At 72.8% G+C, this 115,343-nt stretch carries 78 protein-coding genes and 1 pseudogene (1 of these 79 running past the window's edge); 46 read left to right on the forward strand and 33 right to left on the reverse strand.

The genetic code is table 11. The features are described from left to right. Positions 1-1,100, reverse strand: a 1,100-nt coding sequence (locus JXZ78_RS40160) for a sigma factor (protein WP_275127593.1), incomplete at its 3' end; no start/stop codon positions are given. 277 nt (positions 1,101-1,377) lie between these two features. On the opposite strand from JXZ78_RS40160, the gene ssgD (JXZ78_RS08055) reads away from it, so the two are divergent. Continuing rightward, entirely contained in the window at positions 1,378-1,791 is a 414-nt protein-coding gene (ssgD, locus tag JXZ78_RS08055; protein WP_030021745.1) for a spore wall synthesis regulator SsgD, read from the forward strand. 190 nt (positions 1,792-1,981) lie between these two features. Further along, positions 1,982-2,950 (forward strand): aldo/keto reductase, encoded by a 969-nt coding sequence (locus tag JXZ78_RS08060; RefSeq protein WP_030021746.1) that lies wholly within the window; start codon positions 1,982-1,984, stop codon positions 2,948-2,950. Positions 2,951-3,005: 55 nt separating this feature from the next. On the opposite strand, the gene JXZ78_RS08065 is transcribed toward JXZ78_RS08060, so the two are convergent. Further along, positions 3,006-3,617, reverse strand: a complete 612-nt coding sequence (locus JXZ78_RS08065) for a TetR/AcrR family transcriptional regulator (protein ID WP_030021747.1) — start codon at positions 3,615-3,617, stop codon at positions 3,006-3,008. A 96-nt stretch (positions 3,618-3,713) separates the two neighbouring features. Here JXZ78_RS08065 and JXZ78_RS08070 point away from each other — a divergent pair, with 96 nt between their 5' ends. The 3 genes from JXZ78_RS08070 to ssgD (JXZ78_RS08080) all read left to right on the forward strand — a co-directional run bounded on the left by JXZ78_RS08070 (position 3,714) and on the right by ssgD (JXZ78_RS08080) (position 6,331). Further along, positions 3,714-4,232, forward strand: coding sequence for a PH domain-containing protein (locus JXZ78_RS08070; protein ID WP_030021748.1), 519 nt, complete (start codon positions 3,714-3,716; stop codon positions 4,230-4,232). Then, the gene (locus tag JXZ78_RS08075; RefSeq protein ID WP_033038511.1) at positions 4,229-5,767 is read left to right on the forward strand and encodes a PH domain-containing protein; all 1,539 of its coding nucleotides are present in this window, start codon (positions 4,229-4,231) and stop codon (positions 5,765-5,767) included. The genes JXZ78_RS08070 and JXZ78_RS08075 overlap by 4 nt, the downstream gene beginning before the upstream one ends. 156 nt (positions 5,768-5,923) lie before the next feature. Further along, complete coding sequence (gene ssgD / locus JXZ78_RS08080) at positions 5,924-6,331, forward strand: spore wall synthesis regulator SsgD (protein ID WP_030021750.1); 408 nt, start codon at positions 5,924-5,926, stop codon at positions 6,329-6,331. Positions 6,332-6,462: 131 nt separating this feature from the next. On the opposite strand, the gene JXZ78_RS08085 is transcribed toward ssgD (JXZ78_RS08080), so the two are convergent. Then, a complete protein-coding gene (locus JXZ78_RS08085; RefSeq protein WP_030021751.1) occupies positions 6,463-7,215 on the reverse strand; it encodes a polysaccharide deacetylase family protein in 753 nt (250 codons plus the stop codon). Positions 7,216-7,404: 189 nt separating this feature from the next. Between JXZ78_RS08085 and JXZ78_RS08090 the strand changes: the two genes are divergently transcribed. From JXZ78_RS08090 to JXZ78_RS08115, 6 genes are all read left to right on the forward strand, one after another. Further along, positions 7,405-8,115 (forward strand): response regulator, encoded by a 711-nt coding sequence (locus JXZ78_RS08090; protein ID WP_030021752.1) that lies wholly within the window; start codon positions 7,405-7,407, stop codon positions 8,113-8,115. Between the two features lie 23 nt (positions 8,116-8,138). After that, positions 8,139-9,767 (forward strand): ATP-binding protein, encoded by a 1,629-nt coding sequence (locus JXZ78_RS08095; protein ID WP_078624443.1) that lies wholly within the window; start codon positions 8,139-8,141, stop codon positions 9,765-9,767. Then, positions 9,764-10,360, forward strand: coding sequence for a GerMN domain-containing protein (locus JXZ78_RS08100; RefSeq protein WP_030021754.1), 597 nt, complete (start codon positions 9,764-9,766; stop codon positions 10,358-10,360). Before JXZ78_RS08095 ends, JXZ78_RS08100 begins: the two co-directional genes overlap by 4 nt. Positions 10,361-10,472: 112 nt before the next feature. Then, positions 10,473-12,080, forward strand: coding sequence for a GMC family oxidoreductase (locus tag JXZ78_RS08105; RefSeq protein WP_030021755.1), 1,608 nt, complete (start codon positions 10,473-10,475; stop codon positions 12,078-12,080). A 142-nt stretch (positions 12,081-12,222) separates the two neighbouring features. Further along, positions 12,223-13,923 carry a CocE/NonD family hydrolase gene (locus tag JXZ78_RS08110; protein WP_078624436.1) on the forward strand — a complete coding sequence of 567 codons (1,701 nt, stop codon included), beginning with the start codon at positions 12,223-12,225 and terminating at the stop codon, positions 13,921-13,923. Between the two features lie 92 nt (positions 13,924-14,015). Next, positions 14,016-14,414, forward strand: a complete 399-nt coding sequence (locus tag JXZ78_RS08115; protein WP_030021757.1) for a VOC family protein — start codon at positions 14,016-14,018, stop codon at positions 14,412-14,414. A gap of 36 nt (positions 14,415-14,450) precedes the next feature. Here JXZ78_RS08115 and JXZ78_RS08120 read toward each other — a convergent pair whose 3' ends face one another. Further along, positions 14,451-15,713 (reverse strand): DUF5005 domain-containing protein, encoded by a 1,263-nt coding sequence (locus JXZ78_RS08120; protein ID WP_030021758.1) that lies wholly within the window; start codon positions 15,711-15,713, stop codon positions 14,451-14,453. 242 nt (positions 15,714-15,955) lie between these two features. On the opposite strand from JXZ78_RS08120, the gene JXZ78_RS08125 reads away from it, so the two are divergent. The 3 genes from JXZ78_RS08125 to meaB are packed head-to-tail and all read left to right on the forward strand — an operon-like array spanning position 15,956 to position 21,111. Next, a complete protein-coding gene (locus JXZ78_RS08125) occupies positions 15,956-17,845 on the forward strand; it encodes a methylmalonyl-CoA mutase family protein (RefSeq protein ID WP_238782752.1) in 1,890 nt (629 codons plus the stop codon). Next, the gene (gene scpA, locus JXZ78_RS08130; protein ID WP_030021761.1) at positions 17,845-20,070 is read left to right on the forward strand and encodes a methylmalonyl-CoA mutase; all 2,226 of its coding nucleotides are present in this window, start codon (positions 17,845-17,847) and stop codon (positions 20,068-20,070) included. The genes JXZ78_RS08125 and scpA overlap by 1 nt, the downstream gene beginning before the upstream one ends. Positions 20,071-20,079: 9 nt before the next feature. Further along, on the forward strand, positions 20,080-21,111 hold the full coding sequence (gene meaB, locus JXZ78_RS08135) for a methylmalonyl Co-A mutase-associated GTPase MeaB (protein ID WP_030021762.1): 1,032 nt from the start codon (positions 20,080-20,082) through the stop codon (positions 21,109-21,111). Between the two features lie 9 nt (positions 21,112-21,120). On the opposite strand, the gene JXZ78_RS08140 is transcribed toward meaB, so the two are convergent. The 4 genes from JXZ78_RS08140 to JXZ78_RS08155 are packed head-to-tail and all read right to left on the reverse strand — an operon-like array spanning position 21,121 to position 24,294. Then, complete coding sequence (locus JXZ78_RS08140) at positions 21,121-21,495, reverse strand: VOC family protein (RefSeq protein ID WP_030021763.1); 375 nt, start codon at positions 21,493-21,495, stop codon at positions 21,121-21,123. Between the two features lie 51 nt (positions 21,496-21,546). Then, positions 21,547-22,437: a LysR family transcriptional regulator gene (locus tag JXZ78_RS08145; RefSeq protein ID WP_030021764.1), complete on the reverse strand. Its 891-nt coding sequence runs from the start codon at positions 22,435-22,437 to the stop codon at positions 21,547-21,549. A 13-nt stretch (positions 22,438-22,450) separates the two neighbouring features. Beyond that, a complete protein-coding gene (locus tag JXZ78_RS08150) occupies positions 22,451-23,254 on the reverse strand; it encodes an SDR family NAD(P)-dependent oxidoreductase (protein ID WP_030021765.1) in 804 nt (267 codons plus the stop codon). A gap of 5 nt (positions 23,255-23,259) precedes the next feature. Then, positions 23,260-24,294 carry a multicopper oxidase domain-containing protein gene (locus tag JXZ78_RS08155; protein WP_030021766.1) on the reverse strand — a complete coding sequence of 345 codons (1,035 nt, stop codon included), beginning with the start codon at positions 24,292-24,294 and terminating at the stop codon, positions 23,260-23,262. 185 nt (positions 24,295-24,479) lie between these two features. Between JXZ78_RS08155 and JXZ78_RS08160 the strand changes: the two genes are divergently transcribed. Next, complete coding sequence (locus tag JXZ78_RS08160) at positions 24,480-27,008, forward strand: ThuA domain-containing protein (protein ID WP_372498405.1); 2,529 nt, start codon at positions 24,480-24,482, stop codon at positions 27,006-27,008. Continuing rightward, a complete protein-coding gene (locus JXZ78_RS08165) occupies positions 27,005-28,924 on the forward strand; it encodes an OmpL47-type beta-barrel domain-containing protein (protein WP_030021768.1) in 1,920 nt (639 codons plus the stop codon). Before JXZ78_RS08160 ends, JXZ78_RS08165 begins: the two co-directional genes overlap by 4 nt. 61 nt (positions 28,925-28,985) lie before the next feature. Here JXZ78_RS08165 and JXZ78_RS08170 read toward each other — a convergent pair whose 3' ends face one another. Together JXZ78_RS08170 and JXZ78_RS08175 are read right to left on the reverse strand one after the other, a co-directional pair. Continuing rightward, positions 28,986-29,501, reverse strand: a complete 516-nt coding sequence (locus JXZ78_RS08170) for a lytic polysaccharide monooxygenase auxiliary activity family 9 protein (protein ID WP_030021769.1) — start codon at positions 29,499-29,501, stop codon at positions 28,986-28,988. Positions 29,502-30,113: 612 nt separating this feature from the next. Continuing rightward, positions 30,114-30,575, reverse strand: a complete 462-nt coding sequence (locus JXZ78_RS08175) for an SCP2 sterol-binding domain-containing protein (RefSeq protein WP_030021770.1) — start codon at positions 30,573-30,575, stop codon at positions 30,114-30,116. Between the two features lie 317 nt (positions 30,576-30,892). Between JXZ78_RS08175 and JXZ78_RS08180 the strand changes: the two genes are divergently transcribed. Then, positions 30,893-31,402: a hypothetical protein gene (locus JXZ78_RS08180; protein ID WP_030021772.1), complete on the forward strand. Its 510-nt coding sequence runs from the start codon at positions 30,893-30,895 to the stop codon at positions 31,400-31,402. Positions 31,403-31,461: 59 nt separating this feature from the next. On the opposite strand, the gene JXZ78_RS08185 is transcribed toward JXZ78_RS08180, so the two are convergent. From JXZ78_RS08185 to JXZ78_RS08195, 3 genes are all read right to left on the reverse strand, one after another. Next, the gene (locus JXZ78_RS08185) at positions 31,462-32,775 is read right to left on the reverse strand and encodes an MFS transporter (protein ID WP_030021773.1); all 1,314 of its coding nucleotides are present in this window, start codon (positions 32,773-32,775) and stop codon (positions 31,462-31,464) included. Next, a complete protein-coding gene (locus JXZ78_RS08190; protein ID WP_030021774.1) occupies positions 32,772-33,260 on the reverse strand; it encodes a MarR family winged helix-turn-helix transcriptional regulator in 489 nt (162 codons plus the stop codon). The genes JXZ78_RS08185 and JXZ78_RS08190 overlap by 4 nt, the downstream gene beginning before the upstream one ends. Before the next feature lie 155 nt (positions 33,261-33,415). Then, positions 33,416-34,507: an NAD(P)-dependent alcohol dehydrogenase gene (locus JXZ78_RS08195; protein WP_030021775.1), complete on the reverse strand. Its 1,092-nt coding sequence runs from the start codon at positions 34,505-34,507 to the stop codon at positions 33,416-33,418. Positions 34,508-34,831: 324 nt separating this feature from the next. On the opposite strand from JXZ78_RS08195, the gene JXZ78_RS08200 reads away from it, so the two are divergent. Beyond that, on the forward strand, positions 34,832-35,266 hold the full coding sequence (locus tag JXZ78_RS08200) for a hypothetical protein (RefSeq protein ID WP_157851650.1): 435 nt from the start codon (positions 34,832-34,834) through the stop codon (positions 35,264-35,266). Positions 35,267-35,438: 172 nt separating this feature from the next. Here JXZ78_RS08200 and JXZ78_RS08205 read toward each other — a convergent pair whose 3' ends face one another. Next, on the reverse strand, positions 35,439-35,798 hold the full coding sequence (locus tag JXZ78_RS08205) for a MerR family transcriptional regulator (RefSeq protein WP_030021777.1): 360 nt from the start codon (positions 35,796-35,798) through the stop codon (positions 35,439-35,441). Positions 35,799-35,860: 62 nt separating this feature from the next. On the opposite strand from JXZ78_RS08205, the gene JXZ78_RS08210 reads away from it, so the two are divergent. The 11 genes and pseudogenes from JXZ78_RS08210 (at position 35,861) to JXZ78_RS08260 (ending at position 49,221) form a co-directional block, all read left to right on the forward strand. Continuing rightward, the gene (locus JXZ78_RS08210) at positions 35,861-37,021 is read left to right on the forward strand and encodes an alkene reductase (protein WP_050502695.1); all 1,161 of its coding nucleotides are present in this window, start codon (positions 35,861-35,863) and stop codon (positions 37,019-37,021) included. A gap of 248 nt (positions 37,022-37,269) precedes the next feature. Next, positions 37,270-38,490 (forward strand): annotated as a pseudogene (gene thrS / locus JXZ78_RS08215) (threonine--tRNA ligase). A gap of 753 nt (positions 38,491-39,243) precedes the next feature. After that, complete coding sequence (locus JXZ78_RS08220; RefSeq protein WP_050502696.1) at positions 39,244-40,647, forward strand: M20/M25/M40 family metallo-hydrolase; 1,404 nt, start codon at positions 39,244-39,246, stop codon at positions 40,645-40,647. Further along, on the forward strand, positions 40,640-41,170 hold the full coding sequence (locus JXZ78_RS08225) for an NUDIX hydrolase (protein ID WP_238782753.1): 531 nt from the start codon (positions 40,640-40,642) through the stop codon (positions 41,168-41,170). Before JXZ78_RS08220 ends, JXZ78_RS08225 begins: the two co-directional genes overlap by 8 nt. A 115-nt stretch (positions 41,171-41,285) precedes the next feature. Next, positions 41,286-42,287, forward strand: a complete 1,002-nt coding sequence (locus JXZ78_RS08230; protein WP_063726121.1) for a Gfo/Idh/MocA family protein — start codon at positions 41,286-41,288, stop codon at positions 42,285-42,287. Positions 42,288-42,458: 171 nt separating this feature from the next. Continuing rightward, complete coding sequence (locus tag JXZ78_RS08235) at positions 42,459-43,748, forward strand: DegT/DnrJ/EryC1/StrS aminotransferase family protein (protein WP_078624438.1); 1,290 nt, start codon at positions 42,459-42,461, stop codon at positions 43,746-43,748. 168 nt (positions 43,749-43,916) lie between these two features. Then, a complete protein-coding gene (locus tag JXZ78_RS08240; protein WP_030021784.1) occupies positions 43,917-44,606 on the forward strand; it encodes a class I SAM-dependent methyltransferase in 690 nt (229 codons plus the stop codon). Between the two features lie 90 nt (positions 44,607-44,696). Further along, positions 44,697-45,506: a histidinol-phosphatase gene (gene hisN / locus JXZ78_RS08245; protein WP_030021785.1), complete on the forward strand. Its 810-nt coding sequence runs from the start codon at positions 44,697-44,699 to the stop codon at positions 45,504-45,506. A gap of 118 nt (positions 45,507-45,624) precedes the next feature. Further along, a complete protein-coding gene (locus tag JXZ78_RS08250; protein WP_030021786.1) occupies positions 45,625-46,227 on the forward strand; it encodes a GNAT family N-acetyltransferase in 603 nt (200 codons plus the stop codon). A gap of 80 nt (positions 46,228-46,307) precedes the next feature. Next, positions 46,308-48,521, forward strand: a complete 2,214-nt coding sequence (locus JXZ78_RS08255) for a hypothetical protein (RefSeq protein WP_030021787.1) — start codon at positions 46,308-46,310, stop codon at positions 48,519-48,521. A gap of 64 nt (positions 48,522-48,585) precedes the next feature. Continuing rightward, entirely contained in the window at positions 48,586-49,221 is a 636-nt protein-coding gene (locus JXZ78_RS08260) for a class I SAM-dependent methyltransferase (protein ID WP_030021788.1), read from the forward strand. A gap of 1,191 nt (positions 49,222-50,412) precedes the next feature. Here the strand turns inward: JXZ78_RS08260 and JXZ78_RS08265 are convergent. The 3 genes from JXZ78_RS08265 to JXZ78_RS08275 form a co-directional block, all read right to left on the reverse strand. After that, the gene (locus JXZ78_RS08265) at positions 50,413-50,667 is read right to left on the reverse strand and encodes a hypothetical protein (RefSeq protein ID WP_030021789.1); all 255 of its coding nucleotides are present in this window, start codon (positions 50,665-50,667) and stop codon (positions 50,413-50,415) included. Positions 50,668-51,836: 1,169 nt separating this feature from the next. Continuing rightward, positions 51,837-52,397, reverse strand: coding sequence for a hypothetical protein (locus JXZ78_RS08270; RefSeq protein WP_157851651.1), 561 nt, complete (start codon positions 52,395-52,397; stop codon positions 51,837-51,839). 222 nt (positions 52,398-52,619) lie between these two features. Next, entirely contained in the window at positions 52,620-53,768 is a 1,149-nt protein-coding gene (locus tag JXZ78_RS08275; protein ID WP_157851652.1) for a hypothetical protein, read from the reverse strand. Between the two features lie 435 nt (positions 53,769-54,203). Between JXZ78_RS08275 and JXZ78_RS08280 the strand changes: the two genes are divergently transcribed. The 9 genes from JXZ78_RS08280 (at position 54,204) to JXZ78_RS08320 (ending at position 65,344) form a co-directional block, all read left to right on the forward strand. Continuing rightward, entirely contained in the window at positions 54,204-54,509 is a 306-nt protein-coding gene (locus tag JXZ78_RS08280) for a putative quinol monooxygenase (protein WP_030021792.1), read from the forward strand. Positions 54,510-54,950: 441 nt separating this feature from the next. Continuing rightward, positions 54,951-56,522 (forward strand): AMP-binding protein, encoded by a 1,572-nt coding sequence (locus JXZ78_RS08285; RefSeq protein ID WP_030021793.1) that lies wholly within the window; start codon positions 54,951-54,953, stop codon positions 56,520-56,522. A gap of 222 nt (positions 56,523-56,744) precedes the next feature. Next, positions 56,745-58,214, forward strand: coding sequence for an aldehyde dehydrogenase family protein (locus JXZ78_RS08290; RefSeq protein WP_030021794.1), 1,470 nt, complete (start codon positions 56,745-56,747; stop codon positions 58,212-58,214). Further along, positions 58,211-59,890: an APC family permease gene (locus JXZ78_RS08295; protein ID WP_030021795.1), complete on the forward strand. Its 1,680-nt coding sequence runs from the start codon at positions 58,211-58,213 to the stop codon at positions 59,888-59,890. Before JXZ78_RS08290 ends, JXZ78_RS08295 begins: the two co-directional genes overlap by 4 nt. Positions 59,891-60,183: 293 nt before the next feature. Then, complete coding sequence (locus JXZ78_RS08300; protein WP_030021796.1) at positions 60,184-61,359, forward strand: L,D-transpeptidase family protein; 1,176 nt, start codon at positions 60,184-60,186, stop codon at positions 61,357-61,359. Between the two features lie 288 nt (positions 61,360-61,647). Next, positions 61,648-62,163, forward strand: coding sequence for a helix-turn-helix domain-containing protein (locus JXZ78_RS08305; RefSeq protein ID WP_050502697.1), 516 nt, complete (start codon positions 61,648-61,650; stop codon positions 62,161-62,163). 194 nt (positions 62,164-62,357) lie between these two features. Next, entirely contained in the window at positions 62,358-62,882 is a 525-nt protein-coding gene (locus tag JXZ78_RS08310; RefSeq protein WP_063726122.1) for a hypothetical protein, read from the forward strand. 9 nt (positions 62,883-62,891) lie between these two features. Beyond that, positions 62,892-64,136: an MAB_1171c family putative transporter gene (locus JXZ78_RS08315; RefSeq protein WP_050502698.1), complete on the forward strand. Its 1,245-nt coding sequence runs from the start codon at positions 62,892-62,894 to the stop codon at positions 64,134-64,136. 8 nt (positions 64,137-64,144) lie between these two features. Beyond that, positions 64,145-65,344, forward strand: coding sequence for a cytochrome P450 family protein (locus JXZ78_RS08320; RefSeq protein WP_030021800.1), 1,200 nt, complete (start codon positions 64,145-64,147; stop codon positions 65,342-65,344). 50 nt (positions 65,345-65,394) lie between these two features. Here JXZ78_RS08320 and JXZ78_RS08325 read toward each other — a convergent pair whose 3' ends face one another. Further along, on the reverse strand, positions 65,395-66,141 hold the full coding sequence (locus JXZ78_RS08325; RefSeq protein ID WP_033038513.1) for a thioesterase II family protein: 747 nt from the start codon (positions 66,139-66,141) through the stop codon (positions 65,395-65,397). Positions 66,142-66,275: 134 nt separating this feature from the next. Then, on the reverse strand, positions 66,276-67,697 hold the full coding sequence (locus tag JXZ78_RS08330) for a tetratricopeptide repeat protein (protein WP_238782754.1): 1,422 nt from the start codon (positions 67,695-67,697) through the stop codon (positions 66,276-66,278). 156 nt (positions 67,698-67,853) lie between these two features. On the opposite strand from JXZ78_RS08330, the gene JXZ78_RS08335 reads away from it, so the two are divergent. Next, positions 67,854-69,884: a M6 family metalloprotease domain-containing protein gene (locus JXZ78_RS08335; RefSeq protein WP_030021803.1), complete on the forward strand. Its 2,031-nt coding sequence runs from the start codon at positions 67,854-67,856 to the stop codon at positions 69,882-69,884. Between the two features lie 65 nt (positions 69,885-69,949). Here the strand turns inward: JXZ78_RS08335 and JXZ78_RS08340 are convergent, their stop codons facing one another. The 3 genes from JXZ78_RS08340 to JXZ78_RS08350 form a co-directional block, all read right to left on the reverse strand. Next, on the reverse strand, positions 69,950-70,720 hold the full coding sequence (locus JXZ78_RS08340; RefSeq protein WP_078624441.1) for a lysophospholipid acyltransferase family protein: 771 nt from the start codon (positions 70,718-70,720) through the stop codon (positions 69,950-69,952). Positions 70,721-70,876: 156 nt separating this feature from the next. After that, positions 70,877-71,989, reverse strand: coding sequence for an isoaspartyl peptidase/L-asparaginase family protein (locus JXZ78_RS08345; protein WP_030021805.1), 1,113 nt, complete (start codon positions 71,987-71,989; stop codon positions 70,877-70,879). A 127-nt stretch (positions 71,990-72,116) separates the two neighbouring features. Beyond that, a complete protein-coding gene (locus JXZ78_RS08350; protein ID WP_030021806.1) occupies positions 72,117-74,189 on the reverse strand; it encodes a phosphocholine-specific phospholipase C in 2,073 nt (690 codons plus the stop codon). A 507-nt stretch (positions 74,190-74,696) separates the two neighbouring features. Here JXZ78_RS08350 and JXZ78_RS08355 point away from each other — a divergent pair. From JXZ78_RS08355 to JXZ78_RS40165, 5 genes are all read left to right on the forward strand, one after another. Then, positions 74,697-75,653, forward strand: coding sequence for a hypothetical protein (locus JXZ78_RS08355; RefSeq protein ID WP_030021807.1), 957 nt, complete (start codon positions 74,697-74,699; stop codon positions 75,651-75,653). A 348-nt stretch (positions 75,654-76,001) separates the two neighbouring features. Continuing rightward, positions 76,002-77,453: an amino acid permease gene (locus tag JXZ78_RS08360; protein WP_033038542.1), complete on the forward strand. Its 1,452-nt coding sequence runs from the start codon at positions 76,002-76,004 to the stop codon at positions 77,451-77,453. Between the two features lie 66 nt (positions 77,454-77,519). Continuing rightward, a complete protein-coding gene (locus tag JXZ78_RS08365; protein ID WP_030021809.1) occupies positions 77,520-78,473 on the forward strand; it encodes a GNAT family N-acetyltransferase in 954 nt (317 codons plus the stop codon). Positions 78,474-78,645: 172 nt separating this feature from the next. Further along, positions 78,646-79,533, forward strand: coding sequence for a sigma-70 family RNA polymerase sigma factor (locus tag JXZ78_RS08370; RefSeq protein WP_030021810.1), 888 nt, complete (start codon positions 78,646-78,648; stop codon positions 79,531-79,533). Between the two features lie 66 nt (positions 79,534-79,599). After that, on the forward strand, positions 79,600-80,379 hold the full coding sequence (locus JXZ78_RS40165) for a GNAT family N-acetyltransferase (RefSeq protein ID WP_208870184.1): 780 nt from the start codon (positions 79,600-79,602) through the stop codon (positions 80,377-80,379). A 42-nt stretch (positions 80,380-80,421) separates the two neighbouring features. Here the strand turns inward: JXZ78_RS40165 and JXZ78_RS08380 are convergent, their stop codons facing one another. Next, positions 80,422-81,540 carry a prephenate dehydrogenase gene (locus JXZ78_RS08380; protein WP_030021812.1) on the reverse strand — a complete coding sequence of 373 codons (1,119 nt, stop codon included), beginning with the start codon at positions 81,538-81,540 and terminating at the stop codon, positions 80,422-80,424. Further along, complete coding sequence (locus tag JXZ78_RS08385; protein ID WP_030021813.1) at positions 81,540-82,943, reverse strand: aminotransferase-like domain-containing protein; 1,404 nt, start codon at positions 82,941-82,943, stop codon at positions 81,540-81,542. Before JXZ78_RS08385 ends, JXZ78_RS08380 begins: the two co-directional genes overlap by 1 nt. A gap of 383 nt (positions 82,944-83,326) precedes the next feature. On the opposite strand from JXZ78_RS08385, the gene hppD reads away from it, so the two are divergent. Together hppD and JXZ78_RS08395 are read left to right on the forward strand one after the other, a co-directional pair. Continuing rightward, positions 83,327-84,433, forward strand: a complete 1,107-nt coding sequence (hppD, locus tag JXZ78_RS08390; protein WP_050502699.1) for a 4-hydroxyphenylpyruvate dioxygenase — start codon at positions 83,327-83,329, stop codon at positions 84,431-84,433. Beyond that, positions 84,423-85,622, forward strand: coding sequence for an alpha-hydroxy acid oxidase (locus tag JXZ78_RS08395; RefSeq protein WP_208870185.1), 1,200 nt, complete (start codon positions 84,423-84,425; stop codon positions 85,620-85,622). The genes hppD and JXZ78_RS08395 overlap by 11 nt, the downstream gene beginning before the upstream one ends. Positions 85,623-85,735: 113 nt before the next feature. On the opposite strand, the gene JXZ78_RS08400 is transcribed toward JXZ78_RS08395, so the two are convergent. From JXZ78_RS08400 to JXZ78_RS08440, 9 genes are all read right to left on the reverse strand, one after another. Continuing rightward, positions 85,736-85,951, reverse strand: coding sequence for a ferredoxin (locus JXZ78_RS08400; protein WP_030021816.1), 216 nt, complete (start codon positions 85,949-85,951; stop codon positions 85,736-85,738). A 58-nt stretch (positions 85,952-86,009) separates the two neighbouring features. After that, positions 86,010-87,224: a cytochrome P450 gene (locus tag JXZ78_RS08405; RefSeq protein ID WP_030021817.1), complete on the reverse strand. Its 1,215-nt coding sequence runs from the start codon at positions 87,222-87,224 to the stop codon at positions 86,010-86,012. Between the two features lie 8 nt (positions 87,225-87,232). Further along, positions 87,233-88,423, reverse strand: a complete 1,191-nt coding sequence (locus JXZ78_RS08410; RefSeq protein WP_030021818.1) for a cytochrome P450 — start codon at positions 88,421-88,423, stop codon at positions 87,233-87,235. A gap of 25 nt (positions 88,424-88,448) precedes the next feature. Continuing rightward, positions 88,449-89,966: a tryptophan 7-halogenase gene (locus JXZ78_RS08415; protein WP_238782755.1), complete on the reverse strand. Its 1,518-nt coding sequence runs from the start codon at positions 89,964-89,966 to the stop codon at positions 88,449-88,451. A gap of 65 nt (positions 89,967-90,031) precedes the next feature. Continuing rightward, positions 90,032-91,318 (reverse strand): cation:proton antiporter, encoded by a 1,287-nt coding sequence (locus tag JXZ78_RS08420; protein ID WP_030021820.1) that lies wholly within the window; start codon positions 91,316-91,318, stop codon positions 90,032-90,034. A gap of 70 nt (positions 91,319-91,388) precedes the next feature. Continuing rightward, positions 91,389-91,610: an MbtH family protein gene (locus JXZ78_RS08425; RefSeq protein ID WP_030021821.1), complete on the reverse strand. Its 222-nt coding sequence runs from the start codon at positions 91,608-91,610 to the stop codon at positions 91,389-91,391. Then, positions 91,607-98,224 carry a non-ribosomal peptide synthetase gene (locus JXZ78_RS08430; protein ID WP_238782756.1) on the reverse strand — a complete coding sequence of 2,206 codons (6,618 nt, stop codon included), beginning with the start codon at positions 98,222-98,224 and terminating at the stop codon, positions 91,607-91,609. The genes JXZ78_RS08425 and JXZ78_RS08430 overlap by 4 nt, the downstream gene beginning before the upstream one ends. Positions 98,225-98,260: 36 nt before the next feature. Further along, positions 98,261-113,308, reverse strand: coding sequence for a non-ribosomal peptide synthetase (locus JXZ78_RS08435; protein WP_238782757.1), 15,048 nt, complete (start codon positions 113,306-113,308; stop codon positions 98,261-98,263). 66 nt (positions 113,309-113,374) lie between these two features. Beyond that, positions 113,375-115,343, reverse strand: partial view of a non-ribosomal peptide synthetase gene (locus tag JXZ78_RS08440; RefSeq protein WP_238782758.1) — the end only. 2,711 nt of this gene lie beyond the right edge of the window; 1,969 of the gene's 4,680 nt are visible here — the last part of the coding sequence; the start codon falls outside the window, past its right edge; it ends in the stop codon at positions 113,375-113,377.

Genomic DNA, 115,343 nt, shown 5'->3' on the forward strand with positions numbered 1-115,343 from the left:
ACGGACGTCGCCGACCGCTCCGCCGTGGCACCGGGTACCGCCCGGCCCGCGCCGCCGCCCCCGGCCCCGTCCGGCGCCGCTGCCGTCCGCTCGGCCGTCGGCGCCGTGTCGCCGCCGGTCAGCGCGATGCCCGTGGCGACCGCCACGCCCGCGACCACCGCGACACCGACACCCGCCACGGCCGCGGCCACCGGCCCGGCCTGCCCGAGCTGGCCGCGCAGCAGATGCCGCACGGATTTCCGTACGGCGGTGAGCGCGTGCGGTACGGACGTGGCCGTACCGCTCCCGGCCGCGTGAGCGCCTCCGGCCGCGGCGGCCCCGGCCCCGGCGAGCGGGAGCAGGAACTTCGCCGAACCGCCCGCCAGGAGTGCCAGCAGCGCGGGACCGGTGAGCGCGGGCAGCCGGTCGTTGGCCCGGGTGAGCAGCGCCATGCGGGCCCGGCAGCCGGGGCAGTCCGCGAGGTGGCCCGTGACCCCGTCGGCCTGCTTCGCGGTGGCCTCGCCCCGTACGTACGCGGGCAGCCGCTGCCAGTGCACCTCGCACGCCGGGTCGTCCGGTGTGCCCGGCACCGAGCCGAGGAACGCCTGCCGCATGCCCTCCCTGGCCCGGTGCAGCAGCACGGCCGTGGCGCCCTTGCCCGCCCCGATCGCCTTGCCGACCGCCTCCAGCGGCTGGTCCTCGGCCTCCGCCAGCCACAGCGCCGTCACCCAGCGCTGCGGGAGCCGTTCCATGACGCGGGCGAGCAGATCGACGTAGGCGACGCGCTGCGCCGGGTCGGCGTGCTCGGCCGCCGGGCCGGTGCCGGGCCAGGCCTGGCCGTCCTCGGGGTCCTGCGGTATCTCGCGGGCGGCGGCCGCGCCGACGGCCGAGGCGAGGTGGCGGATGGTGGTGCGGAGGTAGGCCGGGACGTTGTCGATGCGGTGACCGGACCGGATACGGCGCCAGACCCGGAAGTGGGCCTCGGCGACGAGGTCCTCGGCGAGCCAGGCGCTGGTGGTCAGTGAGCGTGCGTAGGCGACCAGGCGCGGGTGCTCGCGCTCGTAGAGCCGGGTGTAGTCGTCCGCCGCCGACGCCGGGGACCCTGCGGATGCTTCGGACATGAACGGGCAACCCCTGACGTGTCGCCGCCGGCCCCCGGAACCGCGTCGCGGCCCCGGCCGGGCGCCCTGGTCCGGTCACAGGCTCTCACTTGCGGGCAGACCCGTTCCGGTTCGGACGGCCTTGCTTGGATTTCGCAAGCGTAGGGAGCACATATCGCCGCAATCAAAGTTCGTGACGCACCTCACGCGGCCATTCGGTGCACTGGCGTAATACGCGGCGCGTCTTACGGGTCGTAGAGGCAGAGACCCGTCCGCACAAGCACCCAGGGAGCCGGCGATGCCCCACGTCATCGACCAAGCCGTACACGCCCGACTGATCGCGACCGTGCCCCGCTCGCGGAAGGTCCCCGCCCGGCTGCGCTACGACAGCGCGGACCCGCTGGCGGTGCACGTCGTCTTCCCGCCCGCGGCGTCGCTGGACGGGGCGGAGGTGGTGTGGACGTTCGCCCGCGACCTGCTGGCGGAGGGCCTGCGGGAGCCGTCCGGCCAGGGGGACGTGCACATCTGGCCGTGCGGCCCGGACAACACGATGCTGGAGTTCCACACCGCCGACGGCCTGGCCATGGTGCAGTTCCCGGCCCGCGACCTGCGCCGCTTCCTGATGCGGTCGTACGGCGTGGTGCCGCTGGGCGGCGAGGCCCGCCACCTCGACGTCGAGGGCGACCTCGCGGCCCTGCTGCGCCAGGCGTAGGCCGCCGGGTGCGGCCGTTCTGCCTCAGTCGCATCCGGACAGGTGGCCGGTTCATCGTGACCGGGAACCGTTCGCCGGGGGAGACCGCGTCCCGCGGGTCTCCCCTCCGGCGACCGCTTGACTTCAAGTGCGCTTCAACAGGAAGAGTGATCAGCGAAACGATCCAGCACTCGTCCTGAGGAGCCTCATCATGCGCACCATCACGCTCGGCAGCACCGGACCCGAAGTCGGCGTCATCGGCCTGGGCTGCATGGGGATGACGCATGCCTACGACCCGGCGGGCCGGGACGAGGCGACGTCCGTCGACGTGCTCCGGCAGGCGGTCGACCTCGGCGTCACGCTCATCGACACCGCCGATGTCTACGGCCCGTACACCAACGAGGAACTGGTGGGCCAGGCGCTGGCGGGCGGGTACCGGGAGCGGGCGGTACTGGCCACGAAGGTCGGTCTGGAGTCCTCCCCGGGCCGGCCGGGTGACCACACCGCGCTGGTCCGCAACGGCCGCCCCGAGCACATCCGCCGTTCCATCGACGAGAGCCTGCGCCGCCTGCGCACCGACTACGTGGACCTGTACCAGCTGCACCGGGTGGACCCCGAGGTGCCGGTCGAGGAGAGCTGGGGCGCGCTGGCCGAGGCCGTCCAGGCGGGCAAGGCCCGGCACATCGGCCTGTCGGAGCCGACCGTCGAGGAGATCCGGCGCGCGCAGACCGTGCACCCGGTCGCCTCCGTACAGTCCGAACTGTCGCTGTGGACCCGTGAGGCGCTGGACGAGGTCGTGCCGTACTGCGAAGCGCAGGGCATCGCCTTCCTGCCGTTCTCGCCGCTCGGCCGCGGCTTCCTGACCGGCAGCATCACCTCCTTCGACGAGCTGCCGCAGGACGACTTCCGCCGCCGGCTGCCGCGCTTCCAGCAGGACGCGCTCAAGACCAACCTGGAGCTGGTGGGCAAGGTCCGCGCCATCGCCGGGGAGCACGGCGCCTCCCCCGCGCAGGTCGCCCTCGCGTGGGTGCTCGCCCAGGGGCGGTACGTCGTCCCGATCCCCGGCACCAAGACCCCGAAGTACCTGGTGGACAACGCCGGCGCGGCGGACGTCACCCTGTCGCCCGCCGCGCTGGCCGCACTCGACGCGCTGCCGGCGGCCGAAGGCACCCGTTTCTGAGAACGCCCCTCGTCCGCACCCCCGCGTCAGCCCGGCCGCGTCCACACCCCCGGCATCAGCCCGCACCCACCCCGTCGAACAGCTGCGCCAGGCGCATGTCCAGGAGCTGGACGGCCTTCTCGGGGGTGTGGACGTCCAGCAGGATGTACGTCGAGAGTCCGTCGACCAGGCTGATCAGCACCATCGCCTCGTCGTCGGCGTCCCGGTCCCGGCGCACCTCGCCGCGTTCCATCGCCCGCCGCAGCTGGTCGGCGAAGAGGTCCCGCAGTTTGGGGATGCCGTCGCGGACGTCGGCGCGCAGGGCGGCGTCGTGGACGGCCCGGTGGAAGTGGGCCACGCCCACCAGGAACCCGATGCGGCTCTGCTCGTCCAGGGGCAGCATCCCCGTCAGGCAGGCACGCAGGATGTCGCGGGGGGTGGGCTCGCCGTCCAGCGCTTCGATGCGGGCGCGGATGCGGTCCTGGGCGAGGGTCTCGATGTAGCGGAGCGCGAAGACGAGCATTTCGTCCTTGGTACGGAAGTAGTGCTGGAGCCGTCCGAGGGAGATGCCCGCCTCGGCAGCGACGTCCCGCAGGCTCGCCCCCTCCAGGCCCCGGGTGCTCGCGATCCGCCACAGCGCCTGGGAGATCTCCCGGCGCCGCGCTTCGTGGTCCACCTTCTTCGGCACGTGTTCCGTGGCCTCGCCTTCTTTTTTACAAGTCGCTCGTACCGTTATAACGTACCGCTACTCAATACAAGCGACTTGCAAAGAACGGGGCTCCCCATGTCCGCACCCGCCAACCCCCTGCTGCGGCCACCCCGCAACCGGGTCGATCCCCGCGCCCGCCGCTGGTGGACCGTCCAGGCGCTGCTGACGGTCAGCGGACCGACACTGCTCACCGCGCTCGCCCTGGCGGTCTGCTCGGTGCTGTTCTTCCCCGGCGCCCTGCCCTGGCTCGCCCCGCTCCTGCTGGTCGCGCTGGTCCTGCCGGCGCTCGGCTATCTGCTGGTCATGCCGCGGTGGCGGTACTCCGTGCACGCCTGGGAGCTGGGCAGCCGCGCGGTGTACGCCGCGGGCGGCTGGTTCTGGCAGAAACGGCGGATCGCGCCGCTGTCGCGGGTACAGACCGTGGACACCGTGCGCGGTCCCCTGCAACAGCGGTTCGGGCTCGCGACGGTCACCGTCACCACCGCCTCCACCGCGGGCGACGTGAAGATAGCCGGGCTGTCCGACGCGGACGCCGAGGAGCTGTCACGGCGCATCGGCGAGGCCGCGCAGGCCGTGCCGGGTGATGCCGCATGACCACCGCCACCTCTCCCGTCACCGGCGCGCCGCCCCGCTGGCACCGGCTGGACCGGCGCACCCTCCTGGTGCACTGCGGCTGGCTGGCCGCCCCGCTCGGCTCGCTCGCGCTGACCGCGCTGGCCACCGGCGGCCGGATCGGGACCGGCGCCTGGATCACCCTGGCGTCCATCGCGGCCGCCTTCGCGGTCCTGACCGCGATCGGGTCGGTCCGCTGGGCCCGTACGGACTACCGCGTCACCCACGACTCCTTCGAGGTGCGCAGCGGGGTGCTGACCCGGCGGCTGCGGTCCGTGCCGCTGCACCGCATCCGTACGGTCGACCTGACGGCCTCGCCGCTGCACCGGCTGCTCGGCGTCACCGTCCTGCGGGCCGGCACCGCGGGCCCGGCGGACGGCAGCGGCGACCTCTCGCTGGAGGCGCTGACGACGGCCGACGCGGAGCGGCTGCGGACCGCACTGCTCGCCCGCGCCGGCGTCCGGGCGACGGACGAGGACCCGGTCGTCTCCCGTATCGACTGGCGCTGGCTGCGCTACGCGCCGCTCACCTTCTGGGTCGTCGGCGGTGTCTTCGCGGCGGCCGGCGGTGTCTACCGCGTCCTGGACGGCGCCGGCATCAAGCCGTGGAAGCTGGGCATCGTCCGTAGCGCGTTCGACGAGTTCGGCGCCCGGGCGCTCTGGGTGACGGTTCCGCTCGCACTGCTGGCCGTCATCGTCCTCGGCACGGTCGGCGCGCTCGCGCTCTACGTCGAGGGCTGGTGGAAGTTCCGCCTCGAATGGACCGACGCGCGCACACTGCGGGTGCACCGCGGCCTGCTGACCACGCGGTCGGTGACCATCGAGCGGGCCCGGCTGCGGGGTGTGGTCCTGCGCGAGCCGCTGCTGCTGCGGGCAGGGGGTGGCGCCACCGTCCGCGCGGTCGCGGGCGGCCTGGGCAACAAGGAGGAGAACCGCAAGCGCAGCGTGATCCTGCCGCCCGCGCCGCGCGCCGAGGCGATGCGCACGGCCTCGGGGACGCTGCGTGCCGGGTTCTCCGATGCCGGTCTCCGTGAGCATCCGCGCGCGGCCCTGCGCCGCCGCCGGATGCGCGGGCTGCTCTTCGTGACGGTCCCGGGCACCCTTGTCCTCGCGGTGCTGGGCGCTCTCCTGACGCCCGTACTGCTGCACTGCGCCTGGGTGTTCGCGCTGGTGTCGGTGCCGGTGGTGCTGTGGCTGGCCCGGGACGCGTACCGCAATCTGGGGCACGGGCTCGACGGGCGGTATCTGGTCGCGCGTTCCGGCACGTTCAGCCGGGACACCGTCGTGCTCCAGCGCGAGGCGGTCGCGGCCTGGACGTTCTCCAGCACGCCGTTCAGCCGGCGGGCCGGGCTGGTCACCCTCACCGCCGCGGTCGCCGCGGGCGAGGACGGATATCACGTACGGGACATCCCGGCGGACGACGCTCCGGCCCTGGCGGCGGCCGCGGCGCCCGGAATCCTGGAGGAGTTCCTGGCGCACGGCCCCGCGAAGCCCCGGCCGGACCTGCGCCGGAGCTGATCGCAAACCGTTGTCAACCCACGCGTTGCCCACCAATCATGACGACCTGGACATGACATAAATCACACCCCTGTCACGTGCACGGCCCGGGCGGGCACACCGTCCTACACGGTGAAAGCCATGTCCCGACCCGACAGCCGTAAGGGAGCAGCCGCGGTGCAGAGTGTCATCGACCAAGCCGTCCAGGTACGTCTCATCGCGACCGCGCCCGGCTCCCGGACCGTGCCGGCCGTGCTGCACTACCACCCGGCCGACCCGCTCGCGGTGCGGATCACCTTCCCGCCGGAGATCTCCCTGGACGGCGCCGCGGTCGACTGGGCCTTCGCCCGCGAACTCCTCGCCGAGGGCCTGCGGTCCCCGGCGGGCAGCGGCGACGTACGGGTGCGCCCGGTGGGCCGGGGCCGCACGGTGCTGGAGTTCCACGTCGAGGACGGCGTCGCGATGGTGCAGGTCGACACCGCCGAGCTGAGCCGCTTCCTGGACCGCACGTACCAGGCCGTGCCCGCGGGCCGGGAACTCCTCGACGTGGACCGCGGCCTCGCGGAGCTGCTCGGCGACGTGTGAGGAGCGGCGCCCGGACCCCGGCCCGCCCGGCGAGCGAGGCGCGGAGCCCGGCCTCCCGGCCCGCCTGACGGGTGATGAGCGGCGCCCGGCCCGAGCCCTGCCCGGCCCCCGGCGCCGCCACCCGCCACGCGTCAGCGCTTCGGGAACCCGAACCCGTACCCCTGCTGCTTCATCCACGGCAGCAGCCGGTCCAGCGCCGCGACCGTCTGGCTGCGGTCGCCGCCGCCGTCGTGGAAGAGGACGGTCGGCCCGTTGCGCAGTTCCCGGCGCACCGTGCGCACGATCGCGTCGGTGCCGGGCCGTTCGAAGTCCTTGCTGTCCACGTTCCAGCCGAGCGGGCGCATCCCGTGCTCGGCGGCCAGCGTCCTGCTGTACGGGGTGAACGCGCCGCCCGGCGCCCGGTAGTAGTCGACCCGCGGGCCGTCGGCCGCCTTCTCGATCATCTGCTGGGCGTCGACTATCTGCTGCGACTGGTACGTCTCGGGCCGGTGGTCCATGCCGGTGTTGTGGCTGATGGTGTGGTCGCAGAGCTTGTGCCCGGCCGCCGCCACCTGCTTGACCAGGTCCGGGTGGGCCGCGGCCTGCGGGCCGATCATGCAGAAGGTGGCCTTGACGTCGTACTTCTTGAGTGTGGCCAGCACCTTGGGGGTCCAGACCGGGTCCGGGCCGTCGTCGATGGTGATGTTGAGGCTCTTGCCGGGCCGGTCGGAGGCGTGCACGATGCTCGGGTCGACCGGGGCGGGCTTGGCCTGTTCGGTGGGGCCCGCGTGCGCCTCGGAGGTGGCGCCGGACTGCCCGAAGGTCAGGTAGCCGGCCACCCCGAGCGACGCCACCGCCACCGCGGCTCCCCCGATGATGCCGCTCCGCCTGCCGTGCCGTGCCATGCGAATCCCGTCCCTCACTGCCGTGCGCGGGCCACCGCGGACCCGGGTACGGACGCCTCCGTCGGCGCCGTACGCTTCCCCCTGCGGTGCGCTCGCGCGTTCACTGCCTTGCAGTACGACAGATGCGAAGAATTGCGGTCAGGATCCACCTGTTACCGATCCATCATGAAACTTATTGATACTGGTGCCATGCCCCGAGTACTTCTGATCGAGGACGACGCCGCCGTGCGCGACGGAGTCACCCTCGCGCTCCGCCGGCGCGGCCACGAAGTGGCGGCCGCGGCCAGCGGTGAGGACGGCCTGGACCTCCTGCCCGCCTTCCGCCCCGACATCGTGCTGCTGGACCTGATGCTCCCGGGCAAGGACGGCTTCGAGGTCTGCCGGCGCATCCGCGCCGACCGCCAGCTGCCGATCATCATGCTCACCGCCCGCGGCGACGACCTCGACGTGGTCCTCGGCCTGGAGGCGGGCGCCGACGACTACATCGTCAAGCCCGCACGCGGTGAAGTGCTGGAAGCGCGGATCCGCGCGGTGCTGCGGCGCACCGCGCTGCCCGCCGACGGGGACGCCGCCGGCCCCGCCGAGCCGGGCCCGGCGCCCGTGGAGACCTACGGCGAGCTGGCCGTGGACCGGGCCGGACTCGTCGTCTCCAAGGGCGGCACCGACCTCCCGCTGGCCCCTTCGGAGATGAAACTGCTGCTGTTCCTGTCCGCGACCCCCGGCCAGGTCTTCAGCCGTCAGCAGCTGCTGGAACACGTCTGGGAGCACAGCTATCACGGTGACGCGCGCCTGGTGGACGCGTGCGTGATGCGGCTGCGCACGAAGATCGAGGACACCCCGCGCTCCCCCCGGTACGTCCAGACCGTACGCGGCTTCGGCTACCGTTTCGGCCCCCTGTGAAGCGCCCCTGGTCCGCCGGCCGGATGCGGCGGACCACGCTGGCCCGCTCGCTGCCGCGCGGGCTGCGGGCCCGGCTCGTCGTCGCGTTCCTGCTGGTCGCCGCGGTCAGCGCGCTCACCACCGCGGCGCTGACCTACCGTGAGGCCCGTAACGCCATCCTCCAGCGCTCTCAGGACACCGCGATCCAGGATCTGCGGGGCCAGGTCAACTCGCTGGCCCCCGACCTCGCCGTGCCGCCGACCCGGGCGGACGTCGACGAGTTCACCCGGCAGCTCGACCGCTCCGGCAAGGCCAGGGACTGGGACGTCTACGTCCGGTACGAGGGCGTCGCGGAGAACGACCCGAGCCGGGTGCGCCGCCGTGTCATCGTCCCCGAGGAGCTGCGGGACTCCGTCGAGAAGCGGCATGTGACGGCGTTCCAGCGGGTGGACCGGGACGGCGACCCGTGGCTGCTGATCGGTATGCCGGTGATGCAGTCGCAGACCGAGACCCGTACGGCGTCCCCGCTGTCGGTCTACGCCCAGCTGCCGCTGCGCGCCGAGGAGGCCAACGTCGAGGCGCTGGTGAGTGCCGCGCAGCGGGGCGCCCTGCCGGTGCTCGGGCTGGCCGTGGTCCCGGCGCTGCTCGCGGCCCGCGGCGTGCTGCGGCCGGTGCGCGGGCTGCGGCAGGCCGCCGGGCGGATCGCCGAGGGCAAGCTGGAGACCCGGCTGGAGGTCAAGGGCGCCGACGAGCTGGCCGACCTGTCCCGGACGTTCAACGACATGGCCGCCAAGCTGGAGGAGAGCGTCGCGGACCTGCGCCGGATGGAGGCCAACGCGCGGCGGTTCGCGGCCGACGTCTCGCACGAGCTGCGCACGCCGCTGGCCGCGATGACCGCCGTCACCGACGTGCTCGACGAGGACGCCGACGCCCTCGACCCCGACACCGCCTCCGCGGTCCGGCTGATCAGCCAGGAGACCGGCAAGCTGGCCCGGATGGTCGAGGACCTCATGGAGGTCTCGCGCTTCGACGCCGGGGCCGCCGCGCTGCATCTGGACGAGGTGGACGTCGCCGAGACGATCCGCAAGACGCTCCAGGCCAGGGCCTGGCAGGACCGGGTGGGCACCGAACTGCCGGACGGCGTACGGGCCCGGCTGGACCCGCGGCGGCTGGACGTCGTGGTGGCCAACCTGGTCGGCAACGCGCTGCACCACGGCGGGGAGCCGGTACGGGTGCTGCTGAGGGCGCCGGACCCGGACGATGGGCGGCTGGTGATCCAGATCGTGGACAGCGGCCCCGGCATCGACCCCGAAGTGCTGCCGCACGTCTTCGACCGCTTCTACAAGGCGGACTCGGCACGCGCCCGTTCCGAGGGCAGCGGGCTGGGCCTGGCGATCGCCATGGAGAACGTGCGGCTGCACGGCGGGACCATGAAGGCCGCCAACTGCCCCGAGGGCGGCGCGGTGTTCACCGTGGAACTGCCGCTGCCCGGGCAAGAGACGGGCACCGTCGCCGGTGCCCCGGAGACGGCCGGGGCACCCGGCCGAACGCCGGGGGACCGTACGGGGAACGGCTCCGCCGGTACGGACGGCGGTCAGGACACGGCGGGCGGCGGTGACCTCCCGGCGAAGAGCCCGGCGGCCGCACCGGCCGGGAAGGCGGACCAGACGTGAGCGTGCCGAACTCCGCGCGGACCCGGCTGACCCGGCGGATCGCGCTGGGCGGACTGCTGCTGGGCGCGCTGGGCGCCCTGTCGGCAGGCGCCCTCACCGGCTGCGGCATCGCGCCGACCGGTGTGATCGACGCGGGCGAGCCCGCCCACGGCCTCAAGGCGCCGGGCAAGCCCGCGCCCGACGTCCAGTTGTACTTCCTCGGCCCGACCGGCCTGCGCCCCGCGAGCCGCCCGGCGACCGCGCCGGTCGGCCCCGAGGAGGCGATCAACCTGTTGCTGAAGGGGCCCAACGACGCCGAACGGCAGCGCGGCCTCACCAACGTGCTGCCCGTGCTCCCGGGCCCGGTCACCGCGGAGACGGAGAACGGCAGGATCACCGTCCATGTGCCCATGAACGCCAAGCGGCTCGACACCCCGTCCATGAGCCAGCTGGTGTGCACCGCCGCCAACGCCTCCGTGCCCGGCAGCCGCAGCCCGTCGGACGTCCTGGTGACCCTCCAGGGCGGCGGCGCGCAGGTCGGCCCGATGGTGTGCGGCGGCACCAACGCCTTCCCGTTCATCCAGCCCAGCCCCTCCAGCGCGCAGCCGGACTGACGGCCCGCCCGTCGCGCCGCCGTCCTGACACCCACACCCGCCTGCCCTACGATCGCTACCGGCAAGTACGGGTACGGGACGGGACGTCGAGGCATCGGGAGGGCGGTCTCGGATGGCCGGTGCGGTGCGGTACGACCAGGTGTACGACTACGTCGTCGTCGGCGCCGGGTCGGCGGGGTGCGTCCTCGCGGCCCGGCTGTCCGAGGACCCGACGGTACGGGTGGCGCTGGTGGAGGCCGGCGGACCGGACCGCAGACAGGAGGTCCGTATCCCGGCGGCGTTCCCCAAGCTCTTCCGCACGCCGTACGACTGGAACTTCACCACGACTCCGCAGCCGGGCCTGCACGGGCGGGAGCTGTACTGGCCGCGCGGCCGGACCCTGGGCGGCTCCTCGTCGCTCAACGCGATGATGTGGGTGCGCGGCCACCGCGCCGATTACGACGGCTGGGCCGAGACCGCGGGCGAGGAGTGGTCCTGGGAGCAGGTGGCCCGCTACTTCCGGCGCGCCGAGCGCTGGGCCGGGCCGCCCGGCGGCACGGCGCACGGCACCGCGGGCCCGCTGTGGATCTCCCCCGCGCGCAGCTTCCACCCCCTGACCGGCGCTTTCCTCGACGCCTGCGAGGAGGCGGGCCTGCCGCGGCTCGCCGAACCCGACGGCCCGGGCCACAGCGGCTGCGCGCCCACCCCGCTCAACCAGCGGCGCGGGCGCCGGTGGAGTGCGGCGGACGGCTACCTGCGCCCGGCGCTGCGCCGCGCCAACCTGCGGGTCGTCACGGGGCAGCAGGTCTGCCGGGTGCTGTTCGAGGACGGCCGGGCGTACGGGGCCGAGCTGCCCGGCGGCGTGCTGCGGGCCCGCCGCGAGGTCGTCCTGTGCGCCGGCGCGGTCGGCTCACCGCATCTGCTGCTGCGCTCCGGCATCGGAGACACCGGCGAGCTGGCGGACGCCGGGATCGAGCCGGTGGCCGAGGTCCCCGCCGTGGGCCGGCACCTCCAGGACCACCTGTCCGTACCGGTCCTGATGCGCACCGCGCTGCCCCGCACCCTCACCGGCGCCGACACCCCGGCCAACATCGCGCGCTACCTGCTGTCCCGGCGCGGCCCGCTGACCTCCAACATCGGCGAGGCCGTCGCGTTCCTGCACAGCACCGGAGAGCGCACCGCGCCGGACCTGGAGCTGATCTTCGCGCCGGTCCCGTTCGTCCGGCACGGTCTGGAGGCGCCGACCGAGCACGGCGTCACCATCGGGGTCGTCCTGCTGCGACCGGAGAGCCGCGGCCGGATCACGCTGGGCGGACCGGGCCCGGACGCGCCGCCGGTCATCGATCCCGGCTGTCTGACGGCCGAGGCGGACCTGCGGCGGCTGCTGGCCGGGATCCGCTTCGCCGAGCGGCTGTACGGGACGCGGGCGCTGGCCCCGCACGTCACCGGGCCGCTGGAGCCGTGGCCCGGGGAGCAGGACGACAAGGCCGCCGGGGAGACGGTGCGCGCCCTCGCGGAAACGCTCTACCACCCGGTGGGCACCTGCCGGATGGGCACCGGCGACGACACCGTGACCGCCCCCCGGCTGCGGGTGCGCGGGGTGACGGGCCTGCGCGTCGCGGACGCCTCGGTGATGCCGTCCGTCACCCGGGGCCACACCCACGCCCCCACGGTGATGATCGCCGAACGGGCCGCGGACCTGCTGCGCGCCGCTCGGCCGGTGCCGGGGCCCGGCTCCTGAGCGCGTACATGCGCGATCCGGCGGAAGGCCGGACACTGGATCCCCCGGGGTGATCTCCGGAACCGCACGGAAAGTGACAACCATGGACACTGTGTGACACGTCTCCCCCGCGACGCGGCAGGACGGACGATGGGAGGGTCCGATGGCGGAATCCATGCTGCGGGACCGGACCGGGCGGGCGTTCGGCCGCCTGGTGGACCGGTACCTGGACATGCCCGAGCCGGTCGCACCCGACATCGAGTGCGTACGTGACCTGCGCGTCCCCATGCGGGACGGCACCGTGCTGCTCGCCGACCGCTACCGGCCGCGCGGCGCCGGGCCGCTGCCGGTGGTGCTGCTGCGTACGCCGTACGGCAAGCACAAGCCCGACATCAAGCTGTTCGCGGGCGTGCTGGTACGGCGGGGCTTCCAGGTGGTGGCGCAGAACGTACGCGGTGTCTTCGGCTCGGGCGGCGAGTTCCGGGCCTTCGTGCACGAGAAGGACGACGGGCTGGCGACCGCGGCGTGGCTGCGCGCGCGGGCCTGGTGCGACGGCCGGCTGGCCACCGCCGGTGCCAGCTACCTCGGGCACGCGGAGTGGGCGGTCGGTCCGTACCTCGACCCGCCGCTGGAAGCGATGTGCCTGGGCATCACCACGTCCGACTTCCCCGCCGCCTTCTACCCGGGCGGTGTGCTGGCGCTGCACAACATGCTGGTGTGGTCCTCCGCGACGGGCACCCAGGAGGAGGCACCGCTCGGCGGGCTGCTGCCCAACCCGTTGCAGACCCGCAGGGTGCAGCGCGCGATGCGGACGCTGCCCGTCGGTGAGTCCGACCTCGCGGCGATCGGGCGGCCCGAGCGTTTCCTGCGCGAGGTCAGTGCGCACGCGGAGCCGGAGGACGGTTTCTGGGCGCCGATCGACCACAGTGCGGCGGCGCTGCGGATGACCACGCCGACCAGCATGGTGACCGGCTGGTGGGACCTGTTCCTGCCGTACCAGCTACGGGACTTCACCGAGCTGACCGCCGCCGGGCACCGCTCGCGGATCACGATCGGGCCGTGGGCCCACGACCGCGGCGCGCTGAAGGCGACGCTCACCGACCATGTGTCGTGGCTGAGCGCCCAGCTGGCCGGGGACACCACGCAGCTGCACCAGTCGCCGGTCCGGCTCTACCTCCAGCGGGCGGGCCGCTGGCTGGACTTCGACCGGTGGCCGCCGCCGCAGTCCGTACCGACACCGCTGCGCCTCCAGCCGTCCGGCGGGCTCGACTGGCCGGAGCCGCCCGGCAGTACGCCGGACCGGTTCACGTATCACGGCGCCGATCCGACCCCGTCGACCGGCGGCCCGCTGCTGCTGCCCGGCGAGATACGGCAGCAGGACAACACGGCCGTCGAACGGCGGCCCGACGTGCTGGTCTTCACCGGCTCTCCGCTGCCCCGCGACCTCGACCTGATCGGCCCGGTGTCGGCCGTGGTGCACGTCCGCACGGACTCCGGGTACGGCGATGTCTTCGTACGGCTGTGCGACGTGGACCGGGCGGGCGTCTCGCGCAACGTCACCGACGGCATCCTGCGGCTGCGCCCGGGCTCACCGGCGGCGGACGCCGACGGGGTGGTGGCGGCCCGGGTGGAGATGCACCCGACCGGCTACCGGTTCCTGCGCGGGCACTGCCTGCGGGTGCAGGTGGCGGGCGGCGCGTTCCCGCGGTTCGCGCGCCACCACGGCACGGGTGCGCCGGCCGCGTCGGCCGTCGCCTGCCGGCCGATCCGGTTCGAGGTCTTCCACGAGCCGGGCCGCCCGTCCGCCGTGGTGCTGCCGCTGATGACCGCGCCGGCCACCCGCGGCGGGAGTGAACCGGCCTGACCGCGGTACTCGTCGTCCCGGCCCGCGCGCCGCGCGGCCGGCACCGCGGACGGTGCCCTGCCGAGGAGGGCCCACGGGGCCGAGGAGATGCCATGGGACTGGTCAAAGCCGCCGTCATCGTGCTCGACTGCGCCGACCCGGAGAAGCTGGCGGACTTCTACGCCGACTTCCTGGAGGGCGAGGTCCGCAGGGAACACCTGCCGGACCGGGTGGAGGTCGTCGCCAACGGCACCGTGATCTCCTTCCGCCGCGACCTGAACATGACGCCGCCGACCTGGCCGCGTCCCGACAGCTCGCTCCAGGCCCACCTGGACCTGCTGGTCGACGAGGGGGACATGGACGAGGCCGAGCGCATGGCGGTCAGCCTCGGCGCGCGTCCGCTGGACACCAAGGACGACACCGGCCCCCGCGAGGTGCGGGTCTACTCCGATCCGGCCGGGCACCCGTTCTCGCTGCGCTGCTCGCTCCGGTCGGGTCCGAAGACCGACTGACCGGCGGGCCCGCCGTCCCGCCCTGCTGGCGGGGTGTCATCCGTGGTCCAGCCGCAGCCTCAGGAAGCGCGGCCGGTACAGCTCGACGTCACGGTTGACCTGGGCCACGGAGGGGGCGCCCGGCGGGCCCAGCCAGTTGACGTCGTAGCTGACCAGCAGCGCGCCGTCGGCCGTGAACTCCGGGTGGGCCTGCGGGTTGTACACGGCGACGCGCTGCTGTCCGGTGGGGTCGGCCGGCCGGGGCGGGATGATCCGCCCGGCCGGTCCGTGCCACGGCCCCTGGGCCGAGCACGCCCAGTACGCGGTGACGGCCGACAGGCCGTCACCCGGCGGCCCGGGATCGTCCATCGTCAGCAGCACCCAGGTCCCGCCGTCCCGTACGACGGTGAAGGCGCTGCCCACGCCGCGCCCCCTGCCCTCGCGGATCACCGGGGCCGCCCGGCCGGCCTGCGGCTGCCACTCCTGCCCGTCCCAGAATCGCCAGGCCCCGGCCTCCCCGAGCTGCCCGGTCGGCACCCGGGCGAGGTAGGCGTTCGAGCTTGCCCGGTCGGGCCCGTCGTCGCCGCCGTAGACGTACGTCCACGCGCCGTCCCGTACGGACGCGGTGCCGTACAGCACCCGGTCTCCCGGATCCCGTACCGAGGTCTGGTCGACGGCCGTGGTGATGCTCTCCAGCCGCAGGTCCGGCAGGGAGAGGGTGGCGATCTCGGTCGCGCGGGGCACGCCGAAGACCCAGGGGCCCTGGCCCGGCGTGCGGTTCCAGAGCAGGACCCGGACGACCTGTTCGGGTGATCCGGGCGCGCGCGGTTCCACGTGCGCCTGCACCGGCCAGCGCCAGCCGTCCGGTGTGTCGGGGAAGAACGGTCCGGGGCCGGTACCGGTGCTGCCCGTCAGGGTCCGCTCCAGACGGCCCGCGCGGTCCATGACCACGAGGGAATTGTGCGTCAGGGCGGGCTCGCGGCCGGTGTCGGAGGAGCGCCAGGGATGCGGCTGTCCGTACGGGCCGGGCGGGGGCTGCACCCGGTCGAGGAAGGTGTCGGAGAAGATCCACAGGGTCCGGCCGTCGGGCAGCCGTACGGAGTGGGTGCCGTCGCCGCCGGTCCAGTCGTCCACGCGGGTGTTGTCGTTGCCGTACCGGGTGAACTCGCCGGTGAAGCGGGATTCGGCGGCCCATGAGCCGATCTTCCGTCCGGTGCACGCCGGACCCTCTTCGCCGGGGAGGGTGAGCAGCAGGGCCAGGCCGGCGATCAGGGCGAGCACCGCCGCCACGGCGACGCCTCGCCTCACCGGCACGCGCATGTCCCTCCTCGTCACGGTGACGGGCCGCCCACCGTACAGAACCGGCCGCACGGCGGTCGCGAGCCACCCCGACCTGCCGAAAATGCGGCGATCCGCCCGACCCGACGCCGCTACTCGCGGGTACGCACCCGCCCGGGAGGGCGATCGTAGAGCTTCCCAATGGAGCAATCCCAGGTCAACGAGTGCAAGGTCACAGCCCGATGCCCTGCTGCGGCTAACGACCGTTCGCCTAGCCTGCTGCCATGACCGCCCAGTCCCCCGAACTCCCTCTGGCCGCCGCGTTCCCCGACGCGGACCGTGAGCAGTGGCAGCGCCTGGTCGAAGGCGTACTGCGCAAATCGGGCGCCGCGGAGGCGACCGGCGCCGCCGCCGAAGACGTGCTCACCACCGCGCTCGAAGACGGCATCCAGGTCCGCCCGCTCTACACCGCCGAGGACGCGCCCGCCGCCGATGCCGTCGGCCGCCCCGGATTCCCCCCGTTCGTACGGGCCGGCCGGGCCACCGGCAGCACCGTCGCGGGCTGGGACGTCCGGCAGCGCCACGCGGACACCGATCCGCGGCGCGCCAACGAGGCGGTCCTGGCCGACCTGGAGAACGGCGTCACCTCCCTGTGGCTGACCGTCGGGGACGGCGGGGTGCCGGCGGCGGACCTGCCCACCGCGCTCGACGGCGTCTACCTCGACCTGGCGGCCGTCGCCCTGGACGCGGGCGCGGACTTCGCCGCGGCGGCCGACGCCTGGTTCCGGCTCTGCGACGCGAAGGGCGTGGCACCGTCCGAGACGGCGGGCACCCTGGGCGCCGACCCGCTGGGCGTGGTGGCCAGGACCGGCCGCGCCGACGGCCTGGCCGGTCACCTGGAGGCGGCGGCCGCCCTGGCCCGCCGGTGCGCCGACCAGGCGCCGCGGATGCGCGCGCTGGCCGTGGACGCGCTCCCGTACCACGAGGCGGGCGGCTCGACCGCCGAGGAGCTGGGCTGCTCGCTGGCCACCGGCGTGGCCTACCTGCGGGCGCTGACCGCGGCGGGCCTCGGCGTGGACGCCGCCTGCGCGCAGCTGGAGTTCCGGTACGCGGCCACCGCCGACCAGTTCCTGACCATCGCCAAGCTGCGGGCCGCCCGGCGGCTGTGGTCGCGGGTGGCCGAGGTGTGCGGGGCCGCCCCCGCCGCGCGGGCGCAGCGCCAGCACGCGGTCACCTCGACCGTGATGACGACCCGTCGGGACCCGTGGGTGAACATGCTGCGCACCACCGTGGCGGGTCTCTCCGCCGGGGTGGGCGGCGCGGACGCCGTCACCGTCCTGCCGTTCGACGCGGCGCTCGGCCTGCCGGACGCGTTCGCCCGCCGGATCGCGCGCAACACCCAGTCGATCCTGCTGGAGGAGTCGCACCTGTCCAAGGTGATCGACCCGGCGGGCGGTTCCTGGTACGTGGAGCGGCTGACCGACGAGCTGGCCCGTGCCGCCTGGGGCTGGTTCCAGGAGATCGAGGCCGCGGGCGGGCAGGCCGCGGCGCTCGGCTCCGGGATGGTCGGCGAGCGGCTGGCGTCGACCTGGCGCAAGCGGTCGAAGGCACTGGCGCACCGCCGCGAACCGGTGACCGGCGTCAGCGAGTTCCCGTTCCTCGCGGAGCCTGCGGTGGAGCGCGAGCCCGCGCCCGTACCGGCGGGCGGCGGACTGCCGCGGGTGCGCCGGGACGAGGCGTACGAGGCGCTGCGCGCCCGCTCGGACGCGCACCTGGCGGCCACCGGCGGCCGCCCGAAGGCGTTCCTCGCGGCGCTCGGCCCGGCCGCGGTGCACACCGCGCGCGCCACCTTCGCCTCCAACCTCCTCCAGGCGGGCGGTATCGAGCCGGTGCACGACCCGGTCCCGGTGGACGCGGAGTCGGTGGCGGAGGCGTTCACGGCGAGCGGCGCGGGTATCGCCTGTCTGTGTTCGAGTGACGCGCTGTACGCCGAGCAGGCCGCCGAGGTCGCGGCGGCGCTGAAGGCGGCGGGGGCGCGGCAGGTGCTGCTGGCCGGGAAACCGGGCGAGCAGCGGGAAGCATATGAACGAGCCGGAGTGGACGCCTTCGTCTTCGCGGGCTGCGACGCGGTCGGGGTGCTGTCCTCGGCCCTGGATGTCATGGAGGTGGCGTGATGGAGCGCACGACGGGGCAGGCGGGCGCCATCCCGGACTTCAGCACGGTCGAACTGGGCGAGCCGCAGGTTCCGGAGGGCGACGCGGAGCAGTGGGCAGCCGCCGTCCAGGAGGCCACCGGCAAGGGCGTCGAGGACCTGGTGTGGGAGACGCCCGAAGGCATCGAGGTCAAGCCGCTGTACACCGGCGAGGACCTGGCCGGGCTGGACTTCCTGCGGACGTACCCGGGCATCACGCCGTACCTGCGCGGCCCGTACCCGACGATGTACGTCAACCAGCCCTGGACGATCCGGCAGTACGCGGGCTTCTCCACCGCCGAGGAGTCCAACGCGTTCTACCGGCGCAACCTGGCGGCCGGCCAGAAGGGCCTGTCCGTCGCCTTCGACCTGCCGACCCACCGCGGCTACGACAGCGACCACCCGCGGGTGACCGGTGACGTCGGCATGGCGGGCGTGGCCATCGACTCGATCTACGACATGCGGCAGCTCTTCGCCGGCATCCCGCTGGACAAGATGACCGTCTCGATGACGATGAACGGCGCGGTGCTGCCCGTCCTCGCCCTCTACATCGTGGCCGCCGAGGAGCAGGGCGTACCGCCCGAGAAGCTGGCCGGGACCATCCAGAACGACATCCTCAAGGAGTTCATGGTCCGCAACACCTACATCTATCCGCCGCGCCCCTCGATGCGGATCATCTCCGACATCTTCGCGTACACCTCGCAGAAGATGCCGCGCTACAACTCCATCTCCATCTCCGGCTACCACATCCAGGAAGCGGGCGCGACGGCCGACCTGGAGCTGGCGTACACCCTCGCGGACGGCGTCGAGTACCTGAAGGCGGGCATCGACGCGGGGATGGACGTGGACGCCTTCGCGCCGCGGCTGTCCTTCTTCTGGGCGATCGGCATGAACTTCTTCATGGAGATCGCCAAGCTGCGGGCCGCCCGGCTGCTGTGGGCCAAGCTGGTGCAGCGCTTCGACCCGAAGAACCCCAAGTCGCTGTCGCTGCGCACCCATTCGCAGACCTCCGGCTGGTCGCTGACCGCACAGGACGTGTTCAACAACGTCACGCGGACGTGCGTGGAGGCGATGGCCGCGACGCAGGGCCACACCCAGTCGCTGCACACCAACGCGCTGGACGAGGCGCTGGCCCTGCCCACCGACTTCTCCGCCCGCATCGCCCGCAACACCCAGCTCTTCCTCCAGCAGGAGTCGGGCACCTGCCGGGTCATCGACCCGTGGGGCGGCAGCGCGTACGTCGAGAAGCTCACCCACGACCTGGCGCGCCGGGCCTGGCAGCACATCGAGGAGGTCGAGGCGGCCGGCGGCATGGCCAAGGCCATCGACGCGGGCATCCCGAAGCTGCGCGTGGAGGAGGCCGCGGCCCGTACGCAGGCACGCATCGACTCCGGGCGGCAAGCGCTGATCGGCGTCAACAAGTACCGGGTGGACACCGACGAGCAGATCGACGTGCTGAAGGTCGACAACTCCTCGGTGCGCGCGCAGCAGATCGACAAGCTGCGGCGGCTGCGCGAGGAGCGCGACGAGGCAGCCTGCCAGGACGCGCTGCGGGCGCTGACCGCCGCCGCCGAGGCCGGTCCCGGCCAGGGTCTGGAGGGCAACCTGCTCGCCCTGGCCGTGAACGCCGCCCGCGCGATGGCGACCGTCGGTGAGATCTCCGACGCACTGGAGAAGGTCTACGGGCGCCACTCCGGCCAGATCCGTACGATCTCCGGTGTGTACCGAGACGAAGCAGGCCCGTCCTCAGGAGTGGACCGGACCCGGGACCTGGTGGCGGAGTTCGAGCGGGCCGAGGGGCGCCGGCCGCGCATCCTGGTCGCCAAGATGGGGCAGGACGGCCACGACCGCGGCCAGAAGGTGATCGCCACGGCCTTCGCCGACCTGGGCTTCGACGTGGACGTCGGCCCGCTGTTCCAGACGCCGGCCGAGGTCGCCCGGCAGGCGGTGGAGGCGGACGTGCACGTGGTGGGCGTCTCCTCGCTGGCCGCCGGACATCTGACCTTGGTGCCCGCGCTGCGCGAGGAACTGGCGGCGCAGGGCCGGGAGGACATCATGATCGTAGTGGGCGGGGTGATCCCGCCCGGCGACATCCCGGCGCTGCACGATGCGGGCGCCGCGGCCGTCTTCCCGCCCGGTACGGTGATCCCGGATGCCGCGTACCACCTGGTCCAGGACCTCGCCGAGGCCCTCGGCCACGACCTGTGAGCCGCTACGTTGACACCTGACACGCCCCGGCCCCGCCCGGCCCGCAAGCGACCGACGATCGACATCGACCAGTACGCGGCGGGCGTGCGCGAGGGTTCCCGGGCCTGGATCGCGCGCGCCGTCACCCTGGTGGAGTCCACCCGGGCCGACCACCGGGCGCTGGCGCAGCGGCTGCTGGTCGAGCTGCTGCCGTACTCCGGATCGGCCCGGCGGGTCGGTATCAGCGGCGTGCCGGGAGTCGGCAAGTCGACCTTCATCGACGCGCTCGGCACCCAGCTGACGGGGGCCGGGCACCGGGTCGCCGTACTGGCCGTCGATCCGTCGTCCAGCCGGACCGGCGGCTCCATCCTGGGCGACAAGACACGGATGGAGCGGCTGGCCGCCGACCCGGCGGCGTTCGTGCGGCCCTCCCCCACCTCGGGCACGCTCGGCGGGGTGGCGCGGGCGACGCGGGAGTCCATCGTCGTCATGGAGGCCGCGGGCTACGACGTGGTGCTCGTCGAGACGGTGGGCGTCGGCCAGTCCGAGACCGCCGTCGCCAACATGGTCGACACGTTCCTGCTGCTCACCCTCGCCCGTACCGGCGACCAGCTCCAGGGCATCAAGAAGGGCGTACTGGAGCTGGCCGACCTGGTGTCGGTCAACAAGGCGGACGGGCCGCACGAGCGGGACGCGAAGTCGGCGGCCCGGGAGCTGTCCGGCGCGCTGCGCCTGCTCCAGCCCCCGGACGCCGCCTGGACCCCGCCCGTCCTGACGTGCAGCGCCCGCGAGGGCACCGGCCTGGACACCGTGTGGGACCGCGTCGAGCAGCACCGCAAGCTGCTGGAGTCCACCGGGGCGCTGGCGGACAAGCGGCGTGACCAGCAGGTCGACTGGACCTGGTCGATGGTCCGCGAGCAGCTGCTGAACCGGCTCCGGGACCACCCCGGCGTCCGGGACGTGGCGCCGGAGGTGGAGCGGGAGGTACGGTCCGGCACGCTGACGGCGACACTCGCGGCGGAGCGCATCCTCCAGGCGTTCGGCATGCCGGACGAGCGGTAGCGGCCGGGCTCACGCCGGGGACATCACCTCGAACAGGTTCCCGGCGTCGTCCTTGAAGAACAGGCCGCGCGGGCACAGCGGGTGGTCGATGCGGCCGTTGTCCGGGTGGGTCGGTTCGCTGCCGAACGCCACCCCGGCCGCCCGGATGCGCGCGAGGATCGCGTCGAAGGTGTCCGGGTCCACGTCGAAGGCGAGATGGTGTCCCTCGGGCTCCGGCACCGCCATGAAGTCGAGGGTCAGCTGGTCGTTGACGCGTACGGGGGCGAAGTGCCCGTTCCGTCCGGCCGGCGGCAGTTCCTCCAACCCCATGACCGAGGCGAAGAACCGGGCCGCCGCGCGGTGGTCGGCGGCGGGCACGATGGTGTGGTTGAGCGTGACGGGCACAGGCCCTCCCCAGGAGTCGGTGAGGCGCACCACGGTAGCCGACGTGCGCACTCACTCCGTCGGGGCGCCGGTCGCGAAGTGCGCGACGGCCGCCTCCTCGAAGTGCCGTTCCGCCGCGGAGACATACCGGTCCGCGCGCCGCACCAGGCTCAGGGTGCGGCGGCAGCCCGGCACGACCAGGCGCAGCCAGCGCACCGGCGCCTCCGGCGCCTCGTTGCGGGCCAGGGCCGGGATGAGGCCGATGCCGAGTCCGGCGCCGATCAGGAACTGGGTCGCGGCCGGCTCGTCGCCCTCGCAGGTGATGACCGGGGTGCGGCCCGCCGCGGCGAACAGCCGGTCCAGCAGCTCGCGTTGCCAGTGGCCGGGGCGGGTGGTCACGAACGGTTCGGCCACCACGTCCTCCAGACCGGCCCGCTCCCGGTCAGCCAGCGGATGCCCGACCGGTACGGCGAGCAGCACGTCCTCCTCCATCAGCACCACCGACCGCAGTCCGGCCCCGCCCAGCGGCTGCGAGGCGACACAGACGTCCACCTCACGCGCCGCCAGCTGACGCCGCATCACGGCCGCGGTCGACTGATGGAGCCGGATCTCGACGCCGGGGTGCGCGGCCCGGAAGGCGGACAGCAGCGAGGTGAGGGTCAGCAGCGTCTCGGCGGCGACCACGATCCGTCCCTGGCCCGGCCCCGCCGCGTCGGCCAGTTCGCGCCGCGCGTCGTCCAGTTCGCCGAGCGCCCGCTCGACGCGGCGCAGGAAGGCCGCGCCGTACCGGTTGAGGCGGACCGAGCGTCCCTGCCGGTCGAAGAGCAGCACCCCGAGGTCGGCCTCCAGCCGGGCGATCGTCCGGCTCACCGCGGGCTGGGCGACCCGCAGTTCGGCGGCGGCCCGGCTGATGTGCTCGTGCCGGGCCACCACCCGGAACGTGCGCAGGGACGGCAGGTCCACTCCGGTCCCCCGCTCAGATCGTCAGGCCGCCGTCGACGGGCAGGATCGCGCCCGTCACGTACGAGGCCCGGTCGCTGAGCAGCCAAGCCGCGGCCTGGGCCACCTCGTCGGGGGCGGCCGCGCGGCGCAGCGGCGTACGGGCCGTGAGCCGGTCGACGACGTCCGGTTCGCGGGCGGCCCAGTCCTCGATCATGGCGGTCATGGTCGTGCCGGGGGCGACGGCGTTGACGCGGATGCCCTGGGGGCCGTACTCGACGGCGGCGGTCTGGGTGAGGCTGTTGACGGCCCGTTTGGAGGCGCCGTACAGGCTCATCCCGGCGGACGGCTTCAGGCTGCCGACGCTGCTGTTGTTGACGATGGCGCCGGTGCCCGCGGTGGCGAGCATCGCCCGTATCTCGGCGGCCATCGCCAGCCAGACGCCCCGGTGGTTGACGGCGGTGATCCGGTCGAACTCCTCGACGGGGATCTCGGCGAGCGGGGCGTGCCCGATGCCCATGCCCGCGTTGTTGAACGCGCCGTCCAGGCGGCCGTGCCGCTCCACGGCCGTGTCCACCGCGCGTTGCACGGCGGCCGGGTCCGCCAGGTCCGCGACGACGTGATCGGCGGTGCCGCCCGCCGCCCGTACCTCCTCGGTCACCGCAGCCAGCTCCGGCGCGGTCCGCGCGGTCAGCACGACGGCGGCCCCCTCCCGCGCGAACAGCCGTGCCGCGGCGGCGCCGATGCCGCGTCCCGCGCCGGTGATCAGCAGGACCTTGCCGTCCAGCAGTCCACCGCCGGCCGCGCCGCGTCCCGCATCCGTACCTGTCGTCTCCGTCATGTCGATCATTGTGCAGGAGGCCGCGGCGGCGCCTCTCCCCGACCTCCGTGCCCCTCCTGGCCACCGTGCCCGTCGTGACCCGGGACCGTGCCGTCCGGCTTGGCGATCAGGAGCAGTCCGGCCATGCCCATGTCGGAATGGCTCTGGACGTGGCAGTGGTACATCCACGCACCGGCGCCCACCCCCTCGCCCGCCACGAACTGGAAGCCGAAGGAGTCGGCCGGGCCGGTGATCTTGTTGTCGATGACGCGGCTGGGATCGTCCGGGCCGGTCAGGAGCCCGGTGCGGTTGTCCGCCCAGCGGTGACCGTGCACATGGAAGGTGTGGTAGTACTCGCCGTGCGTGATCGAGATGATCTCCACGCGCTCCCCCACCGTGGCCCTGAAGTCCGGCCCCTTCGGCACGTTGTTGATCGTCATGTCGTTGAAGACGATGGTGAACTGCCGGTCGGGCAGCGGGTCACCGGCCCGCCGTACGATCACCGGCCCGTACAGCCCCCGGCGGATGCCGCCGGTGCCGTGCTCGGTGCCCACGACGTGGTCGTGGTAGTGCCAGTAGCCCGCGCTGCCCGGCCGCCAGGAGCCGTCCGCGCGCCGGCCGGGGGCGTGGGTGCGCCAGGTGTACGTACGGGTGGCGCCCGGTTCCAGGTGGCTGCGGTTCATCCGGGTGCCGTCGCTCGCCACGTCGTAGTCCAGGCCGTGGACGTGCAGACTGGCCGCGGCCTTGAGGGTGTTCTCGCACTCGATGTGCAGTGTGTCGCCCTCGACCAGCTCGATCGGCGGGCCCGGGATGGTCGCCTTCCCCTTCTCCAGGCCGTATCCGAGCTGCCCGTCCGGCAACTCCTCGATGTAGAGCTTGAGGTGTTTGACCGCGCCCGCGGCGACCGCGGAGCGGCCCGCCCTCGCCGGACGCCCGGCGGCCGCGGCCGGGGCCGGTGCCACGGCCGGGACCGCCGCCGCGCCGAGTGCCGCGACGGCGGCGCCTCCGGCGAGGAGACGGCGGTTGAAACTGCGTCGGGGGACGTCGCGTTCCTCGGTCATCGTGCTCCCACGGAAGGAGGGGACGGGTCGGAGGGGACGTCTGGGACGGTAGCCGCACCCACTCCGTTTATCCACACTCAGGACAAAGTTGGGTGCGTTACGGCCATAGCTCTTGGCGAGTCACCGAAAGGGGTCTAGCTTCAACGGCTGCTGCTGTCCGTGGCCACAGAGGGGTGGGTGCACCCGTGCGACGAATCCGGCACCAATTACCACGGCCGCTGCGCGCGTTGGCGCGCACCGGCAGACACAGACCGCCGAAACGCCCGCCGGCCGCACGCGCCGCCGGCCTCTCCGCGCTGGCGCTGGCCGTGTCGGCCGCCCTGCTCGGCGGCGCTCCGGCGAACGCCTCCGGGCCGGGCGCCGGACCGCGGCTGCCGAGTCCGCCGGGCGGTGAGAACGTCCGCGTCCTGGTCTTCCACGCCTCGGCGGGCGCGGAGCCGCCCACCGTCGACGCGGGGATCGAGGCCGTCGAGCGGATCGGCCGCCAGGGCCCGCCCGCCGAGCACTTCGCGGTGGACGCGACCGACGACGCGTCGGTCTTCACCGACCCGCGCCTGGGCACGTACAACGCGGTCGTCTTCCTCACCGGCGGCGGCGACCTCCTCGACCCCGAGCAGGAAGCGGGCCTGGAGAGCTACCTGGAGGCCGGGGGCGGGTTCGTCGGCATCCACGACGCGGCCCGCGCCGAGCCGTACTCGGACTGGTTCACCGGCCTGATCGGCGCCCGGCCCACGGCCACCGTACCCGGCACGGCGCAGCGGGCCGTCGTCGAGATCGGCGACCGCGACCACCCGGCCACGAAGGACCTGCCCGTCCAGTGGAAGCGCCCGGACAAGTGGCTCAACTGGGCCACCAACCCCAGCGGTTCGGTGCACACCGTGGCCCGGGTACGGGAGAACACCTACCGGCCAGGCCCCGGAGCCAACGGCTGGGACCACCCCGTCTCCTGGTGCCGCGACTACGACGGCGGCCGGTCGTTCTACACCGGCATGGGCGGCACTCCCGACAGCTTCCGCGAGGCCGACTTCCGTACGCATCTGCGCGGCGCGCTGCTGTGGACCAGCCGGCTGGCCCGCGCCGACTGCCAGGCCACCATCGCCTCGCACTACAAGGCCGAGCGCCTGACCGCCCCCAACCAGCCGGGCACGTCGGACCAGATCGGCGAACCGCACGGCCTGGTGACCGCCAAGGACGGGCGGGTCTTCTACATCGGCCGCGGCGGCGGTGACGCGAGCGCCCCGGTCGTCACCGACTGGAACGACCCGGCCGTCGGCAAGGGCGAGGGCACCGTCCACGTCTGGGACCCGAAGACCGGCAAGGCCACCCTCGTCGGCACGGTGTCCGTCTTCGGCAACAAGGGCGGCGGCGACGAACTCGTCAAGAACGAGGAAGGGCTGCTGGGCATCGAGCTGGACCCCGCCTTCCTCACCAACGGCTGGGTCTACCTGCACTACACCCCGCACTCCGGCGTCGACCGGACCACCCGCATGGCCGAGCGCCGCGTCTCCCGCTTCACGCTGGACCCGCGTACGAACAAGCTGGACCCTGCGTCGGAGAAGGTTCTACTGAAGTGGCCGGTGCAGGTGCACAGTTGCTGCCACGCGGGCGGCGGCCTGGCCTGGGACTCCAAGGACAACCTGTACATCGCCACTGGGGACAACAACTCCTCGCGCTTCAGCGACGGTTACTCGGGCAACAACCCGCAACCCACCTACAAGGGCGTCGCCTTCGCCGACGCGCGGCGCACCGCGGGCAACACCAACAACCTCAACGGCAAGATCCTGCGCATCCACCCCGAGCCGGACGGCACGTACACCCTGCCGGAAGGCAACCTCTTCACCGGCAAGGAGCCGGACGAGGGCGGCGGCAAGACCCGCGGCGAGATCTACGTGATGGGCGTACGCAACCCGTCACGCATCTCCGTCGACAAGAAGACCGACACGCTGTACGCGGGCTGGGTCGGGCCGGACGCCACCGAGCCCAGCACCACCTGGGGCCCGGCCAAGTACGACACGTTCGCCGCGATCACCCACGCGGGCAACCGCGGCTGGCCGTACTGCATGGGCAACAACCAGCCGTACCGCGACCGCAATCTGCCCGACCCGTCGAAGCCGCTGGGCTGGTACGACTGCAAGCACCTCAAGAACGAGTCGCCGCACAACGACGGCCTGGTCTCCCTCCCGCCCGCCGAGCCCAACAACGTCTGGTACGCACCGCAGGGCGGCGGCCCCGACTTCCCGCGCGACGCCCAGGGCGTTCCCAGCTACCAGCTGTCCGAGCAGAAACTGCTGCTCCCCTGGCTCAAGGGCGGCGGCCAGGCCGCGATGGACGGCCCGGTGTACCGCCACGACACGGCCGCCACCGGCCAGGGCGCCTGGCCCGCCTACTGGGACGGCAAGTGGTTCGTCGGCGACTTCTACGACGGCGACCAGCCACGGCACGCCCTGGTGATGGACCCGCGGACGGCCGGCTCCGGCGGCCTGCCCGCGCACGCGGAGAGCCTGGACAAGATCGTGCCGGTCGGTGTCAACGGCATCCGCAACCTCATGGGCTGGACGTTCGGCCCCGACGGCGCGCTGTACGTCCTCGACTACGGGCGCGGCTTCTTCACCTCGGACGCCAAGTCCGCGCTGTGGCGGGTGACCTACACGGGCGGCGCGCCCACCCCGCGACCGGCGCAACTGGCCCGTACGGGACGGGAGGCCGGACGATGACCCCACGGCGCAGCTGGACGGTCCTGCTGACCGCGCTGCTGATGCTCGTCGGCCTGACCGCCACGGCGGCACACGGCCGCCCGCCCGCGCGGCCGACGGCGCCCGCGCCCCCGGCGGCGCAGCAGACCCTGACCTGGACCGCGGGCGACGACATCGACAAGTACACCACCGCCCCCACCACGGCCGTGGCCGGCCGGACCACCATCGTCTTCGAGAACAGCACGGCCACCGGCAACACGACGGGGATGCCGCACACCCTGACCTTCGACGTCTCCGACCCGCGGTACAACAACGACGTGCGGCTCAACATCATGGCCAACCCGGGCGACGCGCAGGGCGGCAAGTACACCACCGAGGTCACCCTGACCCCCGGCACGTACCGCTACCACTGCACCATCCCGGGCCACGAGCAGATGCAGGGTGTCCTGGTCGTCACGGACGGCGGCGGTCCGGACACCACGCCGCCGGAGACCTCCGCGACGGTGGACGGCGTACGGAACGCCGACGGCGCGTACGTCGGCGGCGCGACCGTCACGGTCGCCGCCTCCGACACCGGATCCGGGGTCGCCACCGTCGAGTACGCGGTGGGCGGCGGGGCGTTCCAGCCGTACACCGCGCCGGTACTGTTCCGCGAGCCCGGCACGTACCAGGTCCGCTACCGCGCCACCGACAAGGCGGGCAACACCGCCGCCGAGAAGTCGGCGGGGTTCACGGTCGTGGCACCGCCCGGCGACACGACACCGCCGCGGACCACCGCGACGACCGAGGGGCAGCGCAACTCCGACGGCGAGTACCTGGGGCGGGCCACGGTGACGGTCACCGCCACCGACGACGGGTCGGGGATCGCCACGACCGAGTACTCGCTCGACGGCGGCCCGTTCCTCGCGTACACGGCGCCCGTCGTCGTGGACCGCACCGGCCGGCACACCGTCGCGCACCGGGCCACCGACCGGGCGGGCAACACGTCCGAGGCGGTACGGGAGTCCTTCACCGTCGCCCCGGGCGGCGGGGTGCCCGCACCGAACTGCCCCGAGTGGGACGAGCGGCGCACCGTCGTCGTCGGCACGGTCGACACGGGCGTACCCAACCGCGTCACCCGCGACCGCTGCACCGTCAACGAACTGATCGAGGACGAGAAGGACTGGTCCTCCCGCGCCCTGTTCCTCAAGCACGTCAGGACGGTCACCGCCAAGCTGCTCGCGGACGGGGTGCTCGACGAGCGCGAGAGCCGGGCCGTCAACGCGGCCGCCGACAAGTCCGGCATCGGTACGCCCGGCCACCACACCGGCTACCGCGACCTGTTCGACGGGACGAAGGCGTCCTTCGACCGCTGGCGGCAGGTCGGCGGCGGCGCCTTCGGGCTGACCGCCGACGGCGCGATGACCAGCAGTTCCACGGTGCCGGGCATGGGGATGCTGTGGTACCCGCGGCGTACGTACGACGACTTCTCGCTGCGGCTGCGGTTCCGCGACGACGCGCCGGGCACCGGCAACGCCAACGGCGGTGTCTTCGTCCGCTTCCCGTCCGTGTACGACCACCCCGAGGAGCCCCGGCCCGAGTGGGTGGCGATCAAGTACGGGCACGAGATCCAGATCCTGGACCGGCCGGACGGCGACCTGTACAAGACCGGGTCGGTGTACGGCTTCGACCGCGTCGGGCTGGGCGGCGCCGGCGTCACGCCGAAGGGCACCTGGAACGACTACGAGATCCGGGTGGTGGGCCAGCACTACTCGGTCTTCCGCAACGGCGTGCTGATCAACGAGTTCGACAACACCGGCGGGCAGCAGTTCTTCCCGTCGCGGGCGGACGATCCCGGGACCGACGGGCGCCGGTACGCCGCGGGCTGCATCGGCCTCCAGGTGCACGGGCCGGCCGACGTCATCTCGTACCGCGACGTCCGGATCAAGGAGCTGTAGGGCCGCGGGAGCGGCCTGTGGGGCGGGGCGGCGGGCGCGGGCCCGCCGCCCCGCCCTGGCGTCAGCGTATGTTGACGTCGATGCAGGCGTAGAAGGCGTTGGAGGTGTCCGCGACGTTCCAGACGGCGAGCACCTTCTGCTTGCCCTTGATGCCCTGGAAGTTCACGTTGTGGGTGACGGTGGCCGGCGGCTTGGCCCCGTGGTCGTTGACCTCCGCGATCTTGCGTCCGCCGATGTAGTACTGCCAGGTGCTGGTGCGGTGCTGGGCCGTCAGCCGCCAGGTGAAGGCCTGGGAGCTGCCGACCGAGGTCGCCTTCCAGCCCTTGCTGTCGTCGTCGAGCTCCCGGAACCGGGCGTTGCCGCCGCTGCAGCTCTTCAGGCCCTTGGGCCCCTCGACGCTCTGCGGCTCCCACTTGATGTCTCCGCAGGAGACGGTGCCCGCCGCACACTGGGCCTGCCGGCTGGCCGGGGCGTTCACATAGCCGTGGGCGCTCGCCGAACTCGCGGGCAGGGTCACGACGAGGAGCGGAGCCAGCGCGGCGCCGACGGCCGTGGCGATCTTTCTCTTCTGGTGCATGTCGACTCCTTCACGGTGGGGGCCCGGCGCGGGACGGACACGTACCGGCGCTGTCGCGCGGTGCGTCCGGTCCGTGCGGACCCCGCTGGTGGGGGTGGGTGACGCGAAGGTGTGGTGCCGACGCGCGAGGACCACGGCCGCCCCGAGTGCAGTGCCGACTACCTGGGGAAGGCCGGAATCCCGCTCGCCAATTGGTCTAGACTTTAACGATTGGCAGGCCCCGGTCAAGGGGGCGGACATCATCTCGTGCCGCCTCAGGAGACACCCGCGCTCCACCAACGGATGCCGCCTCGCCTCGTGGGCGGGGGCCGGTCGTCGCCGGGGACGGGCCTTCCCGGACACTGTGGTCAGGCTCCCCCGCAGCCCGCGGCCAGGCGTTTCCCACACTTCCTGGGGCCAGGCGCCCTTCATACCTCCCATGGCCGGGCGTCCCTCACACCTCCCGTGGCCGGCGCCCTTCACACCTCCCGTGGCCGGGCGTCCCTCACACCTCCCGTGGCCGGCGCCCTTCACACCTCCCATGGCCGGGCGTCCCTCACACCTCCCGTGGCCGGCGCCCTTCACACCTCCCATGGCCGGGCGTCCCTCACGCCTCCCGTGGCCGGGCGTCCCTCACACCTTGGGAATGTCGAAGTACCGGCTCATGTTGGCGGCCAGTCCCAGGTCACCGGAGACCTTGATCTTGCGGGTGAAGACCATCGTCACCGGATTGCCGTTGCCCGACACCAGCCGCAGGAACTCCGCGTCCCCCATGGTCATCGCCAGCCGCGGCGCGTCCGTACCGGCGCCCTCGCGCACCGTGCACTCCCCGTCCGCGAGAACGGTCTCCCAGACGGCCTCCCGCTCCCCGGTGATCCGCCAGCGGATCACCGCCCGCACCCCCGCCGCGGCGTCGGGGCGGAACTGCCGCCCCATCCTGCCGAAGACCTCCCCCAGCACCCGGTCGCGCAGCTCACCCCGCGCCAGCGCGGCGATCTCCTTGGTGGACAGCCCCTTCACGATCCGCGCGAACTCCTCGGGCGTGACGCTCGCGAAGTCGAGCTCGGCCAGCAGCGACCTGACGTCTTGGGCCACGGCACTCTCCTCGTCGGACGATTGTCTCCCCTGCATGGTGCCCCCGCCGCACCACGCGGCGCCCGCCGGGGCCCCTACCCGGCGCGTCCCGGCTCCCCCACCGGCCACATCCGGCCGCCGGGGCCACGGTTCGCGCCGTTCCCCGGGGTATCCGGCCGTCGGGGGGTTGGCGGCCCGCCCGCCGGATACCCGTGTACCGCGCGGAGGCGGCCGTTCCGACGTACCGCCTCTCCTCCCGCGCAGCGCACCCGGCCGGCGGCCGCCGCCCGCACGGCACACCGGCGGGAGGGGAGACACCCCTGAGGAGGAGCGTCACCATGCCCGGAAACCGGACCGTCCGCCGCGCCGCCCTGGCCGCCGCCCTGTCGGCCCTCGCCGTCACCGCGCCCACCGGATCGAGCGCCACCGCCGCACCCGCCCCGGCACCGGCACCGGCCGGAGACCGGTCCGAGATACCCGCCCGCAGCGGCCGCACCGACTCGGCCGTCGACCGGGTCGCCCACTTCTACGGCAGCTACCTCGACGCCGTGACCGACGACGGGCGCAGTGCGCTGGCCCAGGCGCTGCGCGGCCACTACCTCACCCCCGAGCTGCGGGCCCGGCTGGCGAACTGGGAGCAGCGGGAGCACGCAGACGGCGTGCTGCGCGGCCAGGACACCCCGACGGCCTGGCGCGTCACCTACAACGACAGCGCCATGGGCCGCGCCTGGACCCGGGTCCGCCTCACCTGGGGCGGCCCGGAGCAGCCGCGCTACACCTACCTGCTGGTGACCTCCGACCTGAACACCCTGCGCATCACCGACATCCAGCCGGACACGGAGCAGTAGCCGCCCGGCGCGCGGCCGGACGGGAGGCGCATCACAGGAAGCGCGTCACAGGAGACGCATCAGCAGACCTGACCGGCGGCGGCCGCCGCATCGGCGGCTCCGGGGACGGCCGGCTTCGCGGCAGCAGACGGCGTGCGGTAAGTGCGCAGGGGCGCGTTGGCCGCGGCCACGGCGACGATCGCCAGGACGGCGGACAGTCCGCCGAAGACCAGGGAGAAGGAGGCGGAGGTGGCCGAGGCCAACAGACCGCCACGGAAGTTGCCGAGTTCGGGGCCCGCGACGCCGATGACGTGTTCCACCGAGGAGACCCGCCCCCGGTACACGTCCGGCGTCTCCAACTGGACCAGGGCACTGCGGGTGACGACGGACACGGTGTCGGCAGCGCCCGCCACGGCCAGGCATCCCAGCGCCGGCCACAACGGCTCCGCCAGTCCGAAGCACGCCAGCGCCAGGCCCCAGACACCTGCCGCGGACAGCTGTACCAGGCCACTACGGCGCCAGCGCGTCACCGTGCCGGAGAGCAGACCGGCCGTGATCCCCCCGACCGCGACGGCCGAGAGGAACAGGCCGAGGGTCCGCGGGTCACCCGCGAACCGGACCTCGTTGACCAGTGGGAAGAGCGCGGTGGGCATGGCGAGCAGCGTCGCGGACAGGTCGGTGGCCATCGAGCCCCACAGCGTCGGACGGCGCAGGACGATCCCCCAGCCACCACGCTCCGGCCGGCGCCTACGCTTACGCCTGCCACCGTCCGTCTCGGCGCCTTCGGGCCGCATGGCAGGCAACCGGATCACCGTGAGCATCGCGACTGCCATGGCCACGGCCTGGACCGCGTAGACGGCCGGAGCACCCCAGCGGGCGATGACCAGCCCGGCCGTCGCGGGTCCGGCCAGCATCGCTGCCTGGAAGGAGACGTTGGTCAGCGCGAGACCGGCCGCGACCTGGTCACCCGGCAGCAGCCGGACCGGAAAGGTGCGCCGGGCGGGCGCCCCGAGAGCGCCGCAACTGGCTCCCACAGCCACCAGGGCGAGAAGCAGCAGCACGTTGCGGTTGTGCGCCAGGGCCTGGGCACACAGTCCCGCGGCGGCCAGCAGTTGGCCCGCTGTGGTGGCCCGCACCACCGCACGGCGGTCGAAGGTGTCGGCCAACGTGCCGCCGAGCAGCCCGAACAGCACCATCGGCAGGCCCGTGGCGAGCCCGATGGCGCCGGTACCCAGCGGGCTGCCAGTCAGGTCCCAGACCTGGGCCAGTACCGCCACGCCGGCCATCTGCCCGCCGAGTTGCGAGACGGAGGTACCGATCCACAGGTCACGGAACGACCGGCTGCCGCGCAGCGGACGGGTGTCGAGCAACCGGGCCCGGACACCCCACTTCATCGCGGTGGCCCGGCAAGATGGTGGAGGATCCGCTGCCGCATCGACCGGCGCTCCAGCGCCCGCCGCACCTCCTCGACCACGCTGGTCATCGCGTACGGAACCTCACCGTCCAGCTCGGCGACCGTCTCATGGGTAGCGCGCCACTCCGCCTCCAGGAACGGCACCAGCGACCGGCCGCGCTCGGTCAGGTCGATGCGCCGGGTACGGGCGTCGGGCCCCGGCTCGGAGGTGACGAGCCCCTCCTTGCGCATCGCGGCGACCGTCTGGCTGATCGCGGAGTGCGAGCGGTCCAGGGACTTCGCCAGCTCACGGATGGTCAGCGGCCCGGTGTGGGCGAGCCGGATCAGCGGATAGGCGAACCGGGGCCGCACCCCCTCGATGCCCCGCTCGACATAGACCTGCTCGATCTCGGCGTCCATGGCCGCGAGAAGCTCGTGCAGGGAGTGCCAGGGATCGGGTACCGCCGTGGGATCGGAAGATGTCACAGCGCTAATATAACAGCGCTGCGATAAATTCGGCCGGCGTAGGCGAGCCTCTCGCTCTTCGAGATGTGCGCGACACCAAAGCACGCTTGCCCACCAGCCCCAACCGTCCCTCGATGCACCTCACACCGCCCCTCACACCGCCCCCGGCCCGCGCCTCAGTCGGCCCTCAGCACAGGCTTGACGACGCGCCCCGTCGACGCGGCGTCGGCAGCGGCCTCTATGTCGCCGAAGCGGAACTCGGTGATGAGTTTCTCCAGCGGAAGCCGGCCCTGCCGGTAGAGGCCGATCAGTTGCGGGATGGCCACGGCCGGTACGGCGTCACCTTCGGTCACGCCCCGGATGGTGAGGCCCTTGGTCAGGACCGGCAGGGTGGCGAACTCCGCCGTACCGATGCCGACCAGGGCCAGCGTGCCGCGCCTGCGCAGGGCATGCACCGCTTGGGAGATCACGGCCGGGCGGCCGGTCGTGTCGATGGCGCAGTGCGGTCCGCCGCCGGTCAGGTCGCGGAGGGCCGAGACCACATCGTCTCCGCCGGCGGGGTCGACGACCGCTGTGGCCCCGAGTTCGCGGGCCAGGGCGCGGCGTGAGGCGATGGGTTCGACGGCGATGACAGGGCAGTCCGCGGCGACGGCCGCCATGACCGCGCTCAGGCCGACACTGCCGGCGCCGAAGACGGCCAGGGCGGTGCCCGCTTCCGGACGCAGCACGGTACGGACCGTACCGACACCGGTCTGGACACTGCATCCCAGCGGAGCGGCGACAGCCGCGGGAATGTCGCCGGGAATCTTGACGGTGTTGCTCTCCGTGGTGAGGCAGTGGGAGGCGAAGGCCGACTGGCCGAAGAAGCTGCCGCGCACCGGGGCGCCGCCCACCCGGGAGAGCGGGAAGCTGCCGTCCGGCCGGGACCCGCCGGCGTTGAGCAACGCGGAGTGCTCGCAGTAGGCCGGCTCTCCCGCCGAGCACTGTGCGCAGACACGGCAACTCCGGTACGTCAGACACACGGTGTCCCCGGGGGCGACGGTGGTCACCGCTTCCCCCACCGCCTCGACGACTCCGGCGCCCTCGTGCCCGAAAACCATGGGCAGCCGTTCCGGAGGCCAGGCCTGCCGCATGCTGAGGTCGGTGTGACAGATGCCGGTGGCGGTCATCCGCACCAGGATCTCGTCCGCCCTCGGCTCTTCGAGTTCGACCTCGTGGACAGTGAAGGGACCGCCGGGCATGTCGACCAGTGCTGCTCGTATACGCATGGGGTCTTCGTAGCGGCCCCGGACCGCCACACGCAATACCGGTCCGCCCGGCGCCCCGTGTGCACACGGTCGGAACAGCGCGGTGAAGCTGCCGCATTCGCAAGGGTTGCGCGCGCTGGAGGGAAGTACAGCACGCCGTCCGCCACCTTCGTCAGCTCGTACGACTATGATCTCGACGTTCTCTCGCGAGACGCAGAAACGGGTGAAGCCTCATTGCGCATCCGAATCGAGAACAAAACGATGCCAACTCCCTTGCGGACGGGCTGGCAGACCAATCCGAATGGAACACCACACAGTTGACCGGGAAGAGGACATAACACTCCGATGAAAAGGATAGTGCCGCTGACCATCGCAGCGTCCCTACTGGTACTCGCCGTCGGCGGGTTCCTGCTCTTCACCGCCATCGACGCGATGAGGCCCGGCACGGCGGAGCGCAGTGACGTCATCGGCTCCTGGACCGGCTCCCGCGGAGCCGGGCTGACCCTGCGTGAGGACGGAACAGCGACCGGAGTGAAGGTACCCGTAGGCTTCAGGCCGGACGGAACCCCGATCACCACAGCCGGCGGGAGCGGAACGTGGTCCATGGAGAAAAGGAAGTCGTCCGCCGCGGACCAGGAGATCAAAGTCGTGCTCGACACAGGACCTGACATCCGGACCGGTTTCGATTTCAGCGTCAACGGCCAGGGAGCCGAGGACGGCCTCTACCTTCCGGTGTCCGCGGAAACGGCACAGCAGTTCCGCTTCAAGAGAGTTTCCTGACGGCGGAGGCGGGCACCCCGAGGGCCGGCACCCCGAGGGTCGCCGGCCCGATGCGGGCCGGCCCCAACTCGCGGGTCTTGCCATGGTGCGCAGACGTTTTCGGTGTGCGGCCCGGTGCGACGCGGGGGCGAGTGCGGCGGATTGGGGTTGCAGCGCCCCGTAGAACCCAATGTCAGGTACCCCGGGCCGTACGGATGACCTCATCCAGGGTCTCCCGCGAACGGCACAGATCGGCGATCATGCGGTCGATCCGGTCGCGCTCGGCGGTCAGGTCCTGCGCCAGGCGCGGCGTGGCGACCGCGGAGGGTCCGCCGTCCCGGTCGCGCATGCAGGGCAGCAGCTGTCGGATCTTCTCGCTGTGCAGCCCGGCCGCGTACAACTCCTGGATGCGGATGACCCGGTCGGCGGCTGTCTCCGGGTAGTCGCGGTGACCGCCGGGGGTGCGCTCGGCGGTGAGCAGCCCCCGCTCCTCGTAGTAGCGCAGCGACCGCTCGCTCACGCCGGTGCGCCGGGCCAGTTCGCCGATCCGCATGTCCGCCTCCGCCGGGAAGAGAGCTTGAACCTCACATCAGTGTCAAGTTCTACCGTACGGGCATGACGCGGACAACGGACTTCCTCGCCCCCGCCCGGCTCGGCCGGCTCGCCCTCCCCAACCACCTCGTGATGGCCCCGCTGACCCGGAACCGCGCGGCGGCCGACGGCACTCCGACGGACCTGATGGTCACCCACTACGCACAGCGCGCCTCGGCCGGATTGATCATCGCCGAGGGCTCGACGCCCAATCCGGCCGGGCAGACGTATCCGGACATCACCGCGATCCACACCGACCGGCACGTGGCCGGCTGGCGTCGGGTCACCGACGCGGTGCGGGCGGCCGGCGGGCGGATGTTCCTGCAGCTCCAGCACGGGGGCCGGGTCAGCCACCCGGCGACCACCGGCCGCACGCCCCTCGCCCCCTCCCCCGTACCGCTGCCGGAGACGATCTTCACAGCGCAGGGCCACCGGCAGGCCGCCGTCCCGCGGGCGATGACGGCGGACGACATCCGGGCCACGATCGCCGATTTCGCCGCCGCCGCACGCCGGGCCGTCGACGCGGGCTTCGAGGGCGTGGAGGTGCACTCGGCCAACGGGATGCTGCTGCATCAGTTTCTCGCGGACAACACCAACCGCCGCACCGACGGCTACGGCGGCCCGGCCGGGCGGCGGGTGCGGTTCGCGGCGGAGGTGACCGAGGCGGTGGCCGACGCGATCGGCGCGGACCGGGTGGGCATCCGTATCTCCCCCGCGAGCACGGTCAACGGTGTTCTGGAGGAGGACACCGACGGCCTCTACGCCACGTTCCTGGACCGTCTGAAAGGACTGGACCTCGCCTATCTGCACCTGGTGCGCTCCGCGCCGACGACCAGCTGGTACCGGCGCATCCGTGCCGACTGGCCCGGCGTCCTGATCGGCAACCCCGATCTGACCGGCCTGTCCACGCAGGCCGTCGCCCGGGCCACGCGGGAGATGCTGACGGCCGGCGCCGACCTGGTGGCGCTCGGCCGGCCCTTCCTCGCCAACCCGGACCTGGTCGCCCGGCTGCGCCGGGAGGCGCCGCTCAACCCCGTCCGGGACCGGTACTTCATGTACGTGGGCGGGGCCGCCGGCTACAACGACTACCCCACCCTGGCGGATCAAGAGGGCGTGGCCCCGCCTCTCACCATGCGTGCGACAGCACATCAACATGCTCGGCCGGTATGCCTTCCGACTGCCTGATCTGCCTCTGCCCGGCGGTCTGCGGCCCCTGGGCGGCCCGGGCACTCCTGCCGAGGAATGGCGTTGGGACATCGCTGCGGCCTGCTAACGTCTGCGGCATGAAGCGCGCTGCTATGACGACGACGCCGGAGAGTGTCCCGGCGCGCTGACAGACGACCTGATCCGAAGCCCCGGGGCACGTGCCCCGGGGCTTCGTCGTAGGCCCGGTCACTTGCTCCGCGACCAGCAAGGAGACCGCGATGACCACCGTGCACGACCACCGCAGACTCGGCCGTGAACTGGGCCTGTTCGACACCGATCCGCTCATCGGCGCCGGCCTGCCGTACTGACTGCCCGACGGCGCGGCCGTGCGGCACACCCTGGAGGAGTACATCCGTTCCGCCGAGCGGCGGGCGGGCTACCAGCACGTGTACTCACCCGTCCTCGGCAAGCGGGAGCTGTACGAGATCTCGGGGCATAGGGCGCACTACAGCGACGACATGTTCCCCCCGATGGATCTCGGCGGAGAACAGGTCCTCCTGCGGCCGAGCCTGTGCCCCCACCATGCGGTGATCTACCGCTCCCACAGCTACCGCGAACTGCCCCTGCGCTTGGCCGAACTGGGAGGCATGTACCGTTCCGAACCCTCCGGCGTGCTCGGCGGACTGACCCGTGTGCGGGCCATTCAGCTCAATGACGCACACATCTTCTGCACCCTGGACCAGGTCGCGGAGGAGGTGCAGGCGGCACTGGAGATGATCCGCCAGGCGTACGAGGCGCTGGGCATCACTCCCACGCGTCACCGGCTCTCCCTCCCGGGGCCCGGCGGCAAGTACGTTGCCGCACCCGAGAAGTGGCAGCGGTCCACCGCCTTGCTGACCGATGTCCTCGACCGCTCCGGCCTGCCCTACGAGGCAGTCGAGGGAGAGGCAGCGTTCTACGGTCCCAAGATCGACGTCCAGGTCGCCGACGGCGCCGGGCGGGAGTCCACCCTGTCCACCGTCCAGGTCGACTTCCACCAGCCCGAGCGGTTCGACCTGCACTACATCGGCGCGGACGGCGCCAGGCACCGTCCGGTCATGGTCCACCGCAGCATCATCGGCAGCGTGGAACGTGCCGTTGCCCATCTGATCGAACAGCACGGCGGAGCCTTTCCCGCCTGGCTGGCCCCCACTCAGCTGGTCATTCTTCCGATCTCCGACACCGAACTGCCGAACGCCACAGCCCTCGCCCGACGCTGCACCCGTCTCGGACTGCGTGCCCGGATCGCGGGGCCGGACCGCGGCAACCTGGGCGCCCGTATCCGAGCGGCCCGCCTGATTCCCTACCAAGCCGTCATCGGCGCCAAGGAGGCCGCTGACGATCACGTCGCACTGCGCTTGCGTGACGGACGCCGGCTCGATCCGCAGCCGGTCAGCGACGTACTCACCCGCATCAGCGCTCTCATCGGGACCCACAGCACCGACCTGTGGACCGACGTCGCCTCATAGCAGGCGTCGCGGTCAGCGCCTGCTGTCGCCCAGGACGCAGCGGGTCACACGGCTCTGCTCAGCGGGCTCGCTCCCCCGCCACGGCGGCGACCTGCCGACCTGAGTTTTCCGCTGGGCGGGATTTCCGCCGTGAGATCGAGCCGGACACGCGCCGTGAAACGCCTAGGTGCCGCGGATACGCAGGGCTACCCACCCCTGGAATGCGGGGTTCCAGGGCTCGGCGAATCTGGCTGATAAGCATCGCCGAAGCGGACACAGTTCAACGGGCAATTACTGTTCGCGGGGGTCGGTTCACCCGGAAGAAAGGCAAAGTTCCGGCAAGGTGCGGAGATAAACGGACCACCGCCATCCAGCCATGCCAGCAACCACGGGAACCCGCCGGTCGGCGTCTCCGACACCCCTTACGTTGCAGGTCAACGGCATGATGGCGGTCCGGCGACCGATGGCCTGAATTGTTGGCTCCCGACCCTCGCAACCCGCCCTTTGATCGCCAAGGGCTTGCAAAGTCGCAATGACTTGTTATTACCTGAGACACGTTCAAGCCGGGGCGTCACTCCTGACACTCCGCGCTTCCTTCGCATCGGTGTGCAGGGGCTCGCATGCCCGCTGCCGCATCGAACCGGCCAGTGCTTCTCCCGTGCCACGCATCCGCCACGGGAAGCGCTTCGCACGCATCGTCCCGGTGGAACACACCCGGGACGGCACACAACAGGGGGAAAAGAAGTGGGTTTCCGTACGCCGACGACTGCTGCCGTGTCGGCCACCGTCCTGTCCGCGCTCCTGCTGTCACAGGTGCCGGCCCGGGCGGACACGGCGCCGGCGTCTCTCACGGACAGCGGGGTACGTGCCCATGTCGACGCGCTCCAGCGCATAGCCGACCGTAACGGCGGCAACCGCGCCTCCGGGACCAGCGGTTACGCGGAGTCCCTCGACTATGTCGAACAGCGGCTGAAGAAGGCGGGTTACGAGGTCGAGCGGCAGCCCTTCGGCTTCCTCTTCACCCAGGTCCTCACGGAACGGCTCACGCTGCCCGGCGGGAAGCCGGTGCCCGTCACCGTGGCCAAGTACTCCCCCTCGACCCCCGCCAAGGGCCTGACCGCGCGGTTCGCGGCGCTGACGGGCCCCGAGGAGCGGCGGCAGGGCTGCGTACCCGCCTCGTACGACGGCGCCACGGTCACCGGACGGATCGCCTTGGTCGGCAACGGCGGCTGCACGATGGACGACAAGGGCAAGGCCGCCGCCGCGGCCGGAGCCGCCGCGGTTGTGGTGATCAACGACCGGCCGGGCGAGCTGTACGGCTGGCTCAAGGACGCCGCCGGGGCCCGCATCCCCGTCTCAGGGGTGTCACCGGAGACCGGCGAGGCCCTGACCCGTGCCGCCGGGCAGAACGCGCCCGGCACCCTCACCCTCCGCTCGCGCACCGAGAAGCGCACCACCGAGAACCTCATCGCCCGTACTAGGGCCGGTGATCCGGCACACCAGGTGATATCCGGCGCCCACCTCGACTCGGTGCCCGAGACCGCCGGGATCAACGACAACGGCGCCGCCGTCGCCGTCCTCCTGGAGAGCGCGCTGCGCGGCGCCCAGCGGCCCGCCCCGAAGAACCAGTTGGTTTTCGCCTTCTGGGGCGCCGAGGAGTTCGACATGCTCGGCTCGCAGTACTTCGTGGACCGGCTCACCCCGGCCCAGCGCAAGCGCGTCGCCGCCTACCTCAACCTGGAGATGATCGGCGGCCCCAACTCCGGGCTGTTCACCATGGACGGGAAGAACGCCGACCCCGAGTCAGGCATCACCCCGCCGAAGGGCTCGGCCGACATCGCGGACCGCTTCACCCGCGCCTTCGCCGAGGCCGGCGAGGCGGCGCAGACCTGGAAGCTGGACGGCCGGTCCGACTACGCCCCCTTCATGAAGGCCGGCATTCCGGCCGGCGGTCTCAACGGCGGTTCCTTCGAGCTGAAGACGGCCGAGCAGGCCCGCCTGTGGGGCGGTACGGCCGGCAAGCCGTTCGACCCCTGCTACCACCAGGTGTGCGACAACGCGGGCAGCTTCAACGCCACCGCGGCACGCAAGCACGGCGACGCCTTCGTCCGGACGCTGGACCACTTCGCCGGCACGGCGGTGGCGCGTACCGACCGTGCGGCGCACGGCCGTGGCTGAGCGGACGGTGGACGGCCGGCCGGCAGCGGCCCCCGCCGGGCACCCGCCAGCCGCCGGAAAGCTGGTGGTCGGCGCTCTGATCGTCGACAGCCGGGACCGGGTCTTCCTCCAGCAGCGCTCCGCGGACCGCCGGCTCTTTCCCGGCTGCTGGGACGTGGTCGGCGGCCACGTCGAGCCGGACGAGAGCCCCCTGGAGGCGCTCGCCCGCGAGCTGACGGAGGAGACCGGATGGCGCCTCGGCCGGGTCCTGCACCGGGTGGCCGAGGGACAGTGGGACGCCGACGACGGCACCCGCACCGAGATCGACTACCTGGTCGAGGCCGTCGGCGACCTCACCGCCCCGCGCCTGGAACGGGACAAGCACCCGCGCTGCGCCTGGGTGGGGCCGCACGACCTCGCCCTCCTCGACGACAGCGTCCGGCGCAGCGGCAGCACCTTCGTCCGGGACGCGGTGACCGCGGCACACACCTGGCTCGCCCGGACACCGGCACCCCGCCGGAAGGACATCAGCGACACGCTGTGACGGTCGCCGGTCCAGTGACGCCAGTGACGCACGTACGTCCGCAATCGGGTCAGAAAGGGAAGAGCGCGTGACACACGTGGTTGAACCGAGCAGTCGCCCCCGATGTCGTTCGTTGGTGATCGGATTCGCCGGGCACCAGGGGCAGGAGTACCTACCGATCGTCCGGCGGCACACCGACATCGCCGGCGGCGTCGACCCCTCGGGGGACGCCGCGGCGCTGGCCCGGCAGTGGGACTTCCCGCTCTACGGCAGCCTCGGCGAGGCCCTGCGGTCCGCCGACTTCGACACCGCCGTGGTGACCGTTCCGCACAACGCGCACTTCGCGATCTGCTGCGATCTGCTGCGCGCCGGCAAGCACGTCCTGAAGGAGAAGCCTTTCGCCGTCACCGAGGCGCAGGCCCGGGAGCTGGTCAAGCTGGTGGACGACGCGGACCGCAGCGCCTTCACCCTCGTCCAGCGCGGCTTCAACCCGGTGTTCGCGTTCGCCCGTGAGCAGCTGGCGGAGATCGGCCGGCCGTACTGGTTCTCGTACGACTACCACCTGAACCTGCCCACGCCGACCAGCGGCTGGCGCGCCACCAGCGATCTCGCCCTGGGCGGCGTCCTGCTCGACATGGGGTACCACCTCCTCGACGTGCTCAGCGGCCTGTTCCCGGCCCCGGCCGAGGTGCGCTCCACCTTCCTGCACCGCTACGAGGAGATGCGCGAACGGCGCCTGGAGGACCTGGCCAGCGTGCAGTTCAGTTACCCGGGGCTGGACTTCGCGGGCTCGCTGCGGATCTCGCGGCACAACCTGGAGAAGGTCGAGAAACTGACGATCCTGGGCACCGAGGGCGCCCTGAACGTCACGCCCACAGAAGCGGCGCTGCACTCCCCGGACGGCGATGTCGCGTACCGCCTGGTGTCCGAGCAGCCCAAGGGCGCGGCCGTGAACGCCATGTTCGCCCACTACTTCCGGCACCTGGACGACCGCGACTACCGCACCACGCACGTCCGGCGGCAGCTCTCCGCGGTACGGCTGCTCGACCGTATCTACCGCGACCGGCCCGCCGGCACCCGTACCGCCGCGGAAGCCGGACCGCCGCTGACCGCACCCGGCCGGGCCGTCCCCGCCTGACCCGCGGCCGCCGGGGCCGCTGCCCCCGGCCGCCTTCGCACACCGCCGGTACGCGCCTTCGCCGCCACCCCGCGACGCCCTGCCGGCCGTCCCTCTCCCCAGCCCCGGGCCCCGGCCCCCTGCCGTCCTGCGCCCGTACGACCACTTCCCGACCGAGAGACAGAGGACCCCGTGACTTCCACCGGCGAACGCCTCGCCCTGCTGGGCGGCACCCCGGCCATCACCCGGCCGCTCCCGCACGAGATCTGGCCGCCCCGCGCCGAGGAGGCCGAACTCACCGCCCTGGCAGCGCAGCGCAACGACGACATCTCCATCAAGGGCAGCAGCGGCCCGGTCCGCGAGCTGGAGGACGCCTTCCGCGCCTTCCTCGACGACCAGGTCCGCTGGGCGGTCACCTTCAACTCCGGGACCAGCGCCCTGTTCGCCGCCTACTTCGCCCTCGGGGTGCGGGAAGACGTCGAGGTCGTCGGCCCGGCGCTCACGTACCACGCGGCGCTGAGCCCGGTCCACGCGCTGCGCGGCGAGGTCGTCCTCGCCGACATCGACCCGCTCACCCGGGGCATCGACCCGCAGGCCCTGGAAGCGGCGATCACCGAGCGGACGAAGGTCGTCACCGTCGTCCACCAGTGGGGGCACCCCTGCGACATGGACGCGGTCATGAGCATCGCCGAGCGGCACGGCCTGCGCGTCCTGGAGGACTGTTCGCACGCCCACGGCAGCCGCTACAAGGGCCGCCTGTGCGGCACCTTCGGCGACGCGGCGGTCTTCTCCCTTCAGGCGAACAAGGCCGTCTTCGCCGGCGAGGGCGGCATCCTCGTCACCAACGACGCGGGGGTGCACGACCGGGCCACCCTGCTCGGGCACTACCGTGACCGCTGCCGCGAGGAGATCACCGACGAGGCGCTGCGCGATCACTGGGTGACCGGGTTCGGGCTGAAACTGCGCATGTCGCCGTTCAACGCCATCGTCGCCCTGCACTCCCTCGCCGCGTTCCCCGAGCGCAAGGAGGCCCGGCACAGCGCGCTGCGCTACTTCGGTGAGCGGCTGGCCGAGGTCGACTACATCGAGCCCGTACACGTCGGCGAGGACGTCGACATGGGGGCCTGGTACGGCTACAAACCGCTGTTCCTGCCCGAGGCGCTGCCCGGTGTCACCCGCGAGCAGCTCATCACCGCGCTGCGGGCCGAGGGCATGGAGATCGGTGCGCCGTCCGGCCCCCGGCTGTCCACCCTGCCGCTGTACGCGTCGGCCGAGAGCCCGCTCTTCCCGGGTACCCCCAAGCACGCCAACGTGGCCGCCCCCGGCACCGCCGCCGAGCGGGTCGAGCGGCAGGCGCTGTCCCTGCCGACCTTCAACGACTGGCCCGCCGACAAGGAGCTGATCGACGCCTACATCGAGGCGTTCCAGAAGGTCGGCCGCCACCGCGCCGCGCTCGCCGGGCACGCGCGCGACGACGGCTGACGAGCGCCCGGCCCACCACCGTACGGACGCGGGGATCCTGCCCCGGCCCCCGCCCCCGGTCCCTACGGGCCGGAGCACCACCTGCCCCTGACCACCGAACGGCCCCGGGGCGACCCCCGCCCCGCCCTGCCCCACCCGCACGACCGACATGAGGACTGGAGAGGAACCATGGCTGTCAAGGAATCCCCCGAAGCCGCCGAGGCCGTACTCAACCGGGCGATGGAGGGCGACGACCTGCCCGACTCGTTCACCCTGCTCGGCCGGGAGTGGGACCTGCACCGCGACGTGTTCCCCGGCACCATCACCGCGGCGACCGAGGTGATGGCCTCTGCCCTGCCGTACCCGGAGGGCGGCTCGTTCCTGGAGGTGGGCTGCGGCACGGGCGTCATCTCCGTCACCGCCGCGCTCTCCGGCTGCGCGCAGGTCACCGCGCTGGACATCAACGAGAAGGCGGTGGCCAACACCGAGGCCAACGCGCGCCGGCACCAGGTCGCCGACAAGGTACGCGCCCTGCACAGTGACCTGTACGACGCCCTGGCTCCCGAGGACCGTTTCGACGCGATCTTCTGGAACGTACCGTGGACGTTCGTGGAGGACGACTTCAGCCTCAAGAGCCACCTGCATCACGCCGTGTTCGACCCGGGCTACAAGGGCCAGGCCCGCTACCTGGCCGGGGCGCGCGACCATCTGGCCGACGGCGGGCGGCTGTTCATCGGCACCGCCGACCTCGGGGACCGCGAGATGCTCGACCGGTTCGCCGAGGACGCCGGCATGCGGGTGGAGCTGCTGCGCCGCATCCGTCGTATCGAGGTGGTGCGGGTCATGGAGTACCACCTGCTGGAGCTGCACCAGCAGTAGCCCCCGGTTCCCGGCCCGCGTGCCCCGGCCGCCGCCCCGCGCGGCGGCCGGGCCCGGGCGCCCCACCGCCCACCCCAAGGAGACACCGATATGCCCAGCCCGGGTGACCTGGACGTCGCCCTCGATCTCGCGGACCTCGCCGACGCCGTCACCGGTGCCCGCTTCCGCTCCCGCGACCTGCGCGTCGACCAGAAGCCCGACCGTACCCCCGTCACCGACGCCGACCTCAGTGTCGAGGACGCCCTCCGTACCGCCCTCAAGGAGCGGCTGCCCGCGGACGGTTTCTTCGGCGAGGAGCACGGCGGCACCCCGGACGGGCCCCGCGTGTGGATCGTCGACCCGATCGACGGCACGAAGAACTTCCTGCGCGGCGTACCGGTCTGGGCGACCCTGATCGCGCTGGTCGAGCACGGCCGCCCGACCGTGGGCGTGGTCAGCGCTCCCGCGCTGCGGCAGCGCTGGTGGGCCGCCGCGGGCAGCGGCGCCTGGACACGGCGCGGCGACGAGCCGCCGGCCCCCCTTCACGTGTCCGGCGTGAACCGTCTCGGTGATGCCTACCTGTCCACCACCAACCTGTGCACCTGGCCGAAGTTCCACTCCAGGGAGGCCTATCTGCGGCTGGCCGACGCCTGCTGGGAAGACCGGGCGTACGGCGACTTCCTCCAGCACTGCATGGTGGCCGAGGGCATCGTCGACATCGCCGCCGAGCCTGTCGTCAGCCCGTGGGACGTGGCCGCGGTACGGGTGGTGGTGGAGGAGGCCGGTGGCCGCTGCACCGACCTGGCGGGCGGCGACATCCTCACCGGAGGCGGTGCGTTGTCGGCCAACCCGCGGCTGCACGAACTGGCTGTCGGGGTTCTCGGCACCGACGGCAACGGGTCGTGCACGGACGGGGGCTGAGTTCCTGTCCGAACCGAGCCGGTGCTGTGCCCGCACCCGGCCACCCAACACCCGGCCACCCAACGCCCAACACCTGACAACCCAACCACCCAACCCCCCAACTGAACTGGTGACACCCATGACCTCGAACGCCCCCGTCGTCCGCCCCGCCACCCGCGACGACCTCCCTCGCGCCCTGCGCACCCTCCAGCGCGCGTTCGCCGACTACCCCTTCACCCGCCACACCATCGCCGCCGACGACCACCTCGCCCGCCTGCACCGCTTCAACGAGCTGTTCGTCTCCCGCATCGGCCTGGACCACGGCAAGGTGTGGGTGGCCGACGACGGCGACGCGGTGGCCGTCTGGACCACCCCCGAAACCGCCAACGCCGGCAACGTCTTCGCCGAGATCGGCCCGCAGTTCGCGGAGATCGCCGGGGACCGTGCCGACTTCTCCGCGCAGGCCGAGGCCGCCATGGGCCCCCACCGGCCCACCGAACCCGTGTGGTTCCTCGGCTCGGTCGGCGTCGACCCCGGCCGCCAGGGCCAGGGCCTGGGCGGCGCGGTGATCCGGCCCGGCCTGGAAGCCGCCGAACAGGCCGGTGTACCCGCCTTCCTGGAGACCTCCGACGAACGCAACGTGCGCTTCTACGAGCGCCTCGGCTTCGAGGTGACGGCCGACTACCCGCTCCCCGGCGGCGGCCCGCGCACCTGGGCCATGACCCGTAAGCCGGGCGCCTGAGCCAGGGCTGCCCACGACGATGCCGGTCGGTGCCGCGCGGCCCGGCCACCGGAACGCGGAGACGAGAAGGGCTGGAAGACGTGACCATAGGGCTCGCCACGACGCTCGGCGACTATCTGGAGTACGCGTTCGCTCAGCACGGCCGCGGGGCGCGGTACCTGCCCGTGTTCGACCCGGCCGGGAAGCACGTGTGGCCCCGCAGGATCGCGGCGCGCCTCGGCCTGGAAACGGTCGAAGTACCGGCCCGGGCCGAGGGTGCCGCCCCTCCGGGGGCCGGTGACTGCGCGCGCGACGGGCGGGAGGACCACCTCGTCGTCGCCCTCACCGACGACGCCGGGTTCTGCGCGCCGGCGCTGGTGTTCGCGCTGGCCAAGGATGCCCGGCTGGTTCGGGCCGACACCGTGAGCCAGGTCGTGAAGGCGGCGCTGGAGCTGCCGCCCGGCGGTTACCTCACGGTCGTCGGCCCGGAACGGGTGCTGGAGTTCGCCCTGCTGAACCGGCTCCGCCGGGAGGTCCCGGAGGTGAACACGGGCGTCCTGTGCGGGCCGACCCCGGCCAAGCTCAGCGAGCTGGTGTTCAAGACGCTGGTCTACCCGCACGTCCCGGCGGAGCGCGACGAGTTCTTCGCCGGGCTCCTCAAGGGCAAGGAACCGATGACGTCGGGTCGCCTGACGGTCTACCCGACGGACGCCGTCGACGCCGGGCACCTCATGGACGGCACGGTGCTGCGCCGGGTGCTGAGCTTCATCGCCCACGCCAGCGAGGACTATCTGCGGGTCACCCCCGACGACATCCTGTGCGGTCTGACCGACGACCCGGAGGAGCAGGCGGCGGCTCGGCGCGCGCCCGGCCCGCTGCCCGCCTGCATGCAGGGAGACACCTGCGTCTACCCGGACGCGCGGCGGCACGACCCCGCCGCCATCACGGCTCAGGTGGTCTTCGCCAACGCCTGTCTTACGCTGAAGTTCGGCACCCAGCTGATGGGCGAGCACAACCGCTTCACCATCTCCCGCCGGTTCCTCGACGGCTGGGCGGGCTGCTTCATCGCCAGCCCGCTGCTCAAGGACGGCATCCCCGGCGAGAACCTGCTCTTCCACGCCCTGATCGAGGACGGTCTGACGGTCGGCGCCGCCGTACGGGCGGTCAACGACAACCTCGAACGGTGGGGCGTGGACGCGCCGGCCGTCATCGTCATCGGCGATCCGGAGGCCGTCTACGGCGACCGCGGTGCGCCGCGTACCGGCCCCGTGCCGTCGGTCGCGTACGAGCGAGACCGTGCCACCGTCCGCTTCGACGGCCTCATGCCGACGTACAGCCGCGTCCGGCTGGACGACCCGGACCTCCTCGCGGCGCACCGCGACGGCACCCTGGACATCCGGCCCGCCACGCCGTTCGGCGGACGCACCCCGTTCTACGCGGCCGCCGCGGAGATCGACGGCGGGCTCGATGTGATGGTGCTGGGCGTTCAGGACCGGCCGCTGCTCGCGGAGGAGTCGCCCCGCGTCCTCGACGTACGCGCCGCGGCGCCGCGGGCCGAACTGGACGGACTGACCCGGGCCTTCGAACGGTACGAGAACCTGGCGTTCCTGGACATCAAGCTCGACAAGGGCCGCGCGGTACTGACCGACATGGTCAACAACCTGCCCACGATGGCCCGCAGAGCGCGCAACACACGCTTCGAACTGACCGAGTGGGAACGGTTCAGCCGGTCCGTCGAGCGTATCCAGGAGAAGTGCGCCGCGCTCGACCGCGGCGTCATGGACAAGCTGCTGCAAGCCACCGAGAGCCGCGAGTACCACTTCGTCGAGGCGTACCGCCACACCTACACGGTGCAGCGCACCGAGAGCACCGACGATCCGTGCCGTTACTGCGGCGAAGCCCTCCACCGCTACGTCAGCGGCAACATCCTCCGCCCCCACCTGCGCCGCTACCTGATCAGCTGCGCGATCTGCGGTGCCGTGCAGGACACCGAGGACGAGGCGGTGACGCTGACCATCACCGGTGACAACCGGCTGCGCCCCGGGGCCGACACCGAGCTCGGCGTGGAGATCGGCAACGGCGGCGACGAGGAACTGGATCTCCTCCTGGGCGGGCGCATCACCCACGGCAAGCCGCACGGCTTCGGCTTCCGGCTCGACGACGCGTCGGTGCGCGTCCCGGCGGGCGGCACGGCCCGCACCCGCCTGACCATCAGCACCGGCCGCCCGCTGGCCCGGCACACCATGCTGCTGCGCTTCTACGCGGTGGGCCTGGGCCGGATCCAGTTCGCCGGCCGTGACCTGTACGTGCGCTGATCCGGTCGCCCCCGGCCGCCGCCCCCCGAACTGACCCGTCGGACCCGAGACAGAGGTACGGACAGTGAACACCGAGGTCAACCACCCACGCTTCGCGCGGATGTACCCGAAACTCGCCGCCTGGGCGGAGGAACACGGCGCCCAGGAACACCGCGCCGAGTCGCTCGCCCCCGCCACCGGCCGCGTCCTGGAGATCGGTGCCGGACACGGCCTGAACTTTCCCCACTACCCGGACACCGTCACCGAGGTCGTGGCACTCGAACCGGAACGGACCCTGCGCGACCTGGCGCGCGAGGCAGCGCCCAAGGCCCGTGTACCGGTGACGGTGTCCGACGGCGTCGCCGAACGGCTGCCCGCCGCGGACGCGTCGTACGACACGGTCGTCTGCTCGCTGGTGCTGTGCTCGGTGCGCGATCTGCCGACCACGCTCGCCGAGATCCGACGGGTGCTCCGCCCCGGCGGGCATCTCTGCTTCTACGAACACATCCGCTCACACTCCCGGGGCTTCGCCGCCTACCAGTGCGCCGTGGACCACGTGTGGCCGCACATCTCGGGCGGCTGCCGGGTGAGCCGCAGAACGGACCGCGCCATTCCGGGATCCGGCTTCACCATGAAACACGTACGCCACTTCCGCTTCCCACCGGGCCGCAACCCGGCACCGACCGCCCCCTTCATGATCGGCCTTGCGGTGCCGGAGTGATGGACCGGTGCGCACCCTCGCCGACCTGCGTCCAGCCCTCCGGGGCGCCGTCGGCCTGTGGAGAGCAGGCCGGAAAAGCTCAAGGCCACCTCCATCGCCCCCGCCGTGCGAGGGACCTCGCACTCGAAGGCGAGGGAGTCCTTGGGAGCGGACGCCGCCGCACGGCCGGTGAGGAAGCCGACGAAGTCCCGCGCCCCGCCCGGGAAGCAGAGCCGCGCCGAGCGGGGCTCATCCGGGCGGCGCAGGTCGGTCAGGGAGATCCGCAGGCCCTGGTTCAGGAAAGCCAGTTCCCTGAACCGCTCAACCAGGGCGTCGAACGAGAACTCCGCGGCTCCGAAGACGGCGGCGTCGGGCCAGGCGGCAAGGGTGGTCCCGCTGCTGGCCGCCGTCCCCGCCTCGGCGAGCGGGGTGGTGGCCACGCCGCGCGCGTACTCCTGGACCCACCGGTGTCGTTCACCGCCCGGCCCGCCACCTCGAACACCATCCGATGCAGGCCGCGTTCACTGGTTGAGCCGATGTACATCCCGGGCCGCTTGCGAACGGCGTCCCGCCCTTCCAGTGCCTGGATGTGGCTGGCGTCATACCCGGTGACTTCCTCGCTCACGGTGTCCCCTCCGACGGTGTCCAACGGCGCTTTCCAGGCTAGGCAAATCCCAGGAAAACACCAGGTCAGAGCCGTTACCCCGAGGTCGTGTGCGGGCACGTGGGCGACCGTCCGCAGGGCGCGGCCAGGCGCCGCGAACCAGCGCCGGAGTGCGGCCGTGCACCCTCCGGAGCGTGGGCGGCACCCTTGAGCGCCAGTCTCAAGGCCCTGTTCCAACGCGGGCACGAACCCTGCCCGGCGCCTCGGCCCGGGCAGCAACCCGGCCGCGCAAGCCGCCCCCGCTGGTTCTGGCGCCGGGTCAAGTCAAGAAAACGGGCAAAGAATATCGGGGTGGGATGCATTGCGGCTCTTGAGCGGGGCACCTGCCTGCGACGCGAACGTGTTCAGGCCCACCTCGATGGCGTGAATGCGGGAGACCCGGCAGCCGGAGCGGCCTTACCGCGCTCGGCCATCATCAGGCCGAATACTTCGCCGGTCAGGCCGCTGCATCCGTCCACGACGGCGTCGGGACGGCCTGCGGGCCCATGGGATTCTGCCGCTGCCGCCGTTCCGGCCGCGGCCGGAACGCGCAGGCCGCCCCGGGCGCGTCAGCCCAAGCGCAGCAGCAACAGCAGGCCGCCCACAGCGATCAGTGGCACCCCCGCAGCACGGAGGAACGCCGGCTGCGCGAAGGGTCCTGCCACGTAGGTGTCCTGAAGGTGGCCACGGAGAGCCATCCTCTCGCGATGGCGCTCAGCTGCTGTGTGCTGCACCCGCTCGCACCGCCGAGTGATGAATCCGCCGACGTCGAACAACACAAGTACACCGAGCAGCACGTACAGAATCGCAAAACCTATGGCCATTGACCGAAGTCTACGCACCGGCTCCCGGCGACGACCCGGCGCCAAGCACAGCAGGCGCACGGCGTCGTGGGAGGCACGTACGGAGCCTTGCCCAGTCATCGCGGAACCCACGGCCTGTATCGCGCGAGTTCACAAGGTCAACGAACCCACCTTGTACCGTTGCGAAGGTCAACGAGCCGCCGCCCAGGCTTCAGCACGCCAGCCCGGCAGTCCCTCGTCCAGCCACTCCTCGACGGCCTTCCGCCAAGGATCCGAGGGATCGCTGTCGGCGACATCGGCCCACGCGCGAAAGTCGACAGCTCTCGTCCCGGATGTTTCTGCGCTGCGTCAGCCGTTCACGCGACCGCGGTGGAAAGTAGTTGTCAGTCCCATGCATTACCGTGCATTGCGCACGGAAAGTGCATGACATAGATGGACAAACAGGGTGAGGGGCGCAAGGGCATCGCGCGACGCATCGGCGTCCCGCTGGCGACCGCAGCCGTACTGGCGGGCATGACCAGTTGCCGGAACGATGAGACCAAGGCCGATGGGAGCCCCGCCGTCCGTCGCACTCCGGCACAGGCGCTCACCGCGGCTTACAAGAAGACCACCAGCGTGAAGTCGGCGAAGGTCACGATGACCATGTCGGTGCCCGACGGGATGCCGGACAGTGGCGAAAATCCTCAAGGAAGCGGCAGACCGAGGCCGCAGCAGCATCTGAGCAGTGGATTGCCGACATGTCGGCGGGTGGGCCTGCTCACGGGCCCACCCACTTCTCGGGGCTCACCTCTCTCGATCGTGCAAGGTCTCTTCGTTGTCCACTGTCGGCGTTCGCTGCTTTCGCCGTGCAGAGCGTCGCAAGAGCATCGTTGGCTTGATCATCAAGTAGACGACCGAGAATATGACGCAGCGAGATACCAGCTCGGAGCCCCATGCTCGGTCCGACTTCACTGTCGAAGGGCAGTAGCCTGCCCGGCCGCGGTGTGGTGGCGAGGCGTGCACGCTGAGTCGTACGGCCCGACAGTGCTCGTCACGGTGAGGCCTCGGGCTTCTTAGCCGAGTTGCCAGTCGGTGGTGCCGGCGAGGAAGAGGACATCGAAGTCGTCCCCGGGCCGGGTCATCGACTCGGCATCGTCTTGGGCGGCGAGCGCGGCGAAGGGGTGTTTTCCACGTGAGCGGAATGTCCTCGGTCATGGGTTGCCGCGGTGCTGACGGGCGGCTTCTGCGTCGATCTCGTCGAGGAGGTCGGTCACGGCCTGGCGGGCGTCGGGTTCAGTGACCACGCCGTGCGCGAGGTGGCAGAACGAACGGATGGAGTGGTGGTCGTCCAGTTCCCCGATGTGCTGCTGGATGGGACGTCGGAGCCGTGCCCATCGTCTGGCCCATTCCTCGACATGCCACCGGATCATCTCGTCCAGATACCTCAGCGCAGGGCCGGTGCCGTTCAGACGCCGCTGCCGCGCCAGACTCTCCCGTCCCGCACGGATCCTCTCGAAGCACCACAGCAGAGCAAAGTAGTGATCAAGGACTTGTCTCGTCTGCTCCACACTGCGCCGCTCACCACGCCAGTAGAACTCCAGAGCGCTCCTGGCCGCCGACGTGCTCTCCGACGTCAGATCGCAGTACAGCGACCGTGCCAGAGCGAAACTCTCCTTACTGCTGACTCCACGGGTGGCCCAGACCGACATGGCCGCCGCCCCCAACGCCACTGCCGCCGAAAAACTGGCGACCCACACCTCCGGCTTCATCATCCCTCCCCCGACGCCCGCCCCCACCCTTCCACGCCGGCACCACGCCAAGAACTCCTCACGCGATGTCAGTAGCCGTGGCCTTCGGATGGCTACGTCGGTTGCTGCCCTCTTGCGGTCGGGCGCTCGCTCACCCCTGCCCAAGCGACCGCCACACCCGTCCAGACGACACGGTCACTCACGTTGCGTAAGAAGCTCTGAGCCCCGTTCACGCCGGAGCGCTTCTCACTGAAATCGCTCGCTGCCGCGGGTCAGGACCCAGATGTAGTACCAGGGACTGTCCCGCAGGGTACGCGGGCTGTTGTCCGCGGCGCTTTGGATGATGGCCCAGATGCCGCCCGCGCCTGCGGCGCCCATGACGGTGGCGGCTGTTTGGAAAGCCGGCCCGTACACGGCGACGAGGGAAGCCCCGACGGCGCCGATGACGGCGCCCGAGACCGCGACGGCCCGTTTGCGTCGTACGGCCGTCATCTGGGAGCGGATTCCTCGGATCTCGTCTTCGATGCCGTGCGCGATCCTGATCATTTCCCGTTCGGAGTCAACCGCGTTCAGAGCTGTGTCGACAGCGAGGAGTTCCTGTCGCAGGAAGCTTCGGAAGGCGGTGTAAGCAGCGAACTCCTGCACGGTGATCTCGCTGAAGTCGGCCATCCCGACGCCGTCGAGGAACGGAAGGTCGATGGCGAGCACCGGGCGGACGACGTGACTCTTGAGCGGATGTGGAGGACACGCGTCGCTCTCGGTGACGGCCCGTCCTGCCTGTACGAGAAAATCCAGGGCGCTCGGCACGTTGGCCGAGGATTCCGGCTCGGGGCCGTCGTTGAGCGAACCCGAACTGGAGATCTCCCGTTGACGGGAGACGGCATAGGCGGGCAGGTACCAGGCCAGGCCGGCCTTCAGCAGCGGTTCGGCGTCGATCAGCCAAGAGCCCAGCTTGCCGAGATCGGGGCAGTGCATGGCCAGGTATTCGCGCTGTTCGATGCGCATGGTGCCTCGGGTGCCCGAAAGTCCGGACTGGTCCGAGGCAAGTCGTGTGCCCAGGGGGTGCTCGGTGGACTTCCGGGACAGGGTGCGGACGCGGTGGGCCGGGCCGATGCCGTTGTGGGAGAGCAGCAGCGTGTCGGAGACGAGGGTGGCGCGTTTGGTGATGTCGGCGAAGTCCGAGTGTGCCAGGCCGATTCCGACGTGAAAGGGGGACCGGGCCAGCTTCTTCTCGGCGACCAGTTCCCGACGCCTCGGATGGAACAGATGCTTGCCGTATGCCTCGGCGATTCGTTCGGGTGATGCGCGTACGTGGCCGGGCAAGGGGTCGAAGAAGGCGCGCATGTGGCGTGCGATCAGGACATTGCCCGGTACCCGGCTGTTTCTCCCAAACACCGGCAACACCCTACGGGAACGGACCACGCTTCGTGATGACATACAGCCGCGATGTCGACCCTCGCCAAGGGGGTGTTCGGCGTGGGCGAGTTGGTCAGTGCAGCGGTGGTTTCGGGCGCAGCGTGCCGCCGTGCATGTTGGCGGCTGCTGACGCGGCTGTCCACGGGTTGCCCCGGCGGGGGTAATGCCCCGTGGCGGAAATGGGAGCCGTCCATGCTCCGGGACTGGCCGAGCACGATGCGCCCTCGCACGCGCGCCGCCACCTGACGCCTGACGCCTCCGAGCGGCGGGCGGGGTGAGTGGGTCGGGTGGGCCGGGCGGGCCCGGCAGCCCCGGCGCCCACGACACGTTCCGGTTTCTGACCAGGCGTTACGGCCCCGGACGAGCGGTGGGATAGGTTCGTTGGACATTCCGTTCGTCCTGGAGGTCGCAGGTATGCCCGTCGTAGTCGCCACGGTCCGCACGAAGCCCGGCGAGCTGGAGACGGCGCTCGACGTCTTCCGTTCGCACGCGCCCGCCGTCCACGAGGAGGACGGCTGTCTGCTGTACGCGGTCCACGCGGGCGAGGACCGCGTGGTGGTCGTGGAGAACTGGGCGGACGGTGCGGCGCTGGACGCCCACTCCCGGGGTGCCGCGCTCACCGGGATCGCCGCCGGGGTGAGCGAGCTGCTCGCCGCGCCGATGGATGTCGCCGTGCTGGACGCCGTCCCGATGGGCGACCCGGGCAAATCCACGCTTTAGGCACATCGTGCGGAGCGCCGCCCGTAAAAGGAAGGCAAATACTCCGTCAATTCGCCGTCAGCGAGAGTCCGTCATTTCGGACGTTGCGTTTTTCCCGTGAGCGGCCGTCGCCTCCGTGCGTACGGCCGCTCACGCCCGTATACCGCCCGAGCGGCCTCGCCCCCCGTTAACCGGCCATTCTCGCGACGCCCTCCGACTCCCCCCAGTACCCGCCTGACCTGCCGCTTCGTGCGCCCGTAAAAATACGGGGGAAGGGGCGCCGCCCCCGCGGGCTCTCCTGCGCGACCGGGCCGGTTGGCCAGATGTCCGCGCCTCGGTAAAAGGCCCGCCAACGGGCGTTCGTGCCAACTTGGAACCCTTGATCGGCGACCGTTAGCATGGAAATGGTTGTCCGGGGCAACTAACTACCCGTCGTGCCCCGGAATCAAGGAGGAATCACCTATGCCCGACACCGCGCACGACTTCCGCACCTACGTGGAGGAGAACCTCGACGCCCTGGGGACCGACCCCGGGCGCGTGGCGCTGGTGCACCAAGGGCGACGCGTCACCGCGGGTGAGTTCCGCGCCCTCGTCCACCGCACGGCCCGCGCGATGCGGGGTCAGGGCATCGACCGCGGTCAGACCGTCACGCTGCTCAGCGGCAATCTGCCCGAGACCATCGCCGCCCGTTACGCCGCCAACCTCATCGGCTGCCGGGTCAACCACCTCTACAACAAGCTCTCCGCCGACGTGCAGGCCACCATCGTCAAGGACGTGGAGACCGGCGCGCTGATCGTCGACCCCCGCTTCGACGACCGCGCCGCCGAGCTGACCGCGCTGGCGCCGGTGGCGACCGTACTGTCCCTGGGCCCCGCGAAGTTGGGCACCGACCTGCTGGAACTGGCCGCCGCCGAGAGCGACGAGCCGTTCCCGAGCCTCGCGCAGCCCGACGACATCTGCACCATCCGCCACACCGGTGGCACCACCGGCCACCCCAAGGGCATCTGCACCACCTACGGGCAGGTCCGTTCCTTCGTCGCCGACAACGACGAGGACGCGGGCGACGCCAAGGTGATCTGGCAGCGCCCCTCGGACGAGGAGGCGGCCCGCCTCCTGGTGTGCACCACCCTGGCGCACGCGGGCGGCATGATGGCCGACGTCACCCTGCGCGAGGGCGGCCTGGTGGTCCTCCACGAGGACTTCGAGCCCGGCGAGGTGCTGGCCGCCATCGAGCGGGAGCGCATCACCCACCTCTTCCTGCTGCCGCCGCTGCTCTACCAGCTCACCGACCACCCGGACGCGGCCACCACCGACACCTCCAGCCTGCGCTGCCTGACCTACGGCGGCTGCCAGTCCTCGCCCGCCCGCATCGCCGACGCGATCCGGCGCTTCGGCCCGGTGCTGGTCCAGTTCTACGGGCAGAACGAGGCCGGCGGGATCAGCGTGCTGCCCGCCGGGGAGCACGACCCGGACAACCTGGAGCGGCTGCGTTCGGCCGGCCGCATCCTGCCCAACGTGGAGGTGGCGGTCCGCGACGAGAACGGCCGCGACCTGCCGCACGGCGAGCACGGCGAGATCTGCATCCGCTCCGAGAGCATCATGCAGGGCTACTGGAAGCAGCCGGAGCTGACCGCCGAGGTGCTGCGCGACGGCTGGCTGCACACCGGCGACATCGGGTTCCTGGACGACGAGAACTACCTGACCATCGTCGACCGGATCAAGGACATGATCGTCGTGGTGGGCGGTCATGTGTACACCACCGAGCTGGAGGACCTCCTCAACACCCACCCGCAGGTCGCGCAGAGCGCCGTCTTCGGCGTGCGCGACGAGGACCGGATGGAGCAGGTGTACGCGGCCGTGGTGCCCGCCGCCGGTGAGAGCGTCGACGAGGACGGCCTGCGCACGATGGTGCGCGAGGCGCGCGGCGCGATGTACGAGCCGGCCCGTATCCAGTTCGTCGACGCGCTGCCGCTGACCGACGCCGGGAAGCCGGACAAGAAGAAGCTGCGCGAGCTGGCCACGACGGCCGCCTGACCCTCGCACGGCCGGGACCGGCCCCCGTCTCTCCGGAGGCGGGGGCCGGTTTCGTACGGAATCCACCGGTCCGCCGCGTCCTCCCGGGGCAGCCACCCGGAGCAGCGCGCCGTGCGGGCGCACCACCCCCCGCCTACGCTCGGTACACAGATCGCACAGATCGTCACCACGGGCTGTCCGGCCGGGCCGCCCGACCGCGAGCACAGGCACGGAGGCTCACCCATGCCGGAGCTGTTCATCGGGGGTCAGTGGACCGCCGCGGCCGACGGGGAGGTGCGCGAGATCCGCTGCCCGGCGGACGGCACGCTGGTCGCCACCGTCGACGAGGCGGGCGCGGCGGACGCGGCCGCCGCCGTCACCGCGGCCCGTGCGGCGTTCGACGACGGGCCGTGGCCGCACACCCCGGCCGCGGAGCGCGGGGCGCTGCTGCTGCGGGTCGCGGATCTGCTGGAGCGCGACAAGGACACGTACGCGCGTGCCGAGTCGCTGGACACCGGCAAGCGGTTCGTGGAGAGCCAGTACGACATGGACGACATCGCGAACTGTTTCCGCTACTTCGGCAACCTGGTCGCCTCCGGCAACGACGGCCGGGTGGTGGACACCGGGCAGCCGGAGGTCGACAGCCGGGTGGTGTACGAGCCGGTCGGCGTCTGCTCCCTGATCACGCCGTGGAACTATCCGCTGCTGCAGACCGCCTGGAAGGTGGCCCCGGCCGTCGGCGCGGGCGACACCTTCGTCCTCAAGCCCAGCGAGCTGACCCCGCACACCGCGATCCTGCTGATGCGGACGCTGGCCGAGGCGGGGCTGCCGGACGGGGTGGCCAACCTGGTGCTCGGCGCGGGAGCCGCCGTCGGCACGCCGCTGACCACCGACGAGCGGGTGGACCTGGTGTCCTTCACCGGCGGTCTGGTGACCGGGCGGAGCATCATGGCCGCCGTCGCGCCCACCGTGAAGAAGATCGCGCTGGAGCTGGGCGGCAAGAACCCCAACATCGTCTTCGCCGACACCGACTTCGACACGGCCGTCGACTACGCGCTGATGGCGGTGTTCCTGCACTCCGGGCAGGTCTGCTCGGCCGGCGCGCGGCTGCTGGTCGAGGACGGGCTGCACGACGACTTCGTGGACGAGCTGGTGCGCCGGGCCCGCGCGATCCGGCTGGGCGGGCCGTTCGACGAGGACGCCCGCAGCGGGCCGCTGATCTCCGCGCAGCACCGCGACAAGGTGGAGAAGTACGTGGCGGCGGGCCTGGCCGAGGGCGCGGTGCTGCGCTGCGGCGGCGCGCGCCCCGACGACGCGGCCCTGCGGGACGGTTACTACTACCTGCCGACCGTGCTGGACGAGTGCTCCCCCGGCATGTCGGTGGTGCGTGACGAATCGTTCGGCCCGGTGCTGACCGTGGAGCGGTTCCGTTCCGAGGACGAGGCCGTCGCGCTGGCCAACGACACGGTGTACGGGCTGGCCGCCGGCGTGTGGACGCAGAGCGTGGAGCGGTCGCACCGGGTGGCCGCCCGGCTGCGCGCCGGCACCGTGTGGATCAACGACTTCCACCCGTACGTACCGCAGGCCGAGTGGGGCGGCATGAAGCAGTCCGGCGTCGGGCGGGAGCTGGGCCCGGCCGGGCTCGGGGAGTACCAGGAGGCCAAGCACGTCTGGCGCAACACCGCGCCCCGGCCGCAGCGGTGGTTCGAGTGAGCGGCGCCGGGCCGGCGGCGGGCGGCCCCGCGCAGGGGGGCGGAGCGGCGGACGGCGGGAAGCCGGCCGACGAGGAGGCGGCGTCCGGCAACGGCACCGCGCCGGCCGACGACGCCTCCGACAGCGCCGACGACGAGTCGCTCGCGGAGCTCGGCTACAAACCCGAACTCAAACGCACCCTCGGCAACTTCCACACCTTCGCCGCGGGCATCAGCTACATCTCGATCCTCACCGGCACCTTCCAGCTCTTCTACTTCGGTGTCAGCCACGGCGGGCCCGCCTACTGGTGGTCCTGGCCGATGGTCTTCTGCGGCCAGCTGATGGTGGCCCTGTGCTTCTGCGAGCTGGCCGCCCGTTACCCGGTGGCCGGATCGGTCTACAACTGGTCCAAGCAGCTGGGCGGGCCGCACGTGGGCTGGCTCGGCGGGTGGATGATGATGACCGCGACCATGGTGTCGCTGGCCGCCGTGGCGCTCGCCTACCAGGTCACGCTGCCGCAGATCTCCTCCTTCTTCCAGTTCGTCGGCGACGGCAGTGGACGGACCGACCATGCCGCCAACGCGGTGCTCCTCGGTGCCGTCCTCGTCCTCTTCACGACGCTGATCAACGCCTTCGGCGTCAAGCTGATGGCCCAGATCAACTCGGCCGGCGTCGCCATCGAACTGATCGCCGCGGTGGTCCTGATCGTGCTGCTGGCCGCGCACATCACCCGCCCCCCGAGCGCGCTGACCGAGACCTACGGGCTGGCGGAGGGCCAGTCGCTGGGCTACCTCGGCGCGTTCCTCACCGCGTGCCTCGCCTCCGCCTACGTCATGTACGGCTTCGACACGGCGTCGTCGCTCGGCGAGGAGTCCAAGGACCCCGGCCGCAACGCGCCGCGCGCGATCCTGCGGGCCCTTTTCGCCTCGTTCCTCATCGGCGGGCTGATCCTGCTGTTCGCGCTGCTGGCCACCCCGGACCTGCACGCCAAGGAGCTGTCCGTGGACGGGCTCCAGTACGTCGTGCTCAGCACCCTCGGCTCGACGATGGGCCAGATCATGCTGTGGTGCGTGGTCATCGCGATCACGGTGTGCGCGCTGGCCGTGCACACCGCGGGCATCCGGCTGGCGTTCGCCATGGCCCGGGACACCAACCTGCCGGCCGCCTCGCTGCTCGCCCGGGTCAGCCCGCGCTTCCAGACCCCGGTGGCGCCCGCGGTGATCATCGGGTGCATCGCGGTCTGCATCCTGCTGATCAACGTGAACCAGCCGCAGATCTTCTCGGTGATCACCAGCATCGCGATCATCATGATCTACGTCGCGTACCTGATGGTGACCGTGCCCCTGCTGGTACGGCGGCTGCGCGGCCAGTGGGAACCGGCCGAGGGCAAGTTCTCGCTGGGCCGGTTCGGGCTGCCGGTCAACATCCTCGCCGTCCTGTGGGGCACCGCGATGGCCACCAACCTCGCCTGGCCGCGCCCCGAGGTCTACAACGCGACCGGCCCGCAGCACTGGTACCTGCGCTGGGGCGCGTTCCTGTTCGTCGGGATCGTCGCCGTCGGCGGCTTCACGTACTACTGGTTCGTCCAGCGCAAGCGCACCTGCGTTTTGGCCGGGCACGCCGCCGAGACCCCGGAGGACGCGGAGACCGCGGGTACTTCGGACGACTCCCAGGGCCCGACCGCCGCGTCGCCCTGAGGGTCCGCCGCCGGACGTTCCACCGTTCACGCCCCGCCAGGCCACGCCTGGCGGGGTTTTTCGCGTTTCCGTCCGGCCCGGCGGTGACCGGCCGCCGGGGCCCGGCGGCTCGGCGTACACCTGTACCGATCTGTGACACAAATATCCGTTTCTTCAGGCAACCGATCATGCGGTGTCACCCGTCTGCATCTACGGCGGTTGCCTGCGACCGGGTTCCGGGGGGCGGCGTGACCGCGCCGGAGGCCGGGCGATGCCCGCCACAGCCTGTTGTGTTGCTCTGGAGGGAACCGCTCGTGCACGTCAGATCAGCCCGTCGCACCGTCCTGCTGTCCGCCACCCTGGTGGGAGCCGCGCTGCTGACCGCGTGCGGAGCGGACGGCGGCTCACAGACGTCGGACAAGCCGGCGGCGAAGGTGACCGTGACCCCGGCGGCGGGCAGCAAGTCCGCCGCGCTGGGCTCCCCGATATCCGTGAAGGTCGACGGCGGCAGCCTCACCGCCGTCGAGGCCAAGGACGACAAGGGCGGCAAGGTCGACGGGAAGCTGTCCGGTGACGGCTCGTCGTGGACGTCCGAGGGCAAGGTCAAGCCCGGGACCACGTACACCGTGCACACGAAGACGAAGTCGGGGGACGGCAAGGAGTCGGCCGCGGACTCGTCCTTCACGACCGCGCAGGCCGAGAAGGTCAACAAGCTCACCAACACCCCGTCCAACGGGCAGACGGTGGGCACGGGCATGCCGATCTCGATCCTCTTCGACAACCCGGTCGCCAAGGACCGGCGCGCCGAGGTCCAGAAGGCCCTCAAGGTCACCACGCAGCCGCAGGTGGAGGGCGCCTGGGGCTGGGTCAGGGACTGGGGCGGCAAGGACCGTCTCGACTGGCGGCCCAAGACCTACTGGCCGGCCGGCACCAAGGTGTCCGTCAAGGGCGGCCTGGGCGGGATCGACTCCGGCAAGAAGGGCGGCTGGTTCGCGCGCGACTACGACTTCGGGTTCACCATCGGCGCCGACCACAAGGCCGTCATCGATGTCACGGCGCACAGCATGACCCTGTACGAGAACGGCAAGGCCGTCGACACGATCCGCGGCTCCGCGGGCTCCCCGCAGGACCCGACGCGCGGCGGCGTGCACACCGTGCGCAGCAAGAACGCGGCCGAGACGATGGACTCCTCCACCATCGGCCACGGCAACGAGTGGATGCTGGACTCGAAGTGGGTGACGCATCTCACCGCGTCGGGCACCTTCCTGCACTCCGCACCCTGGAACAAGTCGGTCGGCGTGGTCAACAACAGCCACGGCTGCTTCGGCATGACCACCTCGGACGCCAAGCGGGCCTACGACTTCCTGACGATCGGCTCCACGGTCGAGGTGAAGAACACCACCAGCACCAAGAAGACCGATGTCGGCAACGGCCTGGAGGTCTGGCAGGAGAGCTGGGAGCAGTGGCAGCAGCGCAGCGCGGTGAAGTGACCGCGGTACGGCCGGGGCGCGGGCGCGCCTGAGCGTGCGAGCGCGGACGTGGGGCTCCCCCGGAGACGGGGCGGGCCCCACCTGCGGTTGCGGACGGGTTCGGACCACACCCCCGTGCCGGTCCGAACTGTCCGCCCCGCGTCACACCAGAGTCTTTGACTCAGGTGTGAAGAATAGAGGCTCCAAGCGGAGCGTGCCAGCCCACACGGGAGGGAGCGCCCATCCGTCCCGGCGACCTGGCCACTACAGTGGAGGTCTCACGTTTGGCCTTGAAGGGAGCGCGGCGCGATGGGGGACGAGGACCGCGGGCCGGTCAGCCTGGCCGAAAAGCTGGACCGGCTGTTCCGGGAACGAAGTCGTGAGCGGGGCAAATCGCTGTCCGCCAACGACGTCGCCACCGACATCAACATCAGGGCCGGCGAGCAGGTGATCTCCGGCAACTACATCTGGCAGCTGCGCAAGGGCAAACGGGACAACCCGACCAAGCGCCACATCGAAGCGCTCGCGGAGTACTTCGGCGTGCCCGCCGCGCACTTCCACGACCAGCAGGACGCGGGTTCCGGCGGCGCGGCGGCCGACCGGACCGACCAGCCCCCGGAGCTGCTGGAGGCCATGCAGGACGCGGGGGTCATCGCCATGGCCGCGCGCTTCATGGACATGTCCGCCGAGTCCCGTACGGCCGTACTGGAGATGATCGACCGCGTACGGAAGCTGGAAGGGCTGCCGGACGTCGGCAGCACGACGGGCAACGGAGCGGGGAATCCGATGGGCAACACGGGAGAAACCTGGCGTACCGCCCGCTGAACCATGGCCCTGACCGACATACTCCCCGCGCCGTCCCCGGCTGCCGTCCCGCCCCTTTCCGGGCCGGACGACCGGGCGGCCGGGCCCGCGGCGGCCCCCGGGCCCGCACACGACCCCGTTCGGGAGGGGCCATCCGGCGCTGCATGAGACTGGCACGTGTACCTTTCATGGCTGAGGCCGAAGGAGAGCACGCCATGAAGTTCACACGGCGACCGGACCGTGTGCTTGCCGACTGTTCGGACCGGCTGCGGGGGCTGCACATCCCCCGCCCCTTCGAGCTGGGTGCCTTCCTGGACCGGCTCGCCGAACAGCGCGGCCGCCCGATCCACCTGGAGCCGCAGGTCACGCCGCCCGCCGGGCCGTGCGGCCTGTGGATCGCCACGCGGCGGGCCGACTACGTCTTCTACGACGCGGCCACCACCGCGCTGCACCGCGACCACATCGTGCTGCACGAGGTCGGCCACATGCTCAGCGGCCACTCCAACCTGCTCTCCGGCGAGGCCGCGCACGCCCTCGTACCCGACCTCGACCCCGCGTCGGTGGAATCCGTCCTGGGCCGCAGCCACTACAGCGACCAGGACGAGCAGGAGGCCGAGATGATCGCCTCGCTGATCCTGCGGCGCGCCGACCGTACCCCCGCCCGCCGCCCGGCGACGTCCCAGCAGGCCGAGGTCCTCAGCCGGATGGACGACGTCTTCGGCTCCCCGAAGCGACGGTAGACACCCCAGATGGTCAACGTTCTCTTCCTCTCCATAGCCGCCGTCCTGCTGCTGGCCGCCGCGTACAAGGCGCGGCCGCTGCTGCGCCGGCCGCGGCCGCGGGGCCTGGGTGCCCTGTGCGGGTTCCTGACCGGACTGGGCGCCTCGCTGGTGTTCCTGACGCCGGCCGTCGGCGACGCGCTGAGCGTCGTCACGCCCAAGCTGGGCCGGCTGCTCGGCAACTGCAGCACGCTGGCCGCCGCCACCTGCATCTCGATCCTGCTGCTGCGCTTCAACGAGGAGCCGCCGGACGCGGACCGCAAGGCGCGCCACCGGCTCGTGACGCTGGGGGTCGTCCTGGTCGCGATGGCCGCCCTGTTCTTCGCCTCGCCGGTGGACGACTCCCCCGGCGCCCCCACCTTCGGCGAGCTGCCGCGCACCGAACCGCTGCTGAACATCTACGTTTTGGTGTTCACCGCACACCTCGGCGCCGCCATCGTCGACCTGCTGCGCCAGGCGCTGCGCTACTCCCGGCACGCGCCGCGCACCAGCCTCCGCTACGGGCTGCGCGTCATCGCCGCCGGCTGCGCGCTCGGCATGGTCTACATCGCTTACAAGATCGTCCACGTCGTCGGCCTGTGGACCGACGCCGCCTGGCTGCCGCCCGAGCAGCTGTGCAGCTCCCTGGTGACGCCCGCGACCTGCACCTTCAGCGTCGGCCTGCCCGCGATGTGCAGCCTGCTCCTGGTCATCGGCGTGCTGCTGCCCGCCATCGGCCCGGCCCTGGCCTGGCCCTGGCGGCGGATCCAGCTGTGGCAGCTGCACCGCGGGCTGCACCCGCTGTGGGCCGCGCTGACGGCGGCGGTCCCGGAGATCCAGCTCACCGCGACCGAGAACCGGTACGCGGCGCCCGACCCCGAGTTCCGCCTCTACCGCCGGGTGATCGAGATCCGGGACGGGATGCTGGCGCTGCGCCCGCACCGCAGCGACGAGGTACGCCGGGCCGCCGAGGAACGCCTGCGGTCCGGCGGGGCCGACGCGCGGGAACTGGACGCCGGGATCGAGGCAGCGGTGCTGGCCGCGGCGCTGGAGTCGCGGCGGGACGGCGGCGCCCCCGCGCGCACGGTCAGCGCCGAGGACGCCACGCTGACCCGCCCCGAACTCAACGATCTGTTCGACGAGGCCCGATGGCTGCGCAGGGTCTCGCACGCGTTCGTGGCGTCCGGCACCGGCCCCGCACCGTCCGAACCGTCCCGGCCCGCCGCAGGAATCTGAGGTCACACGTGAGCCACCCCATGGAGTCACCGGAGTTCTTCCGCGACCCGTACCCGCTGCTCGCCGCGCTGCGCGAGCGCGGCCCCGTCCAGCAGGTACGGTCCGGGCCGCACGGCGCGACCTGGCTGGTCACCGGGTGGGCCGAGGCCCGTACCGCCCTGGCGGAGCCCCAGCTGTCCAAGGACACCACCCGCTACTTCGCGGACAAGCCGTCCCGGCGCAATCTGGCTCCCGCCGTCAGCGCCACCATACTCGCCACCGACCCGCCGGACCACACCCGGCTGCGCAGGCTGGCCGTCAAGGCGTTCACGCCGGCCGCGGTGGCCCGTCTGGAGCCGCGGGTGGCGGAGATCGCGGACGGTCTGCTGGACCGGATGGCCGCCCGCGGCGGCACGGCCGATCTCGTCGAGGACTTCGCCGTACCGCTGCCCATCGAGGTCATCGGCGACCTGCTCGGGGTGCCCCGCGAGGACCGGGCCGCGCTGCGCGGCTGGTCCAACGACCTCTTCGCGGCCGGCGCCCCGGACACCATCGACACCGCCTCGCACGCGATCAGCGACTACATGACGGAGCTGATCGCGAAGAAGCGGGCCGCCGGGGCGGAGGACGGCGGCCCGGACCGCGACCTGCTGACCGACCTGATCGCCGCGCGCGACGAGGGCGAGCGGCTCAGCGAGTTCGAACTGGTCTCGCTGGCCGTCCTCCTGGTCGTCGCCGGTCATGAGACGACCACCAACCTGATCGGCAACGGCGCGCTCGCGCTGCTCCAGGACGACGCGCTCCGCACCCGCCTGCGCGAGGACCCCGCCCTCGTCCCGGACGCCGTGGAGGAACTGCTCCGCTACGACTCCCCGATCACCACGGCCACGTTCCGGTACGCGGCCGAACCGCTCACCCTGGGCGGCGCGGAGATCGCCGCGGGCGACGTGGTCCTGGTCTCACCGGGCGCCGCCAACCGGGACCCGGCCCGCTTCACCGACCCCGACACCCTCGCCCCCGGCCGCGCCTCGGGCCATCTCTCCTTCGGCCACGGGCCGCACCACTGCCTCGGTGCCCCGCTGGCCCGCCTGGAGGCCCGGATCGCCTTCCACGCCCTCCTCACCCGCTTCCCCGGCCTGCGCCTGGCCGCGCCTCCGGCCGAACTCCCCTGGCGGCACACCCGTCTGATGCACGGCCTGGCGCACCTGCCGGTCACGTTCGCGGCCTGACCCGCCCGCCGGCGGCCGTACGCCGCGGGCGGGCCGGGCCGGCCCCGGTCTCACTCCCCCGAGGCGAAGTCCTCCACCGCGCGGCAGACGGCGGCCGCGTGGTCGGCGAGGTAGAAGTGTCCGCCGGCGAAGGTCTCCTCGCGGTACTCGGCGACGGTGTGCGCCTTCCAGGCGGCCGCTTCCTCGCGGGTCACCCGGGGGTCCGCCGCGCCGGTGAGGCACAGCAGCGGAATGTCGAGCACGGCGTCGGCGGCGGGCCGGTACAGCTCGATCGCGCGGTAGTCGTTGCGGATCGCCGGGAGGATCAGCCGCACGATGTCCGGGTCGTCGAGGAGCTGGCTGTGGGTGCCGTCCAGACGGCCGACCTCGGCGAGAAGTTCCTCGTCGGTGCCCCGGTGGAGGTGCCGCTCCTCGCGGAACATCGAGGGCGCGCGACGGCCGGAGACGACGAGCCGGCGCGGCGCGGGCCGCCCGAGGTCCGCGAGGCGCCGGGCGGTCTCGAAGGCGACGGACGCGCCCATGCTGTGTCCGAACAGCACCAGCGGGGTGGTGTCGTGGGGGTCCAGGCAGCCGACCACCTCGTCGGCGAGGCCCTCCACGGAGGTGACGAACGGGTCGTTCCACCGGTCCTGGCGACCCGGGTACTGGATCGCCGACACGTCGAACCGTTCACCGAGGTGGGCGGCGAACGGGCGGTAGTACGAGGCGGATCCCCCGGCGTGCGGGAAGAAGATGAGGTGGGCGGCGGGCCGCGGCCCCCGGCGTACGTCCCGTATCCAAGCGTTCTTCCCCGTCATGTGTACGTGCTCCTGTGCTGGTGGGCCGATGGTCGGGCTGCTCGTCCGGGGGCGGTCCACGCGGTTCGGCCGGACCGCACCCGGACGGGTCAAGGATGACCGGTCCGGGGTGCATCGGGCCAGCAGGAAATTGATCAAGAACGTCCGGGGGCTGAATCCTCCGCCCGGCGCGCCAGCTCGGCGGCCCCTGGCGCCGCCTGTTCGGCGGCCCGGGCCCGGGCCGTGGCCGCCTTGGCCGTGTCGCCGAGCCGGTCGGCGAGGCGCGCCTGGGCCAGCCAGTTGTACGGGCAGACCGGGCGCAGGCTGATGCGCTCGCTGAGCAGGGTGCGGGCCGTGTCGTCGCGTCCGGCGCGGAGCGCGGCCTCCAGCAGCGTCTTCTGTACGGCGTCCCGCTGGGCGTGGCTGCCGCCGAACGTGTGCAGGCGGCGGCGGACGGGGGCGAGGAGGTCGACGGCCTGCCCGTACCTGCCCTGTCCGTAGGCGATCAGGGCGCGGCAGACGGGCAGGCCGATACCGGCGGTCATGGCGACGTTGGACAGTCCGGGCCGGGCGCGGACGAGCCAGGCAGCCCGCTCCTCGACGAGGCGTTCGGCGTCGGCGAGGCGGTCGGCGCCGACGTACGCCATGACGGCGTGCACGTCGTTGAAGGCGTAGTACGGCGGGTCCTGGCGGGCCGCCCAGGCGTCGGCGAGGCGGTTCCAGCGGGCGCCGGTGCCGCGGTCGGCCAGCAGGAACCGCCACAGAAGGGCGGCGGCGTCCAGGATTTCCATCGCCAGGCCCGGCGACTCCTCGTGGTGCAGCACGGCGTCGTAGATCTCCAGCGCCCGGTCCGGGTCGCCGGATTCGAGGGCGTAGAGGCAGTAGTGCCACCAGTTGTGCACGTTCAGGTAGTTGCCGGAGGCCCAGTCGTCCGTACGGGCGTCCAGGAAGCGGATGCCCTGGGCGAACCGGCCCTGCATCTCGTAGGTGTGCACGACCGCGTGGATGCCCCACACGTCGCGGGGGTTGTGCTGGACGGCGGCCAGGCCGGCCTCCTCGGAGCGGAGGTAGTGGCCCGTCTCCTCCAGGCCGAAGGCGTACATGCCGAGGAGGTGGCCGTAGTGCGGGTCGTCCTCGGGCCAGGCGGTGAGCGCGCCGCCGATCCGGTCGCGCAGGTGGACGGCGTCCCCGGTGAGGAAGTCGATCTGGTGGCCGACGGCGAGCGCGAGCACGTCGCGGGGGAAGGCGACGCTCAGCTCGCCGAGTACGTGCCCGGCGCGGTGGATGTCGCCGTTCAGCCAGGAGGTGGCGGCGGCGAGGTGCATCCGTTCGCGGTCCGTCGGCCGCCCGGCGCGTACGCAGTCCGTGAAGCGGGTGAACGCCGCCTTGGCCGCGGTGGCGTCCTTCTCCTCCGTGCCCAGCAGGCCGAGGTAGGCCGCGAGGACGTTGCCCATGACGGACTTCGGGGCGGCCTGGAGGGCCGCCTGGGACGCGGTGGCGACCGCCCCGCGGAAGAAGAGCAGTTCGCGCAGCGCGTCCTCGTAGTGGGACACGGCTTCCGCGCTGGTCTGCGTCATCACGTGACCGTGCCGGTCATGGACCGTTCGCGGCATCATCGGCTCCTCACGGCACTCTGGCGTCACTGGGTCCCCCGCCTTACCTTGTCGGGGGTAGGAATTCTGTTCGATCACCGGTCATGTCCTGGACTTGAGATCACAGACAAGAGGTGCGCCTTGTTCCTTCCCCACAGACCGGCCCGCCCATACCGCGGCAGCGCCGGCAGACTGGGTGTTCTGGCCCTTCTCCTGGGCGTCCTGGCCGCCGTCGCCGCAGGCCCCGCCCGGGCGGCCCCCGAGGCCGCGCCCGCGGTCCGGCCCCCGCTCGTCCGGCCCGTCGACCCGCAGAACTGGCGCAATCCCGACGACATGACGTGGGCCGAATACCGCTCGGTCCCCGGCACGAACTGGGCGGATCCCGCCCTGAAGCCCAGCAAGCGCATGTTCAAGGGCGCGCTCGTGCTGCTGGACTACCCGGACGAGGAGTTCAGCGTCAGCAGACCCGCCGGTTCGTCCGTCTTCGGCAACCCGCAGCCCAGCGCCCACGACATCCCCCGGGCAAAGGTGCCCGGGTTCTACCGGGACTTCCTGAACAAGCCGGGCAGGCTCAACCACGGCCACACCATCAACGAGTACTGGATGGAGGACTCCGGCGGCCGGCTCGGTGTCGAGCTGACGTCGTTCGGCGTCTACCGGATGCCGTTCAAGTCCTACCAGTACGGCATCGAGCCCGGCATGAACCCCGGCGCCTGCCCCCTCGGCGACAGCTGCGGCAAGAACATCCGCACCGACGGCAAGGCCGCCTGGGCCGCCGACGTGGGCGACGCGGAGACCAAGAAGTACGACTTCATCTTCTACCTGACCGCGGGCCAGGACGAGTCGGCCGCCTGGCAGGAGTTCGGGCAGATGAAGTTCGCCTCCCCCGAGGACGTGCCGGCCGCGTGGGGACCGCCCTCCCCCGTCCAGGGCGGTGGCAACGCCGCCCGCACCCGGTACGTGCCGTGGACCTCCTGGAAGGCCGCCGCCCGCATCTGGCCCAACGCCGAGACGGGCTCCTCCACCCAGGCCGAGAGCTCCGGCATGGCCGTGTACGCCCACGAGTTCAGCCACATCCTGGGCATCGCGGACAACTACAACAACCCGTACGGCACACCGGTGCGCCGCGCCTACACCGGCATCTGGAGCATGCTCTCGCGCGGATCCTTCAACGGCCCCGGCGGCCCGCACACCCGCTGGCAGATACCGGCGGCCAACGGCGCCTCGATGGGCTCGCAGCACGTCCTGCGCGACAAGCTCAAGCTCGGCATCGTGGACGAGAAGAACGTGCTGCGTCTGGACCGGGACGCGCTGAAGACGTCCGGCGTCGCGGTCGCCAAGGTCACCGCGCGCTCCGCGCCGCCCGGCGCCAAGGGCCTGTCCGGCGTCAACATCACCATGGGCCGGGACCTGGAGCCGGCCTGTTCCACCACGACCGACCCGCTGTGCGACGGCGGCGGCTACGACAACTACACCGTCGAGGTCGTCGACCGGATGGGCATGGACTCCTTCACCCCGGACAACGGGGTGCTGCTGTCCAAGACCAAGAACGAGGACCGGGCCCCGTTCGCGTGGGTGATCGACGCCCACCCGGAGGACATCCGCATGGTCGACTTCCGGCGCCCCGACGGCACCCCGCAGATGATCACCATGGGTGACTACCGGCAGCTCAGCGACGCCCTGTTCCATGCGGGCGCGGACTCCGGCAGCGCGTACGAGTACGTCGACCGGCACAACCGGCTGCACTTCTACGTCCTGGACATCCAGCGGGACAAGAAGGGCGTGCTGAGCTACACCGTCGCCGTCCGGTCCCTGGACGGCGCGGGCCCGCAGCGCCGCGGCGCGAAGCTCCGGCACGGCACGGCGTACGGCAGTCCCGCCAAGGGCCGGGCGGTGTGCGCCTTCCCGCTGACCAACACCGGCCGCCCGGGCAGCGGGGGCGCGCACCTGGACTCCGACGTGTACCGGCTCTCGGCCGCCGCCACCGGACGCGGCTGGTCCGCCTGGCTGCCGAACCGGATCGCCACCGCGAAGGCCGGCAGCACGGTGAGCGTCCCGGTCGCCGTCACCGCCAAGCCGGACGCCTCCCGGCACGGCCGGGTCGTCCTGAAGGCCCGCTCCGAGAGCGACCCCCGCAAGTCCGTCCAGGCCACCTGCACACTCGGCCGCTGACCCGGCGTACGGGCCGTGCCGCTCACCCCGGGTGAGCGGCACGGAGGCCGGCCGGTTGCGCACCGTCAGCCGGCGCGGCCGAGCGGGACGGCGGGCCGCGGCGCGTCCCCGGCCACCGTCCCGGCCCGGGATCCGTTTCCGATTCCGGTTGCGGTTCCGGACGCGGCCCGTGCCTTGGCCTCCGCCGCGTACGTGTCCACGTACTCCTGCTCGGACAGCTTCAGCAGCGCGTACATGATCTCGTCCGTGACGGCCCGCAGCACCAGCCGCTGGTCGGCCATCCCGGCGTACCGGGAGAAGTCCAGCGGCTCCCCGAAGCGGATGGTGATCGGGACGACGCGCGGCAGCCGGCGCCCGGCCGGCTGGGCCTCGAACGTCCCGATCATCGCGCACGGGATCACCGGCGCGCCCGTACGCAGCGCCATCTCCGCCACGCCGGTCTTCCCCTTGTACATCCGGCCGTCGTGCGAGCGCGTGCCCTCCGGGTAGATCCCGAGCAGTTCGCCGCCGCGCAGCACCCGTACGCCTTCCTCCACGGCTGCCTGGCCCGCGCTGCGGCCGGAGCGGTCCACCGGGATCTGCCCGCAGGCGCGGAAGAAGGCCGCCGTCAGCCGGCCTTTGACGCCGCGTCCGGTGAAGTACTCCTGCTTGCACAGGAAAGTGATCCGGCGCTTGACCGTGGCCGGCATCAGGAAGCTGTCGCAGAAGGAGAGGTGGTTCCCGGCGATGATGGCGGCGCCCGAGGCGGGCAGGTTCTCCCGTCCCTCGACGCGGGGGCGGAACAGGCACCGCAGCAGCGGCACCAGGACGATGGATTTGAACAAGTAATAGAACATGTAACTGATCCCCTCCCCAGAGTGATCCCCCCGCGTCGGGGGACGGTAGTGCCGCTCCGGTTCCGGAGGGAGAGGGCCTATTGAGCCATCGTCAGGACGGCGGGACGAACGAGCGGATCACGCCACCCGGTGTGCACCAGGCCGCCGGGGCCGGGCTCACTCGTTCGCCGGTGTCTCGTCCGCGAAGACCTTGGTGACCACGCGTCCGTCCTCGGTCAGGTAGCCGTGCAGCATCCCCTCGCTGCTGTGCGGGGCGTCGAAGACCCCCTGGGCGTTCAGCGCGATCACACCGCCCGTGCCGCCCAGGTGCGGCAGCCGCTTCACCAGTACCTCGTAGGCGGCGCCGGCCAGGTCCCGCCCGCCGAACTCGATCAGGTTGGAGATCGTGCCGGTGGCGGCGCCCCGGAGGAACACCTCGCCCGCTCCCGTGGCGCTGGCCGCGACCGTGCCGTTCTTGGCATAGGTGCCCGCGCCGACGACGGGCGAGTCGCCGACCCGGCCGGCCATCTTGTTCGTCAGTCCGCCGGTGGAGGTCGCCGCCGCCAGGTCCCGTTTCCCGTCCACGGCCACCGCGCCGACCGTGCCCTGGGTCAGGGTCTCTCCGGAGCCCTTCAGCCGGCCCTTGGCCTTCATCAGCTCCTGCCAGCGCTTCTCGGTCCAGTAGTAGTCCTGGGTCACGGTAGGCAGGCCGTTGCGGGCCGCGAAGTCGTCGGCGCCCTCGCCCGCCAGCAGTACGTGCTTGGTCTTCTCCATCACCAGCCGCGCCGCGGAGACGGGATTGCGTACGTTGCGCACCCCGGCCACGGCCCCCGCCGCCAGGTCGGAGCCGCGCATCACCGAGGCGTCCAGCTCGTGGCCCGCGTCCTCGTTGAACACCGCGCCCTTGCCCGCGTTGAACAAGGGGTTGTCCTCCAGCCTGCGGACCGCGGCCTCGACCGCCGCCACACTGCTGCCGCCCTTGCGCAACACTTTCTGCCCGGCGCGCAACGCCTCGGTCAGACCGTCGCGGTACGCCTTCTCCTGGGCGGGGGTGGTGTCCTCGCGCTTCAGGGCGGTGCCCGCGCCGCCGTGGACGGCGATGACGACATGGCGGGCGTCCGGCCGCGGCTTGCCCCCGGCGGTCTGCGCCGCGCGCGCCGCGACGGGCTCGGCCGCTCCTGGCTGATCTGCGGAGACCGCGCCGCTGCCGGGCACCACCGCCAGCAGCGCGGCCAAGGACAGCGCTCCCGCGCCCACGCACGTCGTACGGACTGCCGGGTTCCTGGCCATGGGCTCTCTCCCTCGAACGGGTGATCAGGCGTCGGCACGATATCGCGCACCTGCAGAGCGGAAGCCGCCATGATCCGGCCAGCGCGAAGGGCCGCCCCCTTCGGGACGCAGGGGGCGGCCGTACGGATCACACCGTGTGGATCCCGGGGTCGCTCACCCCGGCCGCGCCGTTCTCCACATGGCCCGCGAACCGGCGCAGATACGTGCGGTCCGCGTCGCAGACCACGCTGACGTCGTACCAGCGCTTGCCCGCCCGCAGGTCCACGGTGTGAGTCACCCGCTGCCCCGGGCGCACGGTGAACGTGCGGGAGGCAGCGCCGTACGCGTCGGTGAGCTTCAGGGTGCGGGCGCCGTCGCCCGCGTTGGTCAGGACCAGGTCGAGATTGCCGGTGGCCCTGTTGTGCCGCGCGGTCACCTCGGGGCCCGCCGTCCTGCCCGGCCCCCGAAACGTCCGCAGGAAGCCGTTCGGGCCGAACACCGAGAGGTCGTACGTGCCCTGCGAGTAGGCCGTGTTCCAGCTGTCGGAGTCGGCCTTGCCGCGCTCGGTGGTGTACGTCCAGGGGCCGTCGCCGCGGTTCGGCGCCGTGACGTAGAAGTGCGCCCCGGCTGCGTCACCGCCGCTGAAGCTCAGGCGGTACTTTCCGGCCGCGGTGTCGGCGGCGCCGTCCACGTACGGCGCGTAAGGCAGCGGCCGGGTGGGACGGGTGCCGCGCTCCTGCTTGGGCAGACTGCCGGCGGCCGGCGGCGCGGGGTGGAAGTCGGCAGGCTTCGGGTGGATCGGCGTGTAGCCGCCGGTGCCCGGCAGCGCGCCCGGCCTGCCCGTACGGCTGAAGTCGAAGGCCGAGGTCAGGTCGCCGCAGACGGCGCGCCGCCACTTCGAGATGTGCGGTTCGGCGACCCCGAAGCGGCGCTCCATGAAGCGGATGACCGAGGTGTGGTCGAAGGTCTCGGAGCAGACGTACCCGCCGGTGCTCCAGGGGGAGACGACGAGCATCGGCACCCGCTGGCCGAGTCCGTACGCTCCGGCCGGGAAGCCCGCGCCGCCGGGGTAGAGCTCCAGTTCGGTGGAGACGGTGGACCGGCCCTGGGCGGCGCCGGCCGGCGGGTACGGCGGGACGACGTGGTCGAAGAAGCCGTCGTTCTCGTCGTAGGTGATGAACAGCGCGGTCCTGGCCCAGACCTTCGGGTCGGAGGTCAGCACGTCCAGCACCTGGGAGATATACCAGGCACCGTAGTTGGCGGGCCAGCTCGGGTGCTCGGTGTACGCCTCGGGACAGGCGATCCAGGAGACCTTCGGCAGCCGGCCGTTCTTGACGTCCGCCCGCAGGTCGTCGAGGAGCTTGCCGCCGCCCTTCACGTCGGAGCCGCGCCGGGCCTTCTCGTAGAGCGGGTCGCCGGGCTTCGCGTTGCGGAAGCTGTTGAAGTACAGCAGGGAGTTGTCCCCGTAGTTGCCCCGGTACGGGTCCTTGATCCAGCCCCAGCCGCCCGCCGCGTCCAGGCCGTCGCCGATGTCCTGGTAGATCTTCCAGGAGACGCCCTTCGCCTCCAGCCGCTCGGGGTACGTCGTCCAGCTGTAGCCCTTCTCGGCGTTGTCCAGGACCGGGCCGCTGGGGTCGCCGGGGCCCTTGCCGTCGTTGCCCGTGTACCCGGTCCACAGGTAGTAGCGGTTCGGGTCGGTGGAGCCGATGAACGAGCAGTGGTAGGCGTCGCAGACGGTGAAGGTGTCGGCCAGCGCGAAGTGGAACGGGATGTCCTTGCGCGCAAGGTGCGCCATCGTGGTGGCCGTCTTGGCCGGGACCCACTGGTCGTAGCGGCCGTCGTTGAACGCCCGGTGGCTGCCCTTCCAGTCGTGGTTGAGGTCTTCGATGAAGGTCAGCCCGAGGTTGTCGTCCGCGACGCGGGGCCGGAACGGCAGTACTTCCTTGCCCTTGCCGTCGGACTGGTGCCACACCGGCTTGCCGCTGGGCAGCGTCACCGGCCGGGGGTCGCCGAAGCCCCGTACGCCGCGCAGCGTTCCGAAGTAATGGTCGAAAGAGCGATTTTCCTGCATCAGGACGACGATGTGCTCGACGTCCTCGATGGAGCCGGTGCGGCGGTCGGCGGGGATCGCGGCGGCACGGGCGATGCTCTGCGACAGCGCGGAGAACGCGGCGGCCCCGCCGGTGAGTTGCAGGAACCGCCGCCGGTCGAGTTCTGGCATGGCTGAAATGCCCCCTTGGGCTGGGAGGGTACGGGCGCGACTGGAGTGTTCCAAGAGGAACGAGGCCGTGGGAAGACGTCGTGACACCCGGGTGAAGAGTCGCGGGACGAGGCGTGAACAGGCGACGGACGGCCCGTCGGCACCGCCATGCCGGGCATACGCTGAACCGGCTCCGTACGCCGGTCCGCCCCGCCCGAGGCGGACCGTTGGCGACATGCCGGGCTGACCCCCCGCCGTACGGCACCCTCCACCGCATTGGCATATGCCAATTGCATACCGCGGATTTCCCGCCGTCACACGATGGACCGATTTCGCCGCCAATGTCGCGCACGCCGCCGATGCGGAATCAGGTAATTCCGATCACCAGTTTCGAACCCAGTTGCTGCTGAGTAGGGTGTGGCACTGCCGGTGGAACTGGGGGAACAGTGCGTACCGGTTGATTTCGGCATGGCTGAAAATGCGCTGGTGTCCGACCTCACCGGCAGAACGGCAGGAGCGGCAGGGGACATGACCGCTGGGTTATTCGAAGGGCAGTACGTGTGGCATCCGGCAGCCGATGATCTCCCACTCGCGCGGGCCTGCGTGGACATCCGGGCAGGCCGCTACTTCGGCGCGCGCGAGATCCTGCGGGAGGCACGCGGCGATCACGGCGTACGCGCCCACCGCTCCCTGGTACTGGCCTCCGAAGCGGCCGACTCGGACCTGGCGGAGCGCTGGCTGGCCGAGGAACCCGGCCGGGAAGCGGCCCTGCTGTGGGCGCGCGTCGCGGTCCTGCGGGCGGTCCGCGCGGCCGACGGCGGCGACAGCCGGGCCGAAGCCCTCGGCCGGATCGCAGTGGCCGCCTGCGACCGGGCCGCCGAGACGGCCCCCGACGACCCCACACCGTGGTCGGCCAAACTGACCCTGGCCCGCCTCCAGCAGCCCCGCGACCCTGCCCCGCAAGGACTGCTCACCGCGCCGCCCGGGCCCTGGACGCTCTTCTCCCACATCCTGCGGCTCGACCCCTGGAACCGCGAGGGCCACCACCGCTTCCTGTCGTTCTTCTTCCCGCGCCACGGGGGCGAGGCGAACGCGTCCTGGGACGTCGCCGCGTTCCTCAGCCAGCGGGCACCGGCCTCCTCACCGCTGCGCCTGCTGCCGCTGGTGGCCCTGGTGGACGGCTACAACGCCGATTCGCTCCTCGCGGAACGCACCTGGGAACAGCCGCAGTGGAAGGCCACGGCCCTGAGCGTCTACCGCAACTGGCTGCCGCACGTCGCCGGTTACCGCTTCACCCCCGTGCTGGACCTGGCCTACCTCGCGCACGCGCTGCACATGGCACAGTGCGCCTTCGAGGCACGGGCGGTGTTCACGGCCATGGGCCCGTACGCCTCCCGTATGCCGTGGAGCGCCTTCGGCGACCCCGAGGAGCAGCTGAACAAGGCGAGACGCGCGTGCGGTCTCCCGGTGCCCGATGCTTCCTGACGCTCCCGGCGGTTCCGGGGGAGGCGCCGCGCGCCCGCCCCCGGAACCGCCGTCCCATGTCCCCGGGCCGGGACCCACCACCCACCGCGCCCACGCCCCGGCCGCCCGGCCCCCGGTCCCCTGATCCCCCGCTTCCCCCATACCGCCCGGCCTGCCGGACACGGCCCCCCGTGCCCCGGCACGCCCCGAAGACAGGTGCGACACCGCGTATCGGCGCTCCGCGCCGAGGTCTTCCTGTCCCCCACCAGAAAGGTTGCGGTTGTGTCCGATTCCGTGTCCCCCGCCCGCACCAGAAGCCACCGCGCCGCGGATCCCGTCACGCTCGACGACGACGCGACGCTGCACGCCATGGGCTATCCGCGGAAACTGACCCGGCGGTTCCGCGCGTTCGACAATTTCGCGATCTCTTTCACCATCATCAACATCCTTTCCGGGATCTTCTCCTCCTTCGGGTTCGGTATGAACGCCGGCGGGCCGGTGGTCCTGGTCTTCGGCTGGATAGCCGTCGCCGCCATGGTGCTGTTCGTCGGCGCCTCGATGGCGGAGATCGCCTCCGCCTACCCGACCAGCGGCGCGCTGTACTTCTCGGCCGGGAAACTGGCCAAACGGCACCGGGGCGCCTGGTCCTGGTACACGGGCTGGCTGAACTTCGTCGGCCAGGTCGGCGGCACGGCCGCCACCGGCTACGCGGCGGCCACCTTCATCCAGGCCTTCATCGCCATGCAGTGGCCGTCCTACGAGGCCACCCCGCAGCGGGCGGTCCTGATCACCGCGGCGATCCTGTTCGTCCAGGCGCTCGCCAACACCTTTACGGTGCAGCTGGTCGCGGTGCTGAACCGGATCTCCGTGTGGTGGCTGCTGATCGGTCTGGTCGTCATCGTCACCGCGCTCATCGCGCTGCCCTCGCACCACCAGTCCCCGTCGTTCGTGACCCACTTCGTCAACAACACCGGGTTCACCAACGGCCTGTACGGCGCGATGCTCGGCCTGCTGGTCACGAGCTGGACCTTCACCGGGTTCGACGGCAGCTTCCACATGTCCGAGGAGACGGTGCAGGCCACCGTCAACGCGCCCAAGGGCATCATGCGGGCCATCGGCTACTCCGCGGTCGCCGGCCTGGTCCTGATGCTCGCCCTGGTCTTCGCGATCCGCGACTACGCGGGCGCGGCGGGCGCCGAGGCACCGCCGGTGCAGATCCTCATCGACGCGCTGGGCACCGGCACCGCCAAGTTCCTCCTGCTGATCGTGATCGGCGCGATGCTCTTCTGCGGCCTGGCCAACATGACCAGCAACACCCGGCAGATCTTCGCCTTCTCGCGGGACGGCGCGATGCCCGGGTCCCGGTGGTGGCACTCGGTCTCCGCGCGCACCCGTACCCCCGTCAAGGCGGTCTGGCTGGCCGCGGCCTGCTCCCTGGTCCTGGTCATTCCCGGCTGGTGGTCGCACACCGCGTTCACCGCCGTCGTCAGCGTCAACGTCGTCGGGCTCTTCCTCGCCTACGCGGTGCCGATCTTCCTGCGGCTGCGGCTGGACACGTTCCAGCCCGGCCCGTGGAACCTGGGGCGGTACGGCAAGCTGGTCGCGGCCGTCGCGGTGACCTGGATCGTGATCAGCAGTGTGCTGTTCATGCTGCCGCAGGCCTCGCCGATCACCGCGGAATCGTTCAACTACGCGCCGATCGCGCTGGGCGTGGTCCTCGTCATCGCCACCGTGTGGTGGTTCGCCACCGCCCGGCGGCGCTTCCAGGGCCCGGTCAGCTACGGTCGGCCCGACGAAGTCGCCGCCATGGACCTCATCTGACGTTCCGCCACCGCCCCGCCGCCCCGCACGGCGGCGGGGCCCGACAGCCAAGGACACCCACCAGGTATGACCTCTCCCGGCGAGATCCCGCACCAGAACGCCACCACCGGCACCTCGGCCGGTACCGCCCCCGGCACCACGACCGCGACCCTCGCCGCGGCTCCGGGCACCCCGGCCGGTGAGTTCACCGTCCGCCCCGCCACCCTTGAGGAGTGGCGCGACGTGGCGCAGTGGGCCGCCGACGAAGGCTGGAACCCGGGCCACCGCGACACCGACTGCTTCCACGCCACCGACCCGGACGGCTTCTTCATAGGCCTCCTGGACGGCCAGCTCGTCTCGTCGGTGTCTGTCGTCAACTACTCTCCGGAGTACGCCTTCCTCGGCTACTACCTGGTGCACCCGGACCACCGCGGTACCGGGCTGGGCCTGGCCACCTGGCAGGCCGCGGTGCCGCACGCCGGGAGCCGGACCATCGGTCTGGACGCGGTCCCGGCGCAGGAGGCCACGTACCGGCGCTCCGGCTTCACCACCGCGTACCGCACCACCCGCTACCGCGGACGCCCCGTCCGCCCCGGCGCTTCCGCGGCGCCGGTCGTCCCGGTGACGCCTGCGCACCTCGACGCCCTCGCCGCGTACGACCAGCAGTGCTTCCCGGCCGGCCGGCGGGCGTTCCTCTCCCGGTGGCTCACCACCGAAGGCCACCACGCGTACGCGCAGCTGCGGGACGGGAAGATCGCGGGGTACGGCGTGCTCCGGCCGGCCCGCGACGGGTACCGCCTGGGCCCGCTCTTCGCCGACACGTCCCAGGGCGCCGAAGCCCTCTTCGACGCGCTGACGTCGCACGCGGGCCCGGACGGCACGGTCCACGTCGACATCCCCGACCCGCACCACGGCGCGGGCTCCCTGGCCCTCTCCCGGGGCCTGGCCCCGGACTCCCACACGATGCGCATGTACACGGGGCCGGTGGCGCCGGTGCGTGCGGAGCAGTGCTATGCGGTGACGAGCCTGGAACTGGGCTGAGCCGAAACGTTCCCCCTCCCCCGCCCCCGACGAGAACCCCGGCCGGCCCGGCGCGCACCCGCCACCGGCCGGTGTCGAACTCCCGTGCACAGCATCCGCGTTCACGCAACGTCAGTACGCTCACCCGAGAAAGGTGATGTGGTGCGGTACGCATGGGGCACGGGAGGCTTCGATGGGCGGCGGGGAGGCGGGGGGCGAGGACGCGGCGGCGTTCTCCCGGCTGGGGGCACGGTACCGGGCGGAGTTACAGGTGCACTGCTACCGGATGCTGGGCTCGTTCGAGGAGTCCGGCACGCTGGTGACGGAAGCGCTGCTGCGGGCCTGGCGCGAGCGGGAGACCTTCGCCGGGCACGCGACGTTCCGTACCTGGCTGTACCGCGTCGCCACCCGTGCGTGCCTGGACCACCTGGCCGCCCGCCCTCGTACCCGTACCCCCGCGGCAGTGCAGCCGTGCCCCGACACGCTGCTGGATCAGGTACTCGCCCAGGAGCCCGCGTCGGGTGAGGTGGTGGCCGGGCCCACGATCGGGCTGGCCTTCGTGGCAGCGCTCCAGTCGCTGCCGCCGCGTCAGCGGGCCGTCCTCGTCCTGCGGGACGTACTGGGCTGGTCCGCGCGCGAGACTGCCGCGACGCTGGGGGTCAGTGTGGCGGCGGTGAACAGTGCGCTGCAACGGGCTCGTCCGAGGGTGCGGAGCCGGGTACCTGCGCGATCGGCGGGCCCCGACGAAGGCACTGTGCTCCGGCGTTACGCGGCGGCGCTGGAGAGCCGGGACGATAATGCGCTTGCCGCCGTACTGGCAGAGGGGGCAGGCTCTGCCCGGCTCACCTTGCCCCCGGACCTTCGCACCGTACCCACCTGGATGAACCGGCAGCCCGCTGCCGCGCTCTACGCCCGGGGCACCGGCGAGCCCCGGAGGCAGGGCGAGCCCCGGGGTCAGGGCGAGCCGGCCCACCGTGCCCATGCCCTCGAAGTACTGCGCGTCGAGGACGGACGGATCGTGGAGGTCACTGTCTTCGGCCCCGGCCTCTTCGTCGTCCTGGGCCTGCCCGCCGCCCTGTGAGCCCTGAGAATCCTGAGAACCCTGTGAGCCCTATGAGACTTATGAGCCCTGTGAGGACATCACCGCATGAAGAGAAGTGAGATCGCCGGTCTGCTGACGCGCTTGGACGAGGAGCGCCGGGCTTCCGGTACGGCCGCCCCGGACGGGACGACCGTGCGCGAGACCGCTCCGGACGGTTCGGAGTGCCGGATCGTGTACGCGCGCTGTACGGAGGAGGACGCCGGCCTGGTGATCCGCGCGGAGATGGCCCGTGCCGACGCGCTCGGCTGCACGCTGGAGTGGAAGCTGTACGGCCACGACGCCCCGGCCGGCATGGGGGACCGTCTGCGGGCGGCCGGGTTCGAGCCGGAGGACACGGAAAAGGTCCTGATGCTGCCGGTCAGCGAGGCGACGGCGGCGGCCTTCCAGTCACCGGCGTACGAGATCCGCCGCGTCCAGGACGTCCAGGGCCTGGACGACGTGGCCGGGATCTCCCGGGACTCGGGGCGCCGCAACGTCGCCGAGGAGCGCCGGCAGCTGGAGCTGAGCCTGCGGGACGCACCCGAGGAGATGAGCGTCCATGTCGCGTACGTGAACGGTGTACCGGCGGCCTGCGGGCGGGTGTACTACCGGCCGGGCGGTGCCTTCGCCGAACTGGCCGGCGGGCGAACGCGCCCTGCCTACCGGAAGCGGGGGCTGTTCACCGCGCTGGTGGCCGCCCGGCTGCGGGAGGCGGCTGCCCGCGGCCGTGCCCACGCGTGCGTGGACGCGCTCCCCACGTCCGAACCGACGCTGGTCAAGCGCGGGTTCACCGAGGTGACGACGACCCGGCCCTTCGTGTACGAGCCCGCAGCACGGGTCGGTTAGGCGGAGGCGGACCACCGGCGGTATCCGGCGGACCGGGCCGGCTCACGCGACGCACGCCGGGTGACCGTCGGCATCGGTACCGGCGTCCCAGCCCTCGGCGGTGACGCGGGCCAGCAAGGGGCCGGAAACGGCGGCGGGTACGGCGAGCCGGACCGTCAGGTCCCCGCGCACGCCGTCGGCGGGGCGCACCTGCGCGTCCTCCGGGCCGACCCCCAGTTCGGCGGTGGCGGCCAGCAGCCGGGACAGTTCGCCGGGGCGGTCGGCGATCCGGACGTGTACGGACGCGGTGCGCGCCGGACGGCCCGGGAGCCCCGTGGGGATCTCGCCGAGCCCGGTGATCCCCCGGTCGAGGAGGTCGACGACCGCCGCCAGACTGTGCTCGCTGCGCCGGTCGGCCGGTCCGGCCAGGTCGCGCAGGGCGGTGAGGAGTTCGGCGAGGTCGGCCTGGAGGCCGGTGAGGACCCCGGCGACGGCACCGGCGTTGGCCTGGAGGATGTCGCTCCAGAGCCGGGAGTCGCCGCCGGCGATCCGGGTCACGTCCCGGAGGCCCTGGCCCGCGAGCCGCGCGGCCTGCGGCGGTCCGTCGCCGAGCCGGGCCGCCATCAGGCTGGACACCACGTGCGGCACGTGGGACGTGAGCGCCACCGCCTCGTCGTGCGCCTTGCTCTGCATCACCAGCGGTACGGCTCCGCAGAGTCCGATCAGCGAGAGCGCGCGGTCGAGGGCGGTGCGGGAGGTGAGCCGGGACGGGGTGAGCACCCAGACGCGGTCCTGGAAGAGGTCGACGCGGGCCGCGAGGGGGCCGGAGCGTTCGCGGCCGGCCAGCGGGTGGCCGCCGATGTAGCGGGTCGGGTCGGGCGCCCTGGCCAGGACCGCCCGTTCCGGCTCGTACTTGACGCTGGCCACGTCGGTGTACGTACGGGCCAGTCCGCGTGCCTGCTGCTGGGCCAGGACGGTGGCGACGAGGCTGGGCGGCACTGCGATCACCGCGAGGTCCACCGGTTCGGGCGGCGGTCCCGCCAGCCCGGCACCCAGCGCGGCAGCGGTCCGTACGGCGGACGGGTCGCTGTCCTGGAGGTACACCCGGACTCCGTGGCGGGCCGCCGCGAGGGCGAGTGAGGTGCCGATCAGTCCGGTGCCGACGACGGCGAGGGTGCGGATCACCGGGCACCGTCCGGGGGCGGGCCGGCCGGTGCGGCGGAGGGGGTGGCGGCCCCGTCCGCCGCACCGGCCTCCTGGGCCGCCGCACCACCGTTGGCGCGGAGCCGGTCGGTGATGAGCGCGGCGAGCCGGTCGAGGCCCTGCTCGATGCGTTCAGGGGTGAGGGTGCTGATGGACAGCCGGAGCTGGCGGCACTGCGCGGACGCGCCGTAGAAGTGGTGCATCGGGGTGAACAGCACGCCGTAGCGGCGGGCCGCGTGCTGGAGGAAGGCGTCGGTGACGATGAACGGCACGCTGACGACGACGAAGAAGCCGCCGGTCGGTTCGTTCCACGTGACACCGGGGCAGTCGGCGAAGCGCCGGGCCAGTCCGGCCAGCACCTGGCCGAGGTTGCGCCGGTAGACGTCCGTCTCCCGGCGGTTCGCCTCGACCATGCTGCACCCGTGCCGGAGCAGCTTGCCGCCGATGACCGCCTGGGCGATCGGCGAGGTGTTGACGGTGAGCATGCTCTTGATCTTCGACAGTTCGTCGGCGAACAGCCGTTCGCCGCCGTCGCCGGTCACCCGCTGGTCGGCGACCACGAACCCGACCCGCGCCCCGGGGACCCCGGTCTTGGCGAACGAACCCAGGTAGACGACGCGGCGGTTGCGGTCCAGGGACTTCAGCGTCGGCGGGCGTTCGGCGGACGTGTGGAAGACGCCGTACGCGTTGTCCTCCAGCAGCAGGAGGTTCTCGTTCTCGGCGATCTCCAGCAGCCGGTGCCGGTCGGCCAGTTCCATGCTGGCGCCCACCGGGTTGGAGAAGTCGGGCGTCACGTAGCAGGCCCGCACCCGCCGGCCCGCGGCCCGTGCGCGGCGCAGCTGGGCGAGCAGGTCGTCGAGATCGATGCCGTGCTCCCCGGTGTGCACCGGCAGCACGGGCAGGTCGGCGAGGAGCGCGGCGCCGGTGAGGCCGACGTAGGCGGGCCTGGGCGCGAGCACGGCGTCGCGGCTGCCGGCCCGCAGCGCGCGCAGCACGAGGAACATCGCCTCCTGGCAGCCGACCGTGACGACCACGGACCCGTCCACGGTCTCGATGCCCTCGTCCACGGCCAGGCCCCGCGCGATGAGTCCGGCGATGATCCCTTTCGTCTCGCCGTACTGGTAGAGGGTCCGCGCGATTTCCGCTTCCGTCATCCGGCGCTCGGCCCGCAAGTGATCGCAGAAGGTCTGGAGGTATTCATGCACCTGGGCTGCGTCATAAAAGCCTTCGTACGGCCGCCCCGCCGCGAAAGAGATCGCTTCCGGATACTCGTCGGCGATCTGATTCAGAAGATTCATGGACTCCATCGAGGCATCGGCCAGCGACGCGTGCAGCGTCGCGGCATTCAACTCGGCGACAATTTCCGGTTGCATGATTTCCATGGCTGCCTTCTGTCAGTCAGGAACGGGTACGACGCGCGCGTCCGCGGCCCGCGCCGGGCCCTCAGCATCCCCCAGGGCCGGATCGACAGCAATGGTTCTCCCGCGCGCGTACGGGGTCAAGGTGATACCACTCCGACGGCCGGTCCCACCGTAATTCTTGACAGGTGCGACAGCCGTAGCGCCGGTGTAATGTCGGGCATCACTGAAATGGTTCGCCTTCCGCTGTCCGGCGGCAGTGGCGAACCCGCGAAGAGGTCCATGGATTGGACCGGGCCGGACCGGTCGGTCATCGGCGCGGTCGTGCGGCAGGTAATCCGTCCACTCCGGCAGGCGAGCCGGCTCGACGAGCCGCGTCCAGATCATTCCTTCAAACGGGGACTCTCATGACAGTTTCAAAAACCACAGCGGCAACGGCTGCTGTCAGCCCGGTCAGCGATCTCGCGATCGACTACGTCGAGCTGTACGTGGAAGACCTGGACGCGGCGGCGTTCGCCTGGGTCGACCGGTACGCGTTCACCGTCGTCGGCACCGGCGGCTCCGGCGAGCACCGCAGCATCGCCCTGCGGCACGGCACGATCACCCTGGTGCTCACCATGGCGACCTCCGACCGGCACCCGGCGTCGGTGTACGTCCTGGCGCACGGCGAGGGCGTCGCGGACATCGCGCTGCGCACCACCGACGTCGAGGGCGCGTTCGCGCACGCGGTGGCCAACGGGGCCCAGCCGCTGCGCGAGCCGGCCCGGCACGAGCCCGGCGGCGGCGTCACGGCGACCGTCAGCGGCTTCGGCGACGTGGTGCACACGCTGGTGCAGCGCGCCCCGGACGAGGGCCCCGGCCTGCCGGTCGGCTTCGTGCCGACGCTCAAGTCCCGGCAGCCGGTGCCCAGCGAGGTGGGGCTGCTCGAACTGGACCACATCGCGGTGTGCCTGAACAACGGCGACCTCGACGCGACCGTCGCGTACTACCAGCGGGCGCTCGGCTTCCAGGAGATCTTCGAGGAGCACATCGTCGTGGGCGCGCAGGCGATGGACTCCAAGGTCGTCCAGAGCCCCACCGGCCGGGTCACCCTGACCCTCATCGAACCGGACACCACGGCCGACCCGGGGCAGATCGACGACTTCCTCAAGAGCCACCACGGGGCGGGCGTCCAGCATCTCGCGTTCTCCTGTGACGACGCCGTGCACGCGGTGCGCACCCTCGACGGCCGCGGCGTGGAGTTCCTCAGCTCCCCCGCCGCGTACTACGACCTGCTGGGTGAGCGGATCGCGCTCAGCGACCACAGCCTGGACGACCTGCGGTCGACCGGTCTGCTGGCGGACCAGGACCACGGCGGACAGCTGTTCCAGATCTTCACCGCCTCGACCCACCCGCGGCGCACGATCTTCTACGAGATCATCGAGCGGCAGGGCGCGGAGACGTTCGGCAGCTCCAACATCAAGGCGCTGTACGAGGCCGTGGAGCTGGAGAAGAAGGGCCAGCGTGTCCTGTGAGGACCCGGCGCCCGGCGGCGCGGCGGCGGCGGACACGCTCCTGACCCTTGAGGACGTCGAGCGTGCCGCCGCCGCGGTGCTGCCTGCCGGGGTACGGGACTTCGTGGCGGGCGGCAGCGGGCGCGAGCGCACGCTCGCCGCCAACCGGGAGGCGTTCGACCGGGTCTTCGTGCGGCCGCGGGTGCTGCGGGACGTGTCGCGCTGCGCGACCGGCGCCGACCTGCTGGGCCGTCCGGCGCGGATGCCGGTGGCGGTGGCACCGGTCGCGTACCAGGCGCTGGTGCATCCGGAGGGTGAGCTGGCGGCGGCGCGGGCGGCGAAGGCCGCGGGGGTGCCGTTCACGGTGAGCACGCTGAGCACCGTGCCGGTGGAGGAGATCACCGCGCTCGGCGGCCGGGTCTGGTTCCAGCTGTACTGGCTGCGCGAGCCGGGGCGTGCGCTGGAGCTGGCGCGGCGTGCGGAGGACGCCGGTTGCGAGGCGCTGATGCTGACCGTGGACGTGCCCTGGATGGGGCGGCGGCTGCGCGACGTACGCAACGAGTTCGCGCTGCCCGAGCGGGTGCGGGCGGTCCACCTGGACGGCGGTGGCGCCTCGGCCGCGCACCGGCGCGCCGCCGGCGCCTCGGCGGTGGCCGTGCACACTGGCCAGGAGTTCTCGTCGGCGCTGACCTGGGCACACGTGGCGGAGCTGCGGGCGCAAACCCGGCTTCCGCTGCTGCTCAAGGGGGTGCTGGCGGCGGAGGACGCGGTGCGTGCCGCGGAGTTCGGGGTGGACGCCGTCGTGGTGTCCAACCATGGAGGTCGACAGTTGGACGGTGCCCTGCCGAGCATCGAGGCGCTGCCGGAGATCGCCGAGGCGGTCGGCGGGAGCTGCCAGGTGCTGCTGGACAGCGGCGTCCGCTCGGGTACGGACGTGCTCAAGGCGCTGGCGCTGGGCGCGTCCGGGGTGCTGGTCGGGCGTCCCCCGGTGTGGGGCCTGGCCGCGGCCGGGGAGGCGGGTGTGCACCGGGTGCTGGGCCTGCTGTCCGCCGAACTGTCCGACGCGCTGGGGCTCGCGGGCTGCGCCACGGTCGCGGACGCGCGGCGGCTGCGTACGGTGCGGAGCGGGGCAGCGGCCGGGCCTGCCGGGGCCGCCGGGCTCTCCGGGGGCCGGGGCGGTCCCGCCCGGGTGGAGGCCGGCGGCCCGTAGCGCCGGTGTCCGGTGGCGACGCGAAAACTCCTGGTGGCCGGGGATTCCGGCCACCAGGAGCTCTTTTTCGTGGTGTTCTCCGGTGGCCCGGCGTGGCGCCGGGTCCGGTGGCGTTACGAGGCGTCGGTCTCCATCTCGTGCACCGCGATGGCGCCCGCCGGGCAGCGCAGGGCCGCCGTCCGTACCTTCGCCTCCAGGTCCGCGGGCGGCACCGGGTCGGTGAGCAGCACCGTGCCGTCCTCCTCCGACTGGTCGAAGACCGCGGGCACCAGCAGCTTGCACATGCCGGAAGCGGCGCAGATCTCCGGGTCCACCCGTACCTCGACCATCGTGCTCTCCTCATCTCCGGGGTGTCCGGGCGCCGCGCGCCCTGGTGGTTCCCGGCCGTCACCAGGCGACCGGAAGGTGCTCCAGGCCGTAGGCGATGGAGTTCGTCTTGTGCGGCACGTCAGCGGCGGGTACGGCCAGCCGCAGATCGGGGAAGCGCCGCCACAGCGCCAGGTAGGCGGTGCGCAGCTCCATCCGGCCGAGTGCGGCGCCGATGCAGTGGTGGATGCCGTGCCCGAAGGCGATGTGCGGCAGCGGATCGCGGTTCACGTCGAACCGGTCGACGTCGGGGCCGAGCGCCGGGTCGCGGTTGGCCATCGGGATCGAGCAGACGATCTCCTCCCCGGCCTTGACCAGCTGGCCGGCCACGACGACGTCCTCGACCGCGGTGCGCGGGGTCGGCGCGTGCGCGACGGACAGGAAGCGCAGCAGTTCGTCGACCACGCGGTCCACGTTCTTCTCCGGGTCCGCCAGGAAGACGGCGAGCTGGTCCGGGTGTTCCAGGAGGGCCAGTACGCCGAGGCTGATCATGCCGGTGACGTTGTCGAGCCCGGCGAGCACCATCAGGCCGCAGATGCCGAGCAGTTCCTCGTCGTCGAAGTTGTCGCCGTGGTCGCGGATGAGCTGGCCGATGAACCCCTCGTCGGGGTCCTTGCGCTGCCGTTTGACCAGCGCGCGCAGATAGCCGGAGGTGTACGCCTGGGCCGCCGCCCGGTCCTTGCGGCTGCGGTCCTGCTCCAGCTGCCACTGGTGCTTGACCAGGAACTCGCGCCGGTCGTCGCGGGGCACGCCGAGCAGTTCGCACAGGACGGCGCCGGAGATCGGGCTCGCGTACAGGTCGACCAGGTCGGCGGGCTGCCCGGCCCGTTCCATGGCGTCCAGGCAGCGTTCCGCGATCTGTTCGGTCACCGGCTTGAGCCGCTGGATGCGGCGCACCGTGAACTCCGGTGTGAGCATCTTGCGGAGCCGGGTGTGCTCGGGCTGGTCGTAGTCCATGAGGTGGCCGGACATCTCCTGCGGGCGGTGCTTGCTCCCGCCGCGGATGGCCTGGGCGCGGAACCGGCGCTGGTTGCTGAAGCGGACGTGGTCGCCCATCACCTGCCGGACCGCTTCGTAGCCCAGGGCCATCCAGATGGGCTCGGTCGCGGCCCCGGGCGCCGGGGCCACCTCTTCCTTGACGAGGGCGCCCTGGGCGCGCTGCTGACGGATGTCGTCCGACGGGCCGAAGCCCGCCCGCCGGGCGTGGTCGAACTGGTGCTGGGTCTCCTCCGGCATTGCGTCTCCTACCATTCGACGGGCAAGGATTCCAAGGCGTACTGGCGTGAGCGGGCTGGCCGGAAGCGGACCTTCTCCGACGGCACCGCCAGCCGGAGGCCGGGGAAGCGGCGCAGCAGTGCCGGGAAGGCGATGCGCAGTTCCATCCTGGCCAGCGGGGCGCCGAGGCAGTGGTGGATGCCGTGTCCGAAGGCCATGTGCGGGGTCGGCTCCCGGGTGATGTCGAAGCGGTCCTCCGGCTGGCCTGCGGCCGGTACGCGGTTGGCGGCCAGCAGCGAACAGGCCACGCTCTCCCCGGCCTTGATGTGCTGGCCGCCGATGGTGACGTCTTCCAGCGCGGTGCGGGGCGAGGCGGTGTGGATGACGGTGAGGTAGCGGACCATCTCCTCCACGGCGCGGTCGGTCAGCTCGGGGTTGTCGCGCCAGAGGGCGAGCTGGTCCGGGTGCTCCAGCAGCAGCAGGGTGCCCAGGCCGATGATGCTGGCGACCTGTTCGAAGCCGGCGGCCATCACCGTCGCGCCGATGCCGGCCAGTTCCGCGTCGGAGATCGCCGAGCCCTGTTCGCGCACCAGGTTCCCGATCATGTCCTCGCCGGGGTTGCGGCGCCGCCGCTCGGCGAGCTGTCCCATGTACGCCCAGTACGCCTTGCCGGCGGCCAGCTGCTGTTCCTGGGTGCGGCCGACGTCGCGGGTGATGTCGAGGTAGCGCGCCAGTTCCGTCTGGTCGTCCCGGGGCACGCCGAGCAGCTCGCAGCTGACGAGCCCCGGGATCGGCCAGGCGAAGTACCGTACGAGGTCCGCCGGGCGCCCGATGCGCTCCATGGTGTCCAGGCAGTCCTCGACGACCTCCTCGACGCGGGGCTCCAGCCGGCGCATCCGCCGCACCGTGTACTCCGCGGTGAGCAGTTTGCGCAGCCGGGTGTGGTCGGGCGGGTCGTACTGGAGGAGGTTGCCCGCCTGCACCAGGTTCTGCGCGTCCTCCTCGCTGTCGGCGGGCGGCCGGGTGCTGAACCGTTCGGTGTCGGAGAGCACCGCCCGTACCTCGGCGTGCCCGGTGGCCACCCAGCCGAGCTGGCGGGAGGGGCCGATGGTCACGTCGGTCTCGACCAGGGGCGTCTCCCGGGCCATCTCGACGAGTTCGGGCACCGGGTCGAAGCGGTCCCGCCGGTAGTGGGCGGGAATCTCGGGTGTCTCGGGCATCCGCGGATCCTTTCCTTCCTCGGGGTCAGCCGCTGCTGGCGGGGAGCCAGAACATGCCGTCGGGGGACGAGACGAGTCCGCCGGGGACGAGGGGGGCCTCCGGTTCGGCGTCGGCGCCCAGCAGGGCCCGCATCTGGACCTGCGAGCCCTCGCGGGTCACCTGGCTGACCACGGCGGACTTGAACAGCGGCAGCATGCTGCCGTCCTCGCTGTGCGCCAGCTGGTCCACGGCGCCCGCGAACTCCGCCGAGTCGGCCCGCAGCCGTTCCGCCATCGCGTCGGCCTCGGAGAGCGCCGCCTCCCCCGACGAGACGCCGCCGACCAGGTCGACGAACGCCTCCATCTCGGAGCGGTCGTGGCGGGTGACCTTCTTCGCCTGCCAGAAGTAGGACTGCTCGCTGTGGTGCATCTCGTAGAACGAGAGCAGGAACTCGTAGAAGACGCTGTACTCGCGCCGGTAGCGCGCCTCGAACTCGCGGACCGCCACCGTCTCGTCGACCAGCCCGGCCAGCGCGCTGTTGATGCTGCGGGCGGCCAGCAGGCCGCTGTAGGTCGCCAGGTGGACGCCGGAGGAGAACACCGGGTCGACGAAGCACGCCGCGTCGCCCACCAGGAGCATGCCGGGCCGGGCGAACGTCGTCTGGTGGTACGAGTAGTCCTTGCGGACGCGCAGTTGGCCGTACTGGCCGTCGGTGACGCGGGTGGCGCCGGAGAGGTACTCCGATATCAGGGGGCACTCGGCTATCAGTGCCGAGAGCGCGCGTTCCCGGTCGCCCTGGATCTTGTCCGCCATCTCGCGCCGTACCACCGCGCCCACGCTGGTCAGGGTGGGGCTGAGCGGGATGTACCAGAACCAGCCGCTGTCGAAGGCGACCGAGAGGATGTTGCCGGAGTTCGGCTCGGGCAGCCGCTTGCCGCCCTCGAAGTAGCCGAACAGCGCGAGGCTGCGGAAGAACTCCGAGTACTTCCGTTCGCCGCCCACCCGCTGGAACAGCCGGCTCTTGTTGCCCGAGGCGTCCACCACGTACGTCCCGTACGCCTCGTGCTCCGCCCCGTCGGCGTCGGTGTAGCGCACGCCCCGTACCCGCTCGGTGTCCGCGATCACGTCCGCGACGGCGCACCCCTCGCGCACCTCCGCGCCGCACCGGCCGGCGTGCCGCAACAGGATCTCGTCGAACTTCGAGCGCTCCACCTGGTACGCGTACGAGGTCGGCCCGGCCATGCGTTCCGAGACGGAGAAGGAGAACGTCCACGGCTCGGGCGTCGCCCCCCAGCGGAAGGTGCCGCCCCGCTTGCGCGTGAAGCCCGCCGCCGCCAGCTCGTCCGCGACCCCCGTCAGCCGGCACACCCCGTGCACCGTCGACGGCAGCAGCGACTCGCCGATCTGGTAGCGCGGGAAGAACTCCTTCTCCAGCACCAGCACCCGGTGGCCCTGCCGCGCCACCAGCGCGGCCAGCGTCGAGCCGGCCGGCCCGCCGCCGACGACCACCACGTCGTACGTCTGCGAGCGAGCGGAGTTCCCTGCGTTCACCGAATTCGCCACGGCCCTCTCCCCCATTCTCGGGCGGAATGTTTCTGTGCGTTTGCGCGCAGATTCCGATCCGCCGGCTATTCGATTGTTAATTTTCTCTGAGAAGTCGTCAAGGAAGACGATTTGACACCGGGTTCCGGTGTGCCGGGCCGGCCGATCAGGGACAGCAGCGGTCCGGTCATGAAGGTCGTGATCAGCGCCATGAGCACCAGGACGGTGAAGAGTTCGGGGCCGATCACGCCGGATTCCAGCGCCACGTTCAGCACGATCAATTCGGTGAGGCCCCGGGTGTTGACCAGGGCGGCCACCAGGGCCGACCCGTGCGGATCCAGCCGGCTCAGCCGGGCCGCGGTGTAGGCCGGGACGAGTTTGCCGACGGTGGCGACGGCCACGATCAGCGCGAGCAGCAGCCCGGAGTCGCCGTCCAGCGAGCCGATGTTGAACGACAGGCCGGTGGTGACGAAGAACAGCGGCAGCAGCAGGCCGGCGCTCTGCTCCATCGGGCGCAGCACGTCGGCGTCCGGTACGCCGTCGCGGCGGGGCATGGCCAGGCCGGCCAGCAGCCCGCCGAAGACCGGGTGCAGGCCCAGTGACGCGGTGACCCAGGCACTGCCCAGGGCGAGCGCCAGCGCGATGGTGACCTGGTTGGCCAGCAGCGCCCTGGAGCGCCGCAGCCACCAGCCGAGCACCGGGCGCACCACCAGGAACAGGCCGGCCACGAACACGGCGAGCAGCAGCAGGGTCACGGCCCAGGGCGGGCCGGGCGCGTGGCCGGTGCCGACGAGGGCGGCGGCCAGCACCAGCCACGCCGCCACGTCCATGAACCCGGCGGCGGCGGTCGCCACCGTCCCGGCGGACGTGCCCGCCAGTCCGCGCTCGCGGACGATGGCGACGAGGACCGGCAGGGCGGTGACGGACGCGGCCACCGCCATGAAGAGCAGGAAGGAGCGGCCGCCCGAGTGCTGCGGGTCGACCGCCTCGTAGAGGCCGGGCAGCAGTTGCACCGTTCCGGCGCTCAGGCCGGCCGGCACCAGCAGTCCGAACAGTGCCACCGTCGCCGCCGCCCGGCCACCCCGGCGCAGTTGGCGCGGGTCGATCTCGTAGCCCGCCACGAACATGAACAGCACGATGGCGACCTGGGACAGCACGGTCAAGAACGGCAGGACCTCCTGCGGGAACAGGTGATCCGTCAGATTTCCGGGGAGCCGGCCCAGCAGGGTCGGTCCCAGGGCGATGCCCGCCGCGATCTGCCCGATGACGGCCGGCTGGCCGATCCGGCGGGCCGCGGCCCCCAGCAGCCAGGAGACCAGGACGATCAGAGCGACATCACCGATGACCACGGTGACCACGGTTTCCGTACGCACTTCCGAGCCCCTCCCCCGCGGGGGCGGCCCGCGTCCGGACCGCCCCCTCCATGGCCGTGCGAACGAGCGGTTATGCGTTGCCGCTCGCGCTCATTTCCGCGATGAGACTCTTCGGACGCATATCCGTCCAGTTCTCGTCGATGTAGTCGAGGCATTCCTGACGCCCGGCTTCTCCGTGCACGGAGGTCCAGCCTTGCGGAATTTCCGCGAAGGCGGGCCAGAGCGAGTGCTGGCCCTCGTCGTTGACGAGCACCAGGAAGGTGCCGTTCTCGTTGTCGAACGGATTGGTCATGACGGGTTCCTTTCCCCTGTCGGCCGCACGGCCTGGAGTTTTTCCGCTACGACGCGCCCGATCTGTGCCAAGGGCGCGGGCTGGAGCATGTCGTTGTGGTCGACGGCGATGTCGTGGGTGTCGATGTCGCCCGCGACGAAGGTCCGCCAGCTGGCGACGGCGTCCCACGCCTGGGAGTTCTCGGGCCGGCCGACGGTGGCGACGAAGACCACGAGGTCGCCGCCGAACCGCTTCGGGGTGTAGCCGTAGGAGAGCCGGCCGGAGTTGACGGTCACTTCCCTGATGGCGGTCAGGAGCTGGTCGTCCAGCCCCAGCCCGGCGCCGCCACCGTCACCGCCGGGCTCCCCGGCGCCCTCCGGCGGCCCCTGCTCGCCCAGCTCGCGGCGCATCGTGACGTCCTCGCCCTCGCGGGCGGCGGGCGTCTCGTCGAAGAACTCGCCGGTGTCCCCGCCCAGGTAGGTGTCGAGCAGGGCGAGCAGGGCGACCTTCTCGCCCTGGGCCTCCAGGGCGGTGGCGACCGCGTAGGCCACCGTACCGCCGAAGGACCAGCCGAGGAGGTGGTACGGGCCGCTGGGCTGGACGGTGCGGATCTGGTCGACGTAGTCGGCGGCCATCTCCTCCATGGTCAGCGGCAGCGGCTCGGGCCCGGACAGGCCGCGGGCCTGGAGCCCGTAGACCGGCCGGTCGGCGGGCAGGTGCGGCAGCAGGCCCCGGTAGCCCCAGCTCAGCCCCAGGCTGGGGTGGAGGCAGAAGAGCGGCGGCAGGCTGCCCTGGGTGCGCAGCGGCAGCAGGACGCCGAGGTCGCCCCGGCTGGTGCCGCGGGCCGCGCCGGTACGGGCCGTGCGCACGCTGCTCGCGTCCGCCACGGTGATCAGGCCGGCCGTACTGCGCCGGGCCCGGTCGCCGGTGTGCAGCATCCGCTCGCCGGACGGGCCGAAGGGATCGGCGACGAACCGTTCACCGGTCCGCGCGGAGCCGCCCGCGTAGCCGTGTGCCGCCGCCGCGCCCGCGACGTACAGGTCGCCGGTGACGCCGGGCGGGACCGGCCGCAGCCGCTCGTCGAGGACGTAGGCGCGGGTGTTGTGCACCGGCCGGCCCGTGGGCAGCGGCGACGGTACGGACTCGCCCGGGGCCGCGCGGTGTTCGAGCCAGGGACCGGCCGTCCCGGCGGCGGCGTGGCCGGTGACCACGGTGACGTCCGGGTGCATCGCCCGCCACTTCAGCAGGCCGTCGTCGGCCTCCGGCGTGCCCGCCGACACCGCGAGGACCTCCGTGGGCCGCTGCCCGTCCGGCAGTTCGGTGAGCGTCGGCAGCAGGTCCCGGGTGGTCACCAGCAGCCGTGCGGTGCCGGACCCGGCGGGCGTACGGGCGTCCTCGGGGGCGCCGAGCCGGACGCTGCCGCCGCCGCACAGGGCCGCGAGCAGCGGGGTGACGAGCGCGGCGACGGGGGCCCGGGTGTCGAGCAGTGCGGTGCCGCCGACCGCCGGGGTGGCCTGGGCGCGGTACGCCGTCTGGCCGGCCAGTGTCCGGTGGTCGACGACGGCCGCGGGGCCGTCCGGTGCCGTGCCGTCCAGCACCAGCGCGGGCTGGGCGGGCAGCGGCGGCCGGAACTCCGGTCCCGCCGTGGCGGCGGCGCCGGATGCGGCGGTCAGCGGGCCGTCCAGGACGACGGTCGGCACCGGACCGTCCGCGGACAGCCGCGCGGCCGTGGCCGGCGTGCAGACCAGGGCGGCGGGCCGGCTCGCGCGCAGGCCGGTCACGATGTCCTCGGCCGGCCGGTGGGAGTCCACGAGGCGGCAGGCGGCGCCGGCCTTCAGGACGCCGGTCAGGGCGACCAGGAAGGCGGTGGTGACCGGTTCCGCCACGGCCACGACGTCCCCGGCGCCGATGCCGCGCTCCGTGAGCCGGCGGGCCAGCGCACCGCTCGCGGTGTCCAGCGCGCCGTGGGTGAGCGCGCCGTCGGGGTCGGTGGCGGCCACCGCGTCCGGGGTGCGGGCCGCCTGCGCGGCCAGCTGCTCGACGACGGTACGGTCCGGGGCCTCGGCCTCGGTGCCGTGGAAGTCCGCCACCAGGCGGCGGAACTCCTCCTCGTCCAGCAGGACGTCCACCTGGCTCAGGGCCAGTTCGGGCTCGGCCGCGAGCTGTTCCAGTACGCGTACCAGCCGGTCGGCGAACGCCTGCGCGGTGTCCTGGTCGAACAGGTCGGTGGCGTACGTGAGGTGGCCGTCCATGCCGTCCGCTGAACCGTCGGCGCGCTGCCGCTCGGTCAGACCGACCGACAGGTCCAGTTCGCCGGTCGCGCCGCCCACGTCGAGACGGCCGGTGCGCAGCCCGGGCAGCTCCCACGGGTCCCACACCTCGGTCTTGCCCTCATGGACGTCCAGGCCGACCTGGAAGACGGGGTGCCGGTCCACGGAGGGCGGCAGCGGCAGCGCGTCCACCAGGCGCTCGAAGGGCACGTCCTGGTGGTTGACGGCCTCCCGGTGGACCTGCTGGACACGGCGCAGCAGTTCGAGGAAGCCGGGGTCGCCGGAGGTGTCCGTCCGCAGGGCCAGCGGGCCGTCGAAGGGACCCACCAGCCCTTCCAGGCCGTCCTCGTCCCGGCGTGCCCGGGTGGTGCCGAGGACGATGTCGGTGCCCGCGCCGAGCCGGGTGAGGAGCAGGGCCAGCGCGGCCTGGACGACCATGAAGCCGGTGGCTTCGCGGGGTTCGGCCGCCGCCATCAGCCGGGCGTGGGCCGCCGCGTCGAGACGCAGCGGTACGCGCTCGACGCGCCGGGAGGGCAGTGCGGGCCGCGGCCGGTCGGTGGGCAGTTCCAGTTCGCCGGCCAGTCCTGCCAGGGCGTCCTGCCAGTACGTGAGCTGGTCGTTGACCAGGCTCTCCGGCTCGTCGGCGCCGCGCAGCAGCTCCTGTTCCCACACGGCGTAGTCGGCGAACTGGAGGGGCAGCGGTGCCCGTTCGGGTGCCCGGCCTTCGCAGCGCGCGCCGTACGCCGCCGACAGGTCGCGGAAGAGCGGGTCGAGGGACTGGTCGTCCGCGGCGATCCGGTGGACGGTGACCAGCAGGACGTGGTCGGTGTCCGACAACGTGAACAGGTGCGGTGCCCAGGGCACTTCCCGGGTCAGGTCGAAGGTGCGGGCGGCGCGGTCGGCCATCAGGTCCGGCAGGTCCTCCTCGGTGGCCGTGGTCACCGTCAGCCGCGGCCGGGCCGCTTCGTCGGTGGCGGGCACGATGTGCTGGCGCAGCTCGTTGCGGGCGCCGGAGAAGGTGGTCCGCAGGATCTCGTGCCGGGCCGCCACGTCACCGAGCGCGGCTTCCAGTGCCGTGCGGTCCAGCGCGCCGGTCAGGCGCAGCGCGGCCGAGAACTGGTGGGCCGGGCCGCTGTCGTGCAGCCGGGTCAGCAGCCAGGTGCGCAGCTGGGCGACGGTGGCGGGTGCCTCGCCGTCGTGGCCGGCCGGGTTCAGGACCGGGCGGGCCTTCGTGGCCAGGGTGCGGGCCACGCCCGCCGCGGTGGGCGCGCTGAAGAACTGCCGCAGGTTCAGCGCCGCGTCGAACTCCTCGCGGATGCGCCCGATCAGGCGCATCGCCAGGCCGGACTCCCCGCCCAGCTCGAAGAAGTCGTCGTCGGCGCCGACCTGTTCGAGTTTGAGGACGTCGGCGAAGAGGCCGCAGAGGGTCTCCTCGGTCTCGTTCTGCGGCGCCCGCCGGGAGACCCGTTCGGCGAAGTCGGGCGCGGGCAGGGCCTTGTGGTCGACCTTGCCGTTGGCGGTGACGGGCAGCGCGCCCATCACGATCACCGCGGCCGGGACCATGTAGCCGGGCAGGACCTTGGCGGCGTGGTCGCGTACCTCGTCGGAGTCGACCTCCTGGCCGTCCGGGACGACGTAGCCGACCAGCAGCCGCTCGCCCGGCCGGTCCTCGCGGGCCGCGACCACGGCCTGGCCGACCGCCGGGTGCGCGGTCAGGGCCGCCTCGACCTCGCCGAGCTCCACCCGGAAGCCGCGGACCTTGACCTGGTCGTCGGCGCGGCCGGCGAACAGCAGCTCGCCCGCCTCCGTCCACCGCACCAGGTCGCCGGTGCGGTACATCCTCCCCCCGCCTTCGGCCGGGGGGACCCCCGTGCCGGGGGCGAACGGGCAGGCCACGAAGCGTTCCGCGGTCAGCGCGCTGCGGCCGAGGTAGCCGTGGGCCAGTCCGGCGCCGGCCACGTACAGTTCGCCCACGGTGCCCGCGGGCACCGGCTGGAGGAACGCGTCCAGCACATAGACCTGCCGATTGCCCAGCGGGCGGCCGATCGGCAGCACCGCGGCCGGCTCGTCGTCCGGCCGGGTCAGGTGCCAGGTGGCGCACAGGGTGGTCTCGGTCGGTCCGTACAGGTGGCGTACGGCGGTGCCGGGGCAGGCCGCGCGTACCCGGTCGACGGCCGCGGCGGGCACCACGTCACCGCCGGTCAGCACCTCGCGCAGGCCGTGCAGGCACTCCGGCGACTCCTCCGCCACGACGCGGAACGTGCCGGCCGTCAGGTGCACCGCGCTCACGCCGGCGGCGACCGCGGCGCGGATGTCCTGGGCGTCCACCGCGCCCGGCGCGGCGACCACCACGCGGCCGCCGGAGGCCAGCGGCACCCAGATCTCGAACAGGGAGGCGTCGAAGGCGTGCGGCGCGTGCATGAGCACCGCGTCCCGCGGGCCCACCGACCAGCCCAGGTCGCCGACCAGGCCGGCCACGCTGCCGTGCGGTACGGCCACGCCCTTGGGCACCCCGGTCGAGCCCGAGGTGTACATGACGTACGCGAGGTCCTCCGCTCCCACGCGTACCGGCACCAGGGCGTCGGCCGGGCTCACCGCGACGGCGGCCGGGGTCCGGTCGTCGTCCAGCACCACCAGTTCCGCGGCGGCGTCGACGGGCACCGCGTCACGGGTGGCCCGGGTGCACACGACCGCCGACGGGCCGGAGTCGGCCAGCAGGAACGCGACGCGCTCGGCCGGGTACCCGGGGTCCACCGGCACGTACCCGGCGCCTGTCTTCCACACCGCGAGCAGCGTCACGAGCAGGTCGGCGGAGCGGTCCATCAGCACGGCGACCCGGTCGCCGCGCGCCACGCCGCGGTCCGCGAGGTAGGCCGCGAGGCGGTCCGACTCCCGGGCCAGTTCGGCGTAGGACAGGGAGCGCCGCGGGTCGCTCACCGCGACGGCGCCCGGCACCTGCGCGGCCTGTCCGGCGATCAGCTCCGGCACCGAGGTGCCGGGGGTCTTGGCGGCGGTGGCGTTCCAGCCCGCCAGCACCAGGTCGCGTTCCTGGTCCTCCAGGACGCCGACGCGGCCCACCGGCATCGTGGGGTCGGCGGCGAGCTGGGTGAGCACCCGGACCACCCGCTGCCCGATCAGCCGGGTCGCCTCCTCGCCGAACAGGTCGGGGCGGGAGGACAGCCGCAGGCTGATGCGGTCGCCGGGGAACACGCCGAGGGTGATCGGGTAGTGCGCCGCGTTGCGGGACAGCCCGGCCGGCTCCAGGGTCAGGGCCCGCGGGTCGTCCGGTCCGGCGGGCGGGCGCGGGAAGCTCTCGTAGACCACGAGGGTGTCGAAGGACGCGCCGGGCCCGGCGAGCTGCTGCACCTCGGACAGGCCCAGGTGCTGGTGCGGGAGGAGCGCCGACTGGCGTTCCTGGAGCGCGCTGAGCATGTCGATCGCGGGCTGTCCGCCGTCGAGCCGTACCCGTACCGGCAGGGTGTTGATGAACAGGCCGACCATCGACTCGACGTGCGGCAGGTCGTGCGGGCGGCCCGCGACGGTGGCGCCGAAGACCACGTCGGTACGGCCGGCCAGCCGGGCCAGTACCAGCGCCCAGGCGCCCTGGAAGAGGGTGTTGAGGGTCAGTCCGTAGCGGCGGGCCAGGTCGGTCAGCTCCCTGGAGGGCCCCTCGGGGATGTCGATCAGGACGTCCTCGGGCACCACACTGGCGCGGGTGCGGTCCGCCGGGACCACCAGGGTGGGCTCGTCGGCACCGGCCAGCTCGGCGCGCCACGCCTCGCGGGCGGCGTCCTTGTCCTGCCGGTTGAGCCAGGCCAGGTAGTCGCGGTAGGAGGCGGTCGGCGGGAGCGCGGTGGCGTCGCCGCCCGCCGCGTACGCCGCGGACAGCTCGGTGAGGACGATCGGCATCGACCAGCCGTCCATCAGGATGTGGTGGCTGGTGACGACCATCCGGTGCCGGCCGGCGCCGAGGCGGATCAGCAGGACCCGCAGCAGGGGCGCGGTGGCCAGGTCGAAGCGGCGGGCGCGCTCGGCGTCGGCCAGCCGCCCGGCCTCGGCCTCGGCGTCGTCCGGGGCGAGGCCGGACAGGTCGGCCTCCTGCCAGGGCAGTTCCACCTCACGGGCGATGACCTGCACCATGCGGGCCCCGCTGACCCGGCGGAAGCAGGCGCGCAGGGCCGCGTGCCGGGTGACCAGGGTCTGCCATGCCGCGCGCAGCCGGCCCGCTTCCAAGGGGCCGTTGACGGCGTGTGCGGACTGCACCGTGTAGACGTCCGGCCCCTCCTCGTCAAAGGTGGCGTGGAAGAGCAGCCCCTCCTGAAGTGGTGACAGCGGCCACACGTCCTCGACCATGGATCGGGTCATCGCTTTCTCCTCACAACGCCTCGTCGTGCTCGGTCGCTAGTCATTGCTGAACCCGGCTTCCAGCTCGTCGATCTGCTGCTGGGCGAGATCGAGGAGGCCGAAGTCGGAGGGGGTGTGACCGCCCGCCGTGGGATCGGTGGTGTGCGCGGCCAGGGCGGCCAGCAGGTCCAGCCAGGCCCGGCCGACGCGCTCGGCCACCGCGTCCGCGGTGTGGGCGGTCCGGCCGAGCGTGAGGGTCAGTTCCGGCTCGTCCGGGGTGCCCCGGAGGACGGTGCTCGCCTCCAGGTCGTACGGGGCGGCCGGGCCCTGCCGGGTCGTGCCGCCGGTGGCCGCGGGCCCGGCCGGCTGCCAGGGCGTGTCCGCGGGTCCGGTGCGGATCCGGTCCCGGTGGGTGAAGGAGAGGCGGGGTTCCGGCAGGGCGTCCGGGCCCGCGCCGGCCCCGGGGTCGGCACGCAGGTGTTCCTTGACGGCCTTCAACAACGTACCGGCCGCCGGTCCGCCTGCCCAAGCCCCGTCCAAATCGGTGCCGGACAGGTCCAGCCGCACGGGGCGGGTGCGGGTGAACCGGCCGACGGTACGGGCCAGTTCCCCGTCGTCCGCGTCCGGCGTCGACCGCCTGCCGTCCGTCTCGACGGCCACCAGGACAGGATCGCCGTCCCCCTGGCGGGCGATGGCGCCCGCCAGGGCCGCGAGCAGCACCTCGTCGGGCTCGCAGTGGTAGAGCGGCAGGGTGCGGTGCAGCAGGGTGGCCGCGGTGTCGCGCGGTACGGTCCACGTCCGGTGCTGTACGGGCCCGGCGGCGAGCCGTTCCCCGGTGGTGGTCCCGCTCTCCTCGGCCGACGGCGCGTCCAGGCCCGCCGCCCACCGCCGGAAGGACGTACCGACGGGTGCGAGTTCCGGTACGGCGTCGGCCGCCACGGCGGCGCAGGCCGCCGCGAGGTCGGTGACCAGGACGCGCCAGGACGGCTCGTCCACGACGAGGTGATGGGCTGCCAGGGCCAGCCGCCCGGTACGCCCGTCCCCGGCGTCGAGCCACACGGCGCGGAGCGCGGGGCCGGTGGCGGGGTCCAGCTGTTCCGCCGCCTCGCGGCCCGCCCGGTCCGCGACGGCGTCCAGGTCGTCGTCGGGGATGCGGGTGCCGTCGATACGGAGGACGGCCGAGCCGGCATCCACCGTGCCGCGTTCACCGGCCACCAGCACCGGCCGCCCGTCGTCGTCCGGCCGTACCCGGGCCCGCAGCATGTCGTGCGTGTCCAGTACGGCGGCGAGGCCGGCGGTCAGGGTGTGCGCCCGCAGACCGGCCGGTGCGGTCACGACGATCCACTCGGCGAGGCCCCGGGCAAAGGCGTGCGCGCCGAGTTCCCGCACGGCGGGGGTCGGTGCGATCTCACCGGTGCCCACGTTTCCGGCCGCCCGTGCGCGGTCCGCCGCCTGGGCCGATTCCACGGCCTCGGCGAGGCGTTCGGGGGTCGGCTGCTCGAAGACCTGGCGTGGTGTCAGGGTCAGTCCGGCGCGGCGGGCCCGGGAGGCCAGCTGCATCGACATGACGGAGTCGCCGCCGACGTGGAAGAAGTTGTCGTCGATACCCACCCGTTCGAGGCCGAGGACCTCGGCGAACAGGGCGCACAGGGTCTCTTCCACCGGAGTGCGCGGCGCGCGTCCGGATACCTGGCCGGCGAAGTCCGGCGCGGGCAGCGCCGCGCGGTCGATCTTGCCGTTCGGGGTGAGCGGCAGCCGGTCCAGCGGCACCAGGGCCGCGGGGACCATGTACTCGGGCAGCCGCTCGGCGACGTGTTCGCGCAGGGCGGCCAGCAGCGCTCCGGTGTCGCGGCCCGCGGCGGGCGCGTTGGTCCACGCCGTCAGCGGGGCCGCCGGGTCCGCCGGGCCCGCTGCGGGGACGTACGTGTCCACCGGCGCGCTGCCGTCGGCCAGGTCGGCGCGGACGAACGCGAGGTCCAGTGTCTCCGGCGTGCCGGTGGACCAGGTGGCGCCCACCCAGTAGCCCAGGCTCTCCCCCAGCTCGTGGAACGCCTCGACGTCGGGGGTGCCGCCGCCCGGGCGCCGGTGTCCCGTACCGGCGGCTTCCGGCTGTGCCGGGCCCCCGCCGTCCTGGACGGTACGGGCGAGCGCCGCCTCGTGCGCGACCCGGGTGTTGGGCACACCGGTGACGCGCAGCCGGTCCGGGCGTTCGGCGTCCAGGTGACGCCGCAGCGCGGCGAGGCCGCCGTGGTGACCGGCCCAGTCCCGCGCGGGCGCGCCGTCGAGGGAGAGCACGGCGGCTCCCCGCTTGTGCAGCGTCACGTCGTAGCGGTAGCGGGTCAGCTCGTTGTGGTGGTGTCCGCGCTTGAGCTGGATGTCCACTCCGGCGGCGTCCGGCAGCCGGTCCCGCAGCGCGGTGAAGAACTCCGGGTCGACCAGGAGTTCCTTCTCCAGGACGACACTGCGCTCCACGGCCCGCCGCAGTGCGGCCGGGTCGCCGTCGTGCGCCGCGCGGCCCGCGTGCACGGCGGTGGCCAGCGCCCGCAGGAGACGGACGTTGCGTACGTCGCCGACGAACAGCGCGCCGCCCGGCGCCAGCAGCCGTACGGCCCGCTCGACGACCTCCTGGAGGTATCCGGCGTTGGGGAAGTACTGCGCGACCGAGTTCAGCACGATCGTGTCGAAGTACCCGGCGGGCAGGCCGTCGTCCTCGTGCGCGGCCTGGGTGCGCAGCTCGACCCGTTCGGCCAGCTCCTTGTCGGCGTTCACGTGCCGGCGCAACTCCTCGATCGCCGAGGCGGAGAAGTCGGTGCCCCAGTACGTCTCGCAGTGGGGCGCGATGTGCGACAGCAGCAGGCCGGTGCCGACACCGAGCTCCAGCACCCGGCGGGGGCGCAGGGCCCGGATGCGTTCGACGGTGCGGGCCCGCCATTCGCGCATCTGCTCCAGCGGGATGGGCTGCCCGTCGTAACTGCTGTTCCACCCGGCGAAGTTCTCGCCGAGGACGTCGGACTCCGGGTTGGCGTGCAGCGTGTCGTACAGGTCCTGCCACTCGCCGACGTGTTCCTGTTCGAGCCGTTCGTCGCGGTCGCCGGTGCCGGTGTCCGCGACCACGTAGCCGACCAGGCGGCGTTCGCCGGGCCGGTCCTCGCGGGCCACCACGACGGCCTGGGCCACGGCCGGGTGGGTGGCCAGCGCGGCCTCCACCTCGCCCGGCTCGACGCGGTAGCCGCGCACCTTGACCTGGGCGTCGGCGCGGCCGACGAAGACCAGGTCGCCGTCCTCGGTCCAGCGCGCCACGTCGCCGGTGCGGTACATCCTCCCCCCGCCTTCGGCCGGGGGTACCCCCATGCCGGGAGCGAACGGGCAGGCCACGAAGCGTTCGCCGGTCAGGCCCGGCCGGTCGAGGTAGCCGCGGGCGAGGTTGACGCCGGTGACGTACAGCTCGCCGGCGACGCCCGGCGGCACCGGCTGGAGGAAGGCGTCCAGCACGTACGTACCGGAGTTGGCGATCGGCCGGCCGATCGGCACCTCCTCGGCGTCCGGTGTCAGCGGGGCGCTCATCGCCGCGCACACCGTCGTCTCGGTCGGCCCGTACGCGTTGACCATGCGCCGGGTCCCGGCCCAGCGGGCGGGCAGGCCCGGCGGGCAGGCCTCGCCCGCCACGGTCAGCGTCTCCAGCGTCGCGGGCAGTTCCTCGGCCACCGCCAGCACGCTCGGCGGGACCGTGGCGTGGGTGATGTCCCAGCGGCGCAGCGCGGCGCCCAGCGCCACGTGGGGCGGCAGTCCCTCCGCGCCGGGGACGACCGAGGCGGCGCCGGACAGCAGGGCCATGCACAGTTCGGAGACCGCGGCGTCGAAGCTCAGCGACGCCATCTGCAGGACCCGGGACTCCGGTGTCACCGCGAACCGTTCGATCTGGGCGCGGGCCAGGTTGCCCACGCCCGTGTGCGGGACGACGACGCCCTTGGGCCGCCCGGTGGAGCCGGACGTGTAAGTAACGTACGCGGCGTGGGCCGGGCGCAGCGGCGCGGTCCGCTCGGCGTCGGTCAGGGGGCCGCCCGGCAAGGCCGCGATCTCGGCCGCGACCTCCGGGTCGTCCAGGACCACGACGCGCCCGGTGTACCCGTCCGGCACGACGTGCCGGGTCCTTGTGGTGCACAGCACGACCGGCGGTCCGGCGTCGGCGAGGACGTACGCCACGCGCTCCGCCGGGTGTGCCGGGTCCACCGGTACGAACGCGCCGCCCGCCGCCGCCACGGCCAGTACGGCGGTCACCATGGCCGCCGACCGCTGCACGGCGACCGCGACGCGCTGCTCCGGTCCGACGCCGAGCCCGGTCAGGTAGCGGGCCAGGCGGCCGGCCTCCTGCGCCAGTTCGCCGTAGGTCAGTGTGCGGTCGTCCGACACCAGGGCCGTCGCGTCCGGGGACGCGGCGGCTTGGCGGGCGAACAGGTCCGGCAGGGTGGCGGCCGGGGCCGGCACCGCGGTCCGGTTCCACCGCGTCTCGACCAGCTCGCGTTCGTCCTCGCCCAGCAGCCGTACGCGGCCCACGGGCGTCGTCGGGTCGGCGACCACCTGTTCCAGGGCCCGGACCAGTGCGGCCTGCATCCGCTCGGCGCGGGCGCGCGGGAAGACGTCCGGGCGGTAGATGAAGTCGCCCTGGGCGCGCTCTCCGGGGGCCACGATCCAGGTGAGGGGGTAGTGGCCGCGGTCCTCGGGGATGCCGGCCGGGCGTACCGCGAGGGAGTCCGGGTCGGCGGGCGCCTCGGGCGGCTGCGGGTAGTTCTCGTAGACCACGAGCGTGTCGAAGGTCGCGCCGGGCCCGGCGAGGTGCTGGATCTCCGGCAGCCCGACGTGCTGGTGGGCCATCAGCGCGGTACGGCGGCGCTGGAGGTCGGTGAGCATGTCGACGACCGGCTGGGCGCCGTCCAGGTGCACGCGGACCGGCAGGGTGTTGATGAACAGGCCGATCATCGACTCGACGCCCGGCAGCTCCGGCGGGCGGCCGGCCACGGTGGTCCCGAAGACCACGTCGGCGCGGCCGGTCAGCCGGGCCAGCAGCAGGGCCCACATGCCCTGGAGCACGGTGTTCGTGGTCAGGCCGAGGCCGCGGGTCAGCTCGGTCAGCCGCCGGGTGAGGTCGTCGGTCAGCTCGAAGCGGATGCGTTCCGGCACGGCGGGTGCCCGGACCAGTTCGGCCGGGACCACGCTGGTCGGCTCGTCCACCCCGGCCAGTTCCGCCCGCCACGCGGCCCGGGCGGCCGCCTTGTCCTGGCGGTCCAGCCAGGTCAGGTACTCGCGGTAGGAGGTGGCCGGCGGCAGCGTGCGGTCGTGGCCGCCCGCCGCGTACACGGCGGCCATCTCGTTGATGAGCACCGGCAGCGACCAGCCGTCCTTGACGATGTGGTGGCTGGTCAGCACCAGCATGTGCCGCCGCTCGCCGAGCCGGACCAGCAGCAGCCGCAGCAGCGGTGCGACCGTCAGGTCCAGCCGGTGCTCGCGGTCGCCGTCGGCCAGTTCCTGGAGGGCGGCCGGTACGGCGTCGGCAGGCACGTCCGACAGGTCGGCCTCGCGCCACGGCAGCGGCACGTCCCGGGCGATGACTTGCACGGTCTCGCCCGACGCGCGCGGGTGGAAGCTGGCCCGCAGGGACGGGTGGCGGACCAGCAGCGTCTCCCACGTGGCCCGCAGCCGGGCGACGTCGAGCGGGCCGGTCAGCTCCATCATCCGCTGGCCCTCGTAGATGTCCGGGCCGTCCTCGTCGAACGCGGCGTGGAACAGCAGCCCTTCCTGGAGGGGTGACAGCGGCCAGATGTCGGCCAGGGACGGCACGGCCGTCTCCAGCTCCTCCACGGTGTCCTGCGTCAGCTCCAGGAGGGAGAAGTCGGAGGGAGTGTGCCCGCCCGCGCCCGGCCCGTCGGTGTGCGCGGCCAGGCCGCCGAGCGCCGTGAGCCAGTCCTGGCCGAGCCGTTGTACGGCGTCCTCGTCCAGCAGTCCGCCGGGCCAGCTGAGGGTCAGGGTCAGGGCGGGCCCGTCGGGGCCGTCCTGGACCACCGCGCCCGCTTCCAGGGCATGCCGGGCGGGCATGCTGTCGTCCACCGAGCCGCCGAGCGCCGCCTCACCGGCCATCTGCCAGGGCGCGGCCGTCTCCGGCGCGGCCCCGGCGGTGAAGCGGCCGAGGTAGTTGAAGGCGATCTGCGGGGCGGGGAGGGCGGCCAGGGCGGGGCCGGTCTCCGGGTTGAGGTGGCGCAGCAGTTCGTAGCCGAGGCCGTCGCCGGGCACGGCGCGTGCCTGTTCCTTGACGGTCTTGAGCAGCGCCCCGGCCGCGGACCCGCCCGCCAGGGCCTGGGCCAGGTCGAGGCCGGACAGGCGCAGCCGCAGCGGGTGCGTGCTGGTGAACCAGCCGACCGTACGGGAGAGATCCGCGCCCGCGACCGGCTCGCGCCCGTGTCCTTCGACGTCCACCAGGACTCCGGCGCCGGTTTCCTGGCCGCGCTCCTGCTGCCGCCGGGTCACGGCGGCGGCCAGCGTGGCCAGCAGCACGTCGTGGACGCCGCAGTGGAAGGCGGCGGGTGTCCGGGCCGCCAGGACTGCGGCCGCGGTGGCGGGCACGGTCCAGGTGAGGCGTCGGACGGTGGCCGCGGTGTCCTGCTCCGGGTCGAGTGCGCGCTCGCCCACCAGCGGGTCCGGGCCGTCCAAGAGGGCGGTCCAGTGCTCCAGTTCGGCGGTGCGTGCAGGGTCCGCGGCCTGTTCGGTGAGCAGGGCCGACCACTGGGCGAAGGTCGTGCCGACCGGGTCGAGGTCCGGCTCACGGTCCGCCGCGACGGCTTCGCAGGCGGCTTGCAGGTCCGGGACGAGAATGCGCCAGGAGACGCCGTCGACGACCAGGTGGTGGACGGCGAGCACCAGCCGGCCGGTCCGCGCGGGACCGGCGTCCAGCCACACCGCCTGCACCAGGACGCCGTCGGCGGGCGCCAGGCGCCGTACCGCCTCCTGCGCGGCCCGGTCAGCCGCCCCGTCCAGGCCGTCGTCCGGTACGTGCGTGGCGTCGGCACGGCTGACCAGCGCGGCAGCGTCCACCGCGCCGCGCGGGGCGACGTGCAGCGCCGGTTCGGGGCCGTCGGTCACCTTGGCCCGCAGCATGGCGTGGGTGTCCAGTACGGCGGCCAGCCCGGCGGCCAGCACGTCCTGGCCGAGCCCGGCCGGGGCGCCCACGACGACCCACTGCGCGAACTCGCCGCGTGTCGCGGCGGGTACGCCGAGGGCCCGTACGACCGGGGTCCACGCGACCTCACCCGATCCGGTGTCGGCCGGTTCCGGCGCGGCCGCGGTGTCGTCCCCGGCCGTCTCGGCCACCTCGGCCAGCCGTTCCGGGGTCTTCTCCTCGAACACCTGCCAGGGCGTGACGACCACCCCGGCGCGCCGGGCCCGTGACACCAGTTGCAGCGACATGATCGAGTCGCCGCCCAGCTCGAAGAAGCTGTCCTCGACGCCGACCTGGTCCAGGCCCAGCACCTCGGCGAACAGGGCGCACAGGGTCTCTTCGGTGCCGGTGCGCGGCGCCCGCCGCGAGGCGCGCGCGGCGAAGTCGGGTGCGGGCAGCGCGGCCCGGTCGACCTTGCCGTTCGCGGTCACCGGGAGCGTGTCGAGGACCACCACGGCGGCCGGTACCAGGTACTCGGGCAGCAGCCCGGCCACGTGCTCGCGGACCGCCTCGGCGTCCACGGCCGTCCCGTCCGGCACGACGTACCCGATCAGGCGCCGCTCGCCGGGGCGGTCCTCGCGGGCCACCACCACGGCCTGGGCGACCGCCGGATGCCCGGCCAGCGCCGCTTCCACCTCGCCGGGCTCCACCCGGTAGCCGCGCACCTTGACCTGGGTGTCCGTCCGGCCGGCGAAGACCAGTTCACCGTCGTACGTCCAGTGCGCCAGGTCGCCCGTACGGTACATCCTCCCCCGGCCTTCGGCCGGGGGGACCCCCGTGCCGGGCGGGAACGGGCAGGCGACGAACCGTTCGGCCGTCGCGCCCGCGCGGTCGAGGTAGCCGCGCGCCAGTCCCGCGCCGGCCAGGTACAGCTCACCGTCCACACCCGGCGGCACGGGCCGCAGGAAGGCGTCGAGCACATACGCCCGGCGGCCGTCCAGCGGGCGCCCGATGGGCAGCACGTCGTCCGTCACCGGCTCACCCGGCCGCAGCGGCCGCCAGGTGGCGCACAGGGTGGCCTCGGTCGGCCCGTACAGGTGCCGGACCACGACCTCGGGGCACGCTTCCCGTACGCGGGCGACGGACCCGGCCGGGACCACGTCGCCGCCGGTCAGCACCTCGCGCAGGCCCGCGAAGCAGTCCGGGGACTCCTCGGCGACCACACGGAACAGGCCAGCCGTGAGGTGCACGGCCGTCACGCCCGCCGCCACCGCCTCACGGACGCGCCGGGCGTCGACCGTGCCGGGGGCGGCGACCACCACGCGGCCGCCGGTGGCCAGCGGTGCCCAGATCTCGTACAGCGAGGCGTCGAAGACGTGCGGAGCGTGCAGCAGTACCGCGTCGTCCGGGCCGAGGGCCCAGCCGCGGTCCGCCGCCAGTGCCGCCACACCGCCGTGCGGCACGCCGACGCCCTTCGGCACGCCGGTGGAGCCGGAGGTGTACATCACGTACGCCAGGTCGTGTGCAGACACCGGCGGTCGCGGGCCTCCGGTCGGGCAGGCCGCCACGGCCGCCCGTACCTCCGGCGTGTCCAGCACGACCACCTGCCCGGCCGCGTCCGCCGGCACCGCAGCCCGTGTGGCCTCGGTGCACAGCACGGCCGACGGGCCCGAGTCGGCCAGCATGAACGCGACCCGTTCCGCCGGGTATCCGGCGTCGACCGGCACGTACGCCGCTCCGGCCTTCCAGATGCCCAGCAGCACCGCGATCAGGTGGGCCGAGCGCTCCATCATCACCGCGACCCGGTCGCCACGGCCTGCGCCGAGGCTGCCCAAGTACGCGGCGAGACGGTCCGACTCGGTGTCCAACTCGCCATATTGAACAGTTCGACCCCCGTCGGCCACGGCCACCGCCGAGCGGGCCCGGGCCACCTGACGGGCGAACAGCTCCGGCACCGAGGCGGCGGACAGCGCACCGGCGTCGGACGGCTCCCCGGTGGCAGCCGGGTTCCACTCCGCCACGGCACGGTGGTGCTCCGCCGCGCCCAGGACGCCGATCCGGCCCACGGGCGCCCGCGGGTCCGCCACGACCTGCTCCAGCACGCGGACGACCCGCTCGCCCAGCTGCCGGGCCTCGCGCCGGTCGAACAGGTCCGGCCGGTACGTCACGTAGATCCGCAGCCGGTCGCCGGGGACGACCCCCACGGCCAGCGGGTAGTGCGTGCCCGCCACCAGGTTCGCCTGGGAGATCGTCACCTCGCCGCCCGCCCGCATGGAGGCGGACAGGGTGGCGGTGGTCCGCGGGTAGTTCTCGAACATCAGCATGGTGTCGAAGACCGCGCCGGGACCGGCCAAACCCTGCACCTCCGGCAGGCCGAGGTGCTGATGGGCCATGAGCGCCGACTGGCGCTCCTGGAGGCCGGTGAGCATCCGCAGGACCGGTTCGGCGCCGTCCAGCCGTACCCGTACCGGCTGGGTGTTGATGAACAGGCCGACCATCGACTCGACGTCGGGCAGCTCCGGCGGGCGGCCGGAGACGGTGCCGCCGAACACCACGTCGGTCCGCCCGGCCAGGCGCGCCAGCACCATCGCCCAGGCGCCCTGCACCACGGTGTTGACGGTCAGGCCGTGCTGCCGGGCCAGCTGTGTCAGGGCCCGGGTGCCGTCCTCGGAGAGTTCGGCGGCACCGGTCTCGGGCTCCGCCGGGGCCCGGCCCTGGTCGGAGCGGGCCACCAGGGTGGAGTCCTCGGCGCCGGCGAGTTCCGCCTGCCAGGCGGCGCGCGCGGCGTCCTTGTCCTGCTCGCCCAGCCAGGCCAGGTAGTCGCGGTAGGAGGCGGTCCGCTTCAGGCCCGCACCGTCGCCGCCCGCGGCGTAGGCCGCGCCGAGTTCGTCCAGGACGATCGGCATCGACCAGCCGTCCAGCAGGATGTGGTGGCTGGTGACGACCAGGAAGTGCCGGTTCTCCGCCAGGCGGACGAGGAGCAGCCGCAGCAGCGGGGCCGACGCGAGGTCGAAGCGCCGGGCTCGCTCGTTGGCGGCGAGCCGGTCCAGCGCGGCCTGCCGCTCGGGTTCCGGCAGCGCCGACACGTCCGCCTCGCCCCAGGGCAGTTCGACGTTCCCGGCGACGACCTGCACGGTGTCACCGGACTCCCGCTGGTGGAAGCTCGCCCGCAGCGCGTCGTGCCGGGCGAGCAGCGTCTGCCAGGAGGCGCGCAGCCGGGCGGCGTCCAAGGGGCCGTTCAGTTCCAGCAGCCGCTGGGTCTCGTAGACGTCCGGGCCTTCCTCGTCGAAGGCGGCGTGGAAGAGCAGTCCTTCCTGGAGGGGCGACAGCGGCCAGATGTCCGTCAGGGACGGCACGGCGGTCTCCAGCGCCGTCACGCTCTCCTGGGTGATGTCCAGGAGCGGGAAGTCGCCGGGGGTGTGTCCGCCCGCGCCGGGACTTCCGGAATGGGCGGCCAGGCCGCCGAGGAGGTCCAGCCAGGCCTGGCCGAGTCCGTCCACCGCGGTCTCGTCGAGGAGGGCGGCGGGCCAGCTGAGCGCGAGGTCCAGTTCCGGTCCGTCCGGGGTGTCGCGGACGACGGCGCTCGCCTCCAGGGCGTGCTGAACGGGCAGGTCCGGCGCGGCCGTACCGCCGATCGCGGTGGCGCCGGCCGCCTGCCACGGGCCGACGGCGCCGCCGTCCGCGCCCGCGGTGAAGCGGCCGAGGTAGTTGAAGCCGATCCGCGGGGCCGGGAGGGCGGCCAGGGCGGGGCCGGTCTCCGGGTTGAGGTGACGCAGCAGCTCGTAGCCGAGACCGTCGCCGGGCACGGCGCGTGCCTGTTCCTTGACGGTCTTGAGCAGCGCCCCGGCCGCGGACCCGCCGGCCAGGGCCTGGGCCAGGTCGAGGCCGGAGAGGTCCAGGCGGACCGGGTGGACGCTGGTGAACCAGCCCACCGTACGGGTCAGGTCGGTGCCGTCGAGCGGTTCCCGGCCGTGTCCTTCGACGTCCACCAGGAGCGCGGCGCCGGTGGCGGGTTCCCGGTGGGCGACCGCGCCGGCCAGCGAGGCCAGCAGGACGTCGTGGGCTCCGCAGTGGAACGCCGCCGGGGCGCGGTTCAGCGCGGCCGCGGCCGTCGCGCCGGTCAGCGTCCAGGAGCGGCGGCGCAGGGTGGCCGCGGTGTCGGTGACCGGGTCGGGCGTACGGGTGCCGAGCTGAGGGGCCGTGGTGTCGAGCAGGGCGGTCCAGTCGGCGAGTTCGGCGGTGCGGGCCGCGTCGACAGCCTGGTCGGTGAGCAGCTCCGCCCACCTGCGGAAAGACGTGCCGACGGGATCCAGTTCGGGTACCCCGCCCGCGGCCACCGCTTCGCAGGCTGCTCGCAGGTCGGGGGCGAGGATGCGCCAGGACACGCCGTCCACGACCAGGTGGTGGGCGACCAGGGCCAGCCGTCCGGTCCGGTGCGGGCCGGCGTCCACCCACACCGCCCGGACCATCTCACCGGCGGCCGGGTCCAGCCGGGCGGCGGCCTCGCGGGCCGCGTCCTCGGCGATGCCGTCCAGGGCGTCGTCCGGTGCTTCCGTGGCGTCGGTACGGGTGACCAGCGCGGCGGCGTCCACCGCGCCGCGGCCGGGCACGTGCAGCGTGGGCCGCTCGCCGGTGACGGCCCGGGCCCGCAGGACGGCGTGGGTGTCCAGTACGGCGGCCAGTCCGGCGGTCAGCGCGTCGAGTCCCAGCCCGGCCGGCGCGCCCATGACCATCCACTGGGCGAAGCCGGGACGGGCGGCGCGCTCCCCCAGCGCCCGCATCACGGGCGTCCACGGGATCTCGCCGTCGCCCGTGTCGGAGCCGGTGCGGGCCGCGGCGTCGGCCGGGGCCGCCACCGCCGCCAGCCGCCCGGGCGTCTTGAGGACGAAGACCTGACGTGGCGTCAGCACGAGTCCGGCGCGGCGGGCCCGCGACACCAGCTGCATCGAACCGATCGAGTCGCCGCCCAGCGCGAAGAAGCCGTCGTCGGCCCCCACCCGCTCCAGGCCCAGCACCTCGGCGAACAGACCGCACAGCAGCTCTTCGGCCGGGGTGCGCGGGGCCCGCCCGGCCACCCGCCCGGCGAAGTCGGGGGCGGGCAGCGCCACCCGGTCCACCTTGCCGTTGACCGTCACCGGCAGGGACGGCAGCACCAGCACGGCCGCCGGGACCATGTAGTCCGGCAGCACCTTGGCGACGTGCTCGCGGATCTGGTCCGCGTCCGCCTCCTGCCCGTCGGGCACCACGTAGCCCACCAGGCGCCGTTCACCGGGGCCGTCCGTACGGGCCACGACCACGGCCTGGCCGACGGCCGGGTGCGCGGCCAGCGCCGCCTCCACCTCGCCCAGCTCGACCCGGAACCCGCGCACCTTGACCTGCGCGTCCGCCCGCCCGACGAAGACCAGCTCCCCCTCGGGCGTCCAGCGCACCAGGTCGCCGGTCCGGTACATCCTCCCCGAGCCTTCGGCCGGGGGAACCCCCGTGCCGGTGCCGAACGGGCACGCCACGAAGCGTTCGGCGCTGAGCCCCGCGCGCTGCCAGTAGCCCTGGGCCAGGCCGGTGCCCGCGACGTACAGCTCGCCGACGACATCCGGCGGTACGGGCTGGAGGAACGCGTCCAGGACGTACACCTGCCGGTTGTCCAGCGGACGGCCCACCGGCAGTTCGGCGCCCGCGTCGGCACCGGGCCGCAGGACGTGCCAGGTGGCGCACAACGTGACCTCGGTCGGCCCGTACAGGTGCCGTACGGACACCTCGGGGCACGCCTCACGCACCCGCGCCACCGACGCCGCCGGGACCACGTCACCGCCGGTCAGCACCTCGCGCAGCCCGGCGAAGCACTCCGGCGCGTCCTCCGCGACCACCCGGAACAGCCCGGCCGTGACATGGACCGCCGTCACCCCGCCCGCCACGGCCTCGCGGATGCGCTGCGCGTCCACCGCGCCCGGCCGTGCCACCTCGACGCGGCCGCCGGCCACCAGTGGCGCCCAGATCTCGAACAGCGACACGTCGAAGGCGTGCGGGGCGTGCATCAGCACCACGTCGTCCGGGCCGAGCGCCCAGCCGCGGCTGCCGGCCAGCGCCGCCACGCTCCCGTGCGGTACGGACACGCCCTTCGGTACGCCGGTGGAGCCGGAGGTGTACATCACATACGCCATGTCGTCGCCAGTGAGCGGCAGTTCGGGTGCCCGGCCGCCGTACTCCGCGACCTCCGGCGTGTCCAGCACCACCAGGCGGCCGTCCGCGTCGACCGGCACCGCCGAGCGCGTCGCCTCCGTGCACAGCACCGCCGCCGGCCGCGCGTCGGCCAGCATGAACGCGATCCGTTCCGCCGGATACCCGGCGTCCACCGGCACGTACGCCGCCCCGGCCTGCCACACCGCCAGCAGCGCCACCACCAGGTCGGCGGACCGTTCCAGCACCACCGCGACCCGGTCGCCGCGCCGCACGCCCGCACCGTTCAAGTACGCGGCCAGCCGGCCCGCTTCGGCGTCCAGCCCGCCGTACGTCAGCGTCCGCCGCTCGTCCCGGACGGCCACGGCGTCCGGCGCCGCCGCCACGCGCCGGGCGAACAGCTCCGGCACCGACGGTCCCGCGGCCTCCGCGGCCGTCGCGTTCCAGCCGTCCACGACCAGGTGCCGCTCGTCCGCCCCCAGGACACCGGTCCGGCCCACCGGCGCCGACGGGTCCGCCACCACCTGCTCCAGCACCCGCACCAGCCGGGCGAAGACGGCTTCGGCGGTACGGCGGTCGAACAGGTCCGGGCGGAAGTCGAGCTTGCAGAGCATCCGCTCGCCCGGCACGACGACCAGGGTGAAGGGGTAGTGGGAGGTCTCCCGGCCTTCGAGGAAGCGCAGGGTGAAGGCGTCCGGACCGGTCGCCCCGGCGGGCGCCGCCGGATAGTTCTCGAACACCACCAGGGTGTCGAAGACCGCCCCGGGCCCGCCCAGTTTCTGGATCTCGGCCAGCCCCAGGTGCTGGTGGGACATGAGCGCGGTCTGCCGCTCCTGGATGCCCGCGAGGAGCCGGTGCAGCGGCTGTCCGCCGTCCAGCCGGACGCGGACCGGCAGTGTGTTGATGAACAGGCCCACCATCGACTCGACGCCGGGCAGCGCGTCGGGGCGGCCGGCCACCGTGGCGCCGAACACCACGTCGTCGCGCCCGGCGAGCCGCGCCAGGAGCAGCGCCCAGGCACCCTGCACCACGGTGTTCACCGTCAGCCCGTGGGAGCGGGCCAGCCCCACCAGGCCGCGCGTCAGATCCTCGGGGATCTCGCTGATCAGGCTCTCGGGGACCACCGGCAGCCGGGCCGGGTCGGCCGGTGCCACCAGGGTCGGCTCGTCGTTGCCGGCCAGTTCGGCCCGCCACGCCTGCCGGGCGGCGTCCTTGTCCTGACGGTTCAGCCAGGCCAGGTAGTCGCGGTAGCGGGCCGCCCTGGGCAGCCCGCGCGCGTCACCGTCCGCCGCGTACACCGTGGTGAGTTCGTTGAGCAGCACCGGCATCGACCAGCCGTCCATCAGGACGTGGTGGGAGGTGATGACCAGCCGGTGCCGGTCGGTGCCCAGACGGATCAGCAGCAGGCGCAGCAGGGGCGGCACCGCCGGGTCGAACCGCTCGGCCCGCTCCTCCGCGGCCAGCCGTTCGGCCTCGGCGGCGGCTTCCGCCCCGGCCAGGCCCGACACGTCGGCCTCCCGCCACGGCAGCGTCACCTCGCGCGCGACGACCTGCACCGCGTCACCCGACCTGCGCCGCCGGAAGCCCGCCCGCAGCGCCGGGTGCCGGGCGACCAGCGCCTCCCACGAGGCGCGCAGCCGGTCCGCGTCCAGCGGGCCGTCCAGGGCCAGCGTCCGCTGGCCCTGGTAGACGTCCGGGCCCTCCTCGTCGAAGGCGGCGTGGAACAGCAGCCCTTCCTGCAACGGCGAGAGCGGCCACACGTCCTCGACAAGAGATCGGGTCATCGCTTACTCCTCAAAACGACGTGCGTTCATCGGGCAACGGGTGCGGCCGGCGGCTCGCGGGGCGGGCTACGGGGCGCCGTCCGCGAAGCCGGCTTCGAACTCCTCGACCTCGTCCTGACCGAGGTCCAGCAGGGGGAAGTCGGAGGCGGTGTGCCCGCCCGCGGCCGGGTCGGCGGTGTGCGCCGCCAAGCCGTCCAGCAGGTCCAGCCAGCGCCGGCCCAGCCGCTCGGCGGCCGCCTCCGGCCACAGTCCGGCGGGTCCGCCGAGCCTGAGGGTCAGTTCCGGTCCGTCCGGGGTGTCCTGGACGTACGCCCCCGCCTCCAGGGCGTGCGGGGCGGGTGTGCGGGGGTCGGCCGAGCTGCCGACCACCGAGGTGCCGGCCGGCTGCCAGGCGTCCCCCGGCGCTCCGGCCCGGCCCGCACCCGCGAACCTGCCCAGGTAATTGAACCCGATGTGGGCGTCCGGCAGGGTGTCCAACTCCGGTGCGGTGAGCGGGTTCAGGTGGCGCAGCAGGGCGTGGCCGAGGCCGTCGCCGGGCACCGCCCGGGCCTGTTCCTTGACGCGTTTGAGCAGGTCACCGGCGGCCGGGCCACCGCGCGGCGCCTCGTCGAGGTCGATGCCGGAGACATCCAGGCGGACCGGGTGGACGCTGGTGAACCAGCCCACCGTCCGGGACAGGTCCGCCCCGGCGGCCGGTTCGCGTCCGTGTCCTTCGACGTCCACGACGAGCGGGGCTTCCGGCCGGTCGTGCGCCACCGCGCCCGCCAGTGTCGCGAGCAGCACTTCGTGGACGCCGCAGTGGAACACTCCGGGTGCTGTGCCGACGAGGGTGGCCGCTGTCGGCCCGGACAGCGTCCAGGTGTGCCAGACCATTCCGGCCAGGGTGTCCTCGGCCGGGTCGATCGCCCGTCCGCCCAGCGGGGGCGCCACGTCCTTCAACAGGGCTGTCCAATCAGGGAGTTCCCTTATCCGGTGTTCCGCGACGGCCTGGGCCGCGAGGGCGCCCGCCCACTGCCGGAAGGAGGTGGGGACGGGGTCAAGTTCCGGTACGCGCCCTTCCGCCACCGCTTCGCAGGCGGCTTGCAGGTCCGGTAGCAGGATGCGCCAGGACACTCCGTCCATCACCAGGTGGTGCACCACGAGCGCCAGCCGGCCGGTTTCGGTGGGCCCGGCGTCCAGCCAGACAGCCCGCACCAGCACGCCGCCCTCGGTGTCCAGCCGCCCGGTCGCCTCCCTGGCCGCGCTGTCGGCCATGTCGTCCAGGGAAAGGGCCTCGGCCGGTACGTCGGTCGCGTCGACACGGGTGAGCAGGGTGGCGGCGTCGACCGTGCCGCGCCCCCGTACTTCCAGGCGAGGCCCGCCCTCCGCGTGCACCACACGGGCCCGCAGCATGTCGTGGGTGTCCAGTACGGCGGCCAGCCCTCCGGTGAGCACGTCCGGCCGCAGGCCCGCGGGGGTGGTGACGACCATCCACTGCGCGAAGTCGCTGCTCAGCGCGTACTCCCCGAGCGCCGCCATGGCCGGGGTCCAGGCCACCTCGCCCACGCCCGCGTCCGGGGCGGTGCGCACCTCGTCGGCGAGCCGGGCGACGGCGGCCAGCGCGCCCGGTGTCTCCTGCTCGAAGACGTCCTGGGCGCTGAAGACCACCCCTTCGCGGCGGGCCCGGGTGGCGAGCTGCATCGACAGGATCGAGTCGCCGCCGAGCTGGAAGAAGCCGTCCTCCGCGCCGACCCGTTCCAGGCCGAGCAGTTCGGCGAAGAGCCCGCACAGGATGTCCTCCGCCGCCGTGCGCGGTGCGCGTCCGGCGGTCTTTCCGGCGAAGCCGGGGGCGGGCAGGGCCTTGCGGTCGACCTTGCCGTTGGCCGTGACCGGCAGGGCGTCCAGGACGAGGACGGCGGCGGGCACCATGTGGTCCGGCAGTACGCGGGCCAGGTGCTCGCGCACAGCCTGGCCGTCCGTGCCGTCCCCGGCCGCCACCACGTAGCCGACCAGCCTGCGTTCGCCCGGCCGGTCCTCGCGGGCGACGACGGCGGCC

Origin of the sequence: Streptomyces monomycini (assembly GCF_022271435.1) — a bacterium.
Classification (GTDB): Bacteria; Actinomycetota; Actinomycetes; order Streptomycetales; family Streptomycetaceae; genus Streptomyces; species Streptomyces monomycini.

Coding starts and splice junctions, on each gene's coding strand:
- ssgD (WP_030021745.1), top strand. CDS start 1,378: ATGCCCCACGTCATCGACCAAGCCGTACACGCCCGACTGATCGCGACC.
- JXZ78_RS08060 (WP_030021746.1), top strand. CDS start 1,982: ATGCGCACCATCACGCTCGGCAGCACCGGACCCGAAGTCGGCGTCATC.
- JXZ78_RS08070 (WP_030021748.1), top strand. CDS start 3,714: ATGTCCGCACCCGCCAACCCCCTGCTGCGGCCACCCCGCAACCGGGTC.
- JXZ78_RS08075 (WP_033038511.1), top strand. CDS start 4,229: ATGACCACCGCCACCTCTCCCGTCACCGGCGCGCCGCCCCGCTGGCAC.
- JXZ78_RS08085 (WP_030021751.1), bottom strand. CDS start 7,215: ATGGCACGGCACGGCAGGCGGAGCGGCATCATCGGGGGAGCCGCGGTG.
- JXZ78_RS08090 (WP_030021752.1), top strand. CDS start 7,405: ATGCCCCGAGTACTTCTGATCGAGGACGACGCCGCCGTGCGCGACGGA.
- JXZ78_RS08095 (WP_078624443.1), top strand. CDS start 8,139: ATGCGGCGGACCACGCTGGCCCGCTCGCTGCCGCGCGGGCTGCGGGCC.
- JXZ78_RS08105 (WP_030021755.1), top strand. CDS start 10,473: ATGGCCGGTGCGGTGCGGTACGACCAGGTGTACGACTACGTCGTCGTC.
- JXZ78_RS08110 (WP_078624436.1), top strand. CDS start 12,223: ATGGCGGAATCCATGCTGCGGGACCGGACCGGGCGGGCGTTCGGCCGC.
- JXZ78_RS08115 (WP_030021757.1), top strand. CDS start 14,016: ATGGGACTGGTCAAAGCCGCCGTCATCGTGCTCGACTGCGCCGACCCG.
- JXZ78_RS08120 (WP_030021758.1), bottom strand. CDS start 15,713: ATGCGCGTGCCGGTGAGGCGAGGCGTCGCCGTGGCGGCGGTGCTCGCC.
- JXZ78_RS08125 (WP_238782752.1), top strand. CDS start 15,956: ATGACCGCCCAGTCCCCCGAACTCCCTCTGGCCGCCGCGTTCCCCGAC.
- scpA (WP_030021761.1), top strand. CDS start 17,845: ATGGAGCGCACGACGGGGCAGGCGGGCGCCATCCCGGACTTCAGCACG.
- JXZ78_RS08150 (WP_030021765.1), bottom strand. CDS start 23,254: ATGACGGAGACGACAGGTACGGATGCGGGACGCGGCGCGGCCGGCGGT.
- JXZ78_RS08155 (WP_030021766.1), bottom strand. CDS start 24,294: ATGACCGAGGAACGCGACGTCCCCCGACGCAGTTTCAACCGCCGTCTC.
- JXZ78_RS08165 (WP_030021768.1), top strand. CDS start 27,005: ATGACCCCACGGCGCAGCTGGACGGTCCTGCTGACCGCGCTGCTGATG.
- JXZ78_RS08170 (WP_030021769.1), bottom strand. CDS start 29,501: ATGCACCAGAAGAGAAAGATCGCCACGGCCGTCGGCGCCGCGCTGGCT.
- JXZ78_RS08180 (WP_030021772.1), top strand. CDS start 30,893: ATGCCCGGAAACCGGACCGTCCGCCGCGCCGCCCTGGCCGCCGCCCTG.
- JXZ78_RS08185 (WP_030021773.1), bottom strand. CDS start 32,775: ATGAAGTGGGGTGTCCGGGCCCGGTTGCTCGACACCCGTCCGCTGCGC.
- JXZ78_RS08195 (WP_030021775.1), bottom strand. CDS start 34,507: ATGCGTATACGAGCAGCACTGGTCGACATGCCCGGCGGTCCCTTCACT.
- JXZ78_RS08200 (WP_157851650.1), top strand. CDS start 34,832: ATGAAAAGGATAGTGCCGCTGACCATCGCAGCGTCCCTACTGGTACTC.
- JXZ78_RS08205 (WP_030021777.1), bottom strand. CDS start 35,798: ATGCGGATCGGCGAACTGGCCCGGCGCACCGGCGTGAGCGAGCGGTCG.
- JXZ78_RS08210 (WP_050502695.1), top strand. CDS start 35,861: ATGACGCGGACAACGGACTTCCTCGCCCCCGCCCGGCTCGGCCGGCTC.
- JXZ78_RS08240 (WP_030021784.1), top strand. CDS start 43,917: ATGGCTGTCAAGGAATCCCCCGAAGCCGCCGAGGCCGTACTCAACCGG.
- hisN (WP_030021785.1), top strand. CDS start 44,697: ATGCCCAGCCCGGGTGACCTGGACGTCGCCCTCGATCTCGCGGACCTC.
- JXZ78_RS08250 (WP_030021786.1), top strand. CDS start 45,625: ATGACCTCGAACGCCCCCGTCGTCCGCCCCGCCACCCGCGACGACCTC.
- JXZ78_RS08265 (WP_030021789.1), bottom strand. CDS start 50,667: ATGGCCATAGGTTTTGCGATTCTGTACGTGCTGCTCGGTGTACTTGTG.
- JXZ78_RS08270 (WP_157851651.1), bottom strand. CDS start 52,397: ATGATGAAGCCGGAGGTGTGGGTCGCCAGTTTTTCGGCGGCAGTGGCG.
- JXZ78_RS08280 (WP_030021792.1), top strand. CDS start 54,204: ATGCCCGTCGTAGTCGCCACGGTCCGCACGAAGCCCGGCGAGCTGGAG.
- JXZ78_RS08285 (WP_030021793.1), top strand. CDS start 54,951: ATGCCCGACACCGCGCACGACTTCCGCACCTACGTGGAGGAGAACCTC.
- JXZ78_RS08290 (WP_030021794.1), top strand. CDS start 56,745: ATGCCGGAGCTGTTCATCGGGGGTCAGTGGACCGCCGCGGCCGACGGG.
- JXZ78_RS08305 (WP_050502697.1), top strand. CDS start 61,648: ATGGGGGACGAGGACCGCGGGCCGGTCAGCCTGGCCGAAAAGCTGGAC.
- JXZ78_RS08310 (WP_063726122.1), top strand. CDS start 62,358: ATGAAGTTCACACGGCGACCGGACCGTGTGCTTGCCGACTGTTCGGAC.
- JXZ78_RS08315 (WP_050502698.1), top strand. CDS start 62,892: ATGGTCAACGTTCTCTTCCTCTCCATAGCCGCCGTCCTGCTGCTGGCC.
- JXZ78_RS08325 (WP_033038513.1), bottom strand. CDS start 66,141: ATGACGGGGAAGAACGCTTGGATACGGGACGTACGCCGGGGGCCGCGG.
- JXZ78_RS08330 (WP_238782754.1), bottom strand. CDS start 67,697: ATGACGCAGACCAGCGCGGAAGCCGTGTCCCACTACGAGGACGCGCTG.
- JXZ78_RS08340 (WP_078624441.1), bottom strand. CDS start 70,720: ATGTTCTATTACTTGTTCAAATCCATCGTCCTGGTGCCGCTGCTGCGG.
- JXZ78_RS08345 (WP_030021805.1), bottom strand. CDS start 71,989: ATGGCCAGGAACCCGGCAGTCCGTACGACGTGCGTGGGCGCGGGAGCG.
- JXZ78_RS08350 (WP_030021806.1), bottom strand. CDS start 74,189: ATGCCAGAACTCGACCGGCGGCGGTTCCTGCAACTCACCGGCGGGGCC.
- JXZ78_RS08355 (WP_030021807.1), top strand. CDS start 74,697: ATGACCGCTGGGTTATTCGAAGGGCAGTACGTGTGGCATCCGGCAGCC.
- JXZ78_RS08360 (WP_033038542.1), top strand. CDS start 76,002: ATGGGCTATCCGCGGAAACTGACCCGGCGGTTCCGCGCGTTCGACAAT.
- JXZ78_RS08365 (WP_030021809.1), top strand. CDS start 77,520: ATGACCTCTCCCGGCGAGATCCCGCACCAGAACGCCACCACCGGCACC.
- JXZ78_RS08370 (WP_030021810.1), top strand. CDS start 78,646: ATGGGCGGCGGGGAGGCGGGGGGCGAGGACGCGGCGGCGTTCTCCCGG.
- JXZ78_RS40165 (WP_208870184.1), top strand. CDS start 79,600: ATGAAGAGAAGTGAGATCGCCGGTCTGCTGACGCGCTTGGACGAGGAG.
- JXZ78_RS08385 (WP_030021813.1), bottom strand. CDS start 82,943: ATGGAAATCATGCAACCGGAAATTGTCGCCGAGTTGAATGCCGCGACG.
- hppD (WP_050502699.1), top strand. CDS start 83,327: ATGACAGTTTCAAAAACCACAGCGGCAACGGCTGCTGTCAGCCCGGTC.
- JXZ78_RS08400 (WP_030021816.1), bottom strand. CDS start 85,951: ATGGTCGAGGTACGGGTGGACCCGGAGATCTGCGCCGCTTCCGGCATG.
- JXZ78_RS08405 (WP_030021817.1), bottom strand. CDS start 87,224: ATGCCGGAGGAGACCCAGCACCAGTTCGACCACGCCCGGCGGGCGGGC.
- JXZ78_RS08410 (WP_030021818.1), bottom strand. CDS start 88,423: ATGCCCGAGACACCCGAGATTCCCGCCCACTACCGGCGGGACCGCTTC.
- JXZ78_RS08425 (WP_030021821.1), bottom strand. CDS start 91,610: ATGACCAATCCGTTCGACAACGAGAACGGCACCTTCCTGGTGCTCGTC.
- JXZ78_RS08430 (WP_238782756.1), bottom strand. CDS start 98,224: ATGACCCGATCCATGGTCGAGGACGTGTGGCCGCTGTCACCACTTCAG.
- JXZ78_RS08435 (WP_238782757.1), bottom strand. CDS start 113,308: ATGACCCGATCTCTTGTCGAGGACGTGTGGCCGCTCTCGCCGTTGCAG.